This is a genomic window from Microvirga sp. CF3016 (assembly GCF_036314085.1).
Lineage (GTDB): Bacteria > Pseudomonadota > Alphaproteobacteria > Rhizobiales > Beijerinckiaceae > Microvirga.
The window spans coordinates 1-92,168 of sequence record NZ_JAYGGM010000018.1 but is presented as its reverse complement, the minus strand read 5'-3'; the positions used below and the strand labels follow the sequence as shown (position 1 = coordinate 92,168).

Sequence of the window (92,168 nt, the reverse complement as noted above, 5' to 3'; positions counted from 1 at the left end):
CAACCAAACAACAGTCAAAAGCCCCTGTACGTGAACAGCGTCAGGGGTTTTTGCTCGTCCGGAGCCCGCGGCCCCGTCGAGCACACCGCCAGGATACGCGCCAAGTCACCGTGCAGAGCGGCCGTAGTGCTTGCCGATCAGGCGCATGGACCGGGCGAGGTTGTGCAACCGGCCAGCCCCAGCACGCCGACGGCAGAAAGGTTTGCCCTCGGCTGCCACCGGCGAGCCCTTCAAACAGAAAAGCCCTCGATGCGCATGCAAGGAGGGCCGGGTCTGGGAAGGATGATCGAACGCCAGTGCTTGAAGCGACTGTCTCTCTTGAGTGTCAGGCGACCTGGCCGACGGGATCCAGGTCAGCATTCATGGAGAAACGCTCGAGCTGAACCGCATAAGCAGCCTCCAAACCTTTGAGGCGCAATTCGGGCTCCGGGGCGATCCGGTCCACGGCGGCGATCAGGCGGTTGCAGAACCGGTCCGAAGCGGAGAGCAGGAGGCGGAGCGATCTTGCGTTGGGAGGCGTGCCGGACGACGCGTCTTTCACCAGAGAGTCCGCCGACGCATAGAGATCATCGACGGCAGCCTCGATCCCGGGATCGCGCTTTAAGAGGCTCATGGTGTTGATGAGAAGAACGCGCAGATCATGCAGGTCATCTCCCCTGCCCGCCTGCGCGATCAGGTTCACGACCTTCTTGACGGCTTCGATTCTCTCGCTGATCGTTTGCGTAACTGTGCTGTCGGCCATGTGCCCTCCCCCTGTGAGCCATGCATGAAATCCTTGCGGGACTCACAGGACGAAGAATGCGCCGTCATGGTTAACCAATCCTTACAGGCCCATGGAAAAACCCGTAGAAAGCGTTGTTTTGCAAGGCTCTCCGACTTGGCGGGGAAACTTTCCGTTACGGACGTCTCCGGCATTGAGATTTGATCCGAAGCCGACTACATCTCCGTTGCTCTTGATCTGATATCGTCGCCATGCACCTCCAGCTCGATTTCAAGCGACCGCAATGGTCCTCGACACGAAGCGCGCGCTTCGTGAGGGGTTGCTGCGTCATGCGTGAACATGAGCTGCGACCCGATCCGGGGACCACTCCATGGTCTTCGGCGGCGAGTTCCGCCAGAATCGGCACCCTTTATCCGGTGCATTTCCACTCGATGCCGGCCTGACATTCATCCGTCGCCGGCACGATCCGGCGAATTTCCTTTGCCTTTCGCATTCGCTCCCCTTCTCGCGATGCAGGTTCGCCGGATCCCAGCCTTGCTGAGAAAAGGAGAAGCCCTGCAATGAACAGGGTCTGGACCGAAGAAGAACTTGAAATCCTGCGCCGCGACAGGGAAGCCAGGATCCCGGTTCCCGTCACCGCCGCGAAGCTGGGACGGCCGGTGCCGGCAACCTATGCCAGGGCACGGCTGATCGGAACTCTGGTTCAACCCCATCAATCCTGGGATGAAGCCAGCGTGGCGCGCCTGCGTGAACTCGTCTCGGCCGACCCTCCGATGACGGACAAGCATATCGCCGCCGAGCTTGGGCGGACCGTGACGCAGATCCGCTGGAAGATGCAGGATCTCGGCCTGATCGGTGTGCGGGACCTCTCCAAACTGGCGAAGATCACCGCTGCCGGAACGGCTCGCCAAAAAACCGCCCAGACGCAATCGACAGGATCTGCGAAGGCGAAACCCGTAACGCAGACGTCGCCCCGCCAGCAACCGGTCGAGCCCGGCGCACCCGCAACCCGGGCCGAAATTCCTGCGCCGACGGCTGTTCCGGTACAATCAATGGTGCCGCGGACAATCGACCCGGAGGCGGCGCTTGCCCAAGCGCTCAAGCGTCTCGAAACGGTCTTGGCGGAGCGGCTGAAAGAGTCCATCGCCGAATCGGAAGCCGGAATGATCAGAGCCGCGCGGGCGGCCATTGCCGAGAAGGCGCGCATCGACCAGCGTCTCCTCGTCCGGGTCAAGCGCGCGGCCGAGGCTGCGGCCCGCAGAGAAGAGGACGCCCGGAAAGCCGAAGAGGAAGCGAAACGTAAGGCCGTCGCGGCGAGGAAAGCCGAAACCGAAGCCAAGCGGAAGGCAGCGGAGCAGGCAGCGGAGGTGACTCGCCAGGCGCGCGAAGAGAAAACGCGGCGCGAGAAGGCCCAGACTGCAGTTCCCAAGCCTTCTTCGAGGCCAAAGGAGGCAGAGACCAAAAAGGCCGTGCTGCCCGCCGTGCGCGGCGTCTCCCAGGCCGCGGCGGTCCGTCCTGTCATTCAAGCTGTTGCTCCTGCCGCGCCGAAGATCGTCGTCACCGAGGCTCCTGCCTTCGTTCGTTCGGTGGAGTCGGAGGCCAACGCACCGACATCGGGCCGCGGCGGCTGGAAGTCCGTTCGCCGGGATCCCGCGCGCGTTCTCGCGCAGGCCAAGGCGAAGGCCAAGCCGGCGAACCGGGCGGATGCGATCGATCTCGCTCAGGCGGCTCAGGCGGCCATCGAGCGCTTCATCGCCGAGCGGGGCGTGACGAAATCCGAGTCGAGCGGCATTCAGGCCGTGGTCTCCCGGCTTCAGGCGCGGGGCTACATCGTGGTCCGCGACGAGACCGGCTGGACCATCGACCAGCGTCATCGCATCGACAGCGAGTCCGACCTCGTCGCGTTTGCGGAAGCGCGCGGCATCGCGTTGAGCGCTGCCGCCTGATCGCGAACGGAAGCGGCGCCCGGCATCTGCTGGACGCCGTAACCTGACCGGCCATCTTGCCAGCCTCCCTCGCCGCCCCACATCGGCACGGATCATGGAGATGACAATGGAAAAGCGTCGGCTCGGCCGCTCGGACTTGATGGTTTCTCCCCTGTGCCTCGGCGGCAACGTCTTCGGATGGACGGCCGACGAGCCGACATCGTTCAAGGTGCTCGACGCCTATGTCGAGGCCGGCCTCAACTTCATCGACACGGCGGATGTCTATTCCACCTGGGTGTCCGGTCACAAAGGCGGGGAATCGGAGACGATCATCGGCCGGTGGATGAAAGCCCGCGGTAACCGCAGCAGCCTCGTGATCGCCACCAAGGTCGGTTCCGAGATGGGGCCGGGCCGGAAGGGTCTGTCGAAGAGCTATATCCGCTCGGCGGTGGAGGCTTCGCTTCAGCGTCTCCAGACCGACTACATCGATCTCTATCAATCCCACCGTGACGATCTCGATACGCCGCAACAGGAGACGCTCGGCGCCTACGAAGAGTTGATCCGAGACGGAAAGGTGCGCGCAATCGGCGCGTCGAACTTCACCGCGTCGCGCCTGAAGGAAGCATTGGAGATCAGCGCCGAACTCGGTCTGCCGCGCTATGAGAGCCTGCAGCCCAAATACAATCTCTCCGACCGTGCGGAATACGAGGCCGACCTCGAGCCGCTCTGCCGTCAGGAGGAGATCGGCGTTATCCCTTATTACGGTCTCGCGAGCGGGTTCCTGACCGGCAAGTACCGGTCGGAAGCCGACTTCGGCAAGAGCGTGCGCGGCGGGCGCATGGCTGCCTATCTCGATGATCGCGGAAGGCGCATTCTGGCGGCTCTGGACGCGGTCTCGGCTCGGAAGGACGCGACACCGGCTCAAATCGCGCTGGCGTGGCTCATGGCGCGCCCCGGGCTCACGGCACCGATCGCAAGCGCTACGAACGTGGAGCAGATCCGCGATCTCGTTCGGGCGACGGAAGTGCGCCTCGACAAGGAAGATATCGCGCATCTCGATCAGGCATCGGCCTGATTGAGGGTTCTCGGCTTGGAACTAGTCGGCCCGCAATCCGCGCAGATCCGACCGGCTCTTCGCAGGATCGTGATCGCTCTTACTGCGGTGCCTGCGCGGGCATGTTGTCGAGCCGACGGTATACCTCGGCAATCTTCGTATTCAGCGACGGGCAACGCTTGGTGCGGGCAATGTCGTCAAGCACCCGGTTACGATTACGCAACGCGTCGATCTCGACCTTTTCCGGCGATTTCGGATCCATGAAGAAAAGGGCCGGCCAGAAGATGACGGCGCCTGTAACCCCAAGAACAACGTTCTTGGCAACTGCGCCATCCTTCTCCTGGAGCGTGGCGACGATCTGGCGTTCGTTCGCATCGAATTCGCGGGCGATGGCAGGACAGTCGAGTGAAACGTCAGCAACATTTGTTGAGGGGACGGGTCGGGCTTCGCGACCTCCGCACCCGGTTAGAAGGACGCCCGCTGCAAGCGAGGCGGCCATTATTGACGTCGAGAACGCTATATACCTCATTGTGCCCCCGCGGATTGGATCGGAAGCACTCATACATGATATATTATGTCATGAAAGACGAAATGACACCGTCGGCTGATCCCTGCCGGCCCGCCGATGTGGATAAGGCAACTCCGAAGAGCGAGACAAAAGCGTTGTGAATTTTGCATGGCAGCCCTCCGTTGCATCGCTCAATGGGCTGATTATCTCGTATCAACCTGTGCATTTGATGATTTCACAGGATGAAACGAGGTTTTACGATGAGCGCCGATGCCCATGCATTGTTCCAGCCATTCACATTGGGCGACCTGACACTGCCGAACCGGCTGGTCATGGCTCCCCTGACCCGAAACAGGGCTGCAGAAGGAGACGTGGCACGCGACATCACGGCGACCTACTACGCCCAGCGCGCCAGTGCCGGTCTTCTGATCTCAGAGGGCTCGCAGATCTCCCATCAGGGCCAAGGCTATCTGCGGACGCCCGGCATCTATTCGCCCGAGCAGGTCGCCCATTGGCGCAAGGTGACCGACGCGGTCCACAAGGCCGGCGGCCGGATTTTCATCCAGCTCTGGCATGTGGGCCGCGTGTCTCACACCTCCCTTCAGCCTGGAGGCGCTGCCCCGGTCGGCCCCTCGGCGCTGCGTGCCCAGACCAAGACCTTCCTTGAGGAAGGCTTCGCCGAGGTCTCCGAGCCCCGCGCTCTCGAGCTCTCAGAGATCCCAGGCATTCTGCGGGACTACGAGACTGCCGCGCGCAACGCCAAGGAAGCCGGATTCGACGGTGTCGAGATCCATGCGGCGAACGGCTATCTGCTCGACCAGTTCATGAAGGACGGCTCCAACCATCGCACGGACGCCTATGGCGGCTCCATCGAGAACCGAGCGCGCCTGACCATCGAAGCGGCCGAGGCCGTGCTCAAGGTCTGGGACAAGGGACGCGTCGGCATCCGCCTGTCGCCGGCCAAGGTCAACGATGCAGAGGATTCGAATCCCCAGGCACTGTTCAGCCACGTGGTGGAAAAGCTCGATAGCCTCGGCCTCGCCTATATCCACATAATCGAAGGCGCCACTCAGGGCGACCGGAACGCCGTCGACGTGGATTACGAGGGACTGCGCCGCTCCTTCCGTGGCGCCTACATCGCCAATAACGGCTATAGCCGCGACATCGCGTCCGAAGCCGTCTCCAGCGGACAGGCCGATCTGGTGGCGTTCGGTCGCCTCTTCATCGCCAATCCGGACCTCGTCGAGCGCTTCCGCCTCAACGCGCCGCTTAACGAACCCGACCGCGCCACCTTCTATGGCGGGGACACCAGAGGCTACACGGACTACCCGGGCCTCGAACAGGCGGCCTGATCGTCAGCAGCCTTCGCAGATCCCGCGCCTGGCCTTCTGCTCCACCTGCTCACCCCGTCGGTTCAGTTCCTCCTCTCGCGAGGTCGGGCCGACGGCGGAGCGCTCACCGGGCTGCAGACGGTCGTTGCCGGATACGGTTCCCGTGGTGGCAGGGCCCGTAGAAGTGCTGTTTGCACTCGCGTTCCCTCCTCCGGTGCTGCCTTCGGTGCCGGGAGGGGGAATGGGTCCGGTATTGGCGGCGTTGCCCGTCGTTCCGCCGATCCCGCTCGCCCTGTTTCCGGGGGCTGTATTGGACGGATTGGTGCTGCCCTGGACGCCTGAAGCCGGCGGACGAACGGTCGATCCCCCAGGCTGGGTGCTGCCGCTGGGCGACGCCGCCGATCCGGTGGACGGTGATGCAGACGAAGCGCCAGTGCCACCGCCGCTAGAACCGCCTCCACCGGAGCCGCCCGAGGATCCTTGCGCCCAGGCCACTCCGGCGATCAGGCATCCCGCGAGCAGCGCGGTCGAAATCGTGAGGTGACGCATCGGCTCCTCCCTTCGGATCGCTGTTGCACGTCAACTCCAAGCAAACTCACGAGTCTTGGCTACCGTTCCGCCAAATTGTCAGGCTCACCGGTCCAATCGGGTCGAGCACCTGGCGGGGATCGGGACTCAGTCCATGGGCCGACAGGATCGCTTCGGCCCTGTTGTCGTCATCGCATCCTGAGAACACGGGCACCCCGTTTGGGATGAGCGTTCCTTCGGCCCGTGTCAGATGGAAGGCGTCGTATCCGATCCTAAGAAACAGATCGAACACCTGCCGCCCGCCGGGAACCGCCACGCGCCCGCCCTCCGGCAGGACGGTGCGGATGGCCTGAGCCCAGGGCAGTCTCTCGGGATTCCACCACCAGCCGTCCGCGCGCTGCTCCAGCCCTGTCGAGGATGAGGACAGGATCATCCGCAGGCGGCGATTCGGGTTAGGATTGGCCTCATGCCCGAGGCGGCCGAGCACCGTCACGGCCGACCTGTTGAGTTCGGCCTGGAAGTAGGCCCAGTCGGCCTCGTTGCGGAGCACATCGGGCGTCCGCCCGGAGGCATCGGCGATGCAGTCGTTGTCCGACACGATGGCATAGCCGTGGATCTCAATTCTGGGCAATGGTCACTCCGTTTCGGGGCCGATGAGCGATGGCTGCCTTCATCAAGATGAAGAGCACGAGCGCATTGAGCCCATGCCACAGAAAATGGGTGCCAGTAGGGATTGTCGCGCACATCGCGTGGTCGATGGAGCGGAATAGAAGGGACAGGATGAACACGCAAGCGGCGGCAAGCAGCGCCCTGCCCGCTTCTCTTCCCCTCGAAACTAAGCAGACGCTCCCGACTGCCAGCAGCGCCAGGGCCGCCGGGATGTAGCTCACCGAACCGTTCAGGGTCACGCCGGGAAGAGCGATGAACCACAGGCGGTCGAAGGACATGTTGAAGGCCATGAACAGCGCCGTCACGATGATGGCAGAGACAAGTCCGAGTTTCAGATACCGACGCATGGCGAGCAGGAAATAGCTGTAGATGAAGATCGCGATGGGCAGCACATCGGCCAGAAGCGACCAGCGGTTGGCGAAGGTGTGGAACAGAAAGCTCCCCGTTCCGACGATGAAGGTGACCGCAACAAGCCAGAGCGCCGGCCAATCCCGGGCTCCGGCGCGTCTCGAGAGCGCCAGGGCATAGAGGGCGGCCGCGATGAAGGCGGCGTTGCTCACGGCGTTGAGCGGCTCGGCCCAGAAACCGACCCCCAGGCGCTCGCAATAGCTGTCGATGGGTGTGAACCAGGATTCAGGCATGAGGCGCAACCGTGGGGATGGTGACGAGTTCCACCTTGCCAGCCGAGGACGAAAATCCGATGAAGCATAGAGGACGGAAAAGCGAGAGTGACGGGATGCGAATCGCGACGTGGAACGTGAACTCCATCAAGCAGAGGCTGGACCACCTCGCCACCTTCGTGAAGAGCGCCGATCCGGACGTGGTTTGCCTCCAGGAGTTGAAATGCGTCGACGAGGCCTTTCCCCGGGCGGAGGTCGAGGCCCTCGGCTACAACGTCGTCACCCACGGCCAGAAGGCCTATAACGGCGTCGCCATCCTGTCCAAGCGTCCGCTCGAGGATGTGCGCCGCGGCCTGCCGGGCGACGAGAGCGACGAGCAGGCGCGCTACCTGGAAGGCGTGATCTCGACCTCCACGGGCGCCGTGCGGGTGGCCTCCATCTATCTGCCGAACGGCAATCCCATCGGCACGCCGAAATTCGACTACAAGCTCGCCTGGATGGACCGCCTCCGCGCCCATGCCAGGAACCTTCTGGCGCTCGAGGAGCCTCTGGTTCTGTGCGGCGACTACAACGTCATCCCCGAGCCCAAGGATGCTCTGGATCCCGCGGCCTGGACCAACGACGCCCTGTTTCAGCCAGAGAGCCGGGCCAGGTTCCGGGAGCTTCTCAACCTCGGATTCCTGGATGCGGTGCGTGCCTGCAACGACCAGCCGGGGCTCTACTCGTTCTGGGACTATCAGGCCGGCGCCTTCCAGCGGAACAACGGCATCCGCATCGACCATCTGCTGCTGTCGGCGCAGGCGCAGGACAAGCTCAGGACAGCGTCGATCCGGAAGGAAGTGCGCGGCTGGGACAAGCCGTCCGACCATGTGCCGGTGATGGTCGACCTGGATATCGATTAGCGGGCGACCGGCGATCCCACATCGCCGGTCATCTATCGGCGCGACTGGATGTACTGCTCCAGCAGGGCCAGGGCCAGCTTGCGGTCGCTCTCGTCAGCCGCCGCGAAGGCATCGTCGTAGAGCGAGACGATCCACTGGTCCTTGGCCCCGTCGGTGGAGGCTTCGCGCGCCAGGGTCAGCCACATCAGGCCCTTGGCGCGCTGGCGCGGAACGCCCTGCCCCGTCATCAGCAGATGGCCCAGGAGCGCCTGGGAGGCGGTGTGCCCCTTCTCGGCCGCCAGATTGAACCAGCGCGCCGCATGGCGGGCGTCCTTCCGGACGCCTGTACCCTCCAGGTAGAGACGCGCGAGGTTGTACTGCGCGTTGGAGTCGCTGAAATACGACGCCGCGTAGCTGAACATCTCGACCGCGCGCTCCGGGTTGGCCGCCACATAGCTGTCCTTGATGCCATCCAGGAAATAGGTGCCCAGAGCCACGAAGGCGCTGGACACGACGGTCGCGTTCGGGGAATCGGGGCTCTCGTCCGCGTGCTGGTCGGCGAGGCGGGAGAAGTACTCGAAGGCCTTCAGGTCGTCGTGCTCGACGCCGTCCCCTTCGGCATACATGCGCCCGAGCTTCCAAAGCGCGAGCGAATGCCCCTGGCCGGCCGCATATTCGAGCGCGTGCACGGCCCCGAGCTTGTCGCCGGCATTGTAGTCGCGCATGCCGCTACGCAGGGCATCGCGCGCCGAGCCGTATTTGGTGGCAGGTGCCAGGGCCGGCGCCAGAGCAGGCGTGAGCGGTTGCGGACGCGGCGCCGCATCGAGCGCATAAGCTGCGCCGGCCCCGAAGGTGGCCACCCACAACGTGGCTGCGATGAGTTTAAACGTCCGCATAGGTTTCTTTTTCTGCGGCTCCGCCGGGATGGGTGACGGCCCCATCCCGTGCAGGACCCACGGTTTGTGCGTATTTCCAGAGATAGCCCGAGGTGGCGGTCGTCTCCCGCGGCTGCCATTCGGAACGGCGCTCGGCCAGCTCCTCGTCGGAGAGCTCCACGTCGATGGTGCCCTTGATGGCATCGATGGCGATGATGTCCCCGTCCCTGATCAGGCCGATGGGGCCGCCCACCGCCGCTTCCGGGCCCACATGGCCGATGCAGAAGCCGCGGGTCGCGCCGGAGAAGCGCCCGTCGGTGATGAGAGCCACCTTGTCGCCCATGCCCTGGCCGTAGAGCGCCGCCGTGGTGGACAGCATCTCGCGCATGCCGGGACCGCCGCGCGGCCCCTCGTAGCGGATCACCAGGACCTCGCCTTCCTGGTACTGGCGCGTGGAGACGGCCTCGAAGCAGGCCTCCTCGCCGTCGAAGCAGCGCGCCGGGCCTCGGAACACCTGCTTGTCGGCCGCCATGCCGGCCACCTTCACGATGGCGCCTTCGGGAGCGAGATTGCCCTTCAGCCCCACGACGCCGCCAGTGGGCGTGATCGGCGCATTCGCCGGATAGACCACGTCCTGATCGTCGTTCCATTTCACGGAGGCGAGGTTCTCGGCCATGGTGCGGCCGGTCACGGTCATGCAGTCGCCGTGCATGTAGCCGTGGTCGAGAAGCGTCTTCATGAGCAGCGGGATCCCGCCAACTTCGAACAGGTCCTTGGCGACATAACGCCCGCCGGGCTTCAGGTCCGCGATGTAGGGCGTGCGCTTGAAGATCTCGGCCACGTCGAACAGGTCGAACTTGATGCCGGCTTCATGGGCGATGGCAGGAAGATGCAAAGCCGCATTGGTCGAGCCGCCGGAGGCCGCCACCACGGTCGCGGCGTTCTCCAGGGACTTGCGGGTCACGATATCGCGCGGACGGATATTCCTGGCGATCAGGTCCATGATCTGCTCGCCGGCCGCGGCGCAGAACCGGTCGCGGATCTCGTAAGGCGCCGGGGCGCCCGCCGAATACGGCAGCGCAAGGCCCATGGCCTCGGACACGGTCGCCATGGTGTTGGCGGTGAACTGCGCGCCGCATGCGCCGGCCGACGGACAGGCGACCTGCTCGAGTTCGGTGAGATCCTCGTCCGACATCTCGCCGACCGAGTACTTGCCGACCGCCTCGAAGAGGTCCTGCACGGTCACCTGACGGCCGCGGAAGGAGCCTGGGAGAATCGACCCGCCATAAATGAAGATCGACGGCACGTTGAGGCGCACCATCGCCATCATCATGCCGGGCAGTGACTTGTCGCAGCCGGCCATACCCACGAGCGCATCGTAGGAATGGCCGCGCATGGTCAGCTCGACCGAATCGGCGATCACCTCGCGCGACGGGAGCGACGCCTTCATGCCCTGGTGGCCCATGGCGATGCCGTCGGTGACCGTGATGGTGCAGAACTCGCGCGGGGTTCCGTTGGCGGCAGCCACGCCCTTCTTGACGGCCTGGGCCTGGCGCATGAGGGAGATGTTGCAAGGAGCGGCCTCGTTCCAGCAGGTGGCGACGCCGACGAGCGGCTGGGCGATCTGCTCCTTGGTCAGGCCCATGGCATAGAGGTAGGAGCGATGCGGCGCGCGAGCGGGCCCCACCGTCACGTGACGGCTCGGCAGCTTCGACTTGTCGATCAACCGCGCATCCATGGTCCGCACTCTTTTCCACCCGGTTCTCACGACGGAGATCCAAGCCTTTGGAACTCCCGTGATCTGCCACGTGCCACGCCACCGATGCAACGATCCTTACGAAGGATCAGCTAACAGACTTAATCCAGGTTTTGCCCCAGGGATCGCACCGTAAAGCTTTGGTTTTGAAGCACTTTAATCTGCTTCAGGTGTAGCGCTCGGTTTATGGCGGCATCGCGGCGGAGCTTGGGCCAAGAGAGGCAAGATGTTGAAGGTTTGAGGGTGTTGCTTGGCCGCAACAATTTTGGGACAGAATTCCGCTTGATCCTGCGGCGCCAAGCCCTAGTCGAGCCGATGCCTGTCTCTGATCGCGCCATCTCAGGCGCCAATTTCTTCTGACGAGAACCAGACGTCGTCGTAGACGGCGACGGCGCTCGAATCAGGCGGGCGCTCGCTCCCGATCCAGATGGATCGAACCGCAGCAACGTCGGACTCGGTCGGCAGCCGACTCACCGAGATCCGCTCGGACGTGCCGCTGCAGGAGATGAACCCGACCGTCATGAGCGACTGCGCCGAAAACCCTCGCCCTCGCCGCGTCACCAGGAGGGCCGGTCCCCAGCCTTTGTGCGGCTGCCAGGGGAAGATCAGGCGTGCTCCCGGGTTCAGCGCCCGCAGCCACTGCACGTCCGGCGCAATCACGCCTGCGTTGACGTAGATGATGTCGGCATTCGGCAGGACCCGGCCGAAGGCGGAAGCCGCATGAACGGTCACATTGGCATAAGCGGACAGGTTGCGCGCCGCTTGGGAGGCCAAGTCCGTCTCGTACTCGAAGGCTTCGACATGCCCGTTCGGCTGAACGAGCCGGGCCAGGATGGCCGTGTAGTAGCCCGTGCCTGCACCCACATGGATCACGCTCTCGCCGGGCTGCGGACTGACCGCATCGATCCATTCGGCATGGAGCGCGGGCTCGCCGTTGTTGATGCCGCGCTCGCGGTCGATCGCCACCAGGACATTGCTGTAGATCTCAGCGATGTCGGAGGTTCGGGTCGCGACACCCATGCTGATGACGGTCCAGGGCAGTGGCGGCAGAAAGTCTTCCCGCGGGACAGCCGCAAAGGCCTCCTCGATGCGCCTGTCGCGAACGCCTGCCAGCCGGGCAACCTGCGCGGCGTAATCTCTGCGATGGCGGTCGGACCCGTCCTGGGGCATACCTGAAAAATCCGCTTCCGGTCGCGCGGGTTCCAAATCCGAATGGCCGGTTTCGCTACATCCTGAACACGCCGAACTTCGTCTCGGGAACGGGCGCGTTCAACGCTGCAGAGAAGGCCAGAGCCAGGACGCGGCGTGTCTCCGACGGCAGGATGATCCCGTCGTCCCAGAGCCGTGCGGTAGCATAGTAGGGCGAGCCTTCCTTTTCGTACTTGTCGCGGATCGGCGCCTTGAAGGCTTCTTCCTCGTCCACGCTCCAGGCCTTGCCCTCGGCTTCGATGTTGTCGCGCCGCACGGTGGCGAGAACGCTCGCCGCCTGCTCACCGCCCATCACCGAGATGCGCGAGTTCGGCCAGGTGAACAGGAAGCGCGGGGAATAGGCGCGGCCGCACATGCCGTAATTGCCGGCGCCGAACGAGCCGCCGACCAGCAGCGTGATCTTCGGCACCTGGGCGCAGGCCACCGCGGTGACGAGTTTCGCGCCGTCCTTGGCGATGCCGCCCGCCTCGTACTGCCGCCCGACCATGAAGCCGGAGATGTTCTGCAGGAAGAGCAGCGGGATGCGCCGCTGGCAGCACAGCTCGATGAAATGCGCGCCCTTCTGGGCGCTCTCCGAGAACAGGATGCCGTTATTGGCGATGATGCCGACCGGCATGCCCCAGATCCGGGCAAAGCCGGTGACAAGCGTCGTGCCGTACAGGCGCTTGAACTCGTCGAACTCGGATCCGTCGACGAGGCGCGCGATCACCTCGCGGATGTCGTATTGCTTCTTGAGGTCGGTGGGCACGATCGCGTCGAGATCTTGAATCGCATATTTCGGCTCCACCGGTTCGGCGATATCGATATCGATGCTCTTGCGGGTGTTCAGCGTGCCGACGATGCGGCGTGCGATGGCAAGGGCGTGAACGTCGTCGGTGGCGTAGTGATCCGCCACGCCGGACTGGCGGGCATGGACGTCCGCGCCGCCGAGATCCTCGGCCGAAACCACCTCGCCCGTCGCCGCCTTCACCAGGGGCGGTCCGCCGAGGAAGATCGTGCCTTGGCGGCGCACGATGATCGTCTCGTCCGACATGGCCGGCACATAGGCGCCGCCCGCCGTGCACGAGCCCATGACGCAGGCGATCTGCGGAATGCCGAGCGACGAAAGGGTCGCCTGGTTGTAGAAGATGCGGCCGAAATGCTCCCGGTCCGGGAACACCTCCGTCTGATGCGGCAGATTCGCGCCACCGGAATCGACCAGGTAGATGCAGGGCAGACGGTTCTCGCGCGCCACTTCCTGGGCGCGCAGGTGCTTCTTCACCGTCATCGGGTAATAGGTGCCGCCTTTGATCGTCGAATCGTTGCAGACGATCATGACCTCGCGGCCCTCGACGCGGCCGATGCCCGTGATGATGCCGGCGCCGTGGATCGCGTCCTCGTACATGCCGTGAGCGGCGAGCGAGCCGAGTTCCAGGAACGGAGCGCCCGGATCGAGGAGGCGCATCACCCGCTCGCGCGGCAGGAGCTTGCCGCGGGCGAGGTGCCGCTCCCGGGCCTTGGCGGGACCGCCTTCCGCCACGGCCTGGCGCTTGGCCTGGAGATCCTGCGCGAGCTCCGCCCAGGCGGCACGGTTCGACCGCGCGGATTCCGAGGTCAGGTCGGCAGAGGTGGCGATGACGGGCACGGCGGTCTCCCTTGGTCTTGTTCTCGGCCCTTCAGCGGCGGCAAGCCGCGGGGCCGAAACGTCAGTACCTAGAACCGGGGAGTCCGCGCAACTGGCTTCAGCGGGGTGCCGCGTCAGCCTTTCGCACGAATGACCGTTTCCTGACGCACGACGCCCGGTCCGCAGCGATAGGCGATGCCGCGCACGAGCGACCAGTCGTGGGAGACCTGCTGCAGATAGAGATGCGTTCCGCCGAGCGCGATGGTCGCCTGGAGCATGTCCTCGGTCGCATAGCCGAAGGTGGAACGGCCGAGGGTGACGCCGAAGCCGATATTGACCGGCCTGTGGGTTCCGGGAGTCGTGGGCGTCACGGGGCTCACCTCGCCGAGGCGGGTACAGACCCGCACATCCGCCGGCGAATCGACGATCTTGACGAGTTCCGCCGGCTCGGGCCGGACGGCGCAGGCCGAGGCAGCCAAAGCGACAAGGGAAGCAAGAAGGACGCGTTGCATGGAGGTTCCGCCAATGATCAGCCGTTTGCCCCAGCTTAGAGCATGAACCGGCCTTGGGGAGAAGCCTTGCCGTATCCTGTGTGAAAAACCTAGACGCCGTGGCCCAAGAGCAACGGTGCCTCCACCCGCTCGGTCGGACCGAAAATCCCCTCGAAGGCCCTGCGCATCGCCGCATCGACCTCCGGCATCGTGACCGGTATGCCGAGATCGACGAGGCTCGTGACTCCGTGTTCCGTCACGCCGCAGGGAACGATGCCGGTGAAATGCGAGAGATCCGGCTCCACGTTGAGGCTGATGCCGTGGAACGTGGCCCATCGCCGGACCCGGATGCCGATGGCGGCGATCTTGTCCTCGGCGGTTTCGCCCTTGTCCGGCCGCTGCACCCATACGCCGACCCGATCCTCCCGCCGCTCGCCGCGGATGTTGAAGGCGTCGAGCGTCGCGATGAGCCAAGCCTCCAGGGCCGTCACGTAGCGGCGCAGATCGGGAGCCCGCCGCTTGAGGTCCAGCATGACGTAAGCAACCCGCTGGCCGGGGCCATGATAGGTGTATTGCCCTCCCCGCCCCGTCTGATGGACCGGGAAGCGATCCGGTTCCACGAGATCCGCCGCCTTGGCCGATGTCCCCGCCGTATAGAGCGGGGGATGCTCCACGAGCCACACCAGCTCGCGGGCCTCGCCCGCCGCGATCGCCTCGGCACGGGCCTCCATGAAGGCGACCGCCTCCTCATAGCCGACCAGACCGTCGGTGATCAGCCACTCCACGGGTGCGGAACCGGCTTCGGCGTGGAACTGAACGGCCAGGCTGTCTCGCAGGTTCGACACCGATTCACCCTCAATCTCGCAGGCAGCAGAGCGGGAAAGCTCTCAGCCTCTCGAAGGCACACGGCCCAAGCGTGCGTCCTTCATCAAACTCCCGCCTATATAGTCGTGACAGCCGCTTATCGCCTATACCGCGGTCGGCAGGCGAGGCATTCGCTCCGATCAACCGCCGCACGCGCCAAGGAGGGGGTTGCAGCGGCCCAATCGATCTGCTAGAGCGGCCACCTCTTCAGGAAAACCAGTCCTGAAACCGAGTTCGCGGTCATGGCGGAATTGGTAGACGCACTACCTTGAGGTGGTAGCGGGGAGACCCGTGGAGGTTCGAGTCCTCTTGACCGCACCAACTTTCGGCACTCTCGTGCCGAAGACGAAAAGGCCCCTTTCCGGGGCCTTTTTTGTTGACCATATCCGGCCTGTGCCGCAGGCGGCTTGAACCCCTGTTTCAGGTTCCTGAATCAACCAGGCAGGAACGGTCGATAACCGATTCTCCGAGAAAGTCTTTTGGGCGCATTGCGTGAGCCGGCGCACGCCCCTAAAAGGCGGGCAACCCACCTTCAGAGGACGGCTGATGCTGGAAGTCGAAGACAAGACGCCGCTTCCGAAGCCCGATGGGCCTGAAACTGAAACTCCGCCGTTCCGGGACGAGGAAGGCGAGCTCAATCCGGAATTCCTGGCCGCCGCCGCCGATGCCATCGAGGCCTCGGAGGTCGAGCGCCTGCAGAAGCTCGTCGAAGACTTCCACGAATCCGAGCTCGGCGATCTTCTCGAAGCGCTCGAGCCGGATCAGCGCCCTCGCCTCATCGAACTCCTCGGCACGTCGTTCGACTTCGCCGCCCTGACCGAGGTGGATGAGGCGGTCCGCGAGGAAATCCTCGAGGAGCTCGAGACGGCGACCGTCGCCGAGGGCGTGCGCGAGCTCGATTCCGACGACGCGATCACGATTCTCGAGAGTCTGCCCGAAGAGGAGAAGGCGGAGGTTCTTGATCAGCTTCCGGCGATCGAGCGCGTCGCGCTCCAGCGCTCCCTCGATTACCCCGAGGACAGCGCCGGACGGCGCATGCAGACCGAGTTCATCGCCGTGCCGCCGTTCTGGACGGTGGGGCAGACCATCGACTTCATGCGCGAGACGGAGGAACTGCCGGAAACCTTCTACGAGATCTTCGTCATCGATCCGGCGGCGCGTCTGCTCGGATCGGTTCCCCTGGACCGGCTGCTGCGCTCGAAGCGCCCGGTCACGATCCAGGACATCATGAACGCCGAGCCCGACCGGGTGGAGGCGACCGAGCATCAGGAGGAGGTGGCGCGCCTGTTCGAGCGCTACAACCTGGTCTCCGCCGCCGTGGTGGACGAAGCGGGCCGTCTCGTGGGCGTGATCTTGGTCGACGATATCGTGGACGTGCTCGAGGAAGAGGCCGACGCCGACATCAAGCAGCTCGGCGGCGTGAAATCGGACGAAGAGCTCTCGGATACGATCCTCTACATCCAAAGGAGCCGCTTCCCGTGGCTCTTCGCCAACATGTGCACCGCCTTCCTGGCGGCGAGCGTCATCAGGCTTTTCTCGGATTCCCTGGAACGGATGGTGGCGCTCGCCATCCTGATGCCGATCGTCGCCTCCATGGGCGGCAACGCCGGCACCCAGACCATGACGGTGGCCGTCCGGGCGCTGGCCACCCGCGAACTCGGCCGCGCCAATGCCTGGCGCATCATCCGCCGGGAGGCGGCGGTCGGCCTGCTCAACGGGCTCGTCTTCGCCGTGATCCTGGGGACGATAGCGGGCCTTTGGTTCCAGTCCCCCCAGCTCGGCCTCGTCATCGGCCTTGCCCTCGTCACGGTGCTGATCTTCGCAGCGCTCGGCGGGATCTTCGTCCCCTTGACCCTCAACCGGCTCGGGGTCGACCCTGCCGTATCGTCAGGTCCGTTCGTCACCAGCATCACGGACATCGTCGGCTTCTTCGCCTTTTTGGGTATCGCAACGGCCTGGTTTCATCTGTAAGCTTGTTTCGCGCTCCTGTCGTAAGGGCCTGTTAACGCTCTTACGGCATCTCTGGTGCGATCCAGTCCTGCGTACAATACAGTTGAACCGATGAAGACTCGCCGCCGCTCCTCCAGCCGCTCCAAGAGTTCCGGCCTGAAGACATTCGTCCGGGCCGCCCGGTTCAGCGCGCTCGCCGCCGTCGCCATGGGGCTTGCCTCCTGCGCGGTCATGCCCTCGTCCAGCCGCTACCCGACCAAGGGCGACGCCCGCCCGCACGATGGTGTCGCGACGGCCCACAGGCTGCCGATCCACGGGGTCGATATCTCCAAATGGCAGGGCGACGTCGACTGGGCGGCTCTGCGCCAGGCCGGCACGAAGTTCGCCTTCATCAAGGCGACCGAGGGCGGCGACCATATCGACAGCAAGTTCCACGAAAACTGGTGGGAGGCCAAGAAGGCCGGCGTGCCCCGCGGCGCCTACCATTTCGTGTACTGGTGCCGTCCGGCCCACGAGCAGGCGGCCTGGTTCAAGCGCAACGTTCCGCAGGACCCAGACGCGCTCCCGCCGGTGCTCGACGTGGAGTGGAACGGGCAATCGGTGAACTGCCCAAAGAAGGTTCCGCGCGAGCAGGCGCTTGCCATGATCGACGTGATGCTGCGCGAGATGGAAGCCCATACGGGCAAGCGGCCGATCATCTACACTGACATCACCTTCCACAAGGAGATCCTGGAAGGCGAGTACAACGACTATCCCTACTGGATCCGCAGCACGGCGGCCGAGCCCCACGTGCGCTACAACAACCGCCGCTGGACCTTCTGGCAGTTCACGACCACGGGGCGCGTCCCCGGCGTGAAGGGCGACGTGGACCGCAACACGTTCTACGGCACGGAAAACCAGTGGCGCATGTTCGTCCAGAGCGCTTGCGACCCCCGCGACCACGGCCGCCTGAGCCAGCAGGGCGTCTGCCGTGACATGGATGCGGTGCAGACCGCGAGCATCGCGGAGTAAGAGGGAAGGCAGATCCCGACATTCTCACGCACAGGCGAGCCTGCCCAAATAAACCATGGGTATATTATGCTAACTACAGCCCTGAGACCCGTTGACGATACAATATAACGGTGCTTAATTGTCGCAGCTTTGAGACTTATGGAGCTCGACGATGCCGTTTCATATCCCGCGCCCAGATCCGACAGCCCCTCGCCCCACGGCAGGCAACGACACTATCGAGGGGACCGATGGTGACAATGTCTTAGAGGCCTATTTAGGCAATGATCTTCTGCGGACGGGAGCCGGCAACGATACGCTGGTCGCCTCTGTCGGGAACCATACTCTCGAAGGCGGCTTGGGCGACGATCGGTATGTGCTGACGAGCAGCGCCAGTACATATCTGATCAACGACGTTGGCGGCACCGATACAATCGACTTCGCTCCCTACGCGCTGAAAGGCGTCTATCGGGTGGGCGCAGGGGGCACGGCCGACCCTTCGGGCAACGATCTCTACCTGGTCTTTTCCACCTTCAAAGTGACGGTCCGAAACTATTTCGTCACGGGTGAGAACGGTGGCCATGTCGAGGCCCTGAAGTTCAACTCCTTCTCTCCGTTCGAAGAAAGCGTCACATGGCAGATGGGCGATGTTTTGAACGCCCTGCAGCAATCGTGGCCCTCCATGGAAGACGAGTTCCTCTACGCCGATCCGACCGGGCTCCCCACCCTGCTGGATGGCGGTGCTGGCAACGACTACCTGCACAGCTACTTCGCGAATGACACCCTGCTGGGCGGTGCGGGCAACGACACCCTTCTGGGCAGTCGCGGCGACAATATTCTCCAAGGCGGCACCGGAGACGATCTGTACAAGATGGAAGAGTACGGCGGAACCGACATTCTCTTCGACCAGGAAGGGAACGATACCGCGCTTGTTTCTTACATCGTCTCGAAATTCGAGCGCCGAGGCTCCGACCTGATCATCACCTCGACCCATAACAGCAAGCTGACTATTCAGGAATTCTTCAACAAAACACCTGGCGCCCCGTTAATGGGCTCCATCGAGCACCTCTGGCTCGGCGGTTATGTCAAGGATTGGTCGATCCCCGGGCGTTACTGGACCGTTGAGGAGATATGGGCCGAGGCCATCTCTCTTGAAGCGGAAAATCCTGCCCCCGTCCCAGAGAATCCTCCGCTTCCGCAAGAACCGGTCACCCAAGAACCGGATCTCTCAGGTCCTTGCCCGCCATCGTCAGATGCTGGAGGGGACGTTAGCCCAGTCGACATCGACTCTCCCGAGGTCTTCAGCTTCGCGAGCGCACGCGCCGCAGGGCTTGGGAAAACGCGCTCCAAGATCGATCACTTTGAGGCCGGGACCAATGTCATCGACCTCAGCGGGATCGATGCCAACACGAAGGTTGCCGGCGACAACGCCTTCAAGGCCCTTCTCACCGGCAAGAAGCCCTTCTCCAAGGCCGGACAGCTTCATTACGACAAGAAGACGGGCATCCTCTCCGGCAACACGGACAAGGACGCGGCGGCCGAGTTCCAGATCCAGCTCAAGAATAAGCCGGAGCTGCTGAAGCTCAGCGACTTCATTCTCTGACCGAAAGAGCAGAAGCGACCCATTCAAACTCCCCGGCCCAGGCCGGGGAGTTTTTCGGTTGTCTCCCTTCGAGCAAATTTCTCCGCTTCCCGCTTGATAAGGGCAGCAATGCTGACCAAAATGATCGTCGAGAAAAGCGATCCATCGCGTACTCTTGCGAGTCGACGAATGGAACAGGGAGGATACGATGCTGCCGAACGCCGCCAAGGGCTTCAATTTCGATCTCGGCGAGACCGCCGACGCCATCCGCGAGACCGTGCGCGATTTCGCCCAGGAGAAGATCGCCCCGCGGGCGGAGGAGATCGACCGTACCAACCAGTTCCCGCGCGATCTCTGGCCGCAGATGGGTGATCTCGGCCTGCACGGCATCACGGTCGAGGAGGAGTATGGCGGAGCGGGCCTCGGCTACCTCGAGCACGTGATCGCCATGGAGGAGATCTCCCGGGCATCCGCCTCCGTCGGCCTGTCCTACGGGGCCCATTCGAATCTCTGCGTCAACCAGATCCGCCGCAACGGCAGTGACGATCAGAAGCGCCGCTACCTGCCGAAGCTGATCTCCGGCGAGCATCTCGGGGCGCTGGCCATGTCCGAGCCGGGCTCGGGCTCCGACGTGGTCTCCATGCGCACCCGCGCGGAAAAGCGCGGCGACCGCTACGTGCTCAACGGCAACAAGATGTGGATCACCAACGGCCCCACGGCCGACACCCTGGTCGTCTACGCCAAGACCGACCCGGAGGCAGGACCGCGCGGAATGACCGCTTTTCTCATCGAGAAGGGCTTCAAGGGCTTCTCCACCCACCAGAAGCTCGACAAGCTCGGCATGCGTGGCTCGGACACCTGCGAACTCCTGTTCGAGGATTGCGAGGTGCCGGAGGAGAACGTGCTCGGCCAGGTCGGCCGGGGCGTCAACGTGCTCATGTCCGGCCTCGACTATGAGCGCGCCGTGCTGGCGGCTGGCTCCACGGGCATTATGCAAGCTTGCATGGATGTGGTGCTGCCTTACATCCATGAGCGCAAGCAGTTCGGACAGGCCATCGGCGAGTTCCAGCTCGTGCAGGGCAAGGTCGCCGACATGTACGTGACCATGAATGCCGCCAAGGCCTATGTCTATGCGGTGGCCAAGGCCTGCGACCGGGGCGAAACCACCCGCGAGGACGCGGCCGGCGCCATCCTCTACGCGGCCGAGAACGCCACCAAAATGGCCCTTGACGCGATCCAGCTCCTCGGCGGCAACGGCTACATCAACGACTATCCGACAGGCCGCCTGCTGCGCGACGCCAAGCTCTACGAGATCGGCGCCGGCACCAGCGAGATCCGCCGCATGCTGATCGGCCGCGAGCTGTTCGCCAAGACGGCGTGAGAAGCCGCCCTTGGGCGACCAGGAATAATCCCTGGCCGCCTCGGCAAAGCTTGAGCAGTGCTTCTCCTTCTGGCCGAACCGGCTACAGTGAGGAATTCATTGACAGCCGCGAGGCCCCGATGACCCTGACGCTGTATGCCCATCCCTTCTCGTCGTATTGCCAGAAGGTCCTGATCGCGCTGTATGAGAACGGCACGCCGTTCGAATACCGGACGCTCGGCGACGAGCAGAGCGGCGCCGAGCTGGAGGCTCTGTGGCCGATCAAGAAGTTTCCGGTGCTCGTGGACAGGGGCCGCACCGTCATCGAGGCGAGCATCATCATCGAGCATCTCGGGCTCCACCACCCCGGGCCGGTCCGCCTCGTTCCGGAGGATCCCCGGGAGGCTCTCGAGGTACGGCTGATGGACCGCTTCTTCGACAATTACGTCATGACGCCGATGCAGAAGATCGTCGCCGATCGCATCCGCCCGGAGCAGGATCGCGACTCCTTCGGCGTCGCGGAGGCCAGGACCATGCTCGACCGGGCCTATGGCTGGCTCGACGGGACGCTCGCCGAGCGTGAATGGGCCGCCGGCAGCACGTTCAGCCTGGCCGATTGCGCGGCGGCTCCATCGCTGTTCTACGCCGACTGGGCCCATCCCATCGGCGAGGCCTTCGCACGCGTCCGGAACTATCGGCAGACGCTCCTCGCCCGTTCCTCCTTTGCCCGCGCGGTGGACGAGGCCCGGCCCTATCGCCCGTTCTTTCCGCTCGGCGCCCCCGACCGAGATTGATGCACGGCAGGCTTGCGTTCGAAGATCGTCGCTGCGGTAGCCTGCAGGCCCAGGGCCCGTTATGAAAGCCTATCGCATCATCAGGAAACAGCCATGACCCTCGACAAGACCATCGCCGATGCCCTGCGCGCCGCCTCCACGGCCACGATCACCACCGTGCTGCTGAAGAAGGGTATCCGCCGCTGCTGGATGAAGGGGCCGATGCCGGCCTTCAATGCCACGGAAAAGATGGTCGGCCGCGCCTTCACCCTGCGCTTCGTGCCCGCCCGCGAGGATCTGGCGACGCCGGAATCCTGGGCTTCCCCGCGCTCCACCCGCGCCGCCATCGAGGACATGCCGGAAGGCTGCATTGCGGTGGTCGATTCCATGGGCGTCACGGATGCCGGCATCTTCGGCGACATCCTCACCGCCCGCATGAAGAAGCGGGGCGTCGCCGCCCTTGTCACGGACGGCGTGGTGCGCGATGCGGTCGGCGTCGAGGGCACGAACCTCCCGGTCTGGTGCGCGGGCGTGGCCGCGCCGCCGTCCGTTGCGGGTCTGACCTTCGTGGGCTGGCAGGAGCCCATCGGCTGCGGCGGCGTCGCTATTTTCCCGGATGACGTGATCGTCGCCGATCGCGACGGCGTCGTGGTGATCCCCGCCGCCCTGGTGGAAGAGGTCGCCAAGGCCGCCTTGGCGCAGGAGCACTACGAGCTCTGGGTGATGCGCGAGGTCGAAAAGGGCGTCCCCCTCCCCGGTCTCTATCCGCCGAATGCCGAGACCAAGGCCCGCTACGAGGCCGAGTTGAACAAGGCTTGAGCCAAGAGAGCTTCGCGTGTCCTCCGCGGACACCCTCCGTATGTCATGGCCGGGCCTGTCCCGGCCATCCCGATTGGAAAGGCGCGGCGCCTCAGACGATCGGGATCACCGGCACAAGGTCGGCGATGACGGCGGAAGTGAATGTCTGGCCTTGCACCAAATCTGAGGACAGCGGGTGTTCTACTATGTCTCGAAAATCGTGTGGTTCTTCGCCACGCCATCCAATCTCCTGATCAGCCTCATCCTGCTGGGGCTGATCCTCGCTCTGTTCAGGCGGCTGCGTCGGTTCGGCATCGGGATCAGCCTCGTCTTCGCCCTGGCGACCATCGCGTTCGGCCTTCTCCCCGTCGCCAGCTACATCCTGCTCCCGCTGGAAGAGCGGTTCTTGCCCTTTCGGGACGATGGGAAGCCGGTGGACGGCATCATCCTTCTCGGCGGCTCGGTCGAAGCCGCGGATTCCGCCTCGCGCGGCATGATCGTCTCCAATGAATCGGCGGAGCGCGTGCTCGACACGATCCAGCTCGCCCACCGCTATCCTGCTGCCCGCATCCTGATCTCGGGCGGAGGCGGCACGGTCTTCGGCGACGGCGCGGCCGAGGCTCCCATCATCGCGGCCTACCTGAAGAGCGTCGGCGTCGATCCGGCCCGCATCCTGGTGGAGGATCGCTCGCGCACGACTTCGGAGAATGCGGCCTATTCGAAGGAATTGGCTAAACCTCGGGAAGGCGAGCGCTGGCTTCTCGTAACGTCCGCTTGGCACATGCCGCGAGCCGTCGGCGTGTTCGAGAAGGCGGGATTCCCGGTCACGCCCTACCCGGTCGATTTCCGCACCGGCGGTGGCAGCAACAACCATCGCCCCTTCGCCTCCATCTCGGAGGGCCTGCGGCGGCTCGATCTGGGCACGAAGGAATGGGCCGGTCTAATCGGTTATTACGCGACGGACCGCACGTCGCAACTCTTCCCGGGACCTCAGGGCTCCGCAGCCGGTGGCAGCGCCAGCCGATAGGTTCCGCGAAAATCGTCGGGATCGACCGGACGTCCTTTGCGCAGGATCACGATCCGCCCCTCCTTCATGAGGCGCACGGCCACTTTCCGGACCGGCTGCATCAAGGGTCCCCATCCCTCCGGCTGATTGCCGCCCAGGACTTGCGCCACATCGGCCGGGCCGATCGTCCTGCCGGGGCCGCGCTCATCGAGAAGAGACAGCATGGCGGCCTCCAGTTCCTCGGGCGTCGCGCTCTTAGACATCGGATGGCCTCACGGCTGCGTCGTGGGCATCCGACAGGAACTGGCGCCGCCACATGACCAGGAGAACGCCGGCGGTCGCCGCGATGAAGAGATAGGCGCTCACGAACCAGCCGAGATAGGCGAGCGAGAAGAAGAATGCCCGTTGGCCCCGGTTGAAATGCTTGCCGGCCACCGCGTTCATCGCACCGGCCTGATGGGCGACGGCGAGCGCCTCCTCGCGGCTCGCCTCCTTCAGCACAGGCACCGCCCCGACGATGATCGCCATGTAGTTGAACAGCCGGTACGACCAGGCGAACTTGAAGAAGGCATAGACGAAGATCACGGCAAGCCCGATCACCTTCACGTCCCAGGCCAGACGCGTCGGAGGTTCGCCAAAGGGCAGGTCCGCGAAGACGGGAAGCACCGAGTCAGTGGATTGCAGGAGGGCCAGCACGCCGCCGACGGCGATCAGCGAGGTCGAAGCGAAGAAGGCGGTGCCGTTCATGAGGGAGGCCAGGATCGTCGTGTCGACGATCCGATTCTCCCGCACCACCATCTGCTCCATCCAGCGGTAGCGGTACTGGTTCATGATCTTGTTCAGGCTCTTCTGCCCGGCAGGCGTGAGTTCGAGCGCGGCGTGATAGCCGACCCAGGCGATGAGGAAAAACGCCAGCGCCACGTAATCGAGATTGGTGAAACCCAGCACCCTTCGCCTCCGGTTGACTCCACAGCCATCATGCCCAGTTTGTTGAAGGGCTCATAGGGGGAACGATCCGTATGCCTCAGACCATCACCCGCGGCTACAAGACATTGCTCGACGAGGCCAATGCAAGGATCCGAACGCTGCCTGTCGCCGAGGCTTTGGCCCTGCACGGCCGCGAGGATGTGGTGTTCGTGGACCTGCGCGACCCGCGGGAGCTCGAACGGGAGGGGCGCGTACCGGGAGCCGTGCATTGCCCGCGCGGCATGCTGGAATTCTGGATCGATCCGGAAAGCCCTTATCACAAGCCGGTCTTCGCCCAGGACAAGACCTTCGTGTTCTTCTGCGCCGCAGGATGGCGCTCGGCGCTCTCCACGGCGACCGCGCAGGACATGGGGTTGAGCCCGGTCGCCCATCTGGAGGGTGGCTTCACCGCCTGGAAGGAAGCGGGCGGTCCTGTCGAGACCAGGGAGATTTCGAAGGGTTAAGCCGTTCCGCGAATCTCGAATCGACCGGACGGGTCGAATTCGGGATCGCCGCGATTCAGGATCTCGACCTTTTCGACTCTCGAGCCGGCCGGTCCCCCCTGGCAGGCCTTCAGCATGACCTCGACGAGGTTTCCGGGCCCCGAGAACACCGCCTCGACCGTGCCGTCCCGCCGGTTGCGCACCCAGCCTTTGAGCCCGTGCAGTTCCGCCTGATGCTGCGTCCAGGCGCGAAAGCTCACGCCCTGGACGCGTCCGTGGATCAGAACGTGTGACGTTCGGTTCTCGACCATCGTCTCTCAACGGTGTGCGTGGCGGGCATCGGTATGGCGCCCGGCGTAATCCTCATCCAGCGCCTGAATAATGCGCTCGCCGTTCTGCGGGTCCAGTTTGCGCAAAATCTCGTCGATCTTCGCTTCCATCCGGTCGTCGCCCTCTTTCGATTGCGGGGAGCCGACATAGAGGAGGATCGCCAACCCTCCAACCTGCCAGAGGAGCTGCAGAAACTCGGATTGCCAGTTCTCGAACGTATCCCGGGACATCTCGACGAGATACTCGGGGAACTGAATCGGCTGGGCATGGGCCTGCTGCTCGCTGACATAGGCGAACCAGCCGAACAGCCAGTGGCCGATCAAGGAGATGATGAAGAAACCCAGGGTGACCCAGGCATAGCCGTAGGCTTTCCAGATCGAATGGGTTTTCGTGTTCATGATCCAACCTCTTACACATATGGATGATATAACAATCCAACGCGTGTATACGGCAAAGGTTCTCAGAACGAGGCTTCGCTGGTTCAGCGAGCCTTGAGGACCGAGCCGGAAGGAGCCTTCCAGAGGGGGCGGACCTTAGGCTCTTGTGGCGTCGGCGCTGAGGCCTGCGTCTTGGGCAGCCACACACCCAGGCTTCGAATGTAATCCTCCGGCAGGCCGGCATGCTGGGCCGCTTCCACCACGCCTTCCATGTAGCCTGGCAACGGCGTGCCGGGCTTGGCGCTCCGTCCGATGTAGACGATCGCCCGGCGTGGTCCCTGCTCCGTCACGACCGGCTGAACCACCTTGCTGTAGAGGCCGGTGGACAGGCTCTCATAGCGGTCGAGGGCGGGCACGTCGGCGAGAGCCAAGTCCCACACCATGCCCCAGACTGCGCGCTGCGGATCCCGCACGACGGTCGCGTATCCTTCATCGAAGATGATGAAGCGGTGCCGCATGAGCCGCGCGATGCCGACCGGCTTCGAGGCCGGGCAGCGCTGGAGCATGGCGGCCCGGTCCATGTTGGAGCCATAGGCGAAATAGAGGGGCATCGGCTCTCTCTGTCGTTCCTCATGGCATACGATCGGAGTCCGGCGAAAAGCCGGCCGTCCAGAGACTTTTACTGAGAAACCTCAGGTGTCAGGGCGGCGCTTATGCGAACTCCATGATGACGGCATCCACCGCCAGGCTGTCGCCCTCCTTGGCATGGATCTTGGAGATGGTGCCGTCGCGCTCGGCGCGCAGCACGTTCTCCATCTTCATCGCCTCGACGATGCACAGGGGCTCGCCGGCCTTGACCTCCTGGCCCTGAGCGACGCTGATCACCTTCACCAGCCCGGGCATCGGGCAGAGAAGCTGCTTGCCCGTATCGGCCTCCAGGCGCTCCGGCATCAGGGCCGCCAATTCCGCCTCGCGCCTGGTATAGACCCGCACCTCGGCCGAGGCGCCGGCATGGGCCAGGGCAAAGCCGTTCAGGATCGGCCGCACCTGCACGGCGATGGCTTGACCGCCCACCGTGCCGGTCCAGACCGGCTGCCCGGGCGTCCAGCCCGAGACGACCGGCCAGGCTTGACCGTTGACGAGGACCGCAAAGCCGCCCTCGATGTCCTCGATCACGACTTCATGGCGTTCCTTGCCCAGGAGAACCACCCGCTCGCGGTCGAACCGCACGCTTGCAGCCGGACGCATCTGGCCCGAGATACGGCGCTTGCGCTCGTTGAGCAGGTGATCGATGGCAGCTCCGACCGCCACCATGCGCAGGGCCACCTCGCCCTCCGGCGCCGGCGCCTTGAAGCCCTGCGGGAACTCCTCGGCGATGAAGCCGGTGGACAGCTTGCCCGATTGCCAGCGCGGATGCTGCATCAGGGCCGACAGGAACGGGATGTTGTGGCGGATGCCGTCGATGGCGAAGGCATCGAGCGCCGCGGCCTGAGCCTCGATGGCCTGGAGGCGGGTCGGCGCGTGCGTCACGAGCTTGGCGATCATCGGGTCATAATAGATCGAGATCTCGCCGCCTTCGTAGACGCCGGTGTCGTTGCGCACCGTGACGCCATCCCGCTCGCCCTCGTTCGGCGGCCGGTAGGTGACGAGCCGTCCCGTGGAGGGTAGGAAGTTGCGCACCGGGTCTTCCGCATAGATGCGGCTTTCCACCGACCAGCCCTTCAGCTTCACGTCCGACTGCGTCAGCCTCAAGGGCTCGCCGGCGGCGACCCGGATCATCTCCTCGACCAGGTCAATGCCGGTGATCATTTCGGTCACCGGATGCTCCACCTGAAGGCGGGTGTTCATCTCGAGGAAATAGAACGATTTGTCCTGGCCGGCCACGAACTCGACCGTGCCGGCGGAATCGTAGCCCACGGCCTTGGCGAGAGCCACGGCCTGCTCGCCCATGAGGCGGCGGGTCTCCTCGTCGAGGAGCGGGCTCGGCGCCTCCTCGATGACCTTCTGGTTGCGACGCTGGATCGAGCACTCGCGTTCGCCCAGATAGATGACGTTGCCGTGCTTGTCGCCGAGCACCTGGATCTCGATGTGGCGCGGATCGGTGATGAACTTCTCGACGAAGACCCGGTCGTCGCCGAAGGAGGAGGCTGCCTCCGACTTGGCGCGGGCAAAGCCCTCGGCGACCTCGTCGGCCGAATAGGCGATGCGCATGCCCTTGCCGCCGCCGCCGGCCGAGGCCTTGATCATGACCGGATAGCCGATCTCGCCCGCGATCTGAACCGCCTGGTCGGGCCCTTCGATCACGCCAAGATAGCCCGGAACCGTGGAGACCTTTGCGGCCGCCGCCGCCTTCTTCGACTCGATCTTGTCGCCCATGGCCGCGATGGCGCCGGGGTTGGGCCCGATGAAGACGATTCCGGCCTCGGCCAGCGCCTTGGGGAAGGCCTCGCGCTCGGACAGGAAGCCGTAGCCCGGGTGGACCGCCTGGGCGCCGGTCTGCCGGCACGCCTCGATGATCTTCTCGATCACGAGGTAGGACTGGGCGGCCGCGGCCGGTCCGATATGGACGGCTTCGTCGGCCATCTCCACATGGAGGGCATCCCGATCGGCATCGGAATAGACGGCCACAGTCTTGATGCCCATCCGCCGGGCGGTCTTGATGACCCGGCACGCGATCTCGCCCCGGTTCGCAATCAGGATCTTGTCGAACATGAACCCTCGAACGCTCCACCCAAACTATTAAGCCCCACCTCCGTTACTGCACATCCGTGCCTTGGGGAAGCGGGGCTTCATTCAGCATTTAGCGTTAGATGGGGCGCTGTCCTCAGGCGGCCATCTGGGACAGCCTCGCCTGCTGGCGTCCGCGCATGATGAAGTCGAGGAGCGCCACGTCGACGTAGCCGGCCTCGTCCAGAATGGCGTAAGCGATGTCCATGGCGTTCGGAGAGGGGCCGCTGATCTCCAGCAGGGTGGCGAGCCAGAAGGCGTCGTCGTTGCTGACCACGCCGTGCGGTGCCCGGTTCCAGACGACGAAATCGACCACGAGCCTGCTCAGTGCCGGACCCCAGCTCTCGCCGGCATCGACGACGCGATCGAGCGCCAACAGAGATTCGACCTCAAGGCGGCTCGTGATGCCGCCGTCCAGGATCTCGTCCTGAAGCATCTTCACGTCTTCGTCCGAAACTTGCTTGGTCTCGGAGATCCTGTCGATGAAATCGCGAAGTTGAACCTTCATCATCCGTCTGACTCCCGCCGGCTTTTCTTTGGCTGACTGCCGGTTGATCGCTTGTCTGAGGCGGACTCTCACACGGATGGCAGGCTTAAACCGTTAACACGAGATCCTGAATCGCCGTTGAGGTTAAGCGTTGTTGAGAGACTTTGGTTGCCGGAATCTTGCCGAGACGGATTCTCCTGGAATTACGCGGATTTGCCCGCAAGGGACGTGACAGCTTTGCAATCCCGCAAGGTCACCCTTTCCACACTTCAGCGGCCCTCGGTGGTACCTATGTTCTCGACAACGCAGCGCAATCCGCGCTCGCCCGTTAAGGAATAATCCCATGCGGCACCACGGTATCCATCACGTCACTGCCATCGCCGGCCCCGCCCGTCGCAACCTCGATTTCTACACCCGCGTGCTGGGCCTGCGCCTCGTCAAGAAGACCGTCAACTTCGACGATCCGGGCACCTATCACTTGTATTTCGGCGATAGCCTCGGGCAACCCGGCTCCATCCTGACGTTCTTCCCGTGGGAGCATGTCGCGCCGGGACGCAACGGGATCGGCTCGACGCAGGAGACCTCGTTCCGCGTGCCTGAGACATCTTTGGGCTTCTGGGCGCATCGGTTCATCGAGCAAGGCGTCGAGCATGGCACCGTGGAGAAGCGGTTTGGCCAGAGCGTACTGACCTTCAAGGATCCGCACGGCACGAGCCTCGCGCTTGTCGGCGCTCCGAATGCGGAGAGCGAGCCCGCCTGGACGGTCGATGGCATCCCGGCAGAGCACGCCATTCGCGGCCTGGAAGGCGTCACGCTCCTCGTCGAGAACGGCGAGCGGACCGGCGCCATCCTGACCGACGTGTTCGGCTTCAGCGAGACCGCCCGCGACGGCTCCCTCGTCCGCTACAAGACCGACGCCCTCATGGGCAGCACGGTCGACATCCGCAGCGCCGGCGGCTTCCTGCCGGGCCGGATGGGCGGCGGCTCCGTCCATCACGTGGCCTTCCGCGCCAAGGACGACGCCGACGAGGCCGAGATGGTGAAGAAGCTCGCCGAGAACCACGGCCTGCAGACCACGGAGCAGAAGGACCGCAACTACTTCCGGTCCGTCTATTTCCGCGAGCCGGGCGGCATCCTGTTCGAGATCGCTACCGACGAGCCCGGTTTCGCCGTTGACGAGCCTCAGGACAGCCTCGGCGGTGCCTTGAAGCTCCCCGCTTTCCTGGAGCCCCGGCGCAGCGAAATCGAATCTCACCTGCCTGAACTGGCCTGAACAAAAGCCCCCTCCTGCACCGAAGTTGGGTGCTCCCGACTTCGGCATTGAGAATGTCCGGGTCGGGAACACCCGATCCGGATGGGAGGGGGAGAAAGACGAAATCATGACCGATCTGTCCTTCATCCATCGCTTCGAGCCCGCCACGGACCCGAACCGTCCTCCGCTTCTGCTGCTCCACGGCACCGGTGGCGACGAGAACGATCTCCTGGGCCTCGGGCGCATGATCTCCCCGGGCTCCGCCCTGCTCTCCCCGCGCGGCAAGATCCTGGAGAACGGCATGCCCCGCTTCTTCCGGCGACTTGCGGAAGGCGTGTTCGACGAGGAAGACGTGAGGCTGCGAGCAAACGAGCTAGCGGATTTCGTCGCCGAGGCCCGCAAGACTTATGGGCTTGAGGCACCCATCGCGGTGGGCTTCTCCAACGGGGCGAACATCGCGGCCGCGATGCTGCAGCTGCGGCCGGAAGCGCTGTCCGGCGCAGCGCTGCTGCGGACCATGGTGCCGCTGTCGAGCGCACCGCAGGCGGATCTTTCGGGGAAGCGCATCCTGATGGTCTCCGGCGCGATGGATCCGATCGTTCCGGCCGACAATGCGAAGCAGCTCGCGGCGTCTCTCTCGGGCTCCGGCGCAGAAGTTCAGCACGACGTTCTGCCGACCGGTCACAACCTGTCGCAGACGGACCTGCAGCTGCTCGTGAAGTGGTTTGGCCGATGATGTACGGCGGTTGAAGACGTGGATGGCCGCAACAAGTGCGGCCATGACGTTGAGAGTTTGAAAGTGTCATTCCCGGCCGGAGCGTCAGCGGAGGGGAAGGGAATCCACTGTCAGGCTCAGCGCTATGGATCCCCTTCCCGCACTGCGTGCGCCGGGGATGACATCCTCTTCGTCATGGCCGAGCTTGTACCGGCCATCCACGTCTTAAGACGAGCCGAGAACCCCGGTCTCGAAGAACCGTTCCATGGCTTCCTCGGCCGGCCTGATGTCGATGCCGCGCCCCACAAGCCATGCATCGTCGAAATGCGTGCTGCGATAACGCTCGCCTGAATCGCACAGAAGCGTCACGACCGAACCCCGCTCGCCATTTTGCACCATCTCGCCAACGATCTGAGCGACCGCCCACAGGTTGGTTCCGGTCGAGCCGCCGCAGGAGCGGCCGATGCGGCGGGAGAGCACGCGGGCGGCTGCAATGCTCGCCGCATCCGGCACGGCAAAAGCACGATCAATCAGTTCCGGCACGAAGGACGGCTCGCACCGGGGACGGCCGATGCCCTCGATCACCGAGGGTGGTCCCGAAACGTTACACACGGCCCGGTCCGCCAAATGGCGATGGAACACCGAAGCCTCCGGATCGGCGAGAGCGAGCTTCGTCGGCAGACGACGATAGCGGATATAGCGGCCGAGCGTCGCCGAGGTACCGCCGGTCCCCGCTCCGACCACGATCCATGTCGGGATCGGATGCTCCTCGTGCGTCATCTGGCTGAAGATCGATTCGGCGATGTTGTTGTTGCCGCGCCAGTCGGTCGCCCGTTCGGCATAGGTGAACTGGTCCATGTAATGGCCGCAGAGTTCCTCGGCGAGCCGCGCGCTCTCCGCGTACATCTCGGCCGGGCTGTCCACGAAATGACTCTCGCCGCCATAGAAGGCGATCTGCGCAATCTTCTCGGCCGATGTGGAACGCGGCATCACGGCGATGAAGCGCAGGCCAAGCATGCGGGCGAAATACGCCTCGGACACGGCGGTCGACCCGCTCGAGGCCTCGACGATAGTGGTCCGAGGCCCGATCCAGCCGTTGCACAACCCGTAGAGAAACAGCGAGCGCGCCAGACGGTGCTTGAGGCTGCCCGAGGGATGGGTCGATTCATCCTTGAGATACAGCTCAATGCCCGGCGCGGCCGGCAGCGGCACCCGCAGCAGGTGCGTATCCGACGAGCGGTTGAAATCCGCTTCGATGATCTGGATGGCGGTCGAGACCCAGGTGCGGGGACAGGATGCAGCCATGATCACAGCGGAATATTATCGTGCTTCTTCCAGGGCCGCTCGCTCTCCTTGTGGCGGAGCATCGCGAGCGCCCGGGCGATCCGCCGCCTCGTCGAATGCGGCATGATCACTTCGTCGATGTAGCCGCGCTCCGCCGCCACGAAGGGCGACATGAAGCGGTCCTCGTATTCCTTGGTGCGGGCCGCGATCTTGTCCGCATCGCCGATGTCCTGGCGGAAGATGATCTCCACCGCGCCCTTGGCGCCCATCACGGCGATCTGCGCCGTCGGCCAGGCGTAGTTCACGTCGCCGCCGATGTGCTTGGACGCCATCACGTCATAGGCGCCGCCGAAGGCTTTTCGCGTGATCACCGTCACCAGCGGCACCGTGGCCTCAGAATAGGCGAAGAGCAGCTTCGCCCCATGCTTGATCAGGCCGCCATATTCCTGCGCCGTGCCCGGCAGGAAGCCCGGCACGTCCTCGAAGGTGACGATCGGGATGTTGAACGCGTCGCAGAAGCGCACGAAACGCGCGGCCTTGCGCGAGGCGTCCGAGTCGAGCACGCCGGCCAGCACCATCGGCTGGTTGGCGACGAAGCCGACCGTGCGACCCTCGACGCGGCCGAAGCCAGTGATGATGTTCCGGGCATAAGATTCCTGGATCTCGAAGAAGTCGCCCTCGTCCACGACCTTCAGGATCAGCTCCTTCATGTCGTAGGGCTTGTTCGGGTTCTCCGGGATCAGGGTGTCGAGGCTGGCGTCCGTGCGGTTCGGGTCGTCGAAGCTCGGGATCTCGGGCACCCCGTCCATGTTGTTGGCCGGCAGGAAGTCGATAAGGCGACGCACCTGCAGCAGCGCCTCCACGTCGTTGTCGTAGGCGCCGTCGGCCACGGACGACTTGGTGGTATGGACCTTAGCGCCGCCCAGTTCCTCCGAGGTGACCGTCTCGTTGGTGACGGTCTTCACCACGTCGGGGCCGGTGACGAACATGTAGGAGCGGTCGCGCACCATGAAGATGAAGTCGGTCATGGCGGGCGAATAGACGTCGCCGCCGGCGCAAGGCCCCATGATCACCGAGATCTGCGGGATCACCCCGGAGGCGATCACGTTGCGCTTGAACACCTCGCCGTAGCCGCCGAGCGCCGCCACGCCCTCCTGGATTCGGGCGCCGCCGGCGTCGAACAGGCCGACGATGGGGGCGCGCATCTTGAGGGCCATGTCCTGGATCTTGATGATCTTCTGGGCGTGCGCCTCGGAGAGCGAGCCGCCGAAGACGGTGAAGTCCTTGGCGAAGACGAAGACCGTGCGGCCATTGACGGTGCCCCAGCCGGTGACGACGCCGTCGCCCGGGATCTTGACTTTCTCCATGCCGAAATCGGTGGAGCGGTGCTCGACGAACATGTCGAACTCCTCGAAGGAGCCCTTGTCGAGCAGGAGCTCGATGCGCTCCCGGGCGGTCAGCTTGCCGCGGCCGTGCTGCGCCTCGATGCGCTTCGCGCCACCGCCCAGGCGAGCCTGCGCACGCCGCTCCTCAAGCCGTTCAAGCATGTCTTTCATCGGAAATCCCTGGATGCCGGGGGAAAGTTTCTCCCCGCTTAGCACAGCCGTGCGGAGGTCAAAATCCCACTATCGGCGTGGGCCCGATGTCCTTTCACAGGAACGCCCGAGGGATCCGGGCTGAATTACCGCGTCGCGAGGCGATAAACCGTCGAGGCGGCCTTGAAATCGGCCTCGCGCCGCCGGCGGCGCTCCATGGCCTCGTAGTCTTCGCCCCAGACACTTTCCTGGTAGAGCTCGTCCACATGGGCTGCGGCCCAGGCGCGATCGACGTCCAGTTCCTGCGCGGCATGGGCGAGCGCGATCAGCACCGAGCCGGAAAGGGTGGTCATCACGTGGAGGGCGGCCAGAGCGAACGGAGACCGGACCTGCTCGATGGCGCTGCGGATGGCGGCAACGGCGTCATCAGGCTGGGCGACATGCATGACGCCCTCGCCGAGGGTGAAGCGAGCGCCATGCGCCTCCCTGGCCCAGTCGAGAACCGGGCTCCAGGCTTGGTCCTGGGACCTGGCGAGGCGCTCGGGCTCGCCGGCGCGGTAATAGACGAGATCGGACCCGGCATAGCGGACGAGATCGTCCACGACTTCCGCCTGCCGGGGCGTGACGCCGTCGATGGCCGAATTGACGATGCGGGTGATCGGCATCGTCGACGGATCGATCTCGGCACCCTGCCCCTGCCATTCCTCGGCAAGCGCCTCGGCGAGCTCTCGTGTCGGCGCGGCCAGGTCCTGTTTGCCGGGCGTCTTGGCGGTGCGTCCGTCCAGGGTCAGGAGGAACCGGCCGTCCCGTTCCTCCACGCCGGCGTTCTTGTAGAAGCGTTTGGGCAGGGTGGGCTTCATGCCGGCCTGGGCGGCCCGCATGGGGTTCGGTTCCTCTTCGGACGGGAACCAGTCGCGTGGATCAGTCATGGGCCTAAAATGGGGTTTCAGACGGACATCTTCGAGGCCGGACCTAAGAATTCCTGCAGCACGGCCTCAAGTTCAGAATAGGAATGGACGATGGGCCCTGCCCCGGCCTCGGTCAGAGCGGCCACGGGTTGGAAGCCCCAGGAGACGCCCACAGGCAGCACCGCGGCCGCGCGGGCCATGGCCATGTCGAAGCTCGAATCGCCCACCATGACCGTGTCGCCAGGCGTGGCTCCCACCTCCTGCATCGCCTGCAGGATCATGCCCGGATGCGGTTTGGAGGGGGCATCGTCGGCGGTCTGAATGACGGTAAAGACGTCGTGCCAGCCGTGCCGGTCGAGCAGATGGGCGACGCCGCGCCGGGACTTGCCGGTCGCGATCCCGAGCAGAACGTCCTGGCGAGTGCGGAGCCGTTCGAGGCAGCCCTCGACACCGGGAAAGAGCGGCTCCGCATTCGCTGGATCCTGGCGCAGGGTGAGGAAGGCGTCCTTGTAGGCGTCGACCAAGCTCTCGATTGGGCCCTTGGGCCCGACCAGAACCGTGAAGGCCTCCACCAGGGACAGACCCACGATGGAGAGCGAGCGCTCCCGGCTGGGTGGCTGCAGCCCATGAGCGGCGAACGCCATCCGCTGAGCGGACAGGATGATGTCCTGACTGTCGACCAGCGTCCCGTCGACATCGAAGAGAATGAGCTTCAAGGGTCTTTCCGGTCCGGCTGTGCCAGCGCCTCAGCTCTGCGGCTTGTCGGCGTGGCAGAACTGCGGTGTGTTCATGTTCCAGTTGCCGCACTTGTCGCAGGCCGTGGCGAGCAGGCCGAGACCGATCACGGCGGTGACGCGAAGAATACGTTTCATATGGGAGCCCCCTTGTGGGCGGCACCATATTCAATATTCCGCGCCCCTGCCAGAAGGCGTTTTCAGGAATCCCATGGACCGAGTGCCCTGAGCGAAATCGTTCAGGACGCCATGCGGCGGCTTCGCGCCTGCTCAGGCGGCCAGCCGCGTCTCCTGCTTCGCAACGATCGCACGAACATCGTCGCCATCGATCGTCTCATGCTCCAGAAGCGCCTCGGTGAGGGCATCGAGCGCATCGCGGTTGTCCTCGATGCAGGTCTTCGCGGCCGCATACATCTCGTCGATGATGCGGCGGATCTCCTGCTCGACCTCGCGCGGCAGGCTGTCGCCGGAACGGGCCACGCGGACCATGCCGATGGCCGGGCTCATGCCCCATTCGGTGACCATCTTGGTCACGATGTTGGTCGCGTGGGCGATGTCGCTGGCGGCCCCCGTCGTGACCTTCTTGGGACCGAACACCACCTCCTCGGCCGCGCGGCCGCCCATGGCGACGATCAGGTCGGCCTCGAGCTTCTCCACCGGGATGCAGAACCGGTCATGATCGGGCAGCCGCATCACGAGTCCGAGCGCCTGGCCATGAGGGATGATGGTGGCGCTGTGCACCTTGTCGGAGGCCGGCAGCAGGCAGGCGCAGAGCGCGTGGCCCGCCTCGTGGACGGCCACGAGCCTGCGTTCCTCGTCCGAGACGACCAGGGAGCGCCGCTCGAGACCCATGATGATCTTGTTGCGGGCTGCCTCCAGATGGTCTCGCGTGACCTCTTCCACGCCCTCGCGAGCCGCGAAGATCGCGGCCTCGTTCAGAAGATTGCCGAGATCGGCTCCGGAGAAACCGGGCGTTCCCCTGGCAATGGAGGCGAGGCTCACGCCGGCGGCGAGCCTCACGTTGCGGGCATGGACGTTGAGGATCGCCTCACGGCCTGAGATATCCGGGAGGCCGATGTGGACCTGGCGGTCGAAGCGGCCCGGACGCAGGAGCGCCGGGTCGAGCACGTCGACGCGGTTCGTGGCACCGATGACGATCACGCCGGCGGTGGTATTGAAGCCGTCCATCTCCACGAGAAGCTGGTTCAGCGTCGACTCGAATTCTCTGTCAGCGGCGGATCCGCCGCCGCCGCGTTTGCGGCCGATGGCGTCGATCTCGTCGATGAAGATCAGGCAGGGAGCCTTCTTCCGCGCCTGCTCGAAGAGCTTGGACACGCGACCCTTGGCGATGCCGATCAGGGGCGCAGAGAAGTCGCTGCCCGATACGGCCATGAAGGAGACGCCAGCCTCGCCAGCCAAGGCCTTGGCGATGAGGGTCTTGCCTGTTCCGGGCGGCCCGACCATCAGGAGGCCACGAGGAATGCGGGCGCCCACCTTCGTGAAGGCTTCGGAATCGCGTAAGAATGCGATCACCTCCTGCAGCTCGGCCTTGGCCTCTTCCTGGCCGGCCACGTCGTCGAAGCGATTGGGGATGCTGCGGATCACACGCGGCCAGCGCGAGGTCGGCTTGAAATCGGTCTGGATCGCCAGCATGACGAGCACGGCCGCCACGAGAACCAGCGGCACCAGGATACTGGCCAGATGGGCGGCGTCGAAGCCGGGCTTCTTGAAATCCACCTCTGCCCCGGCAGCCGTGATCCGCTCGATGTAATCGGCGCTCACCAGGCCGTTGGGCATGCGCACGAATACGCTCCGATCCGCCATCGAGACGGAAAGGCCGCCGCTCTCGATCAGAACCCGCTGAACCTTTTTCTGAGCCAGTTCCCGGGTAAACTCCGAATAGGTGATTTCGACAGGAGGCTCTGCCAGCAGGCGGGGACCGACGAACACAGCGGCCGCGATGACCAGCGCTAGGATGGCGGCTGAAACAGCCACGGTTTTCTTGGCCAGAACCCTTCTGGCTTTTTCGAGAACGTTGGTCACAGGCGGCGCCCCCATAGCGCGATATGAAGTTTTTTGGAGGTGCCGCTGTTTAGTCTATTTTGACGCAGATCGCAGTACGGCGAATGGGCACACCCACCGAACGGACGGGATCGGCCTCAGTTCAGCAGATCGCTGTATTCCTTGTGGCGGCGGATCCACGCCCAGGCGTAGCCGCAAAGCGGCGTGATCGTGCGGCCTTCCGAGCGGGCAATCTCGGCCACGCCGCGCATCAAATCGCCGGCGGCACCTGTGCCCCGCAAGGGCATGGCGGCCTCCACATGGCGAATCACGAGATCCGATCCACGCCGTTCATAATTGGCGAAGGCAATATGTCCGTTTCGCTCCAGTTCGAAGCGGTGGCGGGCGGCGTTGTCGCGAACATTGCTGCTCATGCTTCAACTCTCGTTACGAGACTTCTCTGGCACCAACGTGGTCCGGCGGGCAGCGTTCCGCAACCGGCCAAGCTCGGTACGAGGGTTGGGAACAATGCCCAATCGTATCCGGTTTCGAAGTGGCTCAATGGGGAGACCAACGGCATGCCGACCGTGTTCCTGGACTGCGATGGTGTCCTGGCCGACTTCGACAAAGGGGCTGCCCGGGTCTTCGGTATGCTTCCGTCCGAGTACGAGCGCCGGTTCGGCCTGAAGCGCTTCTGGTCGGAGCTTGCCGCCGCCCCGGACTTCTTCAACATCCTCGAACCCCTCCCGGACGCTATGGAGCTGTTCGAGGCCGTTCGCCATCTCGACCCTGTCATCCTGACCGGGTTGCCGCGCGGGAACTGGGCCGAGCCGCAGAAGCGGCGCTGGGCAGAGCGGCATTTTCCGGGCACGAAGGTGATCACCACCACGGCCGCCCTGAAGCGCGAACACTGCCATCCTGGGGATGCCCTGGTCGACGACCGGGAGAAGTATCGCCATCTCTGGGAGGGCGCCGGCGGCATCTTCATCCATCATCGGAACGCGACCACCTCGGTGAAGCGGCTGCGGGTGCTCGGCTTTATCTGAGCATCCCATCCTCAAGCCGCAGCTAGGCGCGCCTGAAGTCTCTCCTTCACCGCGGGCCATTCCTCCCGGAGGATGCTGTAGACCGCCGTATCGCGGATATGGCCGTCAGGCATGATCATGTGCTGACGCAGGATGCCATCGAGCTTGGCGCCCAGGCGCTCGATGGCGGCCCGGGACTGATCGTTGCGGGCATGGGTGCGGATCTCGACCGCGAGGCAGCCCAGAAACTCGAAGGCGTGCCGCAGCATGAGGAACTTCGCGTGCGTGTTGACGAAGGTCCTCTGCCAGGATTTGGCGATCCAGGTGGTGCCGATCTCGACCCGGTGATTGGCGGCATCGATGTTCATGTAACGCGTCGAGCCGACAACCCGGTTGCCGTCGTTCACCACCGTGGCGAAAGGAAGGGCAAGGCCGGCGGCCTGAAGCTCCAGGGCTTTCTGCACATAAGCTTCGAACCCTTCCGGCCGGGGCACCGTCGTGGTCTTCTTCTCCCAGAGTTCCCCGTCGCTCGCAGCGCCACCCAGGGCCGGGACATCGGCGAGGCTCAGAGGGCGCAAGGTCAGGCGGTCGGTGGAGAGGGTGACGGGCTCGATATGCAGCATGGAGAAAGTGCCTTTGCAGTCTGCTGCTTTGTCCCCGATTCAGGGACGGCCTGCAATGGCCAGGGCACCATCAGGAGGCTTCTCCGCCTCCTGACGCGGTCATCATCGTTCGAAAACGGTCAGCTCAGCAGATAGACGAGCCCCGGCAGGCTCACGGCCAGGGCAGCCAAGACCCAGGCGCCCACAGCGGATTCCCAAGCCACGTTACCTGTGGCGTTCCGCAATCTCTGAGCGCAGGTCCCCGCCTCCATCGTGCGCCCGCTTAGGCACGAGCAAAGCGCATAATGGGCCTGACCATCCGACAGGGCGAAGTACCGCATGGCATCGCCGAGCCGGTCGCTCGCCAGTCCATCCGCCCGCAGGACAGGGTCGTCATAAGCGACCGTGAGCGGCGAGTCGTCCTCGCGGACCAGAGCGCGCTCCGCCGGCGGCTTGTACTCGATTTCACCGAGAGAGCTGAGGCGGCGCTTGGGATCCCTTTCGAGCAGGTCGATCCAACGCTGGAGTCGTTCCTCCCGAGACAGGGGTCTCGGCTGAACGTCGGCTACGCTACGGAGCTGATCAAGAGGCTTGTGTTCCATCGATCTCCTCCTTGCCTGGAGCATCGGACCCAAAAGTGGATTTCACTTCTGGGATCCATCCGATGCTGCGCGCCATGCGCGGCGAAAGTGCGACAGGCAAGAAGAGCGAAGGAGGTAGGAAAGCTACTCTTCGGGCGCTTCGACGATGGGATCGTAGCGGCTCGTGTCCAATCCGAGGAGATTGAAGCTCTGCTGCATGTGGGGCGGCAGCGGCGCCGTCACATCGATGGGCTTTCCGGTTCGCGGATGGGCGATGACGATGCGGCGCGCAAGAAGATGCAGCTTGTTCTGAATGCCGCCGGGCAGCTCCCAATTCTCGATGTCGAAATACTTGGGATCGCCGACGATGGGATGACCGATATGAGCCGTATGGGCTCGCAGCTGGTGCGTGCGCCCGGTGACGGGCTTCAGCGACAGCCAGGCAAGCTTCTGCGCCGCCGTATCAACCACCGCGTAATAGGTGAGCGCATGGCTTGCGCCCTCATCCCCGTGACGGGCGACGCGCATGCGGGAATCGCCCTCGTCGCCTTCCTTGGCCAGATAGGTCGAGACCCGGCCCTGGCGAACGCGCGGCACGCCGGCCACCAGCGCCCAGTAGATCTTTCGCGTGGTGCGGGAGCGGAAGGACTTCGCCATGGTGGACGCGGCAAAGCGCGTCTTGGCGATGACGAGGCAGCCGGCCGTGTCCTTGTCGAGCCGGTGCACGAGGCGCGGCTTTTGCCCATCCTCGCCGGTCAGCGCATCGAGCATGCCGTCCACATGCCGCTTGGTGCCCGAACCGCCCTGGACGGCAAGGCCCATCGGCTTGTTGATGATGAGAACGTCCTTATCCTCGTAGAGCGTGATCGACTTGAGGAATTCGCGATCGTCCTGGTCCTTGGCCGCGCTGCGGGAAACCGGCCGCTGTTGATCGAGCTTCAGGGGCGGCACGCGAACCTTCTGGCCCGCCACCAGTCGGTCGTTCGGCTGCGCCCGCTTGCCGTCGATGCGCAGCTCCCCTTTGCGGACAATACGCTGGATGTGGGTAAAGGCGAGCTGCGGGAACCGGGCAACCAGGAAACGGTCGACCCGCATATCGGCCTCGTCCGGCTCGACCACGAGAGTCTGGACGCCCGTCGCCAGAACCTCCTGGGCAGCAGCCTTGGCCTGGGCCCGGGTCGGCTGGCGCGGAGCTTCCGCAGCCGGTTTTGTCTGCTGGGCGCGCTCAACGGGCTTCTCGCGCAATGCTGACGACGGACGCGTCTTGGCTGCCGCGGATTTCACGCTGCGTTGTTTCGCCGGGGCCGCCTTGCGTGCCGGCTTGTCCTCGCGCGAGCGAAAGCCCTGCCGGGCACCCGAGCGCCCAACACGGCCACCATTCTGTCCTGAACCGCTTTTTCTCATGGATGTGTGGGTACCAGAGCGCCGCGCGGGCGGCAATCGAGGTTTAGGCCGTGACCGCCCGGATGAGGCCGAGACCGGCGACCAGTCCGGCAATGGACAGAAGTACCGAAGCACCTACGTAGGCTGCCGCGAGTCCGACCTGCCCCCGCTCCCAGAGCATCACCGCATCGAGGGAAAAGGCCGAGAAGGTGGTGAAGCCGCCGAGGATTCCGGTGGTCAGGAAGAGCCGCAGGGGCTGGCTCCATCCCTCACCCGCCTTGAAGATGAGCCACGCGGTGAGAACTCCCATGACCAAGGATCCGAACACGTTGACCGTCAGCGTCCCCCAGGGAAATGCCGTTCCGCACATCCGGGCGCAGCCGACGTTCACCCCATGCCGGAGCGCGCCGCCGATTCCGGCACCCAGGAAGACGAGGAGATACGCCTTCATCAGCTATTCCTCGTCATCCCCACTCCGCCGCTCCCGACGCAGCCGCTCCCACCAATCGAGCCGCTTCCGGATCTCCCGCTCGAAGCCACGGTCGACCGGCTCGTAGAACTCCTGCCGGCCCAGCTTTTCAGGCCAGTAATTCTGGCCCGAAAACGCATCCGGCTCGTCGTGGTCGTAAGCATAGCTCTCGCCGTAGCCGATCTGCTTCATGAGCTTGGTCGGGGCGTTCAGGATCGTCTTGGGCGGCATGAGGGAGCCGTGCTCCTTCGCCACCCGCGTGGCGGCCTTGTAGGCCGTGTAGAGGGCGTTCGATTTGGGCGCGGTGGCGAGATAGACGGCGGCTTGAGCCAGCGCCAGCTCTCCCTCCGGCGAACCGAGGAAGTCGAAGGCGTCCTTGGCCGCGTTGGCGACGCCCAGGGCCTGCGGATCGGCCATGCCGATATCCTCCACGGCCGCTCGCACCAACCGGCGGGCAATGAAAAGTCGGTCCTCCCCCGCGTCCAGCATGCGGGTCAGGTAATAGAGCGCCGCATCGGGGTCGGACCCGCGGATGGTCTTGTGGAGGGCGGAGATAAGGTTGTAGTGGCCCTCCTGGCCCTTGTCGTAGATCGGGGCGCGGCGCTGGATGATCTCCTGAAGCTGCTCCGCGTCGAAGATCTCGCCGGGCTTGGCCGAGCGCCAGACCTCTTCGGCGAGCGTCAGGGCCGCGCGCCCGTCTCCGTCCGCCATGCGCACGAGAGACGCCCTCGCCTCCTCGTCGAGCGGCAGGCTTTTCCCCGTCACCTCCTCGGCCCGGGCCAGGATCTGCTCGATGGCAGGCTCGTCGAGGGACTTGAAGAGCAGCACCCGGGCGCGGGAGAGCAGCGCGGCATTCAGCTCGAAGGATGGGTTTTCCGTGGTGGCCCCTACCAGCGTAATAGTGCCGTCCTCCATGACCGGCAGGAAGGCATCGAGCTGGGCCCGGTTGAAGCGATGAATCTCGTCGACGAAGAGCAAGGTGCCCTTGCCGATGGAACGGCGATGGCGTGCCGCCTCGAAGACCTTCTTGAGATCCGCCACGCCGGAGAAGATCGCCGAGATCTGCTCGAAGTGAAGATCCGTCTCGTGGGCAAGCAGGCGCGCGACCGTGGTCTTGCCTGTGCCGGGCGGCCCCCAGAAGATGAGGGACCCCAGCGTCTTGGACGCGATGAGTCGGGACAGGATGCCATCCGGCCCCACAAGGTGGTCCTGGCCGACCACCTCCGAGAGCTTGGTCGGGCGCATCCTGTCCGCCAGCGGACGGGGCGCGTTCTGATCGAGGCCGGCGGATGAAAACAGGTCGCTCATGGTGGTCAGGGACTCAGGGACAGCCCTTCATCCATACCCGATCTCGATCCCGCCGTCCCGCTTATCGCCCGAGCACCGTCGTGAAGACCCGCCCGCCCCGGCTGACCGTGATCTCCCAGTAACCACCGTTGCGGTTGATCATGCGGTCCGCGTCCTTCGTAGACGCCAGGCGTTCACCGTTGATAGCGACGATCTGGTCACCCTTTTCAAAGCCGACGCCGGCGGCGACGCTGCGATCCTCCAGATCCGCGATGACCACGCCGTCATCCGCGATGTCGATCTGCAGCTCGTCGGCGACGGCGGGCGACATGTTCACGAGCGTCGCGCCGGCGAACGGTGTGCGGGTCCGACCGCGCACGGGCTCCCGTGGCGGATTCTCCGGCGGAGGGGCAAGCTTCACCGGGATCGTCGTCTGCTTGCCGCTTCGAAGCACGGTGAGAGGAGCCTGTCCCTGGGTTCCCTTCAGGGTGAAGCGGTAGCCGAAGGAATCCGGGTTATCGACCGGCTGCCCGTCGACCGCCAGAATGGCATCGCCCCGTTTGAGACCGGCTTCGGCGGCGGGTCCCCTCTCGTAGACCGCCGTCACCAGAACGCCCGTCGGACGCTCCAGGCCGAGGCCGGTCGCGATGTCCCCGTCGACCGGCTGGAGCCGCGCGCCGAGCCAGGGCCGAACCACGTTCTTCGAGCCGCCCTTCGCGGAATTCAGCACCACCCGCACCATGCTCGACGGCACGGCGAAACCGATGCCGATGCTGCCGCCCGAGCGGGAATAGATCGCCGTGTTGATACCGACCACGCGGCCGCTCATGTCGATGAGAGCGCCGCCCGAATTGCCTGGATTGATCGCTGCATCGGTCTGGATGAAGAACTGATAGTCGGAAATGCCGACCTGCGTGCGGGCGAGAGCCGAGACAATGCCCTGCGTCACCGTCTGGCCGACGCCGAAGGGATTGCCGATGGCGAGCACCAAGTCGCCGACCTGGAGCGCCTCGGAATCGCCGAGCTCGACGGCCTGGAGGTTCGTGGCATCCTTCAGTTTCAGGACGGCAATGTCGGTGCGCGGATCGCGCAGCAGGATGTCGGCCGCGAATTCGCGTCGGTCGGCCAGGGCGACCTTCACCTCGTTCATGTTCTCGATCACATGGTTGTTGGTGATCACGAGCCCCGACGGGTCGACGATGACACCGGAGCCGAGGGAGCTTTGGGACCTGCCACGGGGAACGCCCGGGGCGTTGTCGCCGAAGAAGCGCCGGAAATACTCCTCCATGGCTGCATTCTGCCGGCGCTCGGAGCGTGTGGCATAGACATTGACGACGGAACCCGCCGTCTGGCGAACAACGGGCGCGAAGGAAAGCTGGACCTGCGCCTTGCTGTCCGGGACTACGCGCTGCGTCTGAGCCTGTGCTCCAGCTACCCCGAGGGCCAGGAGGACAGCGGTCAACGACAGGCGAAACATCGAACAGGGCATAATGGTCGAATCCTTTGATCAGCGACGTCTTTCGATAAAGGGCAGAACCCGAAATACCAAATTCCGCAGCATTAAGACGAAGATTCGAAACAAAAAGGGCGGCCCGAAGACCGCCCTTGATGAAAACCTTTGGAGTCGAGAGCTTACTCGGCTGCCTCGACGATCTCGTCCTTCTGGGTCGGGCCCGAATCCTGGCCGCGCGCATCCACGTCGCGGTCGACGAACTCGATCACCGCCAGCGGGGCGTTGTCGCCGTAGCGGAAGCCGGCCTTGAGGACGCGGGTGTAGCCACCGTTGCGGTCCTGGTAGCGCTTGCCCAGCACGTCGAAGAGCTTCTTGACCATCGCATCATCGCGCAGCTTGGACATGGCGAGGCGGCGGGCATGCAGGTCGCCGCGCTTGCCCAGCGTGATCAGCTTCTCGACGACGGGACGCAGATCCTTGGCCTTCGGCAGGGTCGTGACGATCTGCTCGTGCTTGATCAGCGCAGCCGCCATATTGGCGAACATGGCCTTGCGGTGTTCGGTCGTGCGGTTGAAGCGACGACCACGGAATCCGTGACGCATTGGCTTTCTCCTTGATCTTCCGGCCGCCGTGCCAAGGGACGGACCGTCTCTCTTTTGATACCGCCCTTATTGGGCGGGGCAGATGAAGGAGCCGCCTTTCCTAAACGGAGGCGGCTCCGACGAACTTAGTAATGCTCTTCGAAGCGCTTCGCGAGGTCTTCGATGTTCTCCGGCGGCCAGCCCGGCACGTCCATGCCGAGGTGGAGGCCCATGCCGGCCAGAACTTCCTTGATCTCGTTGAGCGACTTGCGGCCGAAGTTCGGGGTGCGGAGCATTTCCGCCTCGGACTTCTGGATGAGGTCGCCGATATAGACGATGTTGTCGTTCTTCAGGCAGTTGGCCGAACGGACCGACAGTTCGAGCTCGTCCACCTTCTTGAGGAGCGCCGGGTTGAACGGCAGCTGCGGCGCGGCAGCGGCAGCCTCTTCCTTGCGCGGCTCTTCGAAGTTGACGAAGACCTGGAGCTGGTCCTGCAGGATGCGGGCGGCATAGGCCACGGCATCCTCAGGCGTCACGGCGCCGTTGGTCTCGACGGTCATGATCAGCTTGTCGTAGTCGAGGATCTGGCCCTCGCGGGTGTTCTCGATCCGATACGACACCTTCTTCACCGGGCTGTAGAGCGAGTCGACCGGGATCAGGCCGATCGGAGCGTCCTCGGTACGGTTGCGCTCGGCCGGAACGTAGCCTTTGCCGGTGTCGACCGTGAACTCCATGCGGATCTCGGCGCCCTCGTCCAGGGTACAGAGCACGAGTTCGGGGTTCAGGATCTGAACGTCGCCGACCGTGTTGATGTCGCCAGCCGTAACGGCGCCGGGGCCGGTCTTGCGCAGCGTCATGCGCTTCGCGCCCTCGCTCTGCATCTTGATGGCGATCGTCTTCACGTTGAGGACGATGTCCGTCACGTCCTCACGGACGCCCGGGATGGACGAGAACTCGTGCAGCACGCCGTCGATATGGATCGCCGTCACTGCAGCGCCCTGGAGCGACGACAGGAGGACCCGGCGCAGGGAGTTGCCGAGCGTCGTGCCGAAACCACGCTCGAGCGGCTCGGCCACGACCGTTGCAATGCGCTTCGGATCGTCACCGGGGGCGACTTCAAGCTTGTTCGGCTTAATCAGCTCTTGCCAGTTCTTTTGGATCACAACCACACCTCATGAGGTACGGCTTGAAGGGAGGTTTTCGACCAACCCTTTAAACCGGAACGCGCGTGGGCCCGAGACCCACGCGCCGGATAACCTTAGACGCGGCGACGCTTGCGCGGGCGGCAGCCGTTGTGCGGGATCGGCGTCACGTCACGGATCGAGGTGACGGTGAAGCCGGCCGACTGGAGGGCGCGCAGAGCGGACTCACGGCCGGAGCCGGGACCGGACACCTCGACCTCGAGGGTGCGCATGCCGTGCTCGGCAGCCTTTCGGGCCGCATCTTCCGCGGCGATCTGCGCCGCATACGGGGTCGACTTGCGCGAGCCCTTGAAACCCATGGCGCCAGCCGAGGACCAGGAGATCGTGTTGCCCTGGGCGTCGGTGATGGTGATCATGGTGTTGTTGAACGAGGCGTTCACATGCGCCACGCCGGAAACGATGTTCTTGCGTTCGCGGCGGCGGACGCGGGTAGCTTCTTTAGCCATTCCAAAGATCCTTCAAGCGCGCCCGTCATTCCAGGCGCTCGGGAGAAAGGGCCACCCCCCAGGGGTGGCCGACAGAACTTACTTCTTTTTGCCGGCGATCGGCTTCGCCTTGCCCTTGCGGGTACGGGCGTTCGTGTGGGTGCGCTGGCCGCGGACGGGCAGGCTGCGGCGGTGGCGCAGGCCACGGTAGGCGGCGAGGTCCATCAGGCGCTTGATGTTCATGGACACTTCGCGGCGAAGATCACCTTCGACGATGTAGTCGCGGTCGATCGTCTCGCGGATGGCCAGAACCTCGGCGTCGGTCAACTGGTTCACGCGGCGCTCGGCCGGGATGTTGACCTTCTCGATGATTTCCTGGGCCTTCTTGGGGCCAATGCCGTGGATATACTGAAGCGCGATCACAACGCGCTTGGCGGTCGGGATATTGACGCCTGCAATACGGGCCATCGTCCGTCTCCATGTAGGAAGCAAATGCTTCGGGTTATGATTATCGCGCGTCCGGTGGAGGCCGGCCCCTGCGCGGGTTAGTTATGCCAAACACAACAATCCAGAGCGGCCTCTCAGGAAGCCCTCTGGATATGCAGGTTCTTGTGCAAGAGCTTGCCCCTAACGGAAATTAACCCGTCCGTCAAGCCCTCACCCTCAACGACCCAGGATAGTCTTGATCGCCTCGGTCACATCATCGATGGGTTTCATGCCATCGACGGTCTTCAGCATGCCCTTGCCTTCGTAATAGGCCGAAAGCGGAGCGGTCTGCGTGCGATAAGCCTCGAGCCGGGTCTTGAACACGTCCGGATTGTCGTCCTTCCGAACCGGCTCCCCCCGGGCCTCGGTCTCCTTGGCACGCTTGACGATCCGGTCGACCAGCTCGGCCTCGTTGACCTTGAACTCGATGACCGCGTCCAGCTTGAGCCCCTTCTCGGCCAGCATGGCGTCGAAGGCCTTAGCCTGGGCCACCGTCCGCGGGAATCCGTCCAGGATGAAGCCGTTCCTGGCGTCGCTTTCCTCGATCCGGTCGGCGATGATGCCGACGACGATCTCGTCGGACACGAGATCCCCCCGGTCCATGACGGCCTTGGCCTGGAGGCCGACCGGCGTACCGGCCGCCACGGCTGCGCGGAGCATGTCGCCAGTCGAAAGCTGGGGAATTCCCAGCCGTTCGACCAGACGCACGGCCTGAGTGCCTTTTCCGGCCCCCGGCGGCCCCAGCAGAATCATCCTCATCGACGCCCCCCTGACTTCGTCGAGTGTGCCCGCCTTGTGGCGAGGTGTTGAACCTTAGCGTCTACGCGCACCCTTGAGCTTCGCCTTCTTGACGAGGCCCTCATACTGATGAGCCAAGAGATGGCCATGCACCTGCGCGACCGTGTCCATGGTAACAGACACCACGATCAGAAGCGAAGTGCCGCCAAAGTAGAATGGCAGCGCCGCATAGGACACCAGCAGTTCGGGAATCAGGCAGATGATCACCAGATAAGCCGCGCCCAGCACAGTGATCCGGGTGAGGACCTGATCGATGAAATCGGCCGTACGCTCCCCAGGGCGGATGCCCGGAATGAACCCACCCTGCTTCTTCAGGTTGTCTGCCGTCTCGGTCGGATTGAACACGATGGCGGTGTAGAAGAAGGCGAAGAACACGATCAGCGCCGCATACAGGAACATGTAGGCGGGCCGGCCATGGCCGAGATAGGCCGTCAGCGTGGCAATGAAGCCGGTGCCGTCCGTGCTGGACTGGAAGCTCGCAATCGTCGCGGGCAGCAGCAGAAGCGAGGACGCGAAGATCGGCGGAATGACGCCCGAGGTGTTCAGCTTGAGCGGCAGGAACGACGTCTGGCCCTCATACACCCGGTTGCCGACCTGGCGCTTCGGATAATTGATCAGCAGACGGCGCTGGGCGCGTTCCATGAACACGACGAAGTAGATGATCGCCACGGCCATCACGATGACGCCGAGGATCAGACCGGTCGAAATGGCTCCCTGGCGGCCGAGCTCGAGGGTGCCCGCGATGGCGGACGGGAGGTTGGCCACGATGCCGGCGAAGATGATCAGCGAGGTGCCGTTGCCGATCCCGCGGGACGTGATCTGCTCGCCGAGCCACATCAGGAACATCGTGCCGCCGGTGAGCGTGATGACGGTCGAGATGAGGAAGAAGGGCCCTGGCGCCTGCACGATGGTGCCGGAGCTCTGCAGGCCGACGGCGATGCCCCAGGACTGGAACACGGCCAGGAACACCGTGAGGTAGCGAGTGTACTGGTTCAGGATCTTGCGACCGGCCTCCCCTTCCTTCTTGAGCGCTTCGAGGGAGGGCAGCACGGAGGTCAGGAGCTGGACGATGATGGACGCCGAGATGTACGGCATGATGTTCAGGGCGAAGATGGCCATGCGCTCCACGGCGCCGCCCGAAAACATGTTGAAGAGGCCGAGCACGCCGCCGCTGGCGTTCTGGAAGCTCTGCGCCAAGGCTTCCGGGTTGATACCGGGCAGCGGAATGTAGGTGCCGAGACGGTAGACGATGAGGGCGCCCAAGGTGAACCAGATGCGCTTCTTCAGCTCATCGGCCTTGGCGATGGCGCCGAAATTGATGTTTGCCGCAAGTTGCTCGGCTGCTGAGGCCATAGTGGTGTCCCCGAAATACCTGGTACGTGACAGTCATCACGCAAACGGCGGCCACGCGATCAGACGCGGGCCGCCGCTTGGATCCTAGTCAATGTGGGCGCGGGCTCACGCCTGCGCAACGGCACCCAGCAGGGTGACCGAGCCACCAGCCTTCTCGATCGCTTCGACGGCCGACTTGGACGCGCCATGGACCTGGAAGGAAAGCTTCGACTTGAGCTCGCCGACGCCGAGGATCTTCACGCCGTCGCGGGCCTTGGAGACCACGCCGGCAGCAACCAGAGTCTCGACCGTGACCGGAGCGCCGGTGTCGAGCTTGCCGGCCTCGATGGCCTGCTGGATGCGTCCGACATTGACCTCATTGAGGTCGATCGCGTTCGGCTTGTTGAAGCCGCGCTTCGGCAGGCGACGGTGCAGAGGCATCTGACCGCCTTCGAAGCCTTTGATCGACACGCCGGTGCGGGCCTTCTGACCCTTCACGCCACGGCCGCCGGTCTTGCCCTTGCCGGAGCCGATACCACGGCCCACGCGCATGCGGTTCTTGGTCGAACCTTCGTTGTCACGAATTTCGTTGAGTTTCATGACGCTCTCCTCACTGCCCGTCGACAACGCGCACGAGGTGCTTGACCTTCTCGATCATGCCGCGCACAGCCGGCGTGTCTTCCAAGGTCGAGGTACGGTGAAGCTTGTTGAGCTTGAGGCCGATCAGCGTCTGGCGCTGCTTGGACTCGCGGCGGATCGGCGAGCCGATCTGCTCAACGGTGACGGTCTTCCCAGCGGAAGCAGGATTCTTTGCCATCGTCAAAGTCCTCCTTACGCTTCAGCGCCAGCGGCTTCGCTGGTGTCCGCATCGCGGCGGCGAGCCTGCAGGGTCGAAACCTTCAGGCCGCGGCGAGCGGCGACCGAGCGGGGGCTGTCCTCGTTCTTGAGCGCATCGAAAGTGGCGCGGACAAGGTTGTACGGGTTCGACGAGCCGAGCGACTTGGCGACCACGTCCTGCATGCCCACCACCTCGAAGACGGCGCGCATCGGGCCGCCGGCGATGATGCCGGTACCCTGGGGAGCGGCCCGCAGCACGACCTTGCCGGCGCCGTGGCGGCCGTTCACGTCGTGATGGAGCGTGCGGCCCTCGCGGAGAGCGACGCGGATCATCGAGCGCTTGGCGGCATCGGTGGCCTTGCGGATTGCCTCCGGCACTTCACGGGCCTTGCCGTGGCCGAAGCCGACGCGGCCCTTCTGGTCGCCGACGACCACGAGAGCGGCGAAGCCGAAGCGGCGACCACCCTTCACGACCTTGGCGACGCGGTTGATGTGGACGAGACGGTCCACGAATTCGCTGTCGCGCTCCTCGCGATCAGCCCGTTCTCTTGGTTCTCTAGCCATGAGACCTCTCACTTGCGCGGGCGGCGGGCCCGCTCGCTAAGGGTTGCTTGGATTATACCCGCCGTTAGAAATCCAGACCGCCTTCACGGGCAGCGTCGGCCAAAGCCTTCACGCGGCCGTGGTACAGGTAGCCCGAACGGTCGAAGATGACCTGCTTCACGCCGGCCTGAACCGCGCGCTCAGCCACGAGCTTGCCCACTTCCTTCGCCGCGTCGACGGTGGCGCCGGTCTTGAGCTTGCCCTTGACATCAGCCTCGAGGGTCGATGCCGACGCGACCGTGTGGCCGCGCACGTCATCGATGACCTGGGCGTAGATCTGCTTGGACGAACGGAAGACCGACAAACGCGGACGGCCATTCGCTGCCTTCTTGATCGCACGGCGCACACGAGCCTTGCGGCGATCTTCGGCGCCTTTCTTCTCAGCCATGATACGTCGTCCTTACTTCTTCTTGCCTTCCTTGCGGAAGATGAACTCGTCGGAGTACTTGACGCCCTTGCCCTTGTAGGGCTCCGGACCGCGATATTCGCGGATTTCGGCGGCGGTCTGACCCACGACCTGCTTGTCGATGCCGGCCACGACGACTTCCGTCGGCTTCGGCGTCGTGATCGTCACGCCGGCCGGAATCGCGTAGTCGATATCGTGGCTGTAGCCCAGCGACAGCTTCAGCACCTTGCCGGCAACGGCGGCCTTGTAGCCGACGCCGTTGATTTCGAGGCGCTTCTCGAAGCCTTTGGACACGCCTTCGACCAGGTTCGCCACCTGGGCGCGGGACATGCCCCACTTCGCACGGGCCGTCTTGGACTCGTCGCGCGGGTTCACCGACACGGCGCCGTTCTCAAGAGCAACCGACACTTCCTCGGGAACGAGGAACGAGAGTTCGCCCTTCGAGCCCTTAACCTTCACCATCTGACCGTCAACGGAAGCCGTCACACCTGACGGAACCGGAACGGGTTTCTTGCCTACTCGGGACATTTTCGAATCTCCGTGGTTCTGTGCGGGTGCTTCGGTCTTAGAAGACCTTGCAGAGCACTTCGCCGCCCACGTTCTTCTCACGGGCCTCGTGATCGGCCATCACGCCCTGGGGCGTCGAGAGAATGGTGATGCCCAGGCCGTCAGCCACGCGAGGCATGGTGTCGACGGAAGCATACACGCGGCGGCCGGGCTTGGAGACGCGCTCGATTGAGCGGATCACCGGCTGACCGTCATAATACTTCAGCTCGATCGAGAACTCGGTCCGACCATTGCCGAACTCCGTCTGCGAATAGTCGCGGATGTAGCCCTCGCTTTTCAGAACTTCGAGGACACGAGCGCGGAGCTTCGAGCCGGGGGTGGAAACGGACCCGCGACGGCGCATCTGCGCGTTGCGGATACGGGTGAGCATATCGCCCAACGGATCGTTGATCATATGATGCCCCTCCCCTTACCAGCTGGACTTCACGAGGCCCGGGATCAGGCCCTTGTTGCCGAGCTCGCGCAGAGCGATACGCGACATGCCGAGCTTGCGGTAGTAAGCACGCGGGCGGCCCGTGATCTCGCAGCGGTTGCGGATGCGGGTCTTGCTCGCGTTGCGCGGCAGCTCAGCCAGCTTGAGGCGCGCCTCGAAGCGCTCCTCCATGGACTTCGACTCGTCGTTCGCGACCGCCAGGAGGCGCTCGCGGCGACCGGCGAACTTCTTCACCAGCTCACGACGATGCTTGTTCTTCTCAATAGCGCTTTTCTTAGCCATGCTTTTATCTCCAGTGTCCGCGTTTGAGGACAGTCATCCTCACTGCCGGAACGGGAAGTTGAAGTGACGCAGCAGGGCGCGGGCTTCTTCGTCGGTCTTCGCCGTGGTGGCGATGATGACGTCCATACCCCAAACCTGCTCGACCCTGTCGTAATTGATCTCAGGGAACACCAGGTGCTCCTTGATACCCATTGCGTAGTTGCCGCGGCCGTCGAACGACTTGGGGTTCAGACCCCGGAAGTCGCGGACGCGCGGGAGAGCGATGGTCACGAGGCGATCAAGGAATTCGTACATACGAACCTTGCGCAGCGTAACCTTGGCGCCGATCGGCATGTTCTCGCGGACCTTGAACTGCGAGATAGCCTTGCGGGCCTTCGTGATCACCGGCTTCTGGCCGGCGATGAGCGCGAGATCGGCAGCCGCGACCGAAGCCTTCTTCGAGTCGGCAGTCGATTCGCCAACGCCCATGTTGAGGACGATCTTCTCGATCGTCGGCACTTCCATGGGGTTCTTGTAGCCGAATTCTTCAATGAGCTTCGGACGCACCACTTCCTCGTAGTGCTTCTTCAGCCGCGGCGTGTAGCCGTCCACCTGAGCCTTAGCCATCGATCAGGTCTCCCGAACGCTTGGCGAAACGGACCTTGCGGCCGTCTTCGAGAACTTTGAAACCAACCCGGGTCGGCTTGCCGTCCTTCGGGTCCGCGTAGGCCAGGTTCGACAGATGGATGGCCGCCTCTTTCGAGATGATGCCGCCCTCTGCGTTGGCCGTCTGGCGCTGGTGGCGCTTCACCAGGTTCACGCCGCGGACGACCGCGCGCTCTTCCTTCGGGAGCACCTGCACGACTTCACCGGTCTTGCCCTTGTCGCGACCGGTCAGGACGACGACCTTATCGCCCTTCTTGATCTTCGCGGCCATTAGAGCACCTCCGGCGCAAGCGAAATAATCTTCATGTGGTTCTTGGCACGCAGTTCACGCGGAACGGGGCCGAAGATACGGGTGCCGACCGGCTCTTTCTGATTGTTGATCAGAACGGCGGCATTGCGGTCGAAACGGATGACCGAGCCGTCAGCGCGGCGGATGTCCTTCGCGGTGCGAACGACGACTGCCTTCATGACATCGCCCTTCTTCACGCGACCGCGCGGAATAGCCTCTTTCACGGATACGACGATGATATCGCCCACGGAAGCGTACTTACGCTTCGAACCGCCGAGAACCTTGATGCACATCACGCGACGGGCGCCGGAGTTATCGGCGACGTCAAGATTCGTCTGCATCTGGATCATGGCTTTGATCCTTTCCTTTGTTTCAGACAGGTTTCCGGGCCAAGGCAGGATTGCCCCCCGGACTACGCCTGACGGGGATCTAATGTCCCCTGCCCTTCAAATGTCGAGAGAGGCGGCCGTATACACGAACCGCCCCCGTTAGACAACCCCTAGGGAAGGCTTTTTAGGCCTTCGCTTGGTCGACGAGCACCCAGGTCTTGAGTTTGGAGAGCGGCCGGGTCTCCTCGATGAAGACCGTGTCGCCCACCTTGGCTGTGTTGTTCTCGTCATGAGCATGGTAGTTCTTCGTCTTACGCACGGTCTTCTTCAAGACCGGGTGCGTAAAGCGACGCTCCACCTTCACGACGACCGTCTTGTCCTGCTTGTCGCTGACAACGACGCCCTGCAAAACGCGCTTCGGCATCCTGATATCCTCTTAAGCCTTAGCCGCAGCGGCCTTCTGGCGCTGCAGCGTCTTGACGCGGGCGATGTCCCGACGGACCTCGCGGACGCGTCCGGTGTTCTCGAGCTGGCCGGTGGCGCGCTGGAAGCGGAGGTTGAACTGCTCCTTCTTCAGGTTCAGCAGCTCGTCCGTCAGCTGGTCCTTCGACATCGCGTTGAGGTCAGAGGCTCTCTGCTTAGACTTCATGATCCCCTCCTTACTCGGCAATGCGCTGGATGAAGCGTGTCTTGATCGGGAGCTTCGCGGCGCCGAGGCGCAGAGCCTCGCGGGCGATATCCTCGGGCACGCCGTCGATCTCGAACATGATACGGCCAGGCTTCACCTTGGCCGCCCAGTATTCGGGAGCGCCCTTGCCCTTACCCATACGCACTTCGGTCGGCTTGGTCGAGACCGGAACGTCCGGGAAGATGCGGATCCACACCCGGCCCGCACGCTTCATGGCGCGGGTAATGGCGCGGCGGGCCGCTTCGATCTGACGAGCGTTGACACGCTCGGGCTCCATCGCCTTCAGGCCGAACTGGCCGAAGTTGAGGTCCGTGCCGCCCTTCGCAGTGCCGGAAATGCGGCCCTTGAATTGCTTACGGAACTTGGTTTTCTTCGGTTGCAACATGGCAAACCTCTCCTGACCTCTCGGTTACGCCGCCTGCTCGCGGCGGCCACCGGAGCGGCCTCCTTCTTCGTTCATCCGCTTGTCCTGGGCCATCGGATCGTGCTCAAGGATTTCGCCCTTGAAGATCCAGACCTTGATGCCGCAGGTGCCATAGGTCGTGAAGGCCGTGGACGTGCCGTAATCCACATCCGCGCGCAGGGTGTGCAGCGGAACGCGGCCCTCGCGGTACCATTCGAGGCGGGCGATTTCAGCGCCACCCAGACGGCCCGAGCAGTTGATACGGATGCCCTCGGCTCCCAGACGCATGGCCGACTGAACGGCACGCTTCATGGCGCGGCGGAAAGCGACACGGCGCTCGAGCTGCTGGGCGATCGAGTCGGCCACCAGCGTCGCGTCGACTTCCGGCTTGCGGACTTCGACGATGTTGATCGCCACGTCGGCGTCCGTCATCTTCGAAACGAGCTTGCGCAGCTTCTCGATGTCGGCACCCTTCTTGCCGATCACCACGCCCGGGCGGCCCGAGTGGATGGTGACGCGGCACTTCTTGTGCGGACGTTCGATGACGATCTTCGAAACGGCGGCCTGCTTCAGCTGCTTCATGAGCGCTTCGCGGATCGCCATGTCCTCATGCATCAGCTTGGCGTACTCGCCCTTGCCGGCGAACCAGCGCGAGTCCCAGGTCCGGTTGATGCCGAGCCGAAGACCGATCGGGTTAACTTTCTGACCCATCTGGTTCTCCTTTATGCCTGTTCGGCAACTTCCCGAACCACGATCGTGAGGTTCGAGAACGGCTTCATGATACGAGCACCCCGGCCACGGGCCCGGGCGTGGAAGCGCTTCATGACGAGCGCCTTGCCGACATAGGCCTGGCTGACGACGAGATCGTCCACATCGAGGTTGTGGTTGTTCTCGGCGTTGGCGATGGCGCTCTCGAGGCACTTCTTCACGTCGCGAGCGATGCGCTTGCGGGAGAACTCGAGATCGGCGAGAGCCGCAGAAACCTTCTTGCCGCGGATAAGGGCCGCAACAAGGTTGAGCTTCTGGGGGCTGACGCGCAGCATGCGAGCGACGGCTTGAGCCTCTGTGTCGCTCAGTGCGCGAGGAGTCGCGGCCTTACCCATCTTACTTCCTCTTCGCCTTCTTGTCCGCCGCGTGGCCGTGGAACGTGCGGGTCGGCGAGAACTCGCCGAACTTGTGACCCACCATTTCCTCGCTCACGGAGACGGGAATGTGCTTCTGACCGTTGTAGACCCCGAACGTGAGGCCCACGAACTGCGGGAGGATCGTGGAGCGGCGGCTCCAGATCTTGATGACCTCGTTGCGGCCCGAAGAACGGGCAGCCTCGGCCTTCTTGAGGAGGTAGCCGTCGACGAACGGACCCTTCCAAAGCGAACGTGCCATGACGTGCCTCTATCCTTACTTCTTCCGAGCGTGGCGGCTCGACACGATGAACTTGTCGGTCCGCTTGTTCGAACGGGTTTTCTTGCCCTTGGTCGGTACGCCCCACGGGGACACCGGATGACGACCACCGGAGGTGCGACCCTCACCACCACCGTGCGGGTGGTCGATCGGGTTCATGGCGACGCCGCGGTTGTGCGGACGCTTGCCGAGCCAGCGGTTACGACCAGCCTTACCGATCGAGGTGTTCATGTGGTCCGGGTTCGACACCGCACCGACACTGGCGAAGCACAGTCCATGGACTAGGCGCTGTTCACCGGAGTTCAGGCGGACCGTCACGTAGCCCTGGTCACGACCCACGATCTGAGCGTAGGTGCCGGCGGAGCGGGCGAGAGCGCCCCCCTTGCCGATCTTCAGCTCGACATTGTGGATGATCGTTCCCACCGGCATGTTGCCGATCGGCATCGCGTTGCCCGGCTTAATGTCGACCTGCTCGCCGGCCGACACCTGATCGCCGACAGCCAGACGCTGCGGGGCCAGGATGTAGGACTGCTCGCCGTCGGCGTAGCGGATCAGAGCGATGAAGGCGGTGCGGTTCGGATCGTACTCAATCCGCTCCACGGTCGCCACATCGCCCAGACGGGCGCGACGCTTGAAGTCGACAAGACGGAGGGTGCGCTTGTGACCACCGCCGCGGAAGCGGACGGTCACGCGACCCAGGTTGTTGCGGCCGCCGGAGGAGCTCTTGCCCTCCGTCAGCTTCTTGACCGGCTTGCCCTTGTAGAGCTCGCTGCGGTCGACGATCACCAGCTGGCGCAGGCCGGGGGTGATTGGTTTGAATGTTTTCAAAGCCATCGGATCACTCTCTCGTCCGATCAGAGGCCCGTCGTGACGTCGATGGTCTGGCCCTCAGCGAGGGTTACAACCGCCTTCTTCACGTCCGACCGCTGGCCGCGGGTGCCGCGGAACATCTTCACTTTGCCCTTGGTGACGAGCGTGTTGACACTCTTCACCTTGACATCGAACAGCTTCTCAACCGCTTCCTTGATCTGCGGCTTCGTCGCATCCAGCCGCACCTTGAAGACGACCTTGTTCTGTTCGGACAGGGTCGTGGCCTTCTCGGTGATGACCGGGCTTACGATCACATCGTAATGGCGCGGGTCCAGGCTCATTTGAAACGCGCCTCCAGCGCATCGACAGCCGACTTCGTGAGAACGAGCTTCTCGCGACGCAGGATGTCATAGACGTTGATGCCCTGCACCGGCAGGACGTCGATGTTCGGGATGTTGCGAGCAGCCCGCTGGAAGTTCGTCTCGATCTCGGCGCCGCCGATGATGAGCGCGTTGCCGAGGCCGAGCTTGCCGAAGCGCTCGATGAGAGCCTTCGTCTTCGGCTCGGCGAGCTTCACGTCGTCGATCACGACGAGCGAAGCGTCCTTGGCCTTGGACGAGAGCGCATGCTTCAGAGCAAGGGCGCGAACCTTCTTGGGCAGGTCGTGAGCATGGCTGCGGACCTGCGGGCCGAAGGCGCGACCGCCGCCCCGGAACTGGGGAGCGCTCGCGGCGCCGTGGCGGGCGCTGCCGGTGCCCTTCTGCTTGTAGACCTTCTTGGTCGTCCGGTCGATGTCCGAACGATTCTTCACGGCATGCGTACCGGCCTGGCGTTTCGCAAGCTGCCAGCGGACGCAACGGGCCAGCAGGTCGGCGCGCGGCTCGAGACCGAAAATGGCCTCGTTCAGGTCGACCGAACCGGCGCTGGCGCCTTCGAGCGTGGTGACATCAAGCTTCATCACGCATTCTCCTCTTGGGCCTGCTCAGCCTGGGCGACCGGTGCAGCGTCGTTGGCCGTGCGGAATGCGCCGGGCATCGGCACTTCCTTGGGCAGCTTGCGCTTTACTGCGTCGCGGACGAAGATCCATCCGCCGGCCACGCCGGGAACGGCGCCCTCGACAAGGATCAGACCGCGCTCGACGTCGGTCGACACGACACGCAGGTTCTGCGTGGTGACGCGCTCAACGCCCAGGTGACCCGGCATCTTCTTGTTCTTGAACGTCTTGCCCGGATCCTGGCGGCCACCGGTCGAACCGATCGAGCGGTGGGAGACCGACACGCCGTGCGTGGCGCGCAGTCCGCCGAAGTTCCAGCGCTTCATGCCGCCGGCGAAGCCCTTACCGGTCGTGATGCCCGTGACATCCACGAACTGACCGGCAATGAAGTGGTCAGCGGTGATCTCGGCGCCGACCGGGATGACAGCATCCTCGGAGACGCGGAACTCCGCGAGCTTGCGCTTCGGCTCGACCTTCGCAACGGCGAAACTGCCGCGCTCAGCCTTCGAAACGTTCTTCACCTTGGCCTTGCCGACGCCGACCTGCAGCGCCGTGTAGCCGTTCTTTTCCTTGGTCCGGTGGGCGACGACCTGGCAGCTGTCGACCTTCAGAACCGTGACCGGGACATGTTCGCCGGCATCCGTGAAGATGCGGGTCATCCCGACTTTCTGTGCAATGACGCCTGAGCGCATGTGCGTATCCTCTCGGCGTGTCTACCGAAGGCTCCAAGCCCCGAAGGCTTAGAGCTTGATTTCCACGTCCACACCAGCAGCGAGATCGAGCTTCATCAGAGCATCAACCGTCTGCGGGGTGGGGTCCACGATATCGAGAACACGCTTGTGAGTGCGCATCTCGAACTGCTCGCGCGACTTCTTGTCGATGTGCGGCGAGCGAAGCACCGTAAAGCGCTCGATGCGCGTCGGCAGCGGGATGGGCCCGCGAACCTGAGCGCCGGTCCGCTTCGCGGTCGACACGATTTCGCGTGTCGAAGCGTCGAGGATCCTGTGGTCGAACGCCTTAAGGCGAATACGAATGTTTTGACCGTTCATGGCTTATCCATTCAACAAGGGAAGCGGCCGGACCGAGACCCGGCCGCTGTCCTTTGATCCTCTAAAAATCAATCCATCACGGCGGCGACGACGCCGGCGCCGACGGTCCGGCCGCCTTCGCGGATGGCAAAGCGCAGCTTCTCTTCCATGGCGATCGGGGCAATCAGCGTCACTTCCATGGTGATGTTGTCGCCCGGCATCACCATCTCGGTGCCCTCAGGCAGCGTCACCACGCCCGTCACGTCCGTCGTGCGGAAGTAGAACTGCGGCCGGTAGTTGCCGAAGAACGGCGTGTGACGGCCACCCTCTTCCTTCGTCAGGATGTAGGCCTCGGCCTTGAACTTCGTGTGCGGCTTGATCGAGCCCGGCTTGCACAGCACCTGGCCGCGCTCCACGTCCTCGCGCTTCGTGCCGCGCAAAAGAACGCCCACGTTGTCGCCCGCCTGGCCCTGGTCGAGCAGCTTGCGGAACATCTCCACGCCCGTCACCGTGGTCTTCTGCGTGTCGCGCAGACCCACGATCTCCACTTCCTCGCCCACCTTGATGATGCCGCGCTCCACGCGACCCGTCACCACCGTGCCGCGGCCCGAGATCGAGAACACGTCCTCGATCGGCATCAGGAACGGCTGGTCCACCGGACGCTCCGGCTGCGGGATGTAGCGGTCCACCTCGGCCATCAGCTCAAGCACCCGGTCGCGCCCGATCTCAGGCGAACGGTCTTCCAGAGCGCACAGGGCCGAGCCCTTCACGATCGGAATGTCGTCGCCCGGGAAGTCGTACTTCGACAGAAGCTCGCGCACCTCGAGCTCAACCAGGTCGAGCAGCTCGGCGTCGTCGACCATGTCGACCTTGTTCATGAACACCACAAGCGCCGGCACGCCCACCTGACGGGCCAGCAGGATGTGCTCGCGCGTCTGCGGCATCGGGCCGTCGGCCGAGGACACCACCAGGATCGCCCCGTCCATCTGGGCCGCGCCCGTGATCATGTTCTTCACGTAGTCGGCGTGACCGGGGCAGTCCACGTGGGCATAGTGCCGGTTCGTGGTCTCGTACTCCACGTGCGCGGTCGAGATCGTGATGCCGCGCGCCTTCTCCTCCGGCGCCTTGTCGATCTGGTCGTAGGCCGTAAACGTCGCCCCGCCCGACTCCGCCAGAACCTTCGTGATCGCCGCCGTCAGAGACGTCTTGCCATGGTCCACGTGACCAATCGTCCCAATGTTGCAGTGCGGCTTCGTCCGCTCAAACTTTTCCTTCGCCATCGTGGCACCCGTTCCTTTGATCGTTCAAATATTTGCTTAGTGGGTTCAGGCGTATTTCGCCTGAACCTCGGCAGCCACGTTCGACGGCACCTGCTCGTAGTGGTCGAACTGCATGGTGTAGTTGGCCCGGCCCTGGCTCATGGAGCGCAGGGTGTTGACGTAGCCGAACATGTTGGCGAGCGGGACCATCGCGTTGATGACCACGGCGTTGCCGCGCATGTCCTGACCCTGGATCTGGCCACGACGGGAGTTCAGGTCGCCGATGACCGATCCCGTGTAGTCTTCGGGGGTCACGACCTCGACCTTCATCACCGGCTCGAGCAGAACCGATCCGCCCTTCTGGAGAGCCTCACGGAGAGCCGCGCGAGAAGCGATTTCGAAGGCCAGAGCCGACGAGTCGACTTCGTGGAAGGCACCGTCGATGAGCTCGACCTTGAGGTCGACCACCGGGAAGCCGGCGATCACGCCGGCGCCCACGACCGACTGGAGGCCCTTTTCGACGCCCGGGATGTATTCCTTCGGAACCGCACCACCGACGATCTTCGACTCGAAGGAGAAGCCTGCACCCTGCTCGTTCGGCTGAACGACCAGCTTCACGCGAGCGAACTGGCCCGTACCGCCGGTCTGCTTCTTGTGGGTGTAGTCGATCTCGGCCTTCTTCGTGATCGTCTCGCGGTAAGCGACCTGCGGAGCGCCGATATTCGCATCGACCTTATAGGTACGACGGAGAATGTCGACCTTGATGTCGAGGTGAAGCTCGCCCATGCCCTTCAGAATCGTCTGGCCCGACTCCTGGTCGGTGGAGACGCGGAAGGACGGATCCTCGGCAGCCAGCTTCGAGAGAGCCAGACCCAGCTTTTCCTGGTCGGCCTTCGACTTCGGCTCGATCGCGATCTCGATGACGGGCTCGGGAAACTCCATGCGCTCGAGGATCACGGCCTTGTTCGGGTCGCAGAGCGTGTCGCCGGTGCGGACTTCCTTGAGGCCGGCCAGAGCGACGATGTCGCCGGCATAGGCTTCCTTGATGTCCTCGCGGTTGTTCGCATGCATGAGAAGCATGCGGCCGACGCGCTCCTTCTTGTCGCGGGTCGAGTTCAGGATCGAGGAACCGGCCTCGACCTTGCCCGAGTACACGCGGCAGAAGGTGATGGTGCCGACGAAGGGGTCGTCCATGATCTTGAAGGCGAGCATGGCGAAGGGGTCTTCGTCGGACGGCTTGCGGACGGTCTCTTCCTCGGTCTTGAAGTCGATGCCTTCGACAGCGCCACGGTCGACCGGGGACGGCAGGAAGTCGACGACGGCGTCGAGGAGCGGCTGAACGCCCTTGTTCTTGAACGCCGAACCGCAAAGGACCGGGTGGAAGGCGCGACGCTGCACGGCCGTGCGAACCAGGCGGCGCAGGGTCGCCTCGTCCGGCTCCTGGCCGTCGAGGTAGGCCATCATGGCCTCATCGTCCATCTCGACAGCAGCCTCGATCAGCTTGCCGCGATACTCGACAGCCTGATCCTTCAGGTCGGCCGGGATCTCCTCCTCGCTGAAGGAAGCGCCGAGAGCTTCGCCGTTCCAGACGATCGCCTTCATCTTGATAAGGTCGATCACGCCCTGGAAGTTGCTCTCGGAGCCGATCGGCAGCTGGAGGCAGACGGGCTTGCCGGCCACGCGGTCGATAATGTCGGCGACGCACTTGAAGAAGTCGGCGCCGGTCTTGTCCATCTTGTTGACGAACACAATGCGCGGAACGTCGTATTTGTCGGCCTGGCGCCACACGGTCTCGGTCTGGGGCTCGACGCCCTGGTTGCCGTCGAGAACGCAGACGGCGCCGTCGAGCACACGCAGCGAGCGCTCGACTTCGATGGTGAAGTCGACGTGGCCGGGGGTGTCGATGATGTTCAGGCGCTTGCCGTTCCAGAAGCAGGTGGTGGCAGCAGACGTAATTGTGATGCCACGCTCCTGCTCCTGCTCCATCCAGTCCATGGTGGCGGCACCCTCGTGCACTTCACCGATCTTGTGGGACTTACCGGTGTAGTACAGGATGCGCTCGGTCGTGGTGGTCTTGCCGGCATCGATGTGGGCCATGATGCCGAAATTGCGGTAGTCCTCAATCGCGTGCGTGCGGGGCATCGCTCAGCTCCTCAGGCCGTTACCAGCGGTAATGCGAGAACGCACGGTTGGCTTCCGCCATACGGTGGGTGTCTTCGCGCTTCTTCACGGCATTGCCGCGGTTGTTGGAGGCATCGAGCAGCTCGGCGGAGAGGCGCTCGACCATGGTCTTGTCGTTGCGGCCGCGGGCGGCCTGGATGATCCAGCGGATCGCGAGAGCCTGACGGCGCTCGGCGCGAACTTCGACCGGGACCTGGTAGGTCGCACCGCCGACGCGGCGGGAGCGCACTTCGATTGCCGGAGCGACGTTGTCGAGGGCCTGCTTGAAGACCTCGAGCGGGTTCGCCTTGGCGCGGCTCTCGATCGAGTCGAAGGCACCGTAGACGATGCTTTCGGCTGCGGACTTCTTGCCGTCGTACATGATGGAGTTCATGAACTTCGTGACGACGATATCCCCGAACTTCGGATCCGGGATGATCTCACGCTTTTCGGCGCTGTGGCGGCGGGACATGAGCTGACCTCAATAACAGTTGACGGCTTACTTCGGCCGCTTCGCGCCGTACTTTGAACGACGCTGCTTACGATTCTTCACGCCCTGGGTGTCGAGGACACCGCGGAGGATGTGGTAGCGGACACCCGGAAGGTCCTTCACGCGGCCGCCGCGGATCATGACCACGGAGTGCTCCTGAAGGTTGTGACCTTCACCCGGGATGTACCCGATGACTTCAAACCCGTTCGTCAGACGAACCTTGGCGACCTTACGGAGAGCCGAGTTCGGCTTCTTCGGGGTGGTCGTATAAACGCGCGTGCACACGCCGCGCTTCTGCGGGCAGGCCTCAAGCGCGGGGACCTTGTTCCGGCTCTTTTGCGCCGTCCGCGGCTTGCGGATCAGCTGAGAGATCGTTGGCATCCTGTGCCCTCTTTCACCAGCCACCGACCCGGTGGCCTTCTGAGTGTCTTCAACGGTTGAACGCCGCACTTCGCTTCTGCGGACCTTTTGGGTTGCACAAAACGAAGCCACGCCATTGACTTTGGTAAGCCCCTGGCGCGGTGCGATTGCAGAGGACCACGATCTTTATCACCGCGGTCGTGCCCTAAATCTGACATGTGTCAGTCAAGGTTGAGTTCGGCAGCGTTTAGGTGGCATCCGTCGAAGCTAGGCGCTTCGACTGGCGAAAACCTACGGCCAGCCGGAAAGTCCGGTCTCTGTAGCGTCCGAGTCGCGGAAAGTCAACAGGCTTCCGCTAACCAATCGGAAAGGTTCCGACTTCAGAGGCTCGGTAGAGGCTCGGTGCCGGGCTTAGTTCCCATGTGGGCAGTCTCACGGCCTCCGGCAAGGGCAGAAAGGGCGCCCCCTACACTTCTAAGAGCCTAGATCCTGCCCCCACCCTACCTTAAGGCCAAGCCGGCCTGAGCGGCGGCTTGGCCGCTCAGGCCGGAGAAACGGAAAAGCCGCCCGAAGGCGGCCTTTCCTATCTTAATCAAGCCTTGCAGCTCATTCGGCCGCTGGAGGCAGCTCGCTGACCTGAGCCTGGGACTCGGAGCGCTTCTGCTGCAGGATCAGCTCGTCGCGATGGGTCGCCACGGCCTTGATCTGAGCGGTGAGCGCGCCTGTGCCGGCCGGAATCAGGCTGCCGACGATGACGTTCTCCTTGAGGCCCTCGAGGGTATCGACCTTGCCGTTGACCGCCGCCTCGGTGAGGACGCGGGTGGTCTCCTGGAAGGACGCCGCCGAGATGAAGGAGCGGGTCTGCAGCGAGGCCTTGGTGATGCCGAGAAGAACCGGCACGCCTTCGGCAGGCTTCTTCTTCTCGGCCACGAGGCGCTCGTTGATCTCCTCGAACTCGAGACGATCGACCTGCTCGCCCGTGAGCAGCTCGGAGTCGCCGCCCTCGGTGATCTCGACCTTCTGCAGCATCTGGCGAACGATCACCTCGATGTGCTTGTCGTTGATGAGCACGCCCTGGAGGCGGTAGACCTCCTGGATCTCGTTCACGAGGTAAGCGGCCAGTTCCTCGACGCCTTTGATCGCCAGGATGTCGTGCGGAGCCGGGTTGCCGTCGACGATGAAGTCGCCGACCTCGACCACGTCACCGTCCTGCAGGTGGATGTGCTTACCCTTCGGGATCAGGTACTCCACCGGCTCGGAGCCATCGTGCGGGTTCAGCGTCAGGCGACGCTTGCTCTTGTAGTCGCGGCCGAACTGGATCGTGCCAGACTTCTCCGCAATGATGGCCGCGTCCTTCGGACGACGGGCCTCGAACAGCTCCGCTACGCGCGGCAGACCGCCCGTGATGTCGCGGGTCTTGGCGCTCTCGGTCGAGACGCGGGCGAGGATGTCGCCGGCCTTGACCTTGGAGCCCGGATCGGCCGCAAGGATCGCGTCCACCGGCAGCAGGTAGCGGGCGTCGCCGCCACGGGCGACCTTGGCAACCTTGCCGCCGGCACCCTGGATGACCACCGCCGGACGCAGGTCCGCCGTACGCGGGGAACCGCGCCAGTCAATGACCACACGCTTGGCGATGCCGGTCGACTCGTCCATCGACTCGATCATCGATGCGCCGTCCACCAGGTCCTCGTAGCCCACCGTTCCGTCGATCTCGGTGAGGATCGGACGGGAATACGGATCCCACTCGGCGATGCGCTGGCCGCGCTTGATCGTATCGCCCTCGTCCACCTTCAGGCGGGAGCCGTATTGCAGGCGGTGAACCGCCCTCTCGGCGCCATCCTGGCCGATGATCACAACAGCCACGTTGCGGCCCATGACGACGAGGTCGCCGTCGGAGTTGCGCGCAATGTTCTTATTGCGGAAGCCGATCTTGCCCTCGAAGCTCGACTCGATGAAGGACGAGTCGGCGATTTGGGCCGCGCCGCCGATGTGGAAGGTACGCATGGTGAGCTGCGTGCCCGGCTCGCCGATGGACTGCGCCGCGATGACGCCCACGGCCTCGCCATGGTTGACCGGGGTACCCCGGGCCAGGTCGCGGCCGTAGCAGGTAGCGCAAACGCCGTTCTTCGACTCGCAGACGAGCACGGAGCGGATCTTCACCTCCTGGATCCCGGCAGCGCCGATCGCCTCGAGATGATGCTCCTCGATCATCGTGCCCTTCGGAACGATGACGGTGCCGTCCTGGGCGACCAGGTCCTCCGCCGTCGAGCGGCCGAGGATGCGGGAAGCCAGCGACGCGACCACCTGGCCGGCGTCGATGATGGCCCGCATCTTGATGCCCTTCTCGGTGCCGCAATCCGGCTCACGGATGACCGCGTCCTGCGCCACGTCTACGAGGCGGCGGGTCAGGTAACCCGAGTTCGCCGTCTTGAGCGCGGTGTCGGCCAGACCCTTACGGGCGCCGTGGGTCGAGTTGAAGTACTCGAGAACGTCGAGGCCTTCCTTGAAGTTCGAGATGATCGGCGTCTCGATGATCTCGCCCGACGGCTTGGCCATGAGGCCGCGCATGGCCGCGAGCTGCTTCATCTGAGCCGGCGAACCACGGGCGCCCGAGTGGGACATCATGTAGATCGAGTTGACCGGCTTGTCGCGGCCGTGCTCGTCCTTCTGAACCGTGGAGATGCGGTTCATCATCTCGGCAGCGAGACGGTCGGAGCACTTCGCCCAGGCGTCGACAACCTTGTTGTACTTCTCGCCCTGGGTGATGAGGCCGTCCTGGTACTGCTGCTCGTAGTCCTTCGCGAGAGCACGGGTCTCCTCGACGATCTGCCACTTGTTCTCCGGGATCACCATGTCGTCCTTGCCGAACGAGATGCCGGCCTTGAACGCATTGTAGAAGCCGAGGCCCATGATGCGATCGCAGAAGATCACCGATTCCTTCTGACCGCAATGCCGGTACACGGCATCGATCATGTTGGAGATCTCCTTCTTGGTCATGAGCTTGTTCACGACGTCGAAGGACAGGGCCGGATGCTTGGGCAGGAGACGCGAGAGCATCACGCGGCCGGGGGTAGTGTCGACGATCTTGGAGACCGGCTGGCCGTCCTCGCCGATCCCTTCCCAGCGGTAGCGGATCTTCGTGTGGAGCGTGATGACCTTCTCGTTCAGGGCATGCTCGATCTCGCCCATGTCGGCGAAGGCCTTGCCCTGGCCGGGCTGGCCGTCGGAGACGATGGAGAGATAGTAGAGGCCGAGAACGATGTCCTGCGACGGCACGATGATCGGCTGACCGTTGGCCGGGTGCAGGATGTTGTTCGTCGACATCATCAGCACGCGGGCTTCGAGCTGAGCCTCCAGCGAGAGCGGCACGTGGACGGCCATCTGGTCGCCGTCGAAGTCCGCATTGAACGCGGCGCAGACGAGCGGGTGCAGCTGGATCGCCTTGCCCTCGATGAGGGTGGGCTCGAAGGCCTGGATGCCGAGGCGGTGGAGCGTCGGAGCGCGGTTCAGGAGCACCGGATGCTCGCGGATGACCTCGTCCAGGATATCCCAGACCTCAGGCTTCTCCTTCTCGACGAGCTTCTTGGCCTGCTTGACGGTGGCGGACAGGCCGCGCGCGTCGAGCTTGGCGTAGATGAACGGCTTGAACAGCTCGAGCGCCATCTTCTTCGGCAGGCCGCATTGGTGCAGTTTGAGCTCAGGACCGACCACGATGACCGAACGGCCCGAGTAGTCGACGCGCTTGCCGAGCAAGTTCTGGCGGAAGCGGCCCTGCTTGCCCTTCAGCATGTCGGCGAGCGACTTCAGCGGACGCTTGTTGGCGCCCGTGATGACGCGGCCGCGGCGGCCGTTGTCGAACAGGGCGTCGACCGCCTCCTGGAGCATGCGCTTCTCGTTGCGGACGATGATGTCCGGCGCACGCAGCTCCATCAGGCGCTTCAGGCGGTTGTTGCGGTTGATGACGCGGCGGTAGAGATCGTTCAGGTCCGAGGTCGCGAAGCGGCCGCCGTCGAGCGGCACGAGCGGACGCAGGTCCGGCGGGATCACCGGAACGACCGTCATGATCATCCACTCGGGCTTGTTGCCCGACTGGACGAACGCCTCGATGATCTTGAGGCGCTTCATGAGCTTCTTGGGCTTCAGCTCGGACGTGGTGACGGCGATCTCCTCGCGGATCTCCTGCGCGGTCTTCTCGAGGTCGAGCTCCTGCAGGATCCGCCGGATCGCCTCCGCGCCGATCATGGCCGTGAAGGAATCTTCACCGTACTCGTCCTGAGCGCGGATGTACTCCTCCTCGGTGAGGAGCTGACGGTCCTTGAGGGGCGTCAGGCCCGCATCGACGACGATGTAGGATTCGAAATAGAGGATGCGCTCCAGATCCTTCAGGGTCATGTCGAGCAGCAGACCGATGCGGCTCGGCAGGGACTTCAGGAACCAGATGTGAGCGACGGGCGCGGCGAGCTCGATGTGGCCCATGCGGTCGCGACGGACGCGGGCCAGCGTCACCTCGACGCCGCACTTCTCGCAGATCACGCCCTTGTACTTCATGCGCTTGTACTTACCGCACAGGCACTCGTAGTCCTTGATGGGACCGAAGATGCGCGCGCAGAACAAGCCGTCGCGCTCGGGCTTGAACGTACGGTAGTTGATGGTCTCCGGCTTCTTGATCTCGCCGTAGGACCAGGACAGAATCTTCTCAGGGCTCGCGATCGAGATCTTGATCTGATCGAAGCTCTGCGGCTGGGCCGTCTGGTTGAAGAGATTCATGACCTCTTGATTCATCGCCGTCTCCTGGGCTGAAGGGCGCTGACATAAGCACCCTCACCGGCAATTGCATGGGGCCGCGGCAGGAAAGCCGCGGCCGAACGTCAAACTTGGAGCGCCTGCGCGCTTATTCGGCAGCCTCGGACGGAGGCAGCTGCTCCGCCTCGTTGGCTGCGCGCTTGGAGTTGGTCAGCTCTACGTTGAGGCCGAGCGAGCGCATTTCCTTCACGAGAACGTTGAAGCTCTCCGGAATGCCCGACTCGAAGGTGTCGTCGCCGCGGACGATGGCCTCGTAGACCTTCGTACGGCCGGCCACATCGTCCGACTTGACCGTGAGCATTTCCTGCAGCGTGTAGGCGGCGCCGTAAGCCTCCAGAGCCCAGACCTCCATTTCGCCGAAGCGCTGGCCGCCGAACTGGGCCTTGCCGCCCAGCGGCTGCTGGGTGACGAGGCTGTAGGGGCCGATGGAGCGAGCGTGGATCTTGTCGTCCACGAGGTGGTGGAGCTTCAGCATGTAGATGTAGCCCACGGTCACCTTGCGGTCGAACGGCTCGCCCGTGCGGCCGTCGTAGAGCGTCACCTGACCCGAGGGGTTCAGACCGGCCTTTTCGAGCATGGCTTCGATGTCCGCCTCCTTCGCGCCGTCGAAGACGGGCGTGGCGAACGGAACGCCGCGACGCAGCTTGTTGCCGAGCTCGACCAGCTCCTCGTCCGAGGCCTGCTCGATTTCCGGCAGGTTGCCGTAGATCGACACGAGCTGCTCGCGCAGCGCGTTGGACTTGCCCGACTTCATGTAGGCGTCGACCGCCTGCGCGACCTGCTTGCCGAGACCGGCAGCAGCCCAGCCGAGGTGGGTCTCGAGGATCTGACCCACGTTCATGCGGCTCGGCACGCCGAGCGGGTTGAGCACGATGTCCGCGTGGGTGCCGTCCTCGAGGAACGGCATGTCCTCGATCGGCACGATGCGCGACACGACACCCTTGTTGCCGTGACGGCCGGCCATCTTGTCGCCCGGCTGGATCTTGCGCTTCACGGCCACGAAGACCTTGACCATCTTCATGACGCCCGGAGGCAGCTCGTCGCCACGCTGCAGCTTCTCGACCTTGTCCAGGAAGCGCTGCTCGAGGCGCTTCTTCGACTCGTCGTACTGCTTCTGCATGGCCTCGATATCGGTCATCAGAGCATCGTCTTCGACCGCGAACTGCCACCACTGCGACCGCGGGTGCTCGTTGAGGAGCTCGCGGGTGATCTTCGTGTCCTTCTTGAAGCCCTTCGGGCCCGCAACGGCGCTCCGGCCCGAGAGGATCTCGGCCAGGCGCGCATAGGTGTTGCGGTCGAGGATCGCCTGCTCGTCGTCGCGGTCCTTCGCGAGACGCTCGATCTCCTCGCGCTCGATGGCCTGGGCGCGCTCGTCCTTGTCGACGCCGTGCCGGTTGAAGACGCGGACTTCGACGATGGTGCCGGTCACGCCCGGGGGCACGCGCAGCGACGTGTCGCGAACGTCGGAAGCCTTCTCGCCGAAGATGGCGCGCAGAAGCTTCTCTTCCGGCGTCATCGGGCTCTCGCCCTTCGGCGTGATCTTGCCGACGAGGATGTCGCCCGCATGGACCTCGGCGCCGATATAGACGATGCCGGCCTCGTCGAGGTTCTTCAGCGCCTCTTCCGACACGTTCGGAATGTCGCGCGTGATTTCCTCAGGACCCAGCTTCGTGTCGCGGGCCATCACTTCGAACTCCTCGATGTGGATCGAGGTGAAGACGTCTTCCTTCACGATCCGCTCCGAGAGCAGGATCGAGTCTTCGAAGTTGTAGCCGTTCCAGGGCATGAACGCGACGAGCACGTTCCGGCCTAGCGCCAGCTCGCCGTATTCGGTCGAAGGACCGTCGGCGATGATGTCGCCCTTGCGCACGAGGTCGCCGGCGCGCACCAGAGGCTTCTGCGTGATGCAGGTCGACTGGTTGGAGCGCTGGAACTTCTGCAGGCGGTAGATGTCGACGCCAGGACGGGTCGGATCCGTGTTCTCCGTCGCGCGGATAACGATACGGGTCGCGTCCACCTGATCGACAACGCCGGTGCGGCGGGCCGCGATGGCGGCACCCGAGTCCCGGGCCACGACCGCTTCCATGCCGGTGCCGACGAACGGAGCGTCCGCCTGGACCAGAGGAACGGCCTGGCGCTGCATGTTCGAGCCCATGAGAGCGCGGTTCGCGTCGTCGTTCTCGAGGAACGGGATGAGCGCGGCCGCAACCGACACCAGCTGCTTGGGCGACACTTCCATCAGGTCGACGCGATCGGGAGCCACGACGATGTTTTCACCGGCGCGGCGGCAGATCACGAGCTCTTCCGTCAGGGTCCCTTGGCCGTCGAGCGGCGAGTTGGCCTGGGCGATGTTGTACTTCGCCTCTTCCATGGCGGAGAGGTAGATCACCTCGTCCGTCACGCGGCTGTCGCGCACGCGGCGGAACGGCGTCTCGATGAAGCCGTACTTGTTCACGCGGGCGAAGGTCGCGAGGGAATTAATCAGACCGATGTTCGGGCCTTCCGGCGTCTCGATCGGGCAGATGCGGCCGTAATGCGTCGGGTGCACGTCGCGCACTTCGAAGCCGGCGCGCTCGCGGGTCAGACCACCCGGGCCGAGGGCCGAAAGGCGACGCTTGTGCGTGACCTCGGAGAGCGGGTTCGTCTGGTCCATGAACTGCGAAAGCTGCGAGGAGCCGAAGAACTCGCGCACGGCGGCAGCCGCAGGCTTCGCGTTGATCAGGTCCTGCGGCATGACGGTGTCGATGTCGACCGACGACATGCGCTCCTTGATCGCGCGCTCCATGCGCAGCAGACCCAGGCGGTACTGGTTCTCCATGAGCTCGCCGACCGAGCGCACGCGGCGGTTGCCGAGGTGGTCGATGTCGTCGATCTCGCCCTTGCCGTCGCGCAGGTCCACGAGCGCCTTCGTGACCGCGAGGATGTCCTCGCGGCGCAGGGTGCGCACGGTGTCCTCGGCGTCGAGGTCGAGACGCATGTTCATCTTCACGCGACCGACCGCCGAGAGGTCGTAGCGCTCGGCGTCGAAGAACAACGAGTTGAACATCGCCTCCGCCGTCTCGAGGATCGGCGGCTCACCCGGGCGCATGACGCGGTAGATGTCGAACAGGGCGTCCTCACGGGAGGAAGCCTTGTCCACGGCCAGGGTGTTGCGGATGTACGGACCGACCGTGACGTGGTCGATGTCGAGCACCGGGATCTCGGTGAAGCCGGCATCGAGCAGGCCCTTCAGCAGCTTCTCGGTGATCTCGTCCCCCGCCTCGGCATAGATCTCGCCGGTGGAGGGGTTCACGAGGTCTTCCGCGATGTACTGGCCGTAGAGGTCCTCGTCTGTCGCGCGCAGGTTCTTGAGGCCCTTCTCGGCAAGCTGGCGGGCGGCGCGCGCCGTCAGCTTCTTGCCGGCCTCGAGCACGACCTCGCCGGACTTGGCATCGACCAGATCCACGGAGGCCTTGAAGCCCTTCATGCGCTCGGCATCGAACGGCACGGACCAGGCGTCGCCGTCGCGGGTATAGGCGATGTGGTTGTAGAAGGTGTTGAGGATCTCCTCCCCGTCGAGGCCCAAGGCATAGAGCAGCGACGTGGCCGGGATCTTACGCTTGCGGTCGATGCGCGCGTAGACGATGTCCTTGGCGTCGAACTCGATGTCGAGCCAGGATCCGCGGTACGGGATGATGCGCGCGGCGAACAGCAGCTTGCCCGAGGAGTGCGTCTTGCCCTTATCGTGGTCGAAGAACACGCCAGGGGAGCGGTGCATCTGAGAGACGATGACGCGCTCGGTGCCGTTCACGATGAAGGTGCCGTTGTCGGTCATGAGCGGCATGTCGCCCATGTAGACGTCCTGCTCCTTGATGTCCTTCACGGAGCGGGCGCCGGTATCCGGGTCCACATCGAACACGATGAGGCGCAAGGTGACCTTGAGCGGCGCCGCGAAGGTCATGCCCCGCTGGCGGCACTCGTCCACGTCGTACTTCGGCGGCTCGAACGTGTACTTCACGAACTCGAGCAGGGCAGTATTCGAAAAGTCCGAAATCGGGAAAACCGATTTGAAGACGGCTTGCAAGCCCTCTTCCGGCCGGCCACCCTTTGGCTCTTCGACCATCAGGAACTGGTCGTAGGATGCCTTCTGAACCTCGATCAGGTTCGGCATCTCCGCCACTTCCTTGATTTTCCCGAAGAACTTGCGAATGCGCTTCCGGCCGATCAGTGTGTTGGCCATCTGGACCTCGTTCCTCATACACGGCTAATCGAGAACCCCGGTGGGTCAGGCTCCTCGATTAGCCGCCCGGCGAAATGCGCCGGATTTCGAACCAATCCGGGCTCGTTGCGAGCCCTTCCAAAACGCCGCCAAAGAAGCCCGGCCTCTTTGACGACACAACGGCCCCAAGCAAAAATGCCTGGGACCGTGTGTTTTTGAGCCCCGATTTCTCGGGGGTAATCCTGCGACCCTGAAGGGCCGCAAAATTACTTAAGCTCGACCTTGGCGCCGACCTTCTCGAGGGTCGCCTTGATCTTCTCGGCTTCGTCCTTGGAAGCGCCTTCCTTGACGGTCTTCGGCGCGCCCTCGACGAGGTCCTTAGCTTCCTTCAGGCCCAGGCCCGTGATGCCACGGACTTCCTTGATGACCTCGATCTTCTTGTCGCCGGCAGCAGCCAGGACGACCGTGAACTCGGTCTGCTCTTCAGCAGGAGCAGCGCCAGCTGCGGCGCCGGGAGCAGCAGCGACGGCAACAGCCGCAGCAGCGGAAACGCCCCACTTCTCTTCGAGCATCTTCGAGAGCTCGGCGGCCTCGAGAACGGTCAGCGACGAAAGATCGTCAACGAGCTTGGCAAGATCAGCCATTTCTTAATTCCTTAAGTTCGGTTCGAACGGTTTGATGGTTGAGGTTACGGCCTCACGCCGCTTCGCCTGTTTTGGCATAGGCCCCGAATACGCGGGCGAGCTTGGCCGCCGGCGCAGTGCTGAGCTGAGCGATCTTCGTAGCCGGAGCCTGGATGAGGCCGACCAGCTTGCCGCGCAGTTCGTCGAGGGACGGCAGAGTGGCAAGCGCCTTCACTCCGTCCACGTTCAGGGCGGTCGTTCCCATTGCGCCGCCGAGGATCACGAGTTTCTCGTTAGCCTTGGCGAAATCAACAGCGACCTTGGGCGCCGCGACCGGATCGTTTGAATAAGCGATCAGGGTCGGACCTTTCATGAGGCCCGAGATGGACGCGACGTCCTTGCCTTCGAGAGCGATTTTGGCGAGGCTGTTTTTTGCGACCTTCACGGTGGCACCGGCCTGCTTCATCTGCGCGCGCAGCTTCTGCATGTCGGCGACCGTGAGGCCAGCATAGTGGGCGACGACGACAACGCTCGTGGTGCTAAACACGTCGTTGAGAGTCGAGACGAGCTCGCGCTTTGCTGCTCTTTCCACTGGGCTCTCTCCGGTTGGCGGGAATATCCGCCGGTTGCATTTGCCGCTCAAGGCCCGGACTTGCATCCGAGGCATCTTGAACGACGCTCTCGCAAGCCCTGTCCCCCAAATGACGCCTGGCGGCGCACCGGGTGAGATGGTTCGAACCGACTCTCGTCACCTGCGTTGAACAGGTGTTAAACTCGGCTTCCCCGTCTATGCAGGCCCTTTCGAATTAAACCGGCAAGCCGGCACCTGCAGTCTCGGACAGGACATAGCCGGAACGCGCCAAAGGTCACCCTTTGGCTCGCCGGCTTGTCACCGTCCCGTCTCCGGGACGGATTAGCAGCCAGAGGCACGCGCAAAAGCGGAGCCTCGGCATATGTTGGAAACTCAACGCGTTCTATTAAGCCTTTCTGAAGCATTTGCCAAGAGGCTTTTTTGCCGGCTTTGGCAGCTTCCAGGCCGCTTATTTGCGATATGGTGTAGCGCCCTCGATTGCGCAAGCCTCGGCTCGACCCAGAAGGAACGCCCTTTCGCGCCCGTTGCGGCTGAGCCCCGCCGCGCGCTCGAACTGGACCTTGGCTTCGGCCATCCGACCGGCCCGGAACAGGAAATCGCCCCTTGCCGCCGGCAGTGGCGCATAATCGCGCAGGGCAGCCTCGTCGATGGCGTCCAGGAGCGCCAGGCCGGCTTTCGGGCCGAACGCCATGCTGTGCGCCACCGCCCGGTTGAGGTCGACGACCGGCGAAGGCATGACCGAGCGAAGGATGTCGTAGAGCGAGGCGATCCTCGGCCAGTCCGTCTCCTCCGCGCTGCGGGCGCGGGCGTGGCAGGCGGCAAGTGCGGCCTGGAGCGCATAGGGTCCGGCGGCACCGCCCAATGCCTCGGCGCGCTCAAGCGCGGCGAGGCCCCGCCGGATCAGAAGGCGGTCCCACAGCGCCCGGTTCTGCTGGGTCAGGGGAATTGCATCTCCCTGTGGCCCGACGCGGGCTGCCAGGCGGGAGGCCTGGATCTCCATGAGGCCGAGGAGGCCGAAGACCTCGGGCTCCTCGGGCGCCAGTCCGGCCAGGATGCGTCCCAGCCGCTGGGCCTCGGCGCACAGGGCCGGACGGATGAGATCCTCGCCGGCGGTTGCCGAGTACCCCTCGTTGAAGATCAGGTAGATGACCTCCAGGACCGAAACGAGGCGCTTTCGCCGTTCCTCGCCGCGCGGCACCTCGAAGGACAGGCCTGCCTTGGCCAGGGTCTTCTTGGCGCGGACGATCCGTTGGGCGACGGCGGCTTCGCTGGAGAGGTAGGCGCGGGCGATCTCGTCCGTCGTCAGCCCGCCGATCAGGCGCAGGGTCAGAGCGACCCGCGCCTCTCGGGACAGGATCGGGTGACAGGCGATGAAGATCAGGCTCAGGAGTTCGTCGCCGACATCGTCGTCCATGGCAGCCTCGATCGCCGCGATGCCCGCTTCGTCCTCCTCCGTCAGGTCCCGGCCGATCTCGGCATGCTTGCGCGCGAGCATCCGGTCCCTTCGCAGGAGGTCGATGGCCCGGCGCTTGGCCGCGGCGGTCAGCCAGGCGCCGGGATTGGCCGGCACTCCCGTCTTCGTCCACTCGGACAGAGCGACGACAAAGGCGTCCTGCGCTAGCTCTTCGGCCAGACCTACGTCGCGCACCATCCGGGCGAGACCGGCAATGAGTCTCGCCCGCTCGATCCGGAAGATCGCCTCGATCGTCTGGTGAGTTTCGATGGTGGTCATGGTCTTACGCTAGAGGTCGTCGGATTCCTGGCCAGGCAAAGGACGGGCTCAAAGCCCAGGGGTCTTCGCGCGGAGCTGCTTGTCCCGCTCGGCGATTTCCGGGGTCACGACGTCGCCGAAATCCGCCATTTCGTAAAATGGACGGATCTCGATCTCGCTCGGGCCGAACATCGGGTTCGGACAGCGCTTCACCCACTCGACTGCCTCGGCCATGTCCTTGACCTCCCAGACCCAAAATCCGGCGACGAGTTCGCGGGTTTCGGCGAAGGGGCCGTCGATCACGGTGCGGCTCGGGCCGTCGAAGGCGACCCGCTTGCCCTGCGAGGACGGCTTAAGTCCGTCCCCAGTCAGAAGGACGCCGGCCTTGACCAGCTCTTCGTTGAACCGGCCCATGGCCTCGAGGAGTTCGGCCGTGGGCATGACGCCCGCTTCGCTGTCCTCGGTGGCCTTGACCAATACCATCACGCGCATCGTCTCATCTCCTTGTGCTCCAGGGAGGCCGTACGGGCTCTCCTGTTCCTACGACGAACGGGCAGCGGCCGGATCGACATCCTGCCGAAACTTTTTTGCGCCAGGAGCGCCCGAAATGGGATTCGGAAAAGAAAAAGCCCGGCGCAGAGGCCGGGCTTTTCCAACGTTCATGGCAATGGGGCTGATCAGCCGCCGATCACCGAGGAGGGATCGACCTTCACACCCGGGCCCATCGTCGAGGAGATCGCCACGCGCTGGATGTAGGTGCCCTTGGCGCCGGTGGGCTTTGCCCGGGAGACCGCATCGGCGAAAGCCTTGATGTTCTCCACGAGCTTGCCCTCGTCGAACGAGGCCTTGCCGATGCCGGCATGGACGATGCCGGCCTTCTCGACGCGGAACTCGACGGCGCCGCCCTTGGCCGCCTCGACGGCGCCCTTCACGTCCATGGTGACCGTTCCGACCTTCGGGTTCGGCATCAGGCCGCGCGGGCCGAGAACCTTACCGAGACGGCCGACGAGCGGCATCATGTCCGGGGTGGCGATGCAGCGATCGAAATCGATCGTGCCGCCGTTGACGACCTCGAAGAGGTCCTCGGCGCCCACCACGTCGGCACCGGCAGCCTTGGCCTCGTCGGCCTTGGCGCCGCGGGCGAACACGGCCACGCGGACCGTCCGGCCGGAGCCGTTCGGCAGGTTGCAGACGCCGCGGACCATCTGGTCGGCGTGGCGGGGATCGACGCCGAGGTTCATCGAGATCTCGATGGTCTCGTCGAACTTCGCCTTGGCGCGTTCCTTGATCAGCTTCACCGCGTCCTGGATCGGGTAGAGCTTGGTGACCTCGATGCCCTCGCGGGCCGCGCGGATGCGCTTACCTTCTTTCACAGCCATCATGCCCTCCTTACGCCACTTCCATGCCCATCGAGCGCGCGGAGCCCTCGATCATGGCCATGGCGGATTCAACGGTGTCGCAGTTGAGATCGACCATCTTCTTCTCGGCGATCTCGCGGATCTGGTCGCGGGTCACGCGGCCGACATTGCCGCCCTTGCCGGGGGTCTGCGAACCCTTGTCGATCTTCGCCGCCTTCTTGAGGAAGTACGAGACCGGGGGCTGCTTCATCTCGAAGGTGAAGGAACGATCCTGATACGCGGTGATGATCACCGGGATCGGGGTGCCCTTCTCCATCTGCGAGGTCTTCGCGTTGAAGGCCTTGCAGAATTCCATGATGTTCAGGCCGCGCTGACCGAGCGCCGGACCGATCGGCGGCGACGGGTTGGCTGCGCCTGCGGGCACTTGAAGCTTAACGTAGCCCGAGATTTTCTTTGCCATAGGACTGCTCCCAATGGACCAACCGCCCGGCGCCAACCGAGCGGAATGGCAGTTGCAGATCGCGGTGCAGCCTGTTCGTCCCGGCTGGCGACCGGGCAGACCTCCCGCGGATGAAAGCCCCTCTCAAGGGGCCTGGAAAGTGCCACCGGACAGGTGCCACTTCCCTTCCGGTCAGACCTTTTCGACCTGACCGTATTCGAGTTCGACCGGCGTCGCGCGGCCGAAGATGGAGACCGCCACCTTGAGGCGGGCCCGGGCGTGGTCGACTTCCTCGACGACGCCGTTGAACGAGGCGAACGGACCGTCGGAGACGCGGACCTGCTCGCCGACCTCAAAGCTGACGGACGGCTTCGGATGATCGACACCTTCGGCCACCTGGCCCTTGATCCGCTCGGCCTCACGATCCGGGATCGGAACCGGCTTGGACTTGTCGGCGCCCAGGAAGCCCGTCACCTTGGGCGTGTTCTTGATGAGGTGGTAGACCTCGTCGGTCAGATCGCACTTCACCAGCACGTAGCCCGGGAAGAACTTGCGCTCCGTGTCGACCTTGCGGCCGCGGCGCACCTCGACGACCTTCTCGGTCGGGACCATGACCTCGTCGAACTTGTCTTCCAGGCCGCGCTGAGCCGCCTGGTCCTTGATCGACTGGGCGACCTTGTTCTCGAAGTTCGAATAGGCGTGGACGATATACCAACGCTTCGTCATTGCATTCGCCCCTTAACCGCCAAGCCCAAGGATCACCGAGCGGACGCCCCAGCCGATCGCCTGATCGACGACCAGGAAGAACAGGCTGGCAACCACCACCATCACGAACACCATTGCGGTCGTGATCATGGTCTCCTTGCGCGTCGGCCAGGTCACCTTCGCGGCTTCCGAGCGGACCTGCTGTATGAAATCGAACGGGTTCGTCTTCGCCATTTCCCTTGCGTCCACATCACCTTGAGAGCGGCTGCGAACGTCCTCTAAGGGCACGCTTGAGCCCAAATTGAAGGGGCGCGAGGCTGCTTTCGAGCCTCGCGCCACCTGTTCAAACCATCTACGGGGCGCCTCTCTAACGCAAAACGCCCGCTTTGTCGACCGCTGGCAGGAGTGGAGGGACTCGAACCCCCAACCCCCGGTTTTGGAGACCGGTGCTCTAGCCGATTGAGCTACACTCCTCCGGCGGTCAACAGGTGGCGGGGTCCCGCCACCTGGATCCGTGTTAGTCCATCACGGCGGCGACGACGCCGGCGCCGACGGTCCGGCCGCCTTCGCGGATGGCAAAGCGCAGCTTCTCTTCCATGGCGATCGGGGCAATCAGCGTCACTTCCATGGTGATGTTGTCGCCCGGCATCACCATCTCGGTGCCCTCAGGCAGCGTCACCACGCCCGTCACGTCCGTCGTGCGGAAGTAGAACTGCGGCCGGTAGTTGCCGAAGAACGGCGTGTGACGGCCACCCTCTTCCTTCGTCAGGATGTAGGCCTCGGCCTTGAACTTCGTGTGCGGCTTGATCGAGCCCGGCTTGCACAGCACCTGGCCGCGCTCCACGTCCTCGCGCTTCGTGCCGCGCAAAAGAACGCCCACGTTGTCGCCCGCCTGGCCCTGGTCGAGCAGCTTGCGGAACATCTCCACGCCCGTCACCGTGGTCTTCTGCGTGTCGCGCAGACCCACGATCTCCACTTCCTCGCCCACCTTGATGATGCCGCGCTCCACGCGACCCGTCACCACCGTGCCGCGGCCCGAGATCGAGAACACGTCCTCGATCGGCATCAGGAACGGCTGGTCCACCGGACGCTCCGGCTGCGGGATGTAGCGGTCCACCTCGGCCATCAGCTCAAGCACCCGGTCGCGCCCGATCTCAGGCGAACGGTCTTCCAGAGCGCACAGGGCCGAGCCCTTCACGATCGGAATGTCGTCGCCCGGGAAGTCGTACTTCGACAGAAGCTCGCGCACCTCGAGCTCAACCAGGTCGAGCAGCTCGGCGTCGTCGACCATGTCGACCTTGTTCATGAACACCACAAGCGCCGGCACGCCCACCTGACGGGCCAGCAGGATGTGCTCGCGCGTCTGCGGCATCGGGCCGTCGGCCGAGGACACCACCAGGATCGCCCCGTCCATCTGGGCCGCGCCCGTGATCATGTTCTTCACGTAGTCGGCGTGACCGGGGCAGTCCACGTGGGCATAGTGCCGGTTCGTGGTCTCGTACTCCACGTGCGCGGTCGAGATCGTGATGCCGCGCGCCTTCTCCTCCGGCGCCTTGTCGATCTGGTCGTAGGCCGTAAACGTCGCCCCGCCCGACTCCGCCAGAACCTTCGTGATCGCCGCCGTCAGAGACGTCTTGCCATGGTCCACGTGACCAATCGTCCCAATGTTGCAGTGCGGCTTCGTCCGCTCAAACTTTTCCTTCGCCATTGATCTCTACCTTGCATAGGCCAGGAACAAAAAACCCAGGGCGTCCCGATATTGCGGTTGCGCTGTTTGCGCAAGAGCCAATTTCGATATTGCAGAACCTAATGCCCGATAACCCGATCGCCCGACCTGTCAGAGACCGGATCGTCACGCATCTCCTCACCGGGCAGGTTCGGCCTGTATAAAGGCGTTAAGTGCCAAAATTACAAGCTGAGCGGGAAGCCTCGTGGAAGGTGGAGCGGGTGAAGGGAATCGAACCCTCGTATTCAGCTTGGAAGGCTGCTGCTCTACCATTGAGCTACACCCGCATGCCCATCTGATTGGGTGGTGGGGGAAGTAGGACTCGAACCTACGAAGGCATAGCCAGCGGATTTACAGTCCGCCCCCTTTGCCGCTCGGGACATTCCCCCATAGAACCCAACCCGAACGCAAAACGCCGAGGCTGTTCTGCAGAGCGCTCGCCGAGGCTGGGCGCTCCGTGGCGCTCTTATGGTGACCTGTATGGCCGGTGTCAACCTCAAAGCGCACCGAAATCGGACGGGTCGTGAACCGGCCCGCGCTGTGCTATGGCCCTTCCGTCACCACACGAGATCCTGAGAGCATGAGCGACCGCCCATTCCAATCACGCAAGCCGAGATTCCAGCGTCCGCACGGGAAATCCGGTCGCCGCGATCCCAAGGCCAGACGGCCGAACTTCGAGATCGACACCACCATTCTCTATGGCTGGCATCCCGTCGTGGAAGCCATCCGCAACGGCAAGCGGACGATTCGCCGCCTCCTGGCCACGGAAAATTCCGCCAGGCGCCTGAGCGAGGAGCTGGATGTTCCCGTGCCTATCGAACCTGAGATCGTCCGCCCGGACGAGATCAACCGCCTGCTGGAGCCGGATGCGGTGCATCAAGGCCTCTATGCCGAGGCCGACCCCCTGCCCTCCCCGTCAGTCGATACCTTGAGCGGTAAGCGCGTGGTCCTGGTCCTCGACCAGGTCACCGACCCTCACAATGTCGGAGCTATCGTCCGCACGGCTGCAGCCTTCGACGTGGAGGCCATCATCACGACGGCCCGGCACAGCCCGGCCGCCACGGGCGTCCTGGCGAAATCCGCATCGGGCGGCCTTGAGCATGTGCCTTTCATGATCGTGCGCAATCTCGGCGACACGCTGACGGCGCTCGGCGAGCGGGGCTTTCAACGAATCGGGCTCGATTCCTCGGGCGAGGCCAGCCTGGACGAGATTGAAATCGCCCTGCCGGTCGTTCTCGTGCTGGGTTCGGAGGGAAAGGGACTGCGTCAGAGGACGCGCGAATGCTGCGATGTCATCGGCCGGCTCGACATGCCCGGCGCCATCAAGAGCCTGAACGTCTCGAACGCCGCTGCCATATGCCTTTATGCTGTGACTAAAGGAGCGTCCAAGAGCGCCCGTAGATAAAGCTCGCAATACTGCTAAGCCGTTGCGTCTCATAATGAATTTCTTTGGTCGCACGGCTTCTTAGACGGAAGTCGCAAATACCAATTGTGAATTGTGGAAAGAAAGGCCGGAGTTAGCCTCCCGTTCGATGGAATTCTTGGCTGCACGGCGCAGTCACGATGCCTCGGCCAAAGCCCGCCTTGCGGGCTTGCGGCCCAGAACCCGGATCACCGGGCATATGAATGGAAGGGAACCCTATGGCAACAGCAGCTACCACGCCTCATTCGGCTGCCGCAGCGCGGCCGATGACGCGGGAGGAAAAGAAGGTCATTCTGGCCTCCTCTCTCGGTACCGTCTTCGAATGGTACGATTTCTATCTCTACGGCTCTCTCGCCACGATCATCGGCGCGCAGTTCTTCTCCGCCTTCGACGTGACGACCCGTAACGTCTTCGCGCTCCTGGCCTTCGCGGCAGGCTTCCTGGTGCGCCCGTTCGGCGCCATCTTCTTCGGCCGCATCGGCGATCTTGTCGGCCGGAAATACACCTTCCTGGTCACGATCCTGATCATGGGCTTCTCGACCTTCCTGGTCGGCCTGCTGCCGAGCTACAACCAAATCGGCTGGATCGCCCCCGTGGTCCTGATCGCCCTGCGCATGCTCCAGGGCCTCGCCCTCGGCGGTGAGTACGGCGGTGCTGCTGTTTACGTGGCCGAGCACGCTCCGGTGGGCCGCCGCGGCTTCTACACCAGCTTCATTCAGACCACCGCCACGGTCGGCCTGCTGCTGTCTCTGGCGGTCATCCTCATTCTCCGCACCTGGATGGGCGAGCAGGGCTTCCAGACCGGCGAGGGCTGGCCCATTGCCGGCTGGCGCATCCCGTTCCTGCTCTCCGTCGTGCTGCTCGGCATCTCGGTCTGGATTCGTCTCCAGATGCAAGAATCTCCGGCCTTCAAGAAGATGAAGGAAGAGGGCACGCAGTCGAAGGCTCCGCTCAAGGAGGCATTCGGCCAATGGAGCAACCTCAAGATGGTGCTCATCGCCCTGGTCGGTCTCGCCATCGGTCAGGCGGTCGTGTGGTACACGGGCCAGTTCTATGCCCTGTTCTTCCTCCAGAGCATTCTGAAGGTCGACCTGCTCACCTCGAACGTGCTGATCGCCTGGTCGCTGATCATCGGCACCGGCGGCTTCATTTTGTTCGGCGCGCTCTCCGACAAGATCGGCCGCAAGCCGGTGATTCTCGGCGGCTGCCTGATCGCGGCGATCACCTACTTCCCGCTCTTCGGCGCCCTCACCAACGTCGTCAGCCCGAACCTGACCCAAGCTCTTGAGACTGGCAAGGTTCAGGTCGTGGCCGATCCGGCGAGCTGCGGTTCCGTGTTCGACCCGGTCGGCATCCGCACCTTCACGGCTCCGTGCGACATCGCCCGCGTGGCTCTGGCCCGCTCGGCGGTCAAGTACGAACTCGTGCCGGCCGCCGCCGGCACCGCTCCGCGGGTGACGTTCAACGGCAAGGATGTCCCGATCGCTCCAGCCATTCCGGCCAACATCACGGCCTTCACGGCTGCGGCGACCGAAGTGGGCTATCCGAAGGCCGGCGATCCGAGCATCCTGAAGGTGAACGGCTTCTTCTCGGCTCTCGGCAACGCCCAGGCTCTGAAGGCCATCGGAATCCTGACGCTCTTCGTGATCTACGTCACGATGGTGTACGGCCCGATCGCGGCGGCTCTGGTGGAGTTCTTCCCCACTCGCATCCGCTACACCGCGATGTCCCTGCCCTACCACATCGCCAACGGCTGGTTCGGCGGCCTCCTGCCCCCGACGGCCTTCGCCATGGTGGCGGCTACCGGCGACATCTACTACGGCCTCTGGTATCCGATCGTGATCGCTCTGGTGACCTTCGTGGTCGGCCTCCTCTTCGTGCCGGAGACGAAGGACCGGGACATCCTGACCTTCGAGGGCGTCGGCGCGAAGCGCTGAACTTCCGAAGAACGCTAACGGAAAGCCCCGCCTTCTGGCGGGGCTTTTCATTTGCCGCACAAGAGATCGCGGCTCAGTAGCAGGTCGTCACGCGGCGGACGATCCAACCTTCGCCTTCCACGAACAGGCGCTTGCGGGAGATGTCGCAGGACCCGTCGTTCGTCGGTTTCGATTCGATTGAAGACGTGGTCTCCACGTCTTTTGCGGCAACCGCCGTTGCCGTCGCCTTGACGGGCTTGGCCGTCACCGTATGGCCCGCGTGAGCGGCATCCGTGCGCTCCGCCGCGAGACCGAATCCTACGGCAATGGCCAGACCGGCCATGATCTTGAGACCGCCGCCGAGCGGCGAAAATCGTCTACGAGCAGAAGCCCCTGAGGTCTTCATCACACCAACTCCGTGATCAGGTTTTCCTAACAATTCCAGAATTCAGGGTTGGTTTCGGTGTGCCAGGACACTTAATATTTACATTTGTGTGGAACTTGCGTCCTGCTTCGCGGACTGCTACCTGAGCACCCGTGGCATCGGCCGGTGTAGCACAGCGGTAGTGCAGCGGTTTTGTAAACCGAAGGTCGGGAGTTCGATCCTCTCCACCGGCACCACTCTCTTTTCCTTGAGTGGCAAAGCCCTTCAGCAGCAACAAGAATCATGGACGCGTCCTTCTCTGATGCAGGACACGCGCACGATGCTGTTCGCGTCGCGACGGTCGAAAGTTCCGAACGCGACCGGAGCGCCTCAGTCCAAGGCGACGCTCAAATAGCTCAAATAGACGGCAACCAGCAGGGCCAGGAAGCTCAGGCCCAGGGCTGCCAGCAAGGCAAGCCAAAGAGATCTCGTGTCATCGGCATCCATGAAGCGCCCCCATCCCTGTCGCTTTCAGTTAACGAGGGAGGATCCCGGCTTATTCCATGTCCGATGAACTAGGGCATTGAGCGGACCCTGCGGGCCGCGCCAGCGTAAAGTGCATTCCACGGTCGGGTCCGATGCTCTAGGGCTCCGCCGCTTGGAACTTCACGAGCAGGTCGCGGTGAGCGCACCAATCCCTGAGCGTCTCCTGCATCTCGTGCAGAGCCGCCTTGGCCGATGCGGTGGGCTGAGCCTCCCAAGCGAGTTCCTGAATGAGCGCGACCTGATCGGAGATCCGCTGCTTGAGATCGTTGATGTCGTTCGTGAGCCTTCCCAGTTCGTCCGGCTGATGAAGCGAAGAAACGGATTGGCCGGGAAGACCATCTTCAAGCTTGAGCATGCCTCGGCATAACGCGCTGGCCGCTCATTGCCAAGCTTGCGGGCTGGGACTGCGAGGGAATGCCAGAGGCAGAACCGGTAGGCTGGCCGCCGGCACGCACACTCCCTTTCGTATGCCGCTTGCTGGGAGCGAGGCGTTCGCTAGCCTCCCCGGCCTCCGGATCCGCTGCCTCCGGATCCGCTCCCGCCCTGCCCGCCTGATCCGCCTGAGTTCTGGCCGCCCTGCGAGTTGCCGCCGTCAGTGTTGCCGGTGCTGCCTGGGCCCCCGGAATCCGGCCTGTCGCTGCTTGATCGACCGGGAGACCTTGTCAGCGGCTGGCAGACTCCTCCAATTTCCTGCTCGCCCTGCATGCAGGATCGCGTCGCCGGGTTCGATTGAGCCATGGCAATGCCCTGCGAAGCCGCCAGGACCCATGCGACCGTCAGCACCGGCACCGTTTTCGTTTTCATTGTTCCATCCTCATCGTTCGAAGCTTCCAGTCGACGGATGAACGGCCCGATTGTTTCAACCGGGATCTCCACGGATGGGCCTATTTGACCGTGCTCGCTTCACATGTTCGGGAGCGTCCAGAGGGTTCTACCCAATCGGCGACCTGCCGACCGTCCGTCGGGGTAGCCCGACTGCCCAGGCAGAACTTCCAGGAATGAGGCTTAGGCTGCTCGCTTCAGGTCGTGGAGGCGTATGTGGACGTGCTCTTGCTGAACGTGATGGGCTCGGCGGCTGTGGCTTCTGCAGTCGTGGTTGCCGTCATGACGAGCCGCTTGTCGAGGGAACTCGCCGGATTGTCGCTTCAAGATCCGGCCTCCGGCCCAAGGTCCGGCCACTGAATGTTCATCACAGGCAGGCATCGCGCCTACCCATGATATGTTGATATCGAGGGAGCCTCGTTCCAGGCACTGGCAAGTGTTGATCAGGTGCGGTGCTAACGAACGCGCTCCTTGCCCCAGTTTTCATGGGCTGCCTGATCCGAGATCTTCTGCTCGGTTCGCGACAGCCTGCGGCGACGGCTGCCGAAAACCGCCATGAAGATGCCGATCAGCAAAGGCCCGCCGACAATCACCACGGCCCACACCCAACCATCGGCTATATCCCAATCCATCGATCGTCTCCTTGCGAGGGACTGCCGAGCGCAGTCCCGGCTTTCTTAATGGGCTAACCGGAATGCCAAGTCGTTGTTCCCAGGGACGTCATGCATAGGCAAAGCCGGCTTCCGGCATTAGACAGACGAGAAAACCCGGGCCGCCTCGTATTCATAGAGATCTCATGCCGATTGCCGTTTCAGACCCTGACGACCCTCGGATCGAAGCCTATCGTGCCGTGCGGGAGCGCGATCTTGCCGGGCGGCAGCACAGCTTCATCGCGGAAGGAGAAGTGGTCCTGAGGCTTCTCCTCAAGCAAACCCGATTCCGGATCGAATCGCTCCTGCTGGCGGAGAACCGGCTCGAAGCCCTGGGCGATGCCCTGCGCCTGCTCTCCCGGGACGTTCCGGTCTATATGGCGAACCGGACGGTGATGGACGCCATCGTGGGTTTTCCGATCCACAGGGGCATCCTGGCCATCGCTCACCGGGCGTCCTTGCCGCCGGCGGCGGAGCTGCTCGCGCAGATGCCGGAGGAAGCGCTCGTGGTTGGATTGATCGGCTTGGCCAACCATGACAATGTCGGTGGGATCTTCCGCAATGCGGCGGCCTTCGGCGCCGGGGCGGTCCTGCTCGACGGCGAGACCTGCGATCCGCTTTATCGCAAGGCCATCCGTGTCTCGGTCGGCGGCGCGCTTGTGGTACCCTTCACGCGGGTCGGCTCCGCGGAGGAGATGGTGCAGATCCTGCAGGACGCGTCCTTCGACGTGATGGCCCTGTCCCCGTCCGGCCGAGAGGTTCTCTCGCAGGTCCAGCCTTCCCGTCGAACGGCCCTGCTCCTGGGAGCCGAAGGCCCCGGCCTGCCCGCCGACCTGCTGGCGCGGACCAGGACCGTGTCGATCCCCATGAGCGGCGGCTTCGACTCCCTGAACGTGGCGACCACGAGCGGGATCGCTTTGCATCACCTCTCCCAGGCCAGCCGTCATGACGCGATCGCTCGCTGACTTGTGAAAGGCGGATGTCTTGTCTCCAAGCCTGGCCGTTCTAGGCTCCTGCTCCCGTGCTTCCGCTCGCATGCCTGGAGACGTTCATGACGATCACACGCCGCACCGTTCTCGCCAGTACTGCCCTTGCTGCTGCGCCCCTCGGGGCGCCCGTTCTCGCTCAAACCGCCGCGCCGGCCCCGGCTCCCGCGCAGGGATCCGGCAGCCGCCAAGCGCCCGGCTTCTATCGTTACAAGGTCGGCGACATCGAGGTGACGGCCATCAACGACGGCATCGCCCCGCGTGCCCTCGAGGGCTTCATCCGCAACGCGGAACTGTCGGCCGTCCAGCAGGCCGCCCGCGAGGCGTTCCTGCCCCAGGATACCATCCAGAATACCTTCAACGCTCTCGTCATCAGGAACGGCGACCGATTGACCATTGTCGACACGGGCAACGGAGACATGGGCGCTCCCACCACCGGCCGGTGGATGGACAACTTCCGTGCCGCCGGCTTCGACCCGTCGCAGGTCAACACCGTCGTCATCAGCCATTTCCACGGCGACCACATCAACGGCCTCCGCCGCAAGGACGGGACTGCCGTCTTCCCGAATGCCGAAGTGATGGTGCCGGCCGCTGAATGGGCCTTCTGGATGGATGACGCCCGCATGAACCAGGCTCCGGAGAATGCCCGGGGCGGCTTCCAGGGCGCGCGTCGCGTCTTCGGTCCCATCGCCAAGGATGTGAAGCAGTATGAGGCCGACAAGGAGATCGTGCCGGGCCTGACGAGCATCGCAGCTCCCGGACACACGCCCGGTCACACGGCCTTCATGCTGTCCTCCGGCTCCGGTCGATTGCTGATCCTGTCGGATACCGCGAACCACCCGGCCCTCTTCGTCCGCAATCCGGACTGGTCGGCTGTTTTCGACATGGATGCGGACCAGGCCCGGGCCACCCGCCGCAGGATGCTCGACATGGCGGCCTCCGAGCGGGCGCAGGTCGCGTTCTATCACGCACCCTTCCCGGCGACCGGACATATCGCCAAGGACGGCAACGGCTTCCGCTTTGTGCCGGTCCAGTGGAGCCCGGCCGTCTAAGGTCGGTCTCCGGCCGTTTCCGCCACAAGCCACTCCAGGGTGGCCGCATCTGCGCCGGTCGGCTCGATGAAGAGCACGACCGGCGTCTCGTAAGGATGCCGCTCCTTGAGGGCCCGATGCACCTCGTCCTGAAGGCCCTTGCGGCTCTTCAGGATGCCGACCGCTTCCTGCCCCTGCTCGATCGCGCCCTTCCAGGCGTAGACGGACCTCATCCCCGGCAGCACGTTGATGCAGGCGATCAGCCGGTCCCGGACGAGCGCTTCCCCGATCGACAGGGCGGTGTCCACATCGGGAAAGGTCGTATAGACGAGAAGTGGGCGATCCATGCTATGCCTTTCCTCCGCATCCGATCGGACGCCACGAGGGTAACTGGGCATGGCCCGCCGTTTCAACCATATCGCATTCGTCGCCAGCGCCGCGCCGGACGCCCAGGGCGCGCTGAAGACCCTGCAGGGCCGCTATGCTAATGTTGCTCCCGAGGAGGCCGATGCCATCGTGGCGCTCGGCGGCGACGGCCTGATGCTGCAGAGCCTTCACCGGCTCATGGGCACGGCCAAGCCCATCTACGGCATGAACAAGGGCACGGTCGGCTTCCTGATGAACGACTACCGGGAAGAAGATCTGTTCGAGCGCCTGGAGGCCGCCGAGCGCAGCGTCGTGCACCCCCTGCTGATGGTCGCCTGGGACGTGCACGGGGTGGCTCACACGGCCCGCGCCATCAACGAAGTCTCGATGCTGCGGCAGACCTATCAGGCGGGCAAGCTGCGTGTGAGCGTCGATTCTCACGTGCGGATTCCCGAGCTCATCGCCGACGGCATCCTGGTGTCGACGCCCGCCGGATCGACGGCCTATAACCTTTCCGTGGGCGGAACGATCCTGCCGCTCAATGCACCCCTGCTGGCCCTGACGCCGATTTCCGCCTTCCGTCCCCGCCGCTGGCGCGGGGCTCTCCTGCCGGACTACGCCAAGATCCAGGTCGAGGTTCTGGAAGCGGAGAACCGCCCCGTCAGTGCGGTGGCCGACCACACGGAATTCCGCAACGTCTCCCACGTGCATGTCTCCATGGATCGCAGCGTCGATCTCGTGATGCTGCACGATCCCGGCCACAGCCTGGACGAGCGAATCCTGCGAGAACAGTTCGGTTATTGATGACACCAAAGGCATGGGTTCCAACATGCCGTTCACAACGATGAGGCAACGTCATGAACGATGAGAGCAGGCACCCGAGGGGTGGCCTTTACTTCGAGGATTTCACCGTCGGCACCACCATCAATCACCGCCTGACCCGGACGGTGACGCAGATGGACAACATGCTGTTCTCCAATATGACGCTGAACCCGCAGCCGCTCCACATCGATGCGCATTTCTGTGCCACCGAGACGGAATGGGGCAAGCCGCTCATGAATTCCCTGTTCACCCTCGGACTCCTGATCGGCATCTCCGTCAACGACACCACGGTGGGGACCACCATCGCCAATCTCGGCATGACGGACGTGAAGTTTCCCGCGCCGCTCTTCGAGGGCGACACGGTCAGCGCCACGACGGAGATCGTCGCCAAGCGTGAATCCAAGTCGCGCCCGGATGCCGGCATCGTCGAGTTCATCCACCGCGCGTACAAGCAGGACGGGACGCTGGTGGCCGAATGCCGCCGGCAGGCCTTCATGCGCAAGAGGAGCGCCTGATGCGTTCGCTGCTGTTCGTGCCTGGCGACAGCCCGAAGAAGCTCGAGAAGGGCATGACGTCGGGCGCCGACGTGCTCCTCATCGATCTGGAGGATTCGGTTGCCCTCGACGCCAAGGAAGAGGCCCGGCGCATCACGTCCGCGTTTCTCTCCGAACAGAGCAAGAGCGCTGACCGCCCCCGCCTGTTTGTCCGCGTCAACGGGCTGACGACGGGCCTGATCGATGCGGATCTCGACGGTGTGATGCGCTCAGGCCCCGACGGGATCGTGCTGCCGAAGGCCATCGGCGGAGCGGACGTGGCCCATCTCGGCGCCAAGCTGGCGGTGCGCGAAGCGGAATTCGGCCTGGAGGACGGCGCCACCCGCATCCTCGCCATCACGACGGAAAACGCCGCCGGCGTTTTCGCCCTCGGCACCTTCGCTGGCTCGAGCCATCGGCTCATGGGCCTGACCTGGGGCGGCGAGGACCTGTCGGCCGATCTCGGCGCCGAGACCAACCGGGGAGAGGACGGCGCCTATACGGATCCGTACCGGCTCGCCCGCTCCCTCACCCTCCTGGGTGCCGCGGCGGCGAGCGTCGATGCGATCGACTCCGTCTTCACCAACTTCCGCGACACGGCCGGTCTCGCGGCCGAGTGCCGGGCCGCCCGGCGCGACGGTTTCGTGGCCAAGATGGCGATCCACCCCGCCCAGGTCCCGGTGATCAACGAGGCCTTCACGCCGTCTCCCGAGGCCGTCGAGCGCGCACAGGCCGTGATCGAGGCGTTCAAATCCAATCCGGGTGCAGGCGTGGTCGGCTTGAACGGCGAGATGCTGGATCGCCCTCACCTGCTGCGGGCCGAGCGACTCCTGAGGCGCGCTGGGCGGGTCTAAGTGCTTCATGACGGCTCGGAGACCGGCCGCCAAGGTCATTGGTTGCCTCTGATGATCGGCACGACTGTCCGAGCTTCATATGGAATCCACGAGGTCCGGTGCCTTCTCGGGTTCTGTTAAGAGGCCAGCCCAAGCGCTTCTGTTCCAGGCGCTCTCGATAGCCCCTGGGCCCAGGGGCGAATTATACGGAACGGCAGTTACATTTCCTACTTAGGTGGCCCCGCTGTGGCTGAAAAGCCACCTGGCGATAGCAATTCCGCCGGAAGGAATATAAACGTTATATACTATCCAAACGGATAGTTCCCGCGCCGGCCTCATCCCCTTATCCGATACGGCGTCACAATAAGTCCCTCCTCCGTGCTCGGACGTGGGCTGGACACAGGTCAATCCACAAAGCCTTGCGGCCGTCTTCAGGAGCTGCACTGGCGCACAGACGGGTTCGCTGGCCGGCGAACCATGGGGGAATATGAGATGTCTCAAGCTATCATCGATGCTTTTAACAATGCCGCCGATTGGGCAGCAACGCTGGCGGCTATCAAAGACAACAGTGGCGATCTGCTCGATCAGGACCATCTCGACAAGCTGAACACTCTCCCTGATGGCGGCGGTCGTGAAAAGGCGATCGGCCTCGGCGTGCTCGAGATCAAGACCCTGTTCGGCAACTTCACCACGATCGAGGACGTGCAGGCCGCCGTCGACATGCAGATCGACGTCGAATACGCCAAGTATGAATTCATCACGGCACTCGACGCGGCCACGACGGCAGCCGAGATGACGGATGCGATCCTGGATACCATCGAACTGGTCAATCAGGATCGCCAGGATCTGATCGAAGCGTGGTCGAACAGCGGTGACGCAGATGCTGTCGCGCGCGCTACGGATTTGGCGGACGACGCTTTCACCACTGTCCTGGCCGAAATCGTCAGCCACCTCGGCGAGCCGGCCTACATGGCCGAGCTCGGTGCCCGCATGCTCGCTCTCCGGAACGATCTGCAGGGCGGCAAATTCTTCGGCGACGGCAAGATCATCGCTGCGCTTGAGGAGGCTGATGCCGAAATCGAGGCTGAACACCTTGCGACCATCACTGGCGATTTTACCGGTACATTGGACGAGGATGGCATCGCGCAGGTCGTCTTCGGCACTCTCTCGGTGCAGGACGAAGACTGGGGAGAGGACGTTTTCCAGGCTGTTGATGCGGCAGATCTTCAGAAGACTTACGGTACGTTCGCTTTCGATCATGAGACCGGCGCGTGGACCTTCACCCTCAACAACGACGCCGCTCAGTCCCTCAAGGAGGGTGAAGAGGTCGAGCAGACGCTGACCGTCACATCCTTTGACGGCACAGCGGAGGAGACCATCACGATCACGGTGACCGGCGTGAACGACGACCCCACGGCCGCCACGACCGGCAACAGCGTTTCCGGAACCGTGAACACGACCATCACCGGCAACGTTCCGGTCGGGTCCGACGTGGACGGCGACGCCCTCACCTACGAGCTGGTTGCTCCTGTGGCAGGCCTGACGCTCAACGCGAACGGCAGCTTCTCCTACGAGCCGGCTGACGACTTCACCGGCAACGTCACCTTCCAGTACAAGGCCAAGGATTCGAATGGAGGCACGAGCGCGGCTCAAACCTTCACGATCACCGTGACGCAGCCCAACCGCGCCCCTGTTGCGGCCACGACCGGCAACAGCGCTTCCGGCGATGAGGACAAGATCCTCATCGGCGAGCTTCCGGACGCAACGGATGCCGACGGTGACGACCTCACCTACGAACTGGTTGCGCCGGTGGCAGGCCTGACGCTCAACGCTGACGGCACCTTCAGCTACGCGCCGGCGGCCGATTTCAACGGCGAGGTTACCTTCCAGTATCGGGCCGTGGATGAGCATGGAGAGAAGAGCGAGCCTCAGACGTTCACGCTGACCGTCAAGCGTGTCAACGACGCGCCGCGGAATGTCTCTCTGTCGAGCGCCAAGATCGAAGAAAACGCGACAGCTGGAAAGGAAGTCGGCAAGCTGACGGTCTCTGATCCTGAAGGCGGCTCATTTACCTATGAACTGGTGGATAACGCAGGCGGACGCTTCACGATCGATGCGACCGGCACCCTGAAGGTCGCCGATGGCGTCAAACTCGATTACGAGCAGGCCATGTCGCACACGGTGAAAGTCCGTGTGAAGGACGCCGCTGGTGCGACCTTCGAAAAGTCCTTCACCATCAATGTGACCGACATCGGTGCAGAGATCGTCACGGGCACGGCCACGGCCGACATGCTCACGGGTGGTTCCGGAAAGGACACGTTCAAAGGCGGCGCCGGTGACGACAAACTCTCCGGCGGCGCCGACAACGACACGCTGTGGGGCGAGAAAGGCAAGGATGTCTTCGTGTTCGACACGGCCCTCGGCACGTCGAGCACCGACCGCAAGGTCAACTTCGACACGATCAAGGACTTCTCGGTGCGTGACGACAGCATCCAGCTCGACAATGCGATCTTCAAGAAGCTCGTGAAAGTCGGCAAGCTGAACAAGAACTACTTCACCACCGGCGACAAGGCCAAGGACAAGAACGACTACGTCGTCTACAACAGCAAGACGGGCGTGCTGTCCTACGATGCCGACGGTTCGGGCAAGGGCAAGGCGGTCGAATTCGCTCAGCTCTCCAGGAACCTGAAGATGACCGAAAAGGACTTCTTCGTCATCTAAGTGAGCCTCACCGAAACGAAGCGGCCTGGGTGGCTGCTCGGAGGGCGCGTTTTTTTTGTTACCGCCTTTTATTTTTAGTTGGCAGACGCGTCCTTCCTCACCCCCCCCGCCCCGTGTTAGAGTAATTTTTCTTCGGCGTCGC

At 64.0% G+C, this 92,168-nt stretch carries 99 protein-coding genes, 5 tRNA genes and 1 pseudogene; 25 read left to right on the top strand and 80 right to left on the bottom strand.

Annotated elements, in window-relative coordinates; all coding sequences use genetic code 11:
* Window positions 1-325: 325 nt before the first annotated feature.
* A complete protein-coding gene (locus VB672_RS22035; protein ID WP_329786346.1) occupies window positions 326-742 on the bottom strand; it encodes a hypothetical protein in 417 nt (138 codons plus the stop codon).
* A 539-nt stretch (window positions 743-1,281) separates the two neighbouring features.
* On the opposite strand from VB672_RS22035, the gene VB672_RS22030 reads away from it, so the two are divergent.
* Window positions 1,282-2,667 (top strand): hypothetical protein, encoded by a 1,386-nt coding sequence (locus tag VB672_RS22030; protein WP_329786345.1) that lies wholly within the window; start codon window positions 1,282-1,284, stop codon window positions 2,665-2,667.
* A 106-nt stretch (window positions 2,668-2,773) separates the two neighbouring features.
* Window positions 2,774-3,721 (top strand): aldo/keto reductase, encoded by a 948-nt coding sequence (locus tag VB672_RS22025; RefSeq protein WP_329786344.1) that lies wholly within the window; start codon window positions 2,774-2,776, stop codon window positions 3,719-3,721.
* Between the two features lie 79 nt (window positions 3,722-3,800).
* Here the strand turns inward: VB672_RS22025 and VB672_RS22020 are convergent, their stop codons facing one another.
* Window positions 3,801-4,199 carry a hypothetical protein gene (locus VB672_RS22020; protein WP_329786343.1) on the bottom strand — a complete coding sequence of 133 codons (399 nt, stop codon included), beginning with the start codon at window positions 4,197-4,199 and terminating at the stop codon, window positions 3,801-3,803.
* Between the two features lie 269 nt (window positions 4,200-4,468).
* On the opposite strand from VB672_RS22020, the gene VB672_RS22015 reads away from it, so the two are divergent.
* A complete protein-coding gene (locus tag VB672_RS22015; protein WP_329786342.1) occupies window positions 4,469-5,560 on the top strand; it encodes an alkene reductase in 1,092 nt (363 codons plus the stop codon).
* Between the two features lie 3 nt (window positions 5,561-5,563).
* On the opposite strand, the gene VB672_RS22010 is transcribed toward VB672_RS22015, so the two are convergent.
* Genes VB672_RS22010 through VB672_RS22000 form a run of 3 tightly spaced genes read right to left on the bottom strand, consistent with a single transcriptional unit; the run spans window position 5,564 to window position 7,377 of the window.
* Window positions 5,564-6,088, bottom strand: a complete 525-nt coding sequence (locus tag VB672_RS22010; protein WP_329786341.1) for a hypothetical protein — start codon at window positions 6,086-6,088, stop codon at window positions 5,564-5,566.
* 46 nt (window positions 6,089-6,134) lie between these two features.
* Entirely contained in the window at window positions 6,135-6,698 is a 564-nt protein-coding gene (locus VB672_RS22005; RefSeq protein WP_329786340.1) for a hypothetical protein, read from the bottom strand.
* Entirely contained in the window at window positions 6,685-7,377 is a 693-nt protein-coding gene (locus VB672_RS22000; protein ID WP_329786339.1) for a ceramidase domain-containing protein, read from the bottom strand. Before VB672_RS22000 ends, VB672_RS22005 begins: the two co-directional genes overlap by 14 nt.
* A 95-nt stretch (window positions 7,378-7,472) precedes the next feature.
* Here VB672_RS22000 and xth point away from each other — a divergent pair, with 95 nt between their 5' ends.
* Complete coding sequence (xth, locus tag VB672_RS21995; RefSeq protein ID WP_329786338.1) at window positions 7,473-8,258, top strand: exodeoxyribonuclease III; 786 nt, start codon at window positions 7,473-7,475, stop codon at window positions 8,256-8,258.
* Between the two features lie 32 nt (window positions 8,259-8,290).
* On the opposite strand, the gene VB672_RS21990 is transcribed toward xth, so the two are convergent.
* The 6 genes from VB672_RS21990 to lipB all read right to left on the bottom strand — a co-directional run bounded on the left by VB672_RS21990 (window position 8,291) and on the right by lipB (window position 15,016).
* Entirely contained in the window at window positions 8,291-9,133 is an 843-nt protein-coding gene (locus VB672_RS21990; RefSeq protein WP_329786337.1) for a tetratricopeptide repeat protein, read from the bottom strand.
* Complete coding sequence (gene ilvD / locus VB672_RS21985) at window positions 9,120-10,850, bottom strand: dihydroxy-acid dehydratase (RefSeq protein WP_329786336.1); 1,731 nt, start codon at window positions 10,848-10,850, stop codon at window positions 9,120-9,122. Before ilvD ends, VB672_RS21990 begins: the two co-directional genes overlap by 14 nt.
* A 357-nt stretch (window positions 10,851-11,207) precedes the next feature.
* The gene (locus VB672_RS21980) at window positions 11,208-12,038 is read right to left on the bottom strand and encodes a protein-L-isoaspartate O-methyltransferase family protein (RefSeq protein WP_329786335.1); all 831 of its coding nucleotides are present in this window, start codon (window positions 12,036-12,038) and stop codon (window positions 11,208-11,210) included.
* A gap of 55 nt (window positions 12,039-12,093) precedes the next feature.
* Entirely contained in the window at window positions 12,094-13,701 is a 1,608-nt protein-coding gene (locus tag VB672_RS21975; RefSeq protein ID WP_329786334.1) for a carboxyl transferase domain-containing protein, read from the bottom strand.
* A 113-nt stretch (window positions 13,702-13,814) separates the two neighbouring features.
* Window positions 13,815-14,192, bottom strand: a complete 378-nt coding sequence (locus VB672_RS21970) for a hypothetical protein (RefSeq protein WP_329786333.1) — start codon at window positions 14,190-14,192, stop codon at window positions 13,815-13,817.
* 89 nt (window positions 14,193-14,281) lie between these two features.
* Entirely contained in the window at window positions 14,282-15,016 is a 735-nt protein-coding gene (gene lipB / locus VB672_RS21965) for a lipoyl(octanoyl) transferase LipB (protein WP_329786332.1), read from the bottom strand.
* Between the two features lie 255 nt (window positions 15,017-15,271).
* On the opposite strand from lipB, the gene VB672_RS21960 reads away from it, so the two are divergent.
* The 8 genes from VB672_RS21960 (at window position 15,272) to VB672_RS21925 (ending at window position 23,512) form a co-directional block, all read left to right on the top strand.
* Window positions 15,272-15,356, top strand: a tRNA-Leu gene (locus tag VB672_RS21960).
* Between the two features lie 225 nt (window positions 15,357-15,581).
* The gene (mgtE, locus tag VB672_RS21955) at window positions 15,582-17,006 is read left to right on the top strand and encodes a magnesium transporter (RefSeq protein ID WP_329786331.1); all 1,425 of its coding nucleotides are present in this window, start codon (window positions 15,582-15,584) and stop codon (window positions 17,004-17,006) included.
* A gap of 186 nt (window positions 17,007-17,192) precedes the next feature.
* Complete coding sequence (locus VB672_RS21950; RefSeq protein WP_329786347.1) at window positions 17,193-17,996, top strand: glycoside hydrolase family 25 protein; 804 nt, start codon at window positions 17,193-17,195, stop codon at window positions 17,994-17,996.
* A gap of 151 nt (window positions 17,997-18,147) precedes the next feature.
* The gene (locus VB672_RS21945; RefSeq protein WP_329786330.1) at window positions 18,148-19,575 is read left to right on the top strand and encodes a calcium-binding protein; all 1,428 of its coding nucleotides are present in this window, start codon (window positions 18,148-18,150) and stop codon (window positions 19,573-19,575) included.
* Between the two features lie 187 nt (window positions 19,576-19,762).
* The gene (locus VB672_RS21940; RefSeq protein WP_329786329.1) at window positions 19,763-20,935 is read left to right on the top strand and encodes an isovaleryl-CoA dehydrogenase; all 1,173 of its coding nucleotides are present in this window, start codon (window positions 19,763-19,765) and stop codon (window positions 20,933-20,935) included.
* Between the two features lie 119 nt (window positions 20,936-21,054).
* Complete coding sequence (locus tag VB672_RS21935; protein WP_329786328.1) at window positions 21,055-21,708, top strand: glutathione S-transferase family protein; 654 nt, start codon at window positions 21,055-21,057, stop codon at window positions 21,706-21,708.
* Between the two features lie 93 nt (window positions 21,709-21,801).
* Window positions 21,802-22,506 (top strand): ribonuclease activity regulator RraA, encoded by a 705-nt coding sequence (locus VB672_RS21930; RefSeq protein WP_329786327.1) that lies wholly within the window; start codon window positions 21,802-21,804, stop codon window positions 22,504-22,506.
* Between the two features lie 175 nt (window positions 22,507-22,681).
* Entirely contained in the window at window positions 22,682-23,512 is an 831-nt protein-coding gene (locus tag VB672_RS21925) for a YdcF family protein (protein ID WP_329786326.1), read from the top strand.
* Here the strand turns inward: VB672_RS21925 and VB672_RS21920 are convergent.
* Window positions 23,476-23,754, bottom strand: a complete 279-nt coding sequence (locus VB672_RS21920) for a DUF3253 domain-containing protein (protein WP_329786325.1) — start codon at window positions 23,752-23,754, stop codon at window positions 23,476-23,478. The two genes, VB672_RS21925 and VB672_RS21920, sit on opposite strands and share 37 nt — an antisense overlap.
* Window positions 23,747-24,439, bottom strand: a complete 693-nt coding sequence (locus tag VB672_RS21915) for a DUF599 domain-containing protein (protein ID WP_329786324.1) — start codon at window positions 24,437-24,439, stop codon at window positions 23,747-23,749. Before VB672_RS21915 ends, VB672_RS21920 begins: the two co-directional genes overlap by 8 nt.
* 71 nt (window positions 24,440-24,510) lie before the next feature.
* On the opposite strand from VB672_RS21915, the gene VB672_RS21910 reads away from it, so the two are divergent.
* Window positions 24,511-24,921, top strand: a complete 411-nt coding sequence (locus VB672_RS21910) for a rhodanese-like domain-containing protein (protein WP_329786323.1) — start codon at window positions 24,511-24,513, stop codon at window positions 24,919-24,921.
* On the opposite strand, the gene VB672_RS21905 is transcribed toward VB672_RS21910, so the two are convergent.
* From VB672_RS21905 to VB672_RS21885, 5 genes and pseudogenes are all read right to left on the bottom strand, one after another.
* On the bottom strand, window positions 24,918-25,211 hold the full coding sequence (locus VB672_RS21905) for an acylphosphatase (RefSeq protein WP_329786322.1): 294 nt from the start codon (window positions 25,209-25,211) through the stop codon (window positions 24,918-24,920). The two genes, VB672_RS21910 and VB672_RS21905, sit on opposite strands and share 4 nt — an antisense overlap.
* A gap of 6 nt (window positions 25,212-25,217) precedes the next feature.
* A complete protein-coding gene (locus VB672_RS21900; RefSeq protein ID WP_329786321.1) occupies window positions 25,218-25,628 on the bottom strand; it encodes a DUF6766 family protein in 411 nt (136 codons plus the stop codon).
* Window positions 25,629-25,804: 176 nt separating this feature from the next.
* Window positions 25,805-26,218 (bottom strand): annotated as a pseudogene (locus tag VB672_RS21895) (gamma-glutamylcyclotransferase family protein); the annotation flags it as partial.
* A 100-nt stretch (window positions 26,219-26,318) separates the two neighbouring features.
* The gene (locus tag VB672_RS21890) at window positions 26,319-28,319 is read right to left on the bottom strand and encodes an acetyl/propionyl/methylcrotonyl-CoA carboxylase subunit alpha (protein WP_329786320.1); all 2,001 of its coding nucleotides are present in this window, start codon (window positions 28,317-28,319) and stop codon (window positions 26,319-26,321) included.
* 112 nt (window positions 28,320-28,431) lie between these two features.
* On the bottom strand, window positions 28,432-28,842 hold the full coding sequence (locus tag VB672_RS21885) for a hypothetical protein (protein WP_329786319.1): 411 nt from the start codon (window positions 28,840-28,842) through the stop codon (window positions 28,432-28,434).
* A gap of 322 nt (window positions 28,843-29,164) precedes the next feature.
* On the opposite strand from VB672_RS21885, the gene VB672_RS21880 reads away from it, so the two are divergent.
* Together VB672_RS21880 and VB672_RS21875 are read left to right on the top strand one after the other, a co-directional pair.
* On the top strand, window positions 29,165-30,094 hold the full coding sequence (locus VB672_RS21880; protein WP_329786318.1) for a ring-cleaving dioxygenase: 930 nt from the start codon (window positions 29,165-29,167) through the stop codon (window positions 30,092-30,094).
* Window positions 30,095-30,200: 106 nt separating this feature from the next.
* A complete protein-coding gene (locus tag VB672_RS21875; protein ID WP_329786317.1) occupies window positions 30,201-30,809 on the top strand; it encodes an alpha/beta hydrolase in 609 nt (202 codons plus the stop codon).
* 204 nt (window positions 30,810-31,013) lie between these two features.
* On the opposite strand, the gene VB672_RS21870 is transcribed toward VB672_RS21875, so the two are convergent.
* The 7 genes from VB672_RS21870 to VB672_RS21840 form a co-directional block, all read right to left on the bottom strand.
* On the bottom strand, window positions 31,014-32,093 hold the full coding sequence (locus VB672_RS21870; RefSeq protein WP_329786316.1) for a PLP-dependent cysteine synthase family protein: 1,080 nt from the start codon (window positions 32,091-32,093) through the stop codon (window positions 31,014-31,016).
* Window positions 32,094-32,095: 2 nt separating this feature from the next.
* Complete coding sequence (locus VB672_RS21865; protein WP_329786315.1) at window positions 32,096-33,628, bottom strand: acyl-CoA carboxylase subunit beta; 1,533 nt, start codon at window positions 33,626-33,628, stop codon at window positions 32,096-32,098.
* A 125-nt stretch (window positions 33,629-33,753) separates the two neighbouring features.
* A complete protein-coding gene (locus tag VB672_RS21860; protein ID WP_329786314.1) occupies window positions 33,754-34,536 on the bottom strand; it encodes an ATP12 family chaperone protein in 783 nt (260 codons plus the stop codon).
* A 17-nt stretch (window positions 34,537-34,553) separates the two neighbouring features.
* A complete protein-coding gene (locus VB672_RS21855) occupies window positions 34,554-35,231 on the bottom strand; it encodes an HAD-IA family hydrolase (RefSeq protein ID WP_329786313.1) in 678 nt (225 codons plus the stop codon).
* A 30-nt stretch (window positions 35,232-35,261) separates the two neighbouring features.
* Complete coding sequence (locus VB672_RS21850) at window positions 35,262-35,387, bottom strand: hypothetical protein (protein WP_329786312.1); 126 nt, start codon at window positions 35,385-35,387, stop codon at window positions 35,262-35,264.
* Between the two features lie 132 nt (window positions 35,388-35,519).
* A complete protein-coding gene (gene ftsH / locus VB672_RS21845) occupies window positions 35,520-37,292 on the bottom strand; it encodes an ATP-dependent zinc metalloprotease FtsH (protein ID WP_329786311.1) in 1,773 nt (590 codons plus the stop codon).
* 116 nt (window positions 37,293-37,408) lie between these two features.
* Window positions 37,409-37,684, bottom strand: coding sequence for a GNAT family N-acetyltransferase (locus tag VB672_RS21840; protein WP_329786310.1), 276 nt, complete (start codon window positions 37,682-37,684; stop codon window positions 37,409-37,411).
* A 144-nt stretch (window positions 37,685-37,828) separates the two neighbouring features.
* On the opposite strand from VB672_RS21840, the gene VB672_RS21835 reads away from it, so the two are divergent.
* The gene (locus VB672_RS21835) at window positions 37,829-38,296 is read left to right on the top strand and encodes a 5' nucleotidase, NT5C type (RefSeq protein WP_329786309.1); all 468 of its coding nucleotides are present in this window, start codon (window positions 37,829-37,831) and stop codon (window positions 38,294-38,296) included.
* A gap of 11 nt (window positions 38,297-38,307) precedes the next feature.
* Here VB672_RS21835 and VB672_RS21830 read toward each other — a convergent pair whose 3' ends face one another.
* The 51 genes from VB672_RS21830 to VB672_RS21580 form a co-directional block, all read right to left on the bottom strand.
* Entirely contained in the window at window positions 38,308-38,898 is a 591-nt protein-coding gene (locus VB672_RS21830) for a GNAT family N-acetyltransferase (RefSeq protein WP_329786308.1), read from the bottom strand.
* 119 nt (window positions 38,899-39,017) lie between these two features.
* Window positions 39,018-39,479 carry a hypothetical protein gene (locus VB672_RS21825; protein ID WP_329786307.1) on the bottom strand — a complete coding sequence of 154 codons (462 nt, stop codon included), beginning with the start codon at window positions 39,477-39,479 and terminating at the stop codon, window positions 39,018-39,020.
* Window positions 39,480-39,602: 123 nt separating this feature from the next.
* On the bottom strand, window positions 39,603-40,862 hold the full coding sequence (locus tag VB672_RS21820; protein WP_329786306.1) for an RluA family pseudouridine synthase: 1,260 nt from the start codon (window positions 40,860-40,862) through the stop codon (window positions 39,603-39,605).
* Window positions 40,863-40,905: 43 nt separating this feature from the next.
* A complete protein-coding gene (gene crcB, locus VB672_RS21815) occupies window positions 40,906-41,292 on the bottom strand; it encodes a fluoride efflux transporter CrcB (RefSeq protein ID WP_329786305.1) in 387 nt (128 codons plus the stop codon).
* Window positions 41,293-41,295: 3 nt separating this feature from the next.
* Entirely contained in the window at window positions 41,296-42,618 is a 1,323-nt protein-coding gene (locus VB672_RS21810) for a replication-associated recombination protein A (RefSeq protein ID WP_329786304.1), read from the bottom strand.
* Window positions 42,619-42,679: 61 nt separating this feature from the next.
* Window positions 42,680-44,086, bottom strand: coding sequence for a Do family serine endopeptidase (locus VB672_RS21805; RefSeq protein ID WP_329786303.1), 1,407 nt, complete (start codon window positions 44,084-44,086; stop codon window positions 42,680-42,682).
* 143 nt (window positions 44,087-44,229) lie between these two features.
* Window positions 44,230-44,652 carry a 50S ribosomal protein L17 gene (gene rplQ / locus VB672_RS21800; protein ID WP_329786302.1) on the bottom strand — a complete coding sequence of 141 codons (423 nt, stop codon included), beginning with the start codon at window positions 44,650-44,652 and terminating at the stop codon, window positions 44,230-44,232.
* A gap of 125 nt (window positions 44,653-44,777) precedes the next feature.
* Complete coding sequence (locus VB672_RS21795; protein WP_329786301.1) at window positions 44,778-45,800, bottom strand: DNA-directed RNA polymerase subunit alpha; 1,023 nt, start codon at window positions 45,798-45,800, stop codon at window positions 44,778-44,780.
* Window positions 45,801-45,889: 89 nt separating this feature from the next.
* Complete coding sequence (gene rpsK, locus VB672_RS21790) at window positions 45,890-46,279, bottom strand: 30S ribosomal protein S11 (protein ID WP_009764323.1); 390 nt, start codon at window positions 46,277-46,279, stop codon at window positions 45,890-45,892.
* A 78-nt stretch (window positions 46,280-46,357) separates the two neighbouring features.
* Window positions 46,358-46,726: a 30S ribosomal protein S13 gene (gene rpsM, locus VB672_RS21785; RefSeq protein WP_183450896.1), complete on the bottom strand. Its 369-nt coding sequence runs from the start codon at window positions 46,724-46,726 to the stop codon at window positions 46,358-46,360.
* 195 nt (window positions 46,727-46,921) lie between these two features.
* On the bottom strand, window positions 46,922-47,503 hold the full coding sequence (locus VB672_RS21780; protein WP_329786300.1) for an adenylate kinase: 582 nt from the start codon (window positions 47,501-47,503) through the stop codon (window positions 46,922-46,924).
* A gap of 54 nt (window positions 47,504-47,557) precedes the next feature.
* Window positions 47,558-48,895 carry a preprotein translocase subunit SecY gene (secY, locus tag VB672_RS21775; protein ID WP_329786299.1) on the bottom strand — a complete coding sequence of 446 codons (1,338 nt, stop codon included), beginning with the start codon at window positions 48,893-48,895 and terminating at the stop codon, window positions 47,558-47,560.
* A 105-nt stretch (window positions 48,896-49,000) separates the two neighbouring features.
* The gene (gene rplO, locus VB672_RS21770; protein ID WP_329786298.1) at window positions 49,001-49,474 is read right to left on the bottom strand and encodes a 50S ribosomal protein L15; all 474 of its coding nucleotides are present in this window, start codon (window positions 49,472-49,474) and stop codon (window positions 49,001-49,003) included.
* Between the two features lie 10 nt (window positions 49,475-49,484).
* Window positions 49,485-49,691, bottom strand: coding sequence for a 50S ribosomal protein L30 (gene rpmD / locus VB672_RS21765; protein ID WP_329786297.1), 207 nt, complete (start codon window positions 49,689-49,691; stop codon window positions 49,485-49,487).
* 14 nt (window positions 49,692-49,705) lie between these two features.
* Window positions 49,706-50,275, bottom strand: a complete 570-nt coding sequence (gene rpsE, locus VB672_RS21760; RefSeq protein ID WP_099511403.1) for a 30S ribosomal protein S5 — start codon at window positions 50,273-50,275, stop codon at window positions 49,706-49,708.
* A 64-nt stretch (window positions 50,276-50,339) separates the two neighbouring features.
* On the bottom strand, window positions 50,340-50,702 hold the full coding sequence (gene rplR / locus VB672_RS21755) for a 50S ribosomal protein L18 (RefSeq protein WP_099511402.1): 363 nt from the start codon (window positions 50,700-50,702) through the stop codon (window positions 50,340-50,342).
* Between the two features lie 12 nt (window positions 50,703-50,714).
* The gene (gene rplF, locus VB672_RS21750) at window positions 50,715-51,248 is read right to left on the bottom strand and encodes a 50S ribosomal protein L6 (RefSeq protein ID WP_329786296.1); all 534 of its coding nucleotides are present in this window, start codon (window positions 51,246-51,248) and stop codon (window positions 50,715-50,717) included.
* Between the two features lie 37 nt (window positions 51,249-51,285).
* The gene (rpsH, locus tag VB672_RS21745) at window positions 51,286-51,681 is read right to left on the bottom strand and encodes a 30S ribosomal protein S8 (RefSeq protein ID WP_173945696.1); all 396 of its coding nucleotides are present in this window, start codon (window positions 51,679-51,681) and stop codon (window positions 51,286-51,288) included.
* Between the two features lie 15 nt (window positions 51,682-51,696).
* Window positions 51,697-52,002 (bottom strand): 30S ribosomal protein S14, encoded by a 306-nt coding sequence (gene rpsN, locus VB672_RS21740; protein ID WP_036358373.1) that lies wholly within the window; start codon window positions 52,000-52,002, stop codon window positions 51,697-51,699.
* Window positions 52,003-52,041: 39 nt separating this feature from the next.
* A complete protein-coding gene (rplE, locus tag VB672_RS21735; RefSeq protein WP_329786295.1) occupies window positions 52,042-52,608 on the bottom strand; it encodes a 50S ribosomal protein L5 in 567 nt (188 codons plus the stop codon).
* Window positions 52,601-52,918, bottom strand: coding sequence for a 50S ribosomal protein L24 (gene rplX / locus VB672_RS21730; RefSeq protein WP_009764310.1), 318 nt, complete (start codon window positions 52,916-52,918; stop codon window positions 52,601-52,603). The genes rplE and rplX overlap by 8 nt, the downstream gene beginning before the upstream one ends.
* Window positions 52,918-53,286, bottom strand: coding sequence for a 50S ribosomal protein L14 (rplN, locus tag VB672_RS21725; protein WP_009764309.1), 369 nt, complete (start codon window positions 53,284-53,286; stop codon window positions 52,918-52,920). The genes rplX and rplN overlap by 1 nt, the downstream gene beginning before the upstream one ends.
* 163 nt (window positions 53,287-53,449) lie before the next feature.
* Window positions 53,450-53,689 (bottom strand): 30S ribosomal protein S17, encoded by a 240-nt coding sequence (gene rpsQ, locus VB672_RS21720; protein WP_161724278.1) that lies wholly within the window; start codon window positions 53,687-53,689, stop codon window positions 53,450-53,452.
* A gap of 12 nt (window positions 53,690-53,701) precedes the next feature.
* Entirely contained in the window at window positions 53,702-53,914 is a 213-nt protein-coding gene (rpmC, locus tag VB672_RS21715) for a 50S ribosomal protein L29 (RefSeq protein WP_329786294.1), read from the bottom strand.
* A gap of 10 nt (window positions 53,915-53,924) precedes the next feature.
* Window positions 53,925-54,338, bottom strand: a complete 414-nt coding sequence (gene rplP, locus VB672_RS21710; protein WP_009764306.1) for a 50S ribosomal protein L16 — start codon at window positions 54,336-54,338, stop codon at window positions 53,925-53,927.
* Between the two features lie 24 nt (window positions 54,339-54,362).
* Window positions 54,363-55,067, bottom strand: coding sequence for a 30S ribosomal protein S3 (gene rpsC / locus VB672_RS21705; protein WP_329786293.1), 705 nt, complete (start codon window positions 55,065-55,067; stop codon window positions 54,363-54,365).
* Between the two features lie 11 nt (window positions 55,068-55,078).
* Window positions 55,079-55,459 carry a 50S ribosomal protein L22 gene (rplV, locus tag VB672_RS21700; protein ID WP_009764304.1) on the bottom strand — a complete coding sequence of 127 codons (381 nt, stop codon included), beginning with the start codon at window positions 55,457-55,459 and terminating at the stop codon, window positions 55,079-55,081.
* A 1-nt stretch (window position 55,460) separates the two neighbouring features.
* Window positions 55,461-55,739, bottom strand: coding sequence for a 30S ribosomal protein S19 (rpsS, locus tag VB672_RS21695; RefSeq protein WP_036358350.1), 279 nt, complete (start codon window positions 55,737-55,739; stop codon window positions 55,461-55,463).
* A 15-nt stretch (window positions 55,740-55,754) separates the two neighbouring features.
* Window positions 55,755-56,591: a 50S ribosomal protein L2 gene (gene rplB, locus VB672_RS21690; RefSeq protein WP_329786292.1), complete on the bottom strand. Its 837-nt coding sequence runs from the start codon at window positions 56,589-56,591 to the stop codon at window positions 55,755-55,757.
* A gap of 20 nt (window positions 56,592-56,611) precedes the next feature.
* Entirely contained in the window at window positions 56,612-56,908 is a 297-nt protein-coding gene (locus VB672_RS21685; RefSeq protein WP_036358344.1) for a 50S ribosomal protein L23, read from the bottom strand.
* Window positions 56,905-57,525: a 50S ribosomal protein L4 gene (gene rplD, locus VB672_RS21680; protein WP_329786291.1), complete on the bottom strand. Its 621-nt coding sequence runs from the start codon at window positions 57,523-57,525 to the stop codon at window positions 56,905-56,907. The genes VB672_RS21685 and rplD overlap by 4 nt, the downstream gene beginning before the upstream one ends.
* Complete coding sequence (gene rplC, locus VB672_RS21675) at window positions 57,525-58,253, bottom strand: 50S ribosomal protein L3 (RefSeq protein ID WP_329786290.1); 729 nt, start codon at window positions 58,251-58,253, stop codon at window positions 57,525-57,527. The genes rplD and rplC overlap by 1 nt, the downstream gene beginning before the upstream one ends.
* A 48-nt stretch (window positions 58,254-58,301) precedes the next feature.
* Entirely contained in the window at window positions 58,302-58,610 is a 309-nt protein-coding gene (rpsJ, locus tag VB672_RS21670; RefSeq protein WP_009764298.1) for a 30S ribosomal protein S10, read from the bottom strand.
* Window positions 58,611-58,678: 68 nt separating this feature from the next.
* Window positions 58,679-59,869 carry an elongation factor Tu gene (gene tuf, locus VB672_RS21665; protein WP_329786280.1) on the bottom strand — a complete coding sequence of 397 codons (1,191 nt, stop codon included), beginning with the start codon at window positions 59,867-59,869 and terminating at the stop codon, window positions 58,679-58,681.
* Between the two features lie 45 nt (window positions 59,870-59,914).
* Entirely contained in the window at window positions 59,915-61,990 is a 2,076-nt protein-coding gene (gene fusA, locus VB672_RS21660; protein ID WP_329786289.1) for an elongation factor G, read from the bottom strand.
* Window positions 61,991-62,009: 19 nt separating this feature from the next.
* Window positions 62,010-62,480 (bottom strand): 30S ribosomal protein S7, encoded by a 471-nt coding sequence (rpsG, locus tag VB672_RS21655; RefSeq protein ID WP_036358330.1) that lies wholly within the window; start codon window positions 62,478-62,480, stop codon window positions 62,010-62,012.
* A gap of 27 nt (window positions 62,481-62,507) precedes the next feature.
* Entirely contained in the window at window positions 62,508-62,879 is a 372-nt protein-coding gene (rpsL, locus tag VB672_RS21650) for a 30S ribosomal protein S12 (RefSeq protein ID WP_009764294.1), read from the bottom strand.
* Between the two features lie 585 nt (window positions 62,880-63,464).
* A complete protein-coding gene (gene rpoC / locus VB672_RS21645; protein WP_329786288.1) occupies window positions 63,465-67,640 on the bottom strand; it encodes a DNA-directed RNA polymerase subunit beta' in 4,176 nt (1,391 codons plus the stop codon).
* 109 nt (window positions 67,641-67,749) lie between these two features.
* Window positions 67,750-71,880, bottom strand: a complete 4,131-nt coding sequence (gene rpoB / locus VB672_RS21640) for a DNA-directed RNA polymerase subunit beta (RefSeq protein WP_329786287.1) — start codon at window positions 71,878-71,880, stop codon at window positions 67,750-67,752.
* Window positions 71,881-72,125: 245 nt separating this feature from the next.
* Window positions 72,126-72,503, bottom strand: a complete 378-nt coding sequence (gene rplL / locus VB672_RS21635; RefSeq protein WP_329786286.1) for a 50S ribosomal protein L7/L12 — start codon at window positions 72,501-72,503, stop codon at window positions 72,126-72,128.
* A 52-nt stretch (window positions 72,504-72,555) separates the two neighbouring features.
* Entirely contained in the window at window positions 72,556-73,074 is a 519-nt protein-coding gene (gene rplJ / locus VB672_RS21630; protein ID WP_329786285.1) for a 50S ribosomal protein L10, read from the bottom strand.
* Window positions 73,075-73,522: 448 nt separating this feature from the next.
* Window positions 73,523-74,806: an RNA polymerase sigma factor gene (locus tag VB672_RS21625; protein ID WP_329786284.1), complete on the bottom strand. Its 1,284-nt coding sequence runs from the start codon at window positions 74,804-74,806 to the stop codon at window positions 73,523-73,525.
* Window positions 74,807-74,854: 48 nt separating this feature from the next.
* Window positions 74,855-75,277, bottom strand: coding sequence for a YciI family protein (locus VB672_RS21620; RefSeq protein WP_329786283.1), 423 nt, complete (start codon window positions 75,275-75,277; stop codon window positions 74,855-74,857).
* 185 nt (window positions 75,278-75,462) lie between these two features.
* A complete protein-coding gene (gene rplA, locus VB672_RS21615) occupies window positions 75,463-76,164 on the bottom strand; it encodes a 50S ribosomal protein L1 (RefSeq protein WP_329786282.1) in 702 nt (233 codons plus the stop codon).
* Between the two features lie 10 nt (window positions 76,165-76,174).
* Window positions 76,175-76,603 carry a 50S ribosomal protein L11 gene (gene rplK / locus VB672_RS21610; RefSeq protein ID WP_262273332.1) on the bottom strand — a complete coding sequence of 143 codons (429 nt, stop codon included), beginning with the start codon at window positions 76,601-76,603 and terminating at the stop codon, window positions 76,175-76,177.
* 171 nt (window positions 76,604-76,774) lie between these two features.
* Complete coding sequence (gene nusG / locus VB672_RS21605; protein WP_329786281.1) at window positions 76,775-77,308, bottom strand: transcription termination/antitermination protein NusG; 534 nt, start codon at window positions 77,306-77,308, stop codon at window positions 76,775-76,777.
* A gap of 12 nt (window positions 77,309-77,320) precedes the next feature.
* Entirely contained in the window at window positions 77,321-77,521 is a 201-nt protein-coding gene (gene secE, locus VB672_RS21600; RefSeq protein ID WP_173945259.1) for a preprotein translocase subunit SecE, read from the bottom strand.
* Between the two features lie 163 nt (window positions 77,522-77,684).
* A tRNA-Trp gene (locus tag VB672_RS21595) sits at window positions 77,685-77,761 on the bottom strand.
* A gap of 43 nt (window positions 77,762-77,804) precedes the next feature.
* Window positions 77,805-78,995, bottom strand: a complete 1,191-nt coding sequence (gene tuf / locus VB672_RS21590) for an elongation factor Tu (protein ID WP_329786280.1) — start codon at window positions 78,993-78,995, stop codon at window positions 77,805-77,807.
* 231 nt (window positions 78,996-79,226) lie between these two features.
* Window positions 79,227-79,300, bottom strand: a tRNA-Gly gene (locus tag VB672_RS21585).
* A 17-nt stretch (window positions 79,301-79,317) separates the two neighbouring features.
* Window positions 79,318-79,402 (bottom strand) — tRNA-Tyr (locus VB672_RS21580).
* A gap of 191 nt (window positions 79,403-79,593) precedes the next feature.
* On the opposite strand from VB672_RS21580, the gene VB672_RS21575 reads away from it, so the two are divergent.
* Both VB672_RS21575 and VB672_RS21570 read left to right on the top strand, forming a co-directional pair.
* Window positions 79,594-80,418, top strand: coding sequence for a TrmH family RNA methyltransferase (locus VB672_RS21575; protein WP_329786279.1), 825 nt, complete (start codon window positions 79,594-79,596; stop codon window positions 80,416-80,418).
* Window positions 80,419-80,654: 236 nt separating this feature from the next.
* Window positions 80,655-82,373 (top strand): MFS transporter, encoded by a 1,719-nt coding sequence (locus VB672_RS21570; RefSeq protein WP_329786278.1) that lies wholly within the window; start codon window positions 80,655-80,657, stop codon window positions 82,371-82,373.
* Window positions 82,374-82,446: 73 nt separating this feature from the next.
* On the opposite strand, the gene VB672_RS21565 is transcribed toward VB672_RS21570, so the two are convergent.
* Window positions 82,447-82,758, bottom strand: a complete 312-nt coding sequence (locus VB672_RS21565) for a hypothetical protein (RefSeq protein ID WP_329786277.1) — start codon at window positions 82,756-82,758, stop codon at window positions 82,447-82,449.
* Window positions 82,759-82,898: 140 nt separating this feature from the next.
* Between VB672_RS21565 and VB672_RS21560 the strand changes: the two genes are divergently transcribed.
* Window positions 82,899-82,973, top strand: a tRNA-Thr gene (locus VB672_RS21560).
* Between the two features lie 386 nt (window positions 82,974-83,359).
* On the opposite strand, the gene VB672_RS21555 is transcribed toward VB672_RS21560, so the two are convergent.
* Window positions 83,360-83,617 carry a hypothetical protein gene (locus tag VB672_RS21555; RefSeq protein ID WP_329786276.1) on the bottom strand — a complete coding sequence of 86 codons (258 nt, stop codon included), beginning with the start codon at window positions 83,615-83,617 and terminating at the stop codon, window positions 83,360-83,362.
* A 922-nt stretch (window positions 83,618-84,539) separates the two neighbouring features.
* Complete coding sequence (locus tag VB672_RS21550) at window positions 84,540-84,716, bottom strand: hypothetical protein (protein WP_329786275.1); 177 nt, start codon at window positions 84,714-84,716, stop codon at window positions 84,540-84,542.
* Window positions 84,717-84,880: 164 nt separating this feature from the next.
* Between VB672_RS21550 and VB672_RS21545 the strand changes: the two genes are divergently transcribed.
* Together VB672_RS21545 and VB672_RS21540 are read left to right on the top strand one after the other, a co-directional pair.
* Window positions 84,881-85,699, top strand: coding sequence for a TrmH family RNA methyltransferase (locus tag VB672_RS21545; protein ID WP_329786274.1), 819 nt, complete (start codon window positions 84,881-84,883; stop codon window positions 85,697-85,699).
* Window positions 85,700-85,785: 86 nt separating this feature from the next.
* Window positions 85,786-86,772: an MBL fold metallo-hydrolase gene (locus VB672_RS21540; protein ID WP_329786273.1), complete on the top strand. Its 987-nt coding sequence runs from the start codon at window positions 85,786-85,788 to the stop codon at window positions 86,770-86,772.
* On the opposite strand, the gene cutA is transcribed toward VB672_RS21540, so the two are convergent.
* Window positions 86,769-87,098, bottom strand: a complete 330-nt coding sequence (gene cutA, locus VB672_RS21535) for a divalent-cation tolerance protein CutA (RefSeq protein WP_329786272.1) — start codon at window positions 87,096-87,098, stop codon at window positions 86,769-86,771. The two genes, VB672_RS21540 and cutA, sit on opposite strands and share 4 nt — an antisense overlap.
* Window positions 87,099-87,147: 49 nt before the next feature.
* On the opposite strand from cutA, the gene VB672_RS21530 reads away from it, so the two are divergent.
* From VB672_RS21530 to VB672_RS21515, 4 genes are all read left to right on the top strand, one after another.
* Window positions 87,148-87,921, top strand: a complete 774-nt coding sequence (locus tag VB672_RS21530) for an NAD kinase (RefSeq protein ID WP_329786271.1) — start codon at window positions 87,148-87,150, stop codon at window positions 87,919-87,921.
* Window positions 87,922-87,974: 53 nt separating this feature from the next.
* Window positions 87,975-88,454, top strand: coding sequence for a MaoC family dehydratase (locus tag VB672_RS21525; RefSeq protein ID WP_329786270.1), 480 nt, complete (start codon window positions 87,975-87,977; stop codon window positions 88,452-88,454).
* The gene (locus VB672_RS21520) at window positions 88,454-89,326 is read left to right on the top strand and encodes an HpcH/HpaI aldolase/citrate lyase family protein (protein WP_329786269.1); all 873 of its coding nucleotides are present in this window, start codon (window positions 88,454-88,456) and stop codon (window positions 89,324-89,326) included. The genes VB672_RS21525 and VB672_RS21520 overlap by 1 nt, the downstream gene beginning before the upstream one ends.
* Window positions 89,327-89,797: 471 nt before the next feature.
* Window positions 89,798-92,026, top strand: coding sequence for an Ig-like domain-containing protein (locus tag VB672_RS21515; RefSeq protein WP_329786268.1), 2,229 nt, complete (start codon window positions 89,798-89,800; stop codon window positions 92,024-92,026).
* Window positions 92,027-92,168: the final 142 nt, after the last annotated feature.

Bases quoted from the DNA above. Each gene is read 5' to 3' on its own strand.
- VB672_RS21920 (WP_329786325.1), bottom strand. From the start codon at position 23,754: ATGTCTAAGAGCGCGACGCCCGAGGAACTGGAGGCCGCCATGCTGTCT.
- rpsJ (WP_009764298.1), bottom strand. From the start codon at position 58,610: ATGAACGGTCAAAACATTCGTATTCGCCTTAAGGCGTTCGACCACAGG.
- VB672_RS22015 (WP_329786342.1), top strand. From the start codon at position 4,469: ATGAGCGCCGATGCCCATGCATTGTTCCAGCCATTCACATTGGGCGAC.
- ilvD (WP_329786336.1), bottom strand. From the start codon at position 10,850: ATGGATGCGCGGTTGATCGACAAGTCGAAGCTGCCGAGCCGTCACGTG.
- VB672_RS21625 (WP_329786284.1), bottom strand. From the start codon at position 74,806: ATGACCACCATCGAAACTCACCAGACGATCGAGGCGATCTTCCGGATC.
- VB672_RS21890 (WP_329786320.1), bottom strand. From the start codon at position 28,319: ATGTTCGACAAGATCCTGATTGCGAACCGGGGCGAGATCGCGTGCCGG.
- rplO (WP_329786298.1), bottom strand. From the start codon at position 49,474: ATGAAACTCAACGAAATTCGTGACAACGAAGGTTCGACCAAGAACCGC.
- rpsL (WP_009764294.1), bottom strand. From the start codon at position 62,879: ATGCCAACGATCTCTCAGCTGATCCGCAAGCCGCGGACGGCGCAAAAG.
- VB672_RS21930 (WP_329786327.1), top strand. From the start codon at position 21,802: ATGACCCTCGACAAGACCATCGCCGATGCCCTGCGCGCCGCCTCCACG.
- secY (WP_329786299.1), bottom strand. From the start codon at position 48,895: ATGGCCTCAGCAGCCGAGCAACTTGCGGCAAACATCAATTTCGGCGCC.
- rplN (WP_009764309.1), bottom strand. From the start codon at position 53,286: ATGATCCAGATGCAGACGAATCTTGACGTCGCCGATAACTCCGGCGCC.
- VB672_RS21970 (WP_329786333.1), bottom strand. From the start codon at position 14,192: ATGCAACGCGTCCTTCTTGCTTCCCTTGTCGCTTTGGCTGCCTCGGCC.
- VB672_RS22030 (WP_329786345.1), top strand. From the start codon at position 1,282: ATGAACAGGGTCTGGACCGAAGAAGAACTTGAAATCCTGCGCCGCGAC.
- VB672_RS21910 (WP_329786323.1), top strand. From the start codon at position 24,511: ATGCCTCAGACCATCACCCGCGGCTACAAGACATTGCTCGACGAGGCC.
- rpsK (WP_009764323.1), bottom strand. From the start codon at position 46,279: ATGGCTAAAGAAGCTACCCGCGTCCGCCGCCGCGAACGCAAGAACATC.
- rpsM (WP_183450896.1), bottom strand. From the start codon at position 46,726: ATGGCCCGTATTGCAGGCGTCAATATCCCGACCGCCAAGCGCGTTGTG.
- VB672_RS21830 (WP_329786308.1), bottom strand. From the start codon at position 38,898: ATGCTGCATATCGAGCCCGTCACCCTCTCCACCGACCGCCTGACCTTG.
- rpsH (WP_173945696.1), bottom strand. From the start codon at position 51,681: ATGATCAACGATCCGTTGGGCGATATGCTCACCCGTATCCGCAACGCG.
- VB672_RS21570 (WP_329786278.1), top strand. From the start codon at position 80,655: ATGGCAACAGCAGCTACCACGCCTCATTCGGCTGCCGCAGCGCGGCCG.
- VB672_RS22025 (WP_329786344.1), top strand. From the start codon at position 2,774: ATGGAAAAGCGTCGGCTCGGCCGCTCGGACTTGATGGTTTCTCCCCTG.
- rplE (WP_329786295.1), bottom strand. From the start codon at position 52,608: ATGGCTAAGGCTCAGGTGGACGGCTACACGCCGCGGCTGAAGAAGCAC.
- VB672_RS21805 (WP_329786303.1), bottom strand. From the start codon at position 44,086: ATGCCCTGTTCGATGTTTCGCCTGTCGTTGACCGCTGTCCTCCTGGCC.
- VB672_RS21835 (WP_329786309.1), top strand. From the start codon at position 37,829: ATGCCGACCGTGTTCCTGGACTGCGATGGTGTCCTGGCCGACTTCGAC.
- VB672_RS21900 (WP_329786321.1), bottom strand. From the start codon at position 25,628: ATGAACACGAAAACCCATTCGATCTGGAAAGCCTACGGCTATGCCTGG.
- VB672_RS21530 (WP_329786271.1), top strand. From the start codon at position 87,148: ATGGCCCGCCGTTTCAACCATATCGCATTCGTCGCCAGCGCCGCGCCG.
- VB672_RS21540 (WP_329786273.1), top strand. From the start codon at position 85,786: ATGACGATCACACGCCGCACCGTTCTCGCCAGTACTGCCCTTGCTGCT.
- rpoC (WP_329786288.1), bottom strand. From the start codon at position 67,640: ATGAATCAAGAGGTCATGAATCTCTTCAACCAGACGGCCCAGCCGCAG.
- rpsE (WP_099511403.1), bottom strand. From the start codon at position 50,275: ATGGCTAGAGAACCAAGAGAACGGGCTGATCGCGAGGAGCGCGACAGC.
- VB672_RS21875 (WP_329786317.1), top strand. From the start codon at position 30,201: ATGACCGATCTGTCCTTCATCCATCGCTTCGAGCCCGCCACGGACCCG.
- rpsQ (WP_161724278.1), bottom strand. From the start codon at position 53,689: ATGCCGAAGCGCGTTTTGCAGGGCGTCGTTGTCAGCGACAAGCAGGAC.
- mgtE (WP_329786331.1), top strand. From the start codon at position 15,582: ATGCTGGAAGTCGAAGACAAGACGCCGCTTCCGAAGCCCGATGGGCCT.
- VB672_RS21820 (WP_329786306.1), bottom strand. From the start codon at position 40,862: ATGAGAAAAAGCGGTTCAGGACAGAATGGTGGCCGTGTTGGGCGCTCG.
- tuf (WP_329786280.1), bottom strand. From the start codon at position 59,869: ATGGCGAAGGAAAAGTTTGAGCGGACGAAGCCGCACTGCAACATTGGG.
- nusG (WP_329786281.1), bottom strand. From the start codon at position 77,308: ATGACGAAGCGTTGGTATATCGTCCACGCCTATTCGAACTTCGAGAAC.
- VB672_RS21515 (WP_329786268.1), top strand. From the start codon at position 89,798: ATGTCTCAAGCTATCATCGATGCTTTTAACAATGCCGCCGATTGGGCA.
- rplK (WP_262273332.1), bottom strand. From the start codon at position 76,603: ATGGCAAAGAAAATCTCGGGCTACGTTAAGCTTCAAGTGCCCGCAGGC.
- rplC (WP_329786290.1), bottom strand. From the start codon at position 58,253: ATGCGCTCAGGCGTCATTGCACAGAAAGTCGGGATGACCCGCATCTTC.
- rpsG (WP_036358330.1), bottom strand. From the start codon at position 62,480: ATGTCCCGCCGCCACAGCGCCGAAAAGCGTGAGATCATCCCGGATCCG.
- VB672_RS21685 (WP_036358344.1), bottom strand. From the start codon at position 56,908: ATGAGCCTGGACCCGCGCCATTACGATGTGATCGTAAGCCCGGTCATC.
- rpsC (WP_329786293.1), bottom strand. From the start codon at position 55,067: ATGGGTCAGAAAGTTAACCCGATCGGTCTTCGGCTCGGCATCAACCGG.
- VB672_RS22020 (WP_329786343.1), bottom strand. From the start codon at position 4,199: ATGGCCGCCTCGCTTGCAGCGGGCGTCCTTCTAACCGGGTGCGGAGGT.
- VB672_RS21520 (WP_329786269.1), top strand. From the start codon at position 88,454: ATGCGTTCGCTGCTGTTCGTGCCTGGCGACAGCCCGAAGAAGCTCGAG.
- rplL (WP_329786286.1), bottom strand. From the start codon at position 72,503: ATGGCTGATCTTGCCAAGCTCGTTGACGATCTTTCGTCGCTGACCGTT.
- VB672_RS21565 (WP_329786277.1), bottom strand. From the start codon at position 82,758: ATGAAGACCTCAGGGGCTTCTGCTCGTAGACGATTTTCGCCGCTCGGC.
- rplV (WP_009764304.1), bottom strand. From the start codon at position 55,459: ATGGGTAAGGCCGCGACTCCTCGCGCACTGAGCGACACAGAGGCTCAA.
- VB672_RS21780 (WP_329786300.1), bottom strand. From the start codon at position 47,503: ATGAGGATGATTCTGCTGGGGCCGCCGGGGGCCGGAAAAGGCACTCAG.
- VB672_RS21865 (WP_329786315.1), bottom strand. From the start codon at position 33,628: ATGAAAGACATGCTTGAACGGCTTGAGGAGCGGCGTGCGCAGGCTCGC.
- rpsS (WP_036358350.1), bottom strand. From the start codon at position 55,739: ATGGCACGTTCGCTTTGGAAGGGTCCGTTCGTCGACGGCTACCTCCTC.
- VB672_RS21555 (WP_329786276.1), bottom strand. From the start codon at position 83,617: ATGCTCAAGCTTGAAGATGGTCTTCCCGGCCAATCCGTTTCTTCGCTT.
- rplB (WP_329786292.1), bottom strand. From the start codon at position 56,591: ATGGCTTTGAAAACATTCAAACCAATCACCCCCGGCCTGCGCCAGCTG.
- VB672_RS21880 (WP_329786318.1), top strand. From the start codon at position 29,165: ATGCGGCACCACGGTATCCATCACGTCACTGCCATCGCCGGCCCCGCC.
- VB672_RS22010 (WP_329786341.1), bottom strand. From the start codon at position 6,088: ATGCGTCACCTCACGATTTCGACCGCGCTGCTCGCGGGATGCCTGATC.
- VB672_RS21940 (WP_329786329.1), top strand. From the start codon at position 19,763: ATGCTGCCGAACGCCGCCAAGGGCTTCAATTTCGATCTCGGCGAGACC.
- VB672_RS21990 (WP_329786337.1), bottom strand. From the start codon at position 9,133: ATGCGGACGTTTAAACTCATCGCAGCCACGTTGTGGGTGGCCACCTTC.
- cutA (WP_329786272.1), bottom strand. From the start codon at position 87,098: ATGGATCGCCCACTTCTCGTCTATACGACCTTTCCCGATGTGGACACC.
- xth (WP_329786338.1), top strand. From the start codon at position 7,473: ATGCGAATCGCGACGTGGAACGTGAACTCCATCAAGCAGAGGCTGGAC.
- VB672_RS21825 (WP_329786307.1), bottom strand. From the start codon at position 39,479: ATGGAACACAAGCCTCTTGATCAGCTCCGTAGCGTAGCCGACGTTCAG.
- VB672_RS21545 (WP_329786274.1), top strand. From the start codon at position 84,881: ATGCCGATTGCCGTTTCAGACCCTGACGACCCTCGGATCGAAGCCTAT.
- VB672_RS21575 (WP_329786279.1), top strand. From the start codon at position 79,594: ATGAGCGACCGCCCATTCCAATCACGCAAGCCGAGATTCCAGCGTCCG.
- crcB (WP_329786305.1), bottom strand. From the start codon at position 41,292: ATGAAGGCGTATCTCCTCGTCTTCCTGGGTGCCGGAATCGGCGGCGCG.
- VB672_RS21905 (WP_329786322.1), bottom strand. From the start codon at position 25,211: ATGGTCGAGAACCGAACGTCACACGTTCTGATCCACGGACGCGTCCAG.
- rpsN (WP_036358373.1), bottom strand. From the start codon at position 52,002: ATGGCTAAGAAAAGCGCTATTGAGAAGAACAAGCATCGTCGTGAGCTG.
- VB672_RS22000 (WP_329786339.1), bottom strand. From the start codon at position 7,377: ATGCCTGAATCCTGGTTCACACCCATCGACAGCTATTGCGAGCGCCTG.
- VB672_RS21980 (WP_329786335.1), bottom strand. From the start codon at position 12,038: ATGCCCCAGGACGGGTCCGACCGCCATCGCAGAGATTACGCCGCGCAG.
- rplA (WP_329786282.1), bottom strand. From the start codon at position 76,164: ATGGCTGTGAAAGAAGGTAAGCGCATCCGCGCGGCCCGCGAGGGCATC.
- VB672_RS21885 (WP_329786319.1), bottom strand. From the start codon at position 28,842: ATGAAGGTTCAACTTCGCGATTTCATCGACAGGATCTCCGAGACCAAG.
- rplX (WP_009764310.1), bottom strand. From the start codon at position 52,918: ATGGCCGCGAAGATCAAGAAGGGCGATAAGGTCGTCGTCCTGACCGGT.
- rplQ (WP_329786302.1), bottom strand. From the start codon at position 44,652: ATGCGTCACGGATTCCGTGGTCGTCGCTTCAACCGCACGACCGAACAC.
- rpmC (WP_329786294.1), bottom strand. From the start codon at position 53,914: ATGAAGTCTAAGCAGAGAGCCTCTGACCTCAACGCGATGTCGAAGGAC.
- rplR (WP_099511402.1), bottom strand. From the start codon at position 50,702: ATGGCTGAGAAGAAAGGCGCCGAAGATCGCCGCAAGGCTCGTGTGCGC.
- rpoB (WP_329786287.1), bottom strand. From the start codon at position 71,880: ATGGCCAACACACTGATCGGCCGGAAGCGCATTCGCAAGTTCTTCGGG.
- rplP (WP_009764306.1), bottom strand. From the start codon at position 54,338: ATGTTGCAACCGAAGAAAACCAAGTTCCGTAAGCAATTCAAGGGCCGC.
- fusA (WP_329786289.1), bottom strand. From the start codon at position 61,990: ATGCCCCGCACGCACGCGATTGAGGACTACCGCAATTTCGGCATCATG.
- VB672_RS21550 (WP_329786275.1), bottom strand. From the start codon at position 84,716: ATGGATTGGGATATAGCCGATGGTTGGGTGTGGGCCGTGGTGATTGTC.
- VB672_RS21950 (WP_329786347.1), top strand. From the start codon at position 17,193: ATGGGGCTTGCCTCCTGCGCGGTCATGCCCTCGTCCAGCCGCTACCCG.
- VB672_RS21870 (WP_329786316.1), bottom strand. From the start codon at position 32,093: ATGGCTGCATCCTGTCCCCGCACCTGGGTCTCGACCGCCATCCAGATC.
- rplF (WP_329786296.1), bottom strand. From the start codon at position 51,248: ATGTCCCGAGTAGGCAAGAAACCCGTTCCGGTTCCGTCAGGTGTGACG.
- VB672_RS22035 (WP_329786346.1), bottom strand. From the start codon at position 742: ATGGCCGACAGCACAGTTACGCAAACGATCAGCGAGAGAATCGAAGCC.
- secE (WP_173945259.1), bottom strand. From the start codon at position 77,521: ATGGCGAAGACGAACCCGTTCGATTTCATACAGCAGGTCCGCTCGGAA.
- VB672_RS21945 (WP_329786330.1), top strand. From the start codon at position 18,148: ATGCCGTTTCATATCCCGCGCCCAGATCCGACAGCCCCTCGCCCCACG.
- tuf (WP_329786280.1), bottom strand. From the start codon at position 78,995: ATGGCGAAGGAAAAGTTTGAGCGGACGAAGCCGCACTGCAACATTGGG.
- VB672_RS21810 (WP_329786304.1), bottom strand. From the start codon at position 42,618: ATGAGCGACCTGTTTTCATCCGCCGGCCTCGATCAGAACGCGCCCCGT.
- VB672_RS21850 (WP_329786312.1), bottom strand. From the start codon at position 35,387: ATGAAACGTATTCTTCGCGTCACCGCCGTGATCGGTCTCGGCCTGCTC.
- VB672_RS21840 (WP_329786310.1), bottom strand. From the start codon at position 37,684: ATGAGCAGCAATGTTCGCGACAACGCCGCCCGCCACCGCTTCGAACTG.
- rplD (WP_329786291.1), bottom strand. From the start codon at position 57,525: ATGAAGCTTGATGTCACCACGCTCGAAGGCGCCAGCGCCGGTTCGGTC.
- VB672_RS21860 (WP_329786314.1), bottom strand. From the start codon at position 34,536: ATGACTGATCCACGCGACTGGTTCCCGTCCGAAGAGGAACCGAACCCC.
- VB672_RS21620 (WP_329786283.1), bottom strand. From the start codon at position 75,277: ATGCGCGTGATGGTATTGGTCAAGGCCACCGAGGACAGCGAAGCGGGC.
- VB672_RS21935 (WP_329786328.1), top strand. From the start codon at position 21,055: ATGACCCTGACGCTGTATGCCCATCCCTTCTCGTCGTATTGCCAGAAG.
- VB672_RS21525 (WP_329786270.1), top strand. From the start codon at position 87,975: ATGAACGATGAGAGCAGGCACCCGAGGGGTGGCCTTTACTTCGAGGAT.
- rpmD (WP_329786297.1), bottom strand. From the start codon at position 49,691: ATGGCAAAGAATCCTGCTTCCGCTGGGAAGACCGTCACCGTTGAGCAG.